The following is a 109729-nucleotide window of genomic DNA, read 5'->3' as shown; positions in this document are numbered from 1 at the left end:
GCCGATCTTCTTCTTCAGGCCGCCCCAGGGCGCCATATTGGGCCCCGCGTTGCTCATCAGCATCATGACGCAACCCTGCTCCGCGCCGATGCGCGTGTAGTACATGCAGGTGCCGAAGTGATTCGAATTGCGGATGGATACGACGCCCACGCCATGCTTGCGCGCACGTCCCACCGCCTCGTCCACCGCGCGGCGCGCCACGACCTGGCCCACGCCATCGCCGCCGTCCATGACGGCGACCGCGCCGGCATCCACCGCGATATGCGTTTGCGTCACGGCCTTCATCGCGCCGGATCGCAGTCGCGCGTAGTACCAGCCCAGGCGCAACATGCCGTGCGATTGGTGGCCCCACAGGTCGGCCTGCACCAGGGTATCGGCCGCGAGCATGGCATCGTCGGCCGGCACGCCCGCGCTTTCATAGACGGCGGCGGCCAGTTCGCGCATGCGCGCGGGATCCACGCGCTTGCCGCCCTCTTGGGCAGCTACAGAGTTTTCCATGATGATTCCTGTGAATGTCGATGTCGTTCGCCCGCGGGCGTCCTTATGCGGCGTGCGAATACATGGGCTGCCCAGGTGTTTCCATGCGGGCGACCAGGACGCTGCCGCTTTCCGACTCGGTGATGTACAAGTCGCGGTTGTCCTTGCCACCGAAGGCGATATTGGTCGTCATATGCCCCATGCACGAGTCGATGCGCAGCAACGGCTCGCCGCGCGGCGAAAACTTCCATACCGCGCCCATGCCCGCATGCGCGACGTACAGATTGCCCGCCTGGTCCACCGCCATGCCATCCGGTCCGCTGCCGCCGGACATCTGTACGAACAGCCCCACGCGCGTCAACGACCGGTCCGGCAGCACCATGGCCCGCCAGACACAGTTGCCGCGCGTTGCCGCCACGTAAAGCATGGTCTCCGACGGATTCATCACGATGCCGTTGGGACTGGGCACGTTGTCCAGCAGGCATTCGAGGTAGCCGTCCGCGCCCTGCCGGTACACGCGTCCGGACGGGTCCTGCAGCCCGGTCTGGCCCTGGTCGGTGAAGTAAAGATCGCCATGGGCGGAGAAGAACAGGTCGTTGGGGCCCTTGAAGCCTTCGGTGCGGGCCCTGCGGATATACGGCGCGACGGTGCCCGCGTCCGGATCCAGCAGCAGAATCCCGTTCTTGTGGTCGGCGACGAAGATGCGCCCGTCGCGATGGATCTTCAAGCCGTTGGGTTCGCCGTCGTACTCGATCAGCTGCGCGACCTCGCCCGACGGCGACACGCGGAAGATCAGGCCGAAGGCGATGTCGACCAGGTACAGATTGCCGTTCCTGTCGAAGGACGGTCCCTCGATATAGCTGTCCGTGGTCCGCGTGCCCTTGCCGGCACGCAGGCGTTCCTCCGACAGTTGGCCGGCCTTGCGGTATCGGTCCGGGATGCGGGTGAACACGTCCGTCTTCACGGCGGGCGGCGCGGCGTACATGGCGGTCTCCTTCGGTATCGGCGCTTGGCGAACGCTACAGCGGCAGTTCCAGGTCCAGCAGCGGCGCGTGCTGCTGGGCGCCGTAGACGTCGGTATCGCCGATGGCGCCCGACACGACGCGCCGCGGCAGGGTTGCCTTGAAAGCGAGCGCGGGCGGATATTCCGTGAACAGCACGTCGTCCGGCGATACGCCATACAGCGAGGCGATGCGCTCGCGCGTGATGACGCCGGTGCGGCGCACTTTCTCGAAGGTCTCCTCGCTGTCGAACATGATGTCCAGGGTCAATTCGAACGGGCCGGCATTCTTGCTCTTGCAGGCCTTGGCGATGTCTTTCAGTTTGATCATTGCGGAATCCTTGCTCATGGACCGTGGCGCCGAAAGCCCTGCGGGAAGCTTCGCCGGCATGCGGCACCGGGGCGATGACGGCCCTAGACCGTCTCGTACTCGACGGGGAACATCCCCAGCGGGTCGTCGGTGCGAATGACGTGCTGCATGGTGAACTCGTACACCGCGCCGCGCTCGATATCCGATGGCGAAAAGGGGAACGCCATGTTGCCTTCGCGGCACAGCCGGCCGGGGAAATCGCTGTGCAACAAGGTCACGCGGGTCAGCGCCAGCGCGGCATTGGCGATCTCCTGCGTTTCGCCCACCGCTTCGGCCAGGATGCCGATCTCGTGGCTGCGCATGCCGCGCAACGGCTCCCACTCGCCCATCACGCCATCCTTGCCGTACAGCCGGATCACGATGCGGTAGCGGTCGCGGGGGATGCCCAGCGCCGCGATCTTGGTGTGCGACGCTTCGGTCACGGCCGCGATAAAGCTGTCCAGCTGGCCGATCAGCCCGGGATCGCGCGTGCCGGCAAAGGCGATGGCGCTGTAGCCCGAACGCGCCGCGGCTTCCAGCTTGATGGTGTAAGGCTGCGCCCTCCACTGCATGCCCGATATGCGCACCCGGCGGTCGGATACGGCCTGCATCGCGCACGCGCTGGTATCCAGTACGCCGCCCGGTTCATGGCGCACGATGGGACTGGCGCTTTCATGCAAGGCCTGCACGGACACCGACAAAGGCGTGCAGCGCAGCTCGGGGTTGGCGGGCTCCACTTCCACATAGTCCTGGCCCACCGTGGCGACCAGGCAATCATGCTTCTTGGGCAGGGCGGCATTGCAAGCGCATTCCAGCAGCTTGCCCGCGTACCATGCCGGAGCCGGCGGGATCCCATGGTGGGTGGCCAGCGCGACCCATGGCGCGGGATCGGTCCCGCGGCCGGCCAGGATGACCTGGGCGCCGGCGCGCAGCGCCGCCAGGTGCGGTTCGGGCCCCATCATGCCGACGATGCGCTCCGCGCGGTCCACGGTGTCCTCGGACAAGGGCGCGGCCTTGCCCAGCGGGTGCACGCGGCCGGCACGGATACCGGCCTTCAGGCTTTCCTTGTCCTGCTCGGCATGGATCAGCGCCATCCTGAAATGCATGCCCTCTTCCCGCGCGATCTCGCGTACGAGCGCCGCGCAGGCCTGCAGGTGCGGCTCGCCGCCGGCGCCGCCGGAGGTGCCTATCATCATCGGGATGTCCAGCGCCATGGCCCCGCGCAACAGCAAGCGCATGTCGCGCTTCATCTGCAGCGCGGAATTCAGCGTCTTGCCGGAACCCAGGTAATGCGGGCCGGGATCCGAACTGCCGCCATCGACGCCGATCATGTGCGGCCGCGCCTCCAGGGCCTTGGCCAGCGACGCTTCCGGAAATCCATATCCCAGGATTCCACTGGCGGAAACCATCCGTACTTCTTTCGTCATGTGCCTGTCTCCTCGCGCCATCGGGCACTCACCGTCCTGCTGGGCCGCCCCCGGCGTTTTATGGAATGATGTCGATTCGTCGCGGTGGCAGACCGGCACTTTCGTCCCTGCGGCACCTGGCGGCAAGCGCTCTTTCAAGAGGGGGGGCATGCCGGTTCGGCACGACGCGATCTTCGCGCGGATAACAAGAGGAGACACCATGGACCCACACGGCACATCGCCAGGCGGGGGGACGCTGGATCCCCTGATGCGCAGGCTGGACCTGACTTCGCTGCGGCTGTTCGTCGACGCCTGCGAGGCGCGCAGCATCGCGGCGGCAGCCGCGCGCGCCTGCATCGTGCCTTCGGCCGTCAGCCGCAGGATTTCGGACCTGGAAAAAACCGTGGGCGTCCCGCTGCTCTACCGTTCGCCGCGCGGCATTACGCCGACCGCGGCGGGAGAAACCGTGCTGCGCCACGCGGCGGCGGCGCTCGCGGAACTGCAACACATGGGCACGGCGCTGGGCCGTTTCGCCTCGGGACTGCAAGGCACCGTGCGCGTCGTCGCCAATATCTCGTCGATCGATCAATACCTGCCCGAGGACATCGCGGCCTTTTCGCAAACGTATCCGGACGTCGACATCGAACTGGAAGAAAAGCGCGGCGGCGAAATCCTGAAATGCGTGGAGGACGGCACCGCGGACCTGGGCATCGGCAACGACTGGTACCTGGGCGAAGCCGCGGCGGTCAGCCGCCCGTATCGAGAGGACAGCCTGGTTGCCATCTTCCCGCGCGCGCATCCCATGGCGCGCCTGCGCACGCTAAGTTTCGCCGACGTCCTGGACGAGCCCCTGATCGGGCTGCACGCGGAAAGCGCCTACAACGCCAAACTGGCGCAACAGGCCGCGCTGATCGGCAGGGACATTCGCATGAAGATACGCGTCAATAGCTTCGACGCCTTGTGCCGCATGGTGCACGCCGGATTGGGGATTTCCTTCGTGCTGAAACAGCTGGCCGATATGTACCAGGACATCCTGAATATCGTCGCGGTGCCCCTGTCGGACGCATGGGCCAATAAGCGCATCCTGATTGCCTATCGATCCGAACACACCCTATCGGCGTCCGCGCGCACGCTGCTGGAATTCCTCACGCGGCAATTCCTGACGCGCCAGGCCGAAACCCATGCGGGATCGCCGTCCGAAGCACGGGAACCGGCGAATACCGCGCCCCGCGTCCCGCGGGGTTGCTGAAAGCCGTAGACGCCAGCCCTACTCCTGGATGGAGGAGGACGTTCTCTTTCCCTGCTCGGCTTCCAGCGCATTGATGCGGGCTTCCAACGCGCTTACCTGGGCGGCCAGCTGGTCGGCCCGGGCCACGGTGCGGGCGAGCAGCTCCGCCTGCACATCGAATTCTTCACGGGTCACCAGGTCCAGCCGCGAAAATCCCTGGGCCATCATGGCGCGCACATTGCGTTCCAGGTCGGCCGCGGGACTGCGGGCGATCAGGTCCGAAATGTTTTTCTGCAGGTCTTCCATCCATTGCGTGGCGTTCATGGCTTCCTCACACCGAATCCGTCGATAGCCGTCAGTGTAGAGCGTCGGGCGCCGGGGCGCGAATGCCAGGCGGAAGCGGATACCGCCGGGAACCCATATGGGCAACCGGTCGCAGAGTGTTACCTGTGTGAGCAATGCCCCCGGCGACGCCGCCTTCGAGCGGCCGTACCGCAGCAATTTGCTACATAACTCGCCCACAGCGAGGCGACGCGGCACTTCCGCGCACCCCAAAATGCACCAATATCGGGCACGCCTCCATACGGTGCGCACCAATCAGGTGCTTGCAGACAGGATGCGCGTGCGCCCCGTCGGCAAAACACCGTCCTCCCGGGCATAAAAAAGTGGCACCGATTTTGCTTTACACGCAGGGCCAACGTGCAACCAAGAGAGGAACCAGCCATGAAACTCATCATCGCCATCATCAAGCCCTTCAAGCTCGACGAGGTGCGTGTGGCTTTGTCCGGAATCGGTGTCCAGGGACTGACGGTAACGGAAGTCAAGGGCTTCGGCCGGCAGAAAGGCCACACCGAACTCTATCGCGGCGCTGAATATGCCGTGGACTTCCTGCCCAAGCTGCGCGTCGAAGCCGCCGTGCCGGACAGCCTGGTCGAACAAGCCATCGAAACCATCGAACAGGCCGCGCGTACCGGGAAAATCGGCGACGGCAAGATCTTTGTCGCCGCGCTCGAACAGGTTATTCGCATCCGTACGGGCGAAGCCGGCGAAGCAGCACTGTAAACACCAATAAGGACGCTACTGGAGCCATAACAAATGGATAAAGCAGATATCTCGTGGATGCTGGTCTCGACACTGCTGGTGTTGATGATGGCAGTGCCCGGCCTCGCCCTGTTCTACGGCGGACTGGTACGCAGCAAGAATGTATTGTCGGTCCTGATGCAGGTGATGGGGACTTTCGTCGTTGGCCTGGTGTTGTGGTTCGTCTACGGCTATTCGCTTGCCTTCACTGAGGGTAACGCCTTCTTTGGTGGCTTCTCCCGCGTCTTTTTCTCGGGCATGTTCTCCCCCGCCGACGGCAAGTACGCCATGACGGGATCGCTGACCGAACTCCTGTTCGCGTCCTTCCAGGCGACGTTCGCCGGCATTACCTGCGCCCTGATCGTCGGTAGCTTCGCCGAACGCGCGCGCTTTTCCGCGGTGCTGCTGTTCACCGTGATCTGGTTTACCTTCGCCTACGTGCCGATCGCGCACATGGTGTGGTTCGCTTCGCCCACCGTGCCCGGCCTGATGAACGCCAAGGGCGCCCTGGACTTCGCGGGCGGCACCGTGGTGCACATCAACGCCGGTATCGCCGGCCTGGTTGGCGCCTATGTCATCGGCAAGCGCGTGGGCTACGGTCGCGAGTCCATGCAGCCGCACAACCTTCCCATGGTGATGATCGGCGCTTCGCTGCTGTGGACCGGCTGGTTCGGCTTCAATGCGGGTTCCGCGCTGATGTCCAATGAGCAGGCCACGCTGGCCTTCTTCAACACGATGATCGCCACCGCCGCCGCCGTGCTGGCATGGCTGTTCACGGAATGGGCGCTGAAGGGCAAGCCTTCCATGCTGGGTGCGGCCTCCGGCGCCGTCGCCGGCCTGGTGGCGATTACGCCGGCCGCGGGACTGGTCGGCATGGTCGGTGCCTTCATCATCGGCATCGCGGGCGGCATCATCTGCGTGTGGGGCGTCAACGGCCTCAAGCGCCTGCTCAAGGCCGACGATGCGCTGGACGTGTTCGGCGTGCACGGCGTGGGCGGTATCACCGGCGCGCTGCTGACTGGCGTGTTCAATGCCCAGGTGCTGGGCGGCCCCGGCCTGAAGACGGCCGGCGAGATCGGTGGCCAGCTGTGGGTGCAGTTCGAAGGCGTCGTGCTGACGCTGGTGTGGTCCGGCGTCGTCGCCTGGATCGCCTATAAGATCGCCGACATGGTGTGCGGCCTGCGCGTGCCGGAAGACGTCGAACGCGAGGGTCTGGACACGACCTGCCACGGCGAATCCGCTTATCACAGCTAAACGCATGAATCGCCTCGTATAAGGCAATCCCGAAGTGGAAAGGGCGCTCCCGACGGAGCGCCCTTTTCTTTTGGCCGGCGCCGCGCCGGAGAAGCTCGTTCAGGTCTGTTCGAGAAAAGTGCGCAAACGGGGCGGGATCGCCCCCGATCTGCGTATGCGTTCATGCGGCGTTTCTGCCGGTGGATATGACGACGGCCGATCTGACTTCAAAGCGAACCCAGTTGCGTTGCATCGAGCGTGGTTTTACATTGCAACTACGGCACGAGGGACGCCAACGGGTGCCCGTGCATACTCGATCGGAAAGGAAAGACGGATGGTCAAGCGAACCAGCCACGGGGATGCGCTTTGCGGTGTCGCGCGACCATTGGACGCGATCGGCGATTGGTGGTCTTTGCTGATCGTCCGTGACGCGTTCGATGGTTTGCGCCGTTTCGGCGAATTCCAACGAAGCCTGGGACTGGCGAAAAACATCCTGTCGGTCCGGCTGCGCAATCTCGTGGAACACGGCATCATGGAGACACGCCCCGCCGCCGACGGCAGCGCATACCAGGACTACGTACTCACGGAAAAAGGACGCGGCCTGTTCACGCTGCTGGTCGCCCTGCGTCAATGGGGCGATGCGTATTTCTTCGAACCGGACGAGGCGCGCGTCGTTCTCGTCGACAAAGAGACGGGTAGCCCGGTCCAGGCGCTGGAGCTCCGCTCGCAGGATGGCCGGGTATTGACGCCGGAAGACACGATGGTTATCCATCCGCCGCCGAAAGCGTCGCGCCGGCAACCCCCGAGCGGACGAAAGCGCGCGGCAAAAACGACCGGCAAAAGCTGACGGAACAGGCGACTCGCCGCGCGGCTCGCGCCGCCCGCGGCGAGGCCCCGGGATTCCATCGAGCGATTCCCGGGCCTCGGCTTTACTCTTCCCGCCCCGTCTCGGCGCCGTCGAGCTGGTGATACTCCAGCCAGATTCCGTTCAGGATGCCGAAACACACCGCCAGGCCCAGCCCCAGCACCCACGCGAAATACCACATGCCTCGCTCCCTGTTTCAGTAAAGGTCCGGATCGGTGGACAGCGCCTTGATCGTGGACCGTCCCCACATCACCTTGAACGCCCATGCCGTATACAGCAGCACGATGGGCAGGAATACCACCGTCACGACCAGCATGATGAACAGCGTCATATGGCTGGAGGACGCGTTCCATACCGTCAGGCTGGATCGCGGGTCCACGCTACTGGGCAGGATGAACGGGAACATGGACAGGCCCACGGTGGCGATGATGCCCACCGCCGACAGCGACGAACCGGCGAAGGCAGCCCATTCCCGGCCGCTCCTGATGCCGATCAGCGCCAGCAGCGCGCCGGCGAAGCCCAGGATGGGCGCCACGAGCATCCACGGATAGACACGGAAGTTGTCCAGCCAGGCGCCCGGAGCGGCAACCGCGCCGGCACGCAGCGGATTGGAGGGTCCCGCCGGATTGGCGAGCCCTTCCAGGCGATAGCCCAGGCCGCCATGCGCGGCGAAGACGTACCCCGCGGCGAAGAGAAGGATCGCCAGCAGCGCCGCGAACGAACCGATGCGGCGCGCCCTGTCGCGGACCGCGCCATACTCGACCTTCATCGTCAGCCAGGCGGCGCCATGGGTGATAAGCATCGCCACGGACAGCAGGCCGCAGAGCAGCGAAAACGGCGTGAACAGGCCCAGGAAGGCGCCCTCGTACGTGGCGCGCAGGTCCGCGTCCAGGCGGAACGGCACACCCAGCAGCACGTTGCCCACGGCAACGCCGAAGACCAGCGCCGGAACCAGGCCTCCCACGAACAGCGCCCAGTCCCAGCCGCTGCGCCAGGCGGGGGCCGTCCGCTTGGAACGGTACTTGAATCCGACCGGCCGCAGGATCAACGCCGCCAGCACCAGGAACATGGCCAGGTAGAAACCGGAAAAGCTGACGGCGTAGACGAAAGGCCAGGCCGCGAAAATCGCGCCGCCGCCCAGGATGAACCACACCTGGTTGCCTTCCCACGTGGGAGCGATGGCATTGATCGCCATGCGTCTCTCCCGGTCGTCGCGCGCGACGAAGGGCAGTAGCGCCGCGACACCCAGATCGTATCCGTCGGTCAGCGCGAAACCTATCAGCAGCACACCCATCAGCGCCCACCAAATGACGCGCAGGGTCGGGTAATCGAGGGGAATTTCCATATCCGTTTCCTTATTCCGCGGCCGCCAGGCCACCGGTCGCGTCCGGCGCCCGAGGCGTCGGCTCGTAATGGCCATAGGGACCGCGCTTGACGGTGCGCACGATCAGGCCGACCTCGACGACGGCCAGCGCGCCGTACAACAGCGTGAAGCCGACGATCGTGGTCCACAATTGGGCAACGGTCAGGCTGGAGACGCCCAGGAAGGTCGGCAGCACGCCATCCACCGCCCAGGGTTGGCGGCCCAGTTCAGCCAGGACCCAGCCCGCTTCGGCCGCGATCCAGGGCAAGGGCATGATCAGTATGGCGGTGCGCAACAGCCAGCGCGCATCGAAACGCCTGCGCGCCGCCATGATGCAGGCCGCGCCGAATACCGCGATCTGCAGGAAACCGATCAGGGCCATGATGCGGAAGACCCAGAACATGACCGGCACATTGGGCACGGTGTCCCACGAGGCCTTCTCGATGGTGGCGGCGTCGGCCTTGCGCGGGTCGTCGACGTAGCGTTTGAGCAGCAGGCCGTAGCCCAGATCGTGCCGGTGCCGTTCGAACTGCGCGCGCGCGGCGGTGTCGCCGGGATCCCGCTTCAGGCGCTCCAGGGCATCGTAGGCCTGCACGCCGCTTTCGATACGCGACTGCGAGACGGCGACCAGCTCGAATATGCCGGCCACGGGCCGGTCGATGGAACGCGTGGCGATCAATCCCAGCACGTAGGGGATCTGCACCTCCGCGTAGGTCTTGCGATCCGCCAGGCTGGGGATACCGAAGGCAGTGAAGGCCGCGGGTGCCGGCTCGGTTTCCCACATGGCTTCCAGCGCGGCCAGCTTCATTTTCTGGTTGTCGGTCAGCGCATAGCCGCTTTCGTCGCCCAGCACCACTACCGAGAGCGCGGAGGCGAGCCCGAAGGAAGCCGCCACGGCGAAGGAGCGCTGCGCGACGCCCCGCCATTTTCCGCGCAGCAGCATCCATGCGGATATGCCCAGCACGAACACCGATGCGGTGGCGTAGCCGGCGCTGACGGTATGGACGAACTTGGCCTGGGCAACCGGATTGAACAGCACTTCGCGGAAGCTGCTGACCTCCATGCGCATGGTGTCCGGATTGAAGATGGCGCCCACCGGATTCTGCATCCAGCCATTGGCGATGAGGATCCACAATGCCGACAGATTGGAGCCCAGGGCCACCATGAAAGTCACGAACAGATGGCCGCGCTTGCTCAGGCGTTCCCAGCCGAAGAACATCAGGCCGACGAAGGTGGCCTCCAGGAAGAAGGCCATCAATCCCTCGATGGCCAACGGCGCCCCGAAGATATCGCCCACGTAATGCGAGTAATAGGACCAGTTGGTGCCGAACTCGAATTCCATGGTCAGGCCGGTCGCCACCCCCAGGACGAAATTGATGCCGAAGATGGTGGCCCAGAAGCGGGTGACCGTCCGCCAGATGGGCTTGTCGGTCATCACATAGATGCTCTCCATGATGACCAGAATGAAGGACAGGCCCAGCGTCAGCGGGACGAAAAGGAAGTGGTACATCGCCGTCAGGGCGAATTGCAGGCGGGACAGTTCGACTACGTCCATGGGATCGGCCTTGAATACGTAACGGCGACATCGTAGGGCCGGCTTTCGGCCCGCCCCATGACTTAGCTCAAACGAGACGCGAAAAAACGCGGGCACACTGCTAGCGCCCCCTCCCCGAGTGCACATCGATGTCCGCTGAATCCCGCCATGCCGGTCCGCCGGCGCCCGCCGCCCGTGCCGCCACCGCCGCCAGCCTGCGCGCGCTCGCGCGCGGCGATGTCCGCGCCAGCCGCCGCGTGGCCCTGCTCACGGCCCTGTACACGGGCTGCGTGGCGGCATGGGCGCTGGCATTGACCGAAGTCCTCGTCCAGGCGGCGTCGGCCGGCGCGCTGCTGGGCCTGGCGGCGGCCACCTGCGGACGGATATGGCTATCGCGGGCAATCGCCCGCGCCGCGGCATGGCAGGCATTCCACATCAAATCGCGGCTGCGCCGCCAGACCGCCACCGCGGCGCTGGCCGACGCACTGCCCGGTACCGCCACCGGCGTGGCCATGTCCGCCGTCGTCGACGAGATCGAAGCGCTGGACGGCTACTTCAGCCGCTACCGCCCCGCGGAACTGGAGGCGCGCGTCGGCCCGTTGCTGATCGCCGTCGCGGTGGCGCCGGCCAGTCCGGTGGCCGCCGCCATCCTGCTGGCGACGCTGGTCCCGTTCGCGGCCGTCATGGCGCTGGCGGGCGGCGCCGCCAGCATGGAGGCGACGCGGCAATTCGAGGCCCTGGCGCGCCTGTCCGGCCACTTTGTCGATCGCGTGCGCGCCCTCCCCGTTATCCTCGCTTTCCAGGCCGAGGCAGCGGAAGCCGCGCGCGTCGGCATCGCCGCGCGGGATGTCAGCCGCCGCACCTTGAACGTGCTGCGCATCGCGTTCATTTCGTCAGCCGCACTGGAGTTCTTCTCCGCGATTTCCGTTGCTCTGGTAGCCGTGTATTGCGGCTTCTCGCTGTTGGGCCTGTTGCCCTTCAAACCGCTGGAAGCGCTGGATTTTCCCGCGGCGTTCTATGCGCTGGCGCTGGCGCCGGAGTTCTATGCGCCGCTGCGGCGGCTGGCGGCCGCCTATCACGAGAAACAGCTCGGCGAGGCCGCCGCCAACCGGTTGCAGCCGCTATGGCAAGCGTTGTCCGCGCCCCTGGCCGCGGAGCCGCCAGGCGATGCCGATGCAAGGCTTCGATCGCAGCCGGCCGACCTGGCCGCGCCGTCCGTGCATTACCGTGCCGCCATCGTCGCCGCCGGCGACCTCGACATCGGCCCGGTGGACCTGGACGCGCCGGCCGGCGCGCTTACCGTCATCCAGGGGCCGACCGGGACCGGCAAGACCACCTTGCTTGCCGCCCTGATGGGACGCGCTCCCCTCAAATCCGGCAACATCGCCATCGGCGACGGGCATGGCGCGATCCAGGCAACCGGCCTGGAAGGCATTTCCTGGGCGGGCCAGGCGCCCGTTTTCCTGCCGGGCACCATACTGGAAAACCTGATGGCCGCCGCCCCCGGCATAACGCGCGAAGCCGCGCTCGCCATGGCGATGCGCGTCGGCCTCGGGCCGGCGCTGCGGCGACGCTCGAACGGCGGCGACACCGTGCTGGACGAACGGGGATCGGGTCTGTCCGGCGGCGAGCGGCGCCGCCTGGCGCTGGCGCGCGCACTGCTGAAACCCGCGCCCCTGCTGCTGCTGGACGAACCCACCGCGGACCTGGACAGCGCCGCCGAAAAGGCGATGGTGCGGCTGATCGGCGAGACGGCCCGCGGCCGCACCGTGATCGCGGCAACCCATTCCGACGCGCTGGCGGCGGCGGCATCGCACACGGTGAGGCTGGCATGAACCTGTCCATGCGTTTCCTTGCCGGGATGCCGGCGCGCCGCGATGCCGTCGTGGAGGATCCGGCGCAACAGCGGCACGGTTCCCCGGTTGAACGTTTCCTGCGCATTCAGGCCAGCCGGCGGCGCGGCGAACTGGCGTTGGCGGCGGCCTGCGGGGCCATCGCGGCCAGCGGCGCCACGCTGCTGCTGGGCCTGTCGGGCTGGTTCCTCGCCGGGGCCGCGCTCGCCGGCAGCGCCGGACCGGCGGCCGTCCAGGCCTTCAACTACTTGCTACCCAGCGCCGGCATGCGCGGCCTGGCGATATTGAGGACCGCGGGCCGCTATGGCGAACGGCTGTTCGGACATCGCGCCGCCCTCGCCGCGCTCGCCGAACTGCGCCCCGCGCTGTTCGCGGGCATCGCGGCCGCGCCGCCACGGGACGCGCTCGCGCTATCCAGCGGAGAAGCCTCGGCCCGCCTGGTGCAGGACGTCGATGCCATCGAAGCCGCCTTCGTACGGCGGCCGGCACCTTGGGTGGCGGCTACCGCCATGGGCACGGCGATGGCCGTCCTGGCGCTGGCCTCTCCCTGGGCCCCCGCGATATTCGCGATCGGCATGGCATCCCAACTCGTCATCGGACGCCGCCTGGCGCGGCGCGGGTGCGACGCGGCTGGGCGCGATGCGCTGCGCGCCTCGGGCGCGTTGAAGCAGGTCGTCGGGGCATACCTGCCAGCCACGGCGGAGCTGCGTTGCTTCGGGCTGGTGCCGCGCGCGGTGGACGCCATCATGGCGCGCGACGCCGAGCTCGGCGCGGCCGTCCTGCGCCGTCATCAGGCGGAAGCCGATATGGCGGCCCTGCAGGCAGGCATCACCGCCGCCACGGTGCTCGCCGTCGCCGCGGTGGCCGCTGCCGCGACATTGCCCTCGATGGCGCTGGCCGTACTGGCGTCGCTGGCCGCGATGGAAGGCGTCGCCCCCATGCTGCGGGCCGCGCAGCAGCAAGGCGCGCTGCAAGAAGCCACCGCGCGCCTGGACGCCGCGATGGGCCACGCCCCGTCCGGCCCGCGATCCGGGGCAGCCGTCACGACGCGGGCACCCGGCGACACGGCCGCACCGCCAGCACGGAACGCAGGCGTCATGGCATGTGGCGAAAGCCCCGCACTGGAAATCGACGGCAGGCACTTCCGACCAGGCGACCGCGTCGGCATCGTCGGTCCATCGGGCTGCGGCAAGACCGCCATGCTGGAGAGCCTGTTGGGTTTGCGTGTTGCCGACGCGGGAAAATTCCGCGTCGGCGGACGGGCCGTGGAGGGCGGCGCCATGGGCTGGGCTCGACCCTGCTTCGCCTACGCGCCACAGGAAGCCCGGATCCTTACCGGCACGATCGCGGACAATCTGCGGCTGGCCGCGCCGCTCGCGGACGACCGTCTCCTCTGGCGCGCGCTGGCGGACGCGCAGCTGGACGCGCGCGTGCGCGCCATGCCGGACGGACTGCTTACCTGGGTCGGCGACGGCGGCGTCGCGCTGTCCGGAGGCGAATGCCGGCGCCTCTCGCTGGCGCGCGCGCTGCTGCGGCCAGCGCCGTGGCTGCTGCTGGACGAACCGACCGAAGGACTGGACGCGCCCACCGAGCGCGCCTTGATCGACGCGCTGGAACAAAGGCTGCGGGATACCGGCCAGGGCCTGTTGCTGGTCAGCCACCGGCCCGCTCCGCTGCGCCTGTGCCGCGCGCGGATCGCACTGCATTGATTTTGTTTTTTGATAGTCCGTAAACGCTCGCGTCGCGGACGCGCGGTACAGTTTGACATCAGCCCTGCCTCGATGCCGACCCATGCCCGCCGCCAAGACTATCGCCCGGTTCCTCCAAGGCCAGCATGCGTTCACCGCCCTGCGAACCCTGCTTGGTGTCGTCCTGCCCGCCGGCTATGCGCTGGCGCTGTTCGACAACATGGACCTGGCGATCGGATTGGCACTGGGTGCCTTCTGCACTTCCCTGGTCGACATCCCGGAACCCCTATCCAGCAAGCCCTGGCGGATGTTGGCCGCCACGCTCGTGCTGGTGCTGGCGGGGGCCGCGATCTCGGTGACGATCGATTTCCCGCTGGCGGCGTGGCTGACGCTGCTGGCTATCGCGTTCTGCGCCGGCCTGGGCGCGGCCTACGGGGTGCCCGGCACGCTGATGGGACTCTGCGCGCTGCTGGGCGCGGACCTCATGATGGCGCAGCACGACGCGAACGGCGCGCTATGGCCTTTCCTGGCCTGGATGGGATATGGCGGCCTGTGGTACACGGCCTTCAGCACGGCCGCATGCGTCCTCCTGCCCCGGCAGATCGCGCGGCGGGCAGTTGGGGAATCGCTGATGGCGGCCGCCGCGCACCTGCGCCGGCGCGCCGATTGTTTCGTGCCTGGCATTCCCCTGGATCAATGCTATCGTCGCCTTGCCGACGCGCAATCGGCGGCGATCGACGCGCAGAAAGTCGCGCGCGATGTCGTGCTGGGCAGCCTGGCCGTCCGGCGCGGCCGCGACGCACGCCAGGTCCACCTGTTCAACATGCTGACCGGCGCCATCGACATCCACGACATATCGCTGGCCTTGCACGGCGACTTCGCGGCGTTGCGCAGCGGCGGCATGGACAACCGCGCCGCACGCCAGCTCCATGACGTCATCATCGAAATGGCCCAATGGATCGAGGATCTGGTTCCCCGCTACGTGACCGGCAGGACGGTCGGGCGCCCCTTCACCGCGAACCTCGACGGTCGCGGGATCGATACCGATTCGGCCCGGGCATTCAAGGCGCGCCTGGCGTTGCTGGTGCAGACCTTGACCCGCCTTGCCGGCGAGGCCGATGCCTCCGCGCACGCCGGCAAGGCGGACGGTCCGGCAACGACAGGATCTTCCTGGGACGCCGACATCGACCTTTCCGTACGCACCTGGCAGGATGCCCGGAAAACTCCCTCTCCTTGGCAAGTCCTGCGCGAATCGCCCGCCGCCGTGCGCTACGCGGCGCGCCTGGCCGCCGCCATCGCCGTCGGAACGCTGGTTGCCAAATGGATAGGCGGCCACGGCACGTGGGTCATCCTGACCATCATGATCGTGATGAGCCCCACATTCGGCGCCAACCAGCAGCGCAGCCGGCAGCGCGTCGCCGGCACGCTGCTGGGATGCCTGGCGACGGCCGTCCTGCTGTGGTGTGGCGTGCAGGCACCCTGGATGCTCGCGACATTGATCATCGCCTGCTACGGCGTCTGTTTCGCCCTGGCGCGGCCCACAACCTATGTCACCAGTGTTTTCTTCGGCACGATCGCGCTGCTGATGCTGTATCACCTGCTGGTGCCGGGCTGGTCGATGATCGAACAGCGCGGCGTGGACACCTTGATCGGCGGCGCGATCGGCGCCCTGGCCGCGTTCGTGTTTCCCGCTTGGGAACGCCAGGGGCTGGCCGGCAAGCTGGCCGCCGCGCGGCGGGACTGCCGCCGCTACGCCGTTGTGGTATTCGCCGACGACTTCGATATGTCGCGCTATCGCGTTGCCCGCCGCGCCGCCCTGGAATCCGTCCGCGCGCTGACGGCGGCGCATCAGCGCATGGAGCAGGAGCCGCCGGCGAAGCAGCTGTTTACCGCGGAAATCGCCATGTGGCTGACCGCCTGCAACCTGATGATCGCCGCCCTGGCGGCGCTGGGCCAATGGCGTCGGGCCAACCGCGGCGCGCCCTTGCCGGCAACCTACCGGCACGGCGCCGAACTGGTCGATCGCGCGCTGGACGGCGCTCTGTTCACCAACCCCGCCGGCGACGATGGCGCGCTTGCGCGGCTTCCAGGTGACGCACGCGAAGCGCCCTCGTTGCCGGCCTTGCCGCCGTTGATCAGCGCCGCACGGTCCATGCAGCGCGCCAACACGCGCCTGGCGGCCGCCCTGCCTCCGCCAGGCCCCAGGCCATCCCGCGCCTAGAGGACATCAAGTTCATGCCGCGTCGACGGCCCGCAGCACCTTGCCGAAGAATGCATCCGCGTGCGCGGAATCCAGCCAGCGCACCACCACCACCATGCGGCGCTCCGGCTCCACCCAGGTAAAGGAGCTGCCCGCGCCCACCCCGAAGAAGCTCGACGCGGGCACGCTGGGGAAGACCTTCCGTTCGTGGTTCAACCAGATCAGGAAACCGTAGTACGGTGCGATGGCGCATGGCGTGCGCATGGCCCGTATCCATTCCGCCGACAATACCTGCCTGCCATTGGCCCTGCCCTCGTCCAGCAACAGGCGGCCGATCAATGCCTGATCCACGCTGCTGATCGACATGCCCCCGCCCCAATGCGAACCGCCCGGGACCGATTGCATGCGCTGGCCGTCGATCTCGACCCAGGCATTGTCATAGCCCACCCATTGCCAGTCTTCGCTGGCACCGATCGGGCGCGTAATGGCTTCCCGGAAGATGTCCGGCAATGGCCGGCGAAACAGATGCAGCAGCGCGAACGACAGCTGGTTGATGCGCACGTCGTTGTATTCCCAGTACGTCCCGGGCTTGCGCAACGGCCGCGCGTCGCCTTTCTTGCCGTCCGGGGGATCGCCGAACGTCACCGCCCGATAGCGATCCACCTGATCCGGCACGCCGAATCGCTCGCCCTCCCATTCGCTGGTCTGCTGCAGAAGCTGCCGCCAGGTGATGGCGGCATTCTGCCCTTCGTCGAAACCGATGCCCGGCACGCGCGCGCGCACGGGCTCGTCCACGTCGGGCAGCAATCCCCTGTCGTGCGCCACGCCGGCCAGCAAAGCCAGGTACATCTTGGCGACGCTGAAGGTCAGGTCCGCCCGCCGCGGCTCGCCCCAGGACGCCAGCGTCCTGCCGTCGACGACCACCGTGCCCGATACGGGGCCCCGGTCATGCACCGGCCCGAGCAGGCGGTTCCACGGCGGCGGATCGTTCTGATGAACCCCCCACACGCCGTCGACCGTGCGGTCCCATGCGGATTCGTGTTCGTCGGCAAACTGTATGGCTTCCTGCATGAGCGCGTTGTTCATAAAAATATCCGCGGAGCAATGATCGAAAGGCGCGGCGCATGGACCGCGTTCAGGGAAAACATGGATGGGGCTGGCGTACGCTCTGTTATACAAAGACAGCCGGCACGCCGATGCCCATGAATCCGCGGCACATGCCGTTGCCGCGGCCGCACCACTCTATCCCATAGTCCTGACATGGTGCTTTAGGGCATTCCCCCATGCCCGCGGCCGCCCGCAAGGCGAGCGGGCGTGGGACACGCAGCAAGGAAATCGATACGCGCAGCATCGCGGCATCTCGCCGCAACCGTTCGTGGTCCAGATAGGAGCCAAAATGCCCGTTCGTCGCGCTGTTCCTGTTGTCCCGCCTTCCACATCTTCCATCGCGCCGCTGCGCCGGTCCATCGCGGCGATCGCCGCCGCCCTCGCCCTGAGTGCCGCGTCCGCCGCCTGGGCGGGGAAGCAGGACGATACGCTGCGCATGGCTTACGACCAGGCCCCCGAAAGCGTCGACCCGTATTTCAATAATGTCCGCATCGGCGTCATCATCGCCGCGAACGTGTGGGACACCCTGCTCTACCGCGATCCCCTCACCAACGAATACAAGGGCCAACTGGCCGAAAGCTGGAAGCAGGTCGACGACAAGACGCTGGAGTTCAAGCTGCGCAAAGACGTCACGTTCCATAACGGCGAACATTTCGACGCCGATTCGGTCGTCTATACCCTGAACTTCGTGGCAGACCCCAAGAACAAAGCCACGACGCAGCAGAACGTGCAATGGATAGACCACGTCGAAAAAATCGACCAGTACACCGTACGCATCCACACCAAGGAACCTTTCCCGGCCGCCAAGGAATACCTGTCCACCACCGTGGCCATCCATCCCGCCAAGTACTACAAGGAGGTCGGGCCCGCCGGCATGAATGCCAAGCCGGTGGGCTCGGGCCCCTACAAGGTCGTCGACTACCAGCCGGGCAAATCCATCACGCTGGCGCGCAACGCCGATTACTTCAAGGATTCGCCCAAGCCACAGCCCAAAATCGGCAAGATCGTGATCCGCTTCATTCCGGATCGCCAGACGCAGATGGCGGAAGTCCTTTCCGGCCAGGAAGACTTCATCATGAGCGTGCCCAAGGACCAGGCCGAGCAGATCGCCGGCATGCCCAATCTGCAAGTCGTCAGCGGCAACACGATGCGCATCGTGTTCATGCAGATGAACACCTTGCCCAATACGCCCGCCCCGCAACTGAAGGACGAGCGCGTGCGCAAGGCGATCGCCCACGCCATCGATCGCGAGTCCATCATCAAGAATATCGTCGGCGGCGACGCGAAGATCCTCAACACCATTTGCACGCCCTCGCAGGTCGGCTGCACGGATAAGGGGGCGCCCGTCTACAACTACGACCCGGCCCAGGCGAAGAAGCTGCTGGCCGAGGCGGGCTATCCCAATGGCTTCGACATCGACATCGTGGCCTATCGCGAGCGCAACCAGACCGAGGCCATCATCAATTACCTGCGCGCGGTGGGAATTCGCGCCAAGCTCAATTTCCTGCAGTACGCCGCGATGCGGGACATGATCCGCGCCGGCAAGGCCTCGCTGACGCACCAGACCTGGGGATCGAACCTGGTGAATGACGTATCGGCCTCGACGCCGGTGTACTTCGCTTTCGGATCGGACGACATCAACCGCGATCCGCAGGTCAAGGCGCTGCTGGACGAAGGCGACCGCACCATCGACACGACCCGGCGCGACGACGCCTACCGCAAGGCACTGGACCTGATCGCGCAGCATGCCTATGCCGTACCGCTGTGGTCGCTGCCCGTCTATTACGTCGCCAGCCAGGAGGTGAACTTCAAGCCCTATCCGGACGAGCTGGTCCGCTTCTGGGAGATGAGCTGGAAGTAGCGCCGCGACAGGCGTGCCGACGCGGCCCGGGACGATCCGGGCCGCCCGCGATCCGCACGATGGGGAAACGATATGCTTGGCTTCACGATCCGTCGGCTGGGACTGGCCATACTGGTGGCACTGACCGTTTCCATCCTGGCTTTCCTGCTGCTGCACCTGTCCGGCGATCCCGCCGTTGCGCTGGCCGGCGAAGGCGCGCGGCAGGCCGATATCGACATGATCCGCAAGGCCTACGGCCTGGACCGCCCCCTCGCCGTGCAATACCTGAGCTGGCTGTGGGATATCCTGCGCGGCCATTTCGGCACCTCGGTGTATTTCAAGACCGACGCGGGTCCGCTCATCCTGTCCAAGCTCAAGACCACTCTGCTGCTGGGCCTGTACTCGCTGGGCGTGGCACTGCTGATTTCCGTGCCCTTCGGCGTACTGGCGGCCCTGTACAAGCACAGCATCATCGATCGGATCTGCCTGGCGCTGGCGGTGCTGGGCCAGGCACTGCCGAACTTCTTCTTCGCGCTGCTGCTGATCATGCTCTTCTCGCTGACCCTGCGCGTGCTGCCGGTATCGGGCAGCGGTACCTGGAAGCACTTCATCATGCCTTCCATCGCCCTGGGCTATTACGTGGCGCCAGCCTTCATGCGCCTGATCCGCGCCGGCATGATCGAAGTCCTGGACGCGGATTACATCCGTACGGCACGCGCCAAGGGCCTGCCGGCCGGCAAGGTTATTTTCAAGCACGCACTGCGCAATGCCATTGTTCCGGTCGTCGCGCTGGCCGCCGTGCAGCTCGGCTACCTGCTGGGCGGCTCGGTCGTGATCGAAACCATCTTCGCGCTCGATGGCCTGGGCTACCTGGCCTACCAGAGCATCACGTTCAAGGACTTTCCCGTCATGCAGCTGATCGTGCTGCTGTTGTCCGTCATCTACGTCCTGCTGACGCTGGCCGCCGACGTGGCCAACGCCTGGCTCGACCCGCGCATCCGGGTGTCGTAACCATGGCAACGCCCACGCTTCCCATCGCGGCACAAGTGCCGCCCACCCTGGTCGATGCCGCCGGCGCCGCGCCAGGCCGGCGACCGCGCCGCAACGCCGCCCTGCTGATCGGCGGCGGTATCCTGCTGGCCATCGTGCTGATCGCGCTGCTGGCGCCCTGGCTCGCGCCGCACGACCCTTACGCCCAAAACCTGACCGCGCGCAACATACCGCCGGTCTGGTATGCCAAGGGCTCATGGACGCACCCCTTCGGCACCGACCCGCTGGGGCGAGACTATCTGTCGCGCCTGTTCTACGGCGCTCGCATTTCGCTGTTGATCGGCGTCTGCGTGGCGGGCATCTCCGGCATCATCGGCACCGCCATCGGCATGGCGGCCGGCTATTTCGGCGGCAAGGTCGACATGGCGGTTTCCTTCCTGGTCTCGACCCGCCTGGCCATGCCCGTCATCCTGGTGGCGCTGGCCACGGTGGCCATCCTGGGCGGATCGCTGTGGGTGATCATCCTGGTGCTGGGCCTGTTGAAATGGGATCGCTATGCCGTCGTGATGCGCAGCGCCACCCAGCAGGTCCGTGCGCTGGAATACGTCGCGGCGGCCCAGGCGGCCGGGGCGTCGACCTGGCGCATCGTGCGCGGCGAAGTCCTGCCCAATGTCGTCCCCCACCTGATCGTCATCGCCACCCTGGAAGCGGCCAGCGCCATCCTGCTGGAAGCCGCGCTCTCTTTCCTGGGACTGGGCGTCCAGCCGCCGACGCCGTCGTGGGGCCTGATGATTTCGGAAGCCAAGGCCTATATGTTCTTTTCGTTCTGGCTGATTGCCATCCCGGGCAGCGCGCTGGCCCTGCTGATCTTCGCGATCAACCTGGCCGGCGATGGCCTGCACCAGTTGCTGACGCCAGGCGACCGGAGCTGACATGGCCGCCCATCCCGATATCGTGCTGGACGTGCAGGGACTGCATGTGGATATCGACACCGCGCGCGGCCCGCTGCACGCGGTGCGCGACGTCTCGTTCCAGGTCGCCCGCGGCGAGACCCTGTGCCTGGTCGGCGAATCCGGCTGCGGTAAATCCATGACCTCGCTGGCCATCATGGGCCTGCTGCCCAAGGCGGCACGCCGGCGGGCGCGGCGCCTCGCCGTGCTGGGCCAGGACATCGCGGCCATGCCTGCCCGCCAACTGAACACCTTGCGCGGCAACAAAATGGCCATGGTCTTCCAGGAGCCCATGACCGCGCTCAACCCCGCCTACACCATCGGCGACCAGTTGACAGAGCACTACATTTTCCACCGTCATGCCGGTGCCTCGCAGGCGCGCGACCGCGCCGTCGAGCTTCTGGAAAAGGTCGGCATCGCCGCGGCCGGCGAACGCCTCGGCCAGTATCCGCACCAGCTTTCCGGCGGGCTGCGCCAGCGCGTGATGATCGCCATGGCCTTGATGTGCGGGCCGGAACTGCTGATCGCCGACGAACCCAGTACCGCCCTGGATGTCACTATCCAGGCGCAGATCCTGCGATTGCTGGCCGACCTGCAGGCCGAACTGGGCATCGCCATGGTGCTGATCACGCACGACCTTGGCGTGGTCGCCCGCATCGCGCGCAAGGTCGCCGTCATGTATGCCGGCCACATCGTGGAAGAAGGCCCGGTGCGGGCGATCTTCGCGCAGCCCAGCCATCCCTACACCCAGGGCCTGCTCGCCTGCATTCCGGTACCCGGCCGCACGCCGCCAGGCGAACCGCTGGGAACGATACCGGGCGTCGTGCCGGCCCTGACAGGCAACCTGCACGGCTGCGCCTTCCGGGACCGCTGCCCTTATGCCGCGCCAGCCTGCGCCCACCACGTGCCGATCCACAACATCGACCAGCACGCCTGGCGCTGCATCCGCCACGCCGAAAACGCCCTCGTAACCCCATGACGCCACTCATCCAGGCCCAAGGCCTTACCCGCAGCTTCTCCGTCCGCGCCGGCATGTTCAAGCCCAGGCGCACCTTGCACGCGGTCAACGGCATCGACCTGTCCGTGGCCCGCGGTGGCGTCCTGGGTATCGTCGGCGAATCCGGATGCGGCAAGTCGACGCTGGCGCGCATGCTGCTCGGGTTGACGCCGCCCAGCAGCGGCGCCATCACGCTGGACGACGAAGATATCCGCGACATTCCCAGGCGGCGCCTGGCGCGGCGTATCCAGCCCGTGTTCCAGGATCCCTATTCGTCGCTCAACCCGCGCCGCACCATCGCCTCCATCGTCTCGCTGCCCCTGGAGGTGCATGGCGTGGACAATCCGCGGCAGCGCAAGGCGATCGATATGCTGGAGCGCGTCGGCCTGCCCGCCCGCTTCGCCAACAACACCCCTGGGCAACTGTCCGGCGGACAACGCCAGCGTGTCGCGATCGCGCGCGCGCTCGTGATGCGGCCGGAAGTCGTGATTTGCGACGAACCCACGTCGGCCCTCGACGTCTCCGTGCAGGCGCAGATCATGAACCTGCTCATGGACCTGCGCCGGGAATTCGACCTGACCTATATCTTCATCAGCCACAACCTGGCCGTGGTCGAGCATATCGCCACCGACGTTGCCGTGATGTACCTGGGAAGAATCGTCGAATCCGGCCCCTCGGCACGGATCTTCCGGGAGCCCCGCCACCCGTATACGCAGGCGCTGCTGGCCTCCGTCCTGACGCCGGAACCCGGCCTGGGCATCCCCGACACCGGCCTGGGCCTATCGTTTCCGGATCCGGTCAACCCGCCCCCGGGCTGCCCTTTCCATCCCCGTTGCGGACACGCCATGCCCGTCTGCGCGCAGGAAAGACCACCCTTGTTGCAGCATGGGCCGGCCCTTGTCGCCTGCCATCTGTATCCGCCGGCCGCGCCGGCGCGCGCTCAGGGCTGACTAAGGGTTTCGAGATCAGGGCTGAGGCTGATTGAGGGTTTCGAGATCCACCGGCAACGCGCGGTTCAGCACCGCGGCGACTTTCACGCGCAGCGCGTTCGAGTGCGCACGGCGGACTTCCCGCTTGACGTCCAGCAGCTGCTGGGAATGCATGGAGAACTCCGTCAAGCCCAGGCCGAGCAACAGCCTTGTCAGGTTGGCATCGCCCGCCATTTCGCCGCAGACGGCAACCGGCTTGCCGGCACGCTCGCCGGCGTTGATCGTATGCGCAACCAGCCGCAGCACGGCCGGATGCAGCGGGTCGTACAAGGATGCGACCTGCCCGTCGCCACGATCGATGGCCAGGGTGTATTGGATCAGGTCGTTCGTGCCGATGGACAGGAAGTCCAGGGCCTGGGCGAAGGGCTCGATGGCGATGGCGATCGCCGGCACCTCTACCATCGCGCCCAATTCGATATGGGACGCGTAGGGCTGGCCGCGGGCATCGAGCTCGCGCCGCGCCGCGTCCAGGGCCAGGCGGGTGGCCTCGACCTCGTGCATGTGCGCGATCATGGGAATGAGAACACGCACCGGCCCATGCGCGGAAGCCCGCAGGATGGCGCGCAACTGCGTGCTGAACATCTCGGGATGCGCCAGGCAATAGCGGATTGCGCGCAGGCCCAACGCCGGGTTGGTGGCGACCGTGGCTTCGTCGTCCAGGGTCTTGTCGGCCCCGATATCGAGCGTGCGTATCGTGACAGGCCGCCCGGCCATGACCCTCACCACGTAGGAATACGCCTCGTACTGCTCTTCTTCGCTGGGAAGGCCCGGGCGCCCCATGAACAGGAACTCGCTGCGAAACAGGCCGATGCCTTCGGCCCCCGCCGCCAGCGCCGCGGGCGCCTCGTCGGGCAGTTCGATATTGGCATGCAGGACGATGCCTATACCGTCCAGTGTGATGGCGGGCTCGTCGCGCAGCAGCGCCAGTTCCGCCCGTTCGCCGGCGTAGACGCGCTGCCGCTCGCGATATTCGTCCAGTATGGCCGGCGAAGGATTGACGATTACCGCGCCCGTCGCGCCGTCGACCACCAGCATGTCGCCATCGCGTACCAGTTCGCGAACGTTGCCCAGCGCCACGACGGCGGGCACGCCCATGCTGCGCGCCACGATAGCCGTGTGCGAGGTGGCACCGCCCAGGTCCGTGACGAAGGCCAGGAAACGGCCGCCGCGCAAGCGCAGCATATCGGCCGGCGAAATATCGTGCGCGACCACGACCAGCGGGTCGTCGCCGTCCAGCTCGTCGGGATCGCGGATGCCGGACGTGCCGGCCAGTACGTGCAGCGCCCGCTCGATGACCTGGCGGACGTCCGCGCCGCGTTCGCGCAGGTACTCGTCCTCCATGGCATCGAACTGCTCGCCCAACAACTGGCCTTGCATGGTCAGCGCCCATTCGGCGTTGTAGTGGCGCTCACGGATCAGCGCCAAGGCCTGCTCGGCCAACAGCGGATCGGCCAGCAGCAGCCGATGCACGTTGAGCATGGCCCCGAGCTCGCGCGGCGCGTCGTCCGGCAGCGTATCCGCCATCTGCTGCAGATCCGCCTGCGCCGCCGTCAGCGCCGCCGTCAGGCGTTCGCATTCCGCCTGCACATCTTCCGGCGCAATGCGATAGTGGGCCACTTCCAGGGCCGCCGCGCCCATGACCACCGCGCGGCCGATCGCGTAGCCGCGAGCCACACCCTGGCCGTACAGGCAGATAACGGTATTGGACTGGCCGGTATCGCCCCCATGCCTCGCGGCAGCCCGCCGGACCCGCGTCCGCGCGGGTTCGGGCAAGCTTTGCACGAGGATCGAGTTATTCGTGCTCACCGAATTTGCTGTCGAACAAGGATTCGATTTCCTTCAGCGCATGGTCTGCATCGGGACCCGACGCATCCAGCTTCACGGTCACACCCAGGCCCGCGGCCAGCATCATGACGCCCATGATGCTCTTCGCGTTCACGCGCTGAGCGCCTCGGGAAATATAGATATCGCTATTGAACTTGCTTGCCAGCTGGGTAAGCTTGGCCGCAGCGCGCGCATGCAGGCCGAGTTTATTGCTGATCGTGATTTCGGAAATAGGCATAGGGAAGTCGGGCGCGGAACCGCTGGCGATGGGCTGAAGATACCAGGTGACATGATAGGATAATTTTCCCCTCAGTCTACACGCAAGACTCCCTGTACTCCGCCTGCCAAGGCCTTTTCGCGGGTTTCGCTCAGCGGCAGGGTGCGATAGGTCAAGGCCCGCAGCAACATGGGGGTATTCAGCCCGGCCAGCACGGCGCACTGGACTCCTTGCGCCTGCGCCTCGATGACGGCCTGCTTGGCGATATTCGCCGGCGTCGCGCCGACCAGATCGGTCAGAACCAGAACCCCGTTGCCATCCTGGCCCAGACGCAGGATATCGGCCACCACGCCGGGGATCTTGGCTTCGGGCATATCGTCGGCCTGGATATCGTGGACAGCCACTTCCTTGACCTTGCCCATTACGTGGCTGGCACAATCCATCATCGCCGAACCGAGCGGCGTATGGACGACGATGACGATGCCGGTCATGGCGTTCGCGCTTACGCGGCGACGGCGCGTTCTAGCGCATCGACGAACATGCCCGGCACGTCGAAGCCGGTCTGCTCGGTGATTTCGACGAAACAGGTCGGGCTGGTGACATTGATTTCCGTCACGTAGTCGCCGATCACGTCCAATCCCACCAGCAACAGGCCGCGCGCGGCCAGATGAGGGCCGACCGCGTCCGCCAGTTGGCGATCGCGCTCGGACAGCGGTTGCGCCACCCCGCGGCCGCCAGCGGCCAGGTTGCCCCGCGTCTCGCCGGCCAGCGGGATGCGCGCGAGCGCATAAGGTACCGCCTCTCCGCCTATCAAAAGGATGCGCTTGTCGCCCTTGACGATGTCCGGGATATAACGCTGCGCCATGATCGTCCGCGTCCCGTCATCCGTCAGGGTTTCCAGGATCGCGTTCAGGTTGGGCTCTTCCTGGCGCAAGCGGAAAATGCCCGTGCCCCCCATGCCGTCCAGCGGCTTGACGATGACATCGCCATGCCGCGCATGAAAAACCTTGATGCGCCCCATGTCGCGCGTCACGAGCGTGGGCGCGGTGAATTCCGTGAACTCGGTGATCGCCAGCTTTTCCGGATGGTTGCGGATGGCGCCACCCTGGTTGAACACCTTGGCACCCTGCGTCTGCGCGTACTCCAGCATATGGGTCGCGTAGACGTATTCCATATCGAACGGCGGGTCCTTGCGCATCAGCACCGCGCCGAATGCCGAAAGCGGCTGTTCGACGGCCGCGCCGGCTTCACGCCACCAATCGTGTTTGTGCAGGTCGGCTTCGGCCACCAGCGAGATCGGCGTGGATCTGACCATCACCTGGCCCGCTTCGATGTACAGATCGCCTTGCAGTGCCACGCTGAGCGTATGGCCCCGAGCCGTCAGGGCCCGCATCATGGCAACGGAACTATCCTTGTACGCCTTCAGCAGCGGCAAGGGATCGATAATGAAGAGGACATGCATCGCGACACCCGGAACGTGCGCCGCCCTCCGTCAGGAGGGCGGCGAATTGACGACGGACTGGCTGGCCTTCAGGCGCCCGCCGCTTCCTTACCCTGCGTCGCTTTCTTGCGCGGCGCCAACACCATTATCATCTGGCGGCCTTCGAGTTTGGGCATGGATTCGACCATGGCCAATTCCGTCAGGTCGTCGCGCACTCGTTCAAGCACCCGCATACCCAGTTCCTGGTGCGCCATTTCGCGGCCACGGAAACGCAGCGTCACTTTGGCCTTGTCCCCTTCTTCGAGGAAGCGCCGCAGATTGCGCAGCTTGACCTGGTAGTCGCCTTCGTCGGTCGCCGGGCGGAATTTCACTTCCTTGACCTGGATGACCTTCTGCTTGGCACGCGCCTCCGCCTGGCGCTTCTGTTCCTGGTACTTGAACTTGCCGTAATCCATCAGGCGGCAGACCGGCGGCTCGGCATTGGGCGCGATTTCCACCAGATCGACGTCGGCTTGTTCGGCGAGACGGAATGCGTCGGGCGTTTTGACGATACCGAGCTGTTCTCCGTCCAGACCTATCAGACGCACCTCGGGAACACGAATTTCACCGTTGATGCGGTTGGCTTTTTCAGTGGCGATGTTGACGACTCCTAAAACGTTTACGAAACCTGCTCGGGGCGTCCGATATCGCGGCGTTGCGTGACTTCGTCCGTCAGGCGGGCGACAAAGTCGTCCAATCCGAGTGTACCCAGGTCCAGGCCCCCGCGCGCGCGGACGGCCACCGACCCGGCTTCCCGTTCTTTGTCACCCACGACAAGGATATACGGGACCTTTTGCAGGCTGTGCTCTCTAATTTTATAAGTGATTTTTTCCCCACGCAAATCGGATACGACTCTAAAGCCTTGTTTTTTCAGGGTTTGCGTGATTTGCGCCGCATAGTCCGCGGATGGCTCGGAAATACAGCACACCACGGCCTGCACGGGCGCCAGCCAGGCCGGCATCGCGCCCGCATGATTTTCGATCAGCATACCGATGAAACGCTCGAGCGAACCCAGGATCGCGCGGTGCAGCATGACCGGCGGGCGGCGCTGGTCATCCGCGTCGACGTATTCGGCTCCCAGTCGCACAGGCATGGAGAAATCCACCTGCAGCGTACCGCATTGCCAATGGCGGCCGATCGCGTCCTTCAGCGTGTACTCGATTTTGGGGCCATAGAAGGCACCCTCGCCCGGCGAGATCTCGAACTCGCAGCCGGTGCGCCTCAGGCTGTCCATCAAGGCCTGCTCAGCCGCATCCCAGGTCGCGTCGTCGCCAATGCGCTTTTCCGGACGGGTGGCAACCTTGTACAGCACGTGCTCGAAGCCGAAATCGCGATAGACCTTCTGCAGCAGGGCCGTGAAAGCCGCGCATTCGTCCTGCATCTGGTCTTCGGTGCAGAAGATGTGCCCGTCGTCCTGCGTAAAGCCGCGCACCCGCATCATGCCGTGCAGCGAACCCGACGGCTCGTTCCGATGGCACTGGCCGAATTCACCATAGCGCAGGGGCAGGTCGCGGTAGGAATGCAGCCCGGCATTGAAAATCTGCACGTGGCCGGGGCAATTCATCGGTTTCAAGCCATAGACACGGTTTTCGGACTCTGTCGTGAACATGTTTTCACGATAGTTGTCCCAGTGCCCGGTTTTCTTCCATAGGGAAAGATCGAGGATCTGCGGGGCCTTGACCTCGTCGTAGCCGTTGTCCCGATAGACCGCGCGCATGTACTGCTCTACCTGCTGCCACAGTTGCCAGCCCTTGGGATGCCAGAAGATCAGTCCCGGCGCCTCGTCCTGGAAATGGAACAGGTCGAGCTCGCGGCCCAGCTTGCGGTGGTCGCGCTTTTCCGCTTCCTCCAGCATGTGGAGATAGGCGTCCTGCTCTTCCTTGGTGGCCCAGGCCGTTCCGTAGATGCGCTGCAGCATCTCGTTCTTGCTGTCGCCGCGCCAGTAGGCGCCCGCCACCTTCATCAGCTTGAAGACTTTCAGCTTGCCCGTCGAGGGCACGTGCGGCCCGCGGCACAGGTCGATGAAATCGCCCTCGCGGTACAGGCTGATGGTCTCGTTGGACGGAATGGAGGCAATGATTTCGGCCTTGTACTTTTCGCCGATGCTATTGAAGAATGCGACGGCGTCGTCGCGCTTCCACTCCTCGCGCGTGACCGGCTCATCCTTTTTGGCCAGCTCGGCCATTTTCTTCTCGATGGCTTCGAGATCTTCGGGCGTAAACGGACGCTTGTACGAAAAGTCGTAATAGAAGCCGTTATCGATGACCGGGCCTATCGTGACCTGGGCGTCCGGAAAAAGGCTTTTGACGGCATAAGCCAGCAAGTGCGCCGTGGAATGCCGGATCAGGTCCAGGCCTTCGGCATCCTTGGCCGTGACGATCCCCAGGCGCGCATCGCGATCGATGCGAAAACTCGTGTCGACCAGGCGGGCGGGTTCGCCATCGACCGCCACCTTCCCGCCCAGGGCCGCGCGCGCCAGTCCGGCACCGATGGACTGGGCGACTTCCGCGACCGTGACAGGGCCCGGGAATTCGCGTCGGGAACCGTCGGGCAAGGTGATTTGTACCATCTGAGTTTTCCTGAAAGTAAAAAACGCGGCTTGCGGCCGCGTTTTTGGTGATTGTGCTTGCTGTTGCGATCCCGCCTGACGGGCGAAACACGAAACGGCGTTCAACGCGGTAACGGGCGATGACTCCAGGTCGCGGTTCGCGTCGGCGTTCGTGCTGCCGGGACGGGGTATTGCGCGTGCATGGCTATCCGGTTCGATACGTGGCGGGGCGATAAACCATGGCAACTTCGCATGGTATCCGGCATGTGGGCGGCAAAACATGTTCCGCCGAGACTATCCCGCCGTGGAATTTTCCGATTGTATCACTCTTCGGGATCAAAACCCCGTTACGCGTTACGGAGAGCGCACCTATACCGGCCATGAAAACGTCTGTATCCCCAATCCTCAGGCCGGTCTTATTTTCGTCCAAGGAATGGCTGATATGGGAATGCCCTCCATAAACTGCGTAACGACCCGCCGCCAGTGTCCCGCTTTTATCCACTGGCAAGCCGCCGCGCCGCGCCCGCGGCCGGCGCGCGCCCTGCAAGCAAGGAAATGCATGCCGCTCGCTCCCAGCCTTCCATCCCCACCTCCCGCCGCCTCGCAAATGCTGATATCCGGCGAACCCTCCGTGCGGCGATACCTGCTTACCTCCCGTCCGCGCCATCGGATCCGCGTATCCGTGCTGGACGACCATCCCGTCATTGCGCTGGGCATGGCTTCGTTCCTCCAGCACCAGGCCGATTTCGAGGTCGTCCATACCGAGACCTCCGCCGTAAGGTTTCTCGAAAGCCTCAAGAAAGTGCCCTGCGACGTCGTCATCGTCGATTTCTACCTACCCCGCCAGCCGTGGGAGGGCATTCATTTCATCAAGCGCATCCGGCGCCTGCATCCGGAACTGATCATCATCACGTTTTCCGCGGGCAAGATCATGGATACCGAATACGCGGCGTTCAAGGCCGGCGCCAACGGCTACGTACCGAAGGGCGAACGCCTGCCCTTCCTCGCGGACATGATCCGGCTGGCCGTCAACACGCCGCGGGCGTTCTACTCCTGCAGCGACGGCCACGTCCGCGACTGTCGTCCGAAGCGGCCGGAAGAACGGCTCACCAATGCGGAACTGGAAATCCTGCGCAATATCGCGCTGGGGCTCTCGGTCACGCAGATCGCGGCCAAGCTTCTGCGCAGCAAAAAGACCATCAGCACCCATAAGCGCCGGGCAATGAAAAAACTGGAGCTGGCCGACGATCTCGCGCTGGCGCTATACCTGAAAGAAAAATTCGAACAGTCGATCGGCGACTGAATCTTCCATGATGAACTTTCGCCAGTGATGCCGGATAGAAGCATCCCGATACTCCTGGCTGTGCTTGCCGTCCTGCTGACTCTCTTTTCCATAGGGATTTTGCTATGGAGTCAGCGGCGCATGCGCATCGTGCGGCATACCGCGGAAAAAGCCCGCGCCGAAGCCATTCTCGCCCGAGAACGCGCCGAAGCGGCGGACTCCGCCAAATCGGCCTTCCTGGCCACGGTCAGCCACGAGATCAGGACACCGATGAACGGCGTCATCGGTGTCCTGGATATTCTCCAGGATACGCAACTAAGCGCGGAGCAACAGCGCTATCTGGGTACCGCCATGCAGTCGGCGCGCCTGCTCCTGCGCGTCATCAACGACATTCTGGATTACGCCAAGATCGAATCGGGAGCCTTGCCACTTTGCAACGCTCCCTACGATTTCTACCGCGCCATGGAAAACATGGCCGAACTCTATCTGCCTCTGGCGCGCCGCAAGGGGCTGACCCTGACGGTAGCTGTCATGCCGCACTTCGACAGGCGGCTGTTCGGCGACGAAATCCGCATCAGCCAGGTTGTCGCAAACCTTCTCAGCAACGCCATTGCATTCACGGACCGCGGGGCCGTCACGCTATCGGCGCGGCGCCGGCTCGCCCGCAGCGGCGATGAAATCGAGATCATGGTTTGCGATACCGGCGCGGGCATGTCGGAAGAGTACCAGCGCCGGCTGTTCTCGCCCTTCCACCAGGAAGACACCTCCACGACAAGACGCCACGGCGGCACGGGACTGGGCTTGTCGATCGTCAAGCATCTGGTGGAACGCATGGGCGGCCTGATCGCCATACGCAGCCAACGCGGGGTAGGCACGTCCGCCTGCGTGCGCATACCCGCCCACTGGGACGCCCATGCCTTCACCTGGCCTTGCTACCCGGAACGCACAGCCAGCCTGCATATCGCCAATGCAGAGATGCTGCCCATGCTGCGCGCGTGGTGCCGCAAATCGCGCATCCGCACCCTGGCGCCCGACTCGCCCGCCGATATACGCATCCTGACCGACGGCGGCGACGGTTTCTGGGTAGCCACCGCCACGACGCGCTGCGGTCCCATGCATTCGGTTTATCCCTTCCTGCGCACCCTGGAAACGCTGTGGACACCGGTCCGCGATATCGCGCCGATCGATGGCAGCGTGGCCTTCCCACTCGATTCGCCCGCGATCAAGCCACCGCTGCCGTGCCGCGAGCCTTACGATGAAACGCGGCTGCCGGACGTTACGGCCGACGTACTGCTGGTTGAAGACAACGAAATCAATCGCGACATCACCCTCCGGCAGCTCGCCTTGCTGGGAATACATGCCAATTCGGCCGACGACGGCGAAGCCGGCCTTGCGGCGTGGCTGGCCAGGCGTCCAAAAGCCATGCTGGTGGATTGCCATATGCCCAGGCTGGATGGGTACGAACTGGCAAGACGCGTCCGCACGCATGAAATGATCCATGGCTGGCCACGCACGATCCTGATCGGATTCAGCGCCAACGCCACGCAATCGGACGCTCGCTCCTGCCTGGCCGCCGGCATGGACGACTACGTACCTAAACCCACCACGCGCGCCAAACTGCAGGACGCCCTGCGCCGCACGGGCTATCTGCCCGCCGTCGACACCACGCCACCGGACGAATAAGCACCCATGCCGCTGCAGCTTGACCTTCATACCTTGACAGAGCTCTACCCCTCTCCCGGAGAGCGCCGCCAATTTCTTCAGCGCGCGCTGGAGATTCTGCGAGAAGACCGCGCGGCGCTGCAATATGCTCTCGCCGGCCACGCTTGCGAACGAGCCGCCGAACTCGCTCATCGCCTCCAGGGGTCGGTGGCATTCCTGACCGGGGAGCCTGAACAGGCCGCTGCGATCCTGCGCCCCCTGGAACGCGCCATCAAGCAAGGATTGCCGCCGGATTCGCGCGATATCGAACTCGCCGCTCTCGATCATTTGACGACGCTCGAGTCCGCCATGGACCGCGCCACTCACCCGGATTAAGCGCCGCCGTCCCGTTCACCGCGGGCTACAAGCCCGCCAGTAGAGAGATCGCCGGAACGGGCGGCGAAAACAGGCCGCCTTGCGCCAGGGTGACGCCTTTCGCGCGCAGATACGCGGCCTGGGTTTCGGTTTCGATGCCTTCCCCGATCAGGGCCACGCCCAATCGGCCGCCCAGGGAGATGATCAGCTCCAGCACGGGCGCATTGACGGCATCGGTGTCGATCACCGACACGAAGCCCTTTGCGATCTTCAGATAATCGACCGTGATCTTCTCCAGACAAGCCAGCGAGCTGTGACCGGTACCGAAATCATCGATGGCAAACGCGACGCCGATGGCCCGCAAGGCGCGCATATTGCCCAACACCGCCGCCGTATCGGGAAAGCCCTTGCGCTCCGTCAGTTCGAATATCAGCCGGGGGCTGGCCACTTTGAAACCGTGCAGGAAACGCTCGACATCGCCCACGAGTTCGCGCCGGCAAAGATGTTCTGCATTAAGGTTGATGTTCAGGCAAAAGCCGGCCGGCAACGCCGCTGTCCCCAGGTCGCGCTGTATCAGGCAAAGCAGGTGGCGTGTCAGCCGCATGGCCAATGCGCTTTCGCCGACCAAAGGGTAGAACAATTCGGGTTGTACGGTCCCGTAGACGGGATGACGCCATCGGAGCAAGGCTTCGGCACCCACGCAGGCGCCAGTGGCCAGATCCACGATAGGTTGGTACAGCACGCAGAATTCACTGCGCCGCATGCCACGCCGAATCTCGGTTGCCATGGCGATGCGCCGCGTATTCAGGCGGTGCGCCAGATAGGCCAACAACGCGGACGCGATGGCCAGGAAGGGAACGTACTGCAGCCACAAGGCATGGTGATACGCAATGAGCCGGGCGCCGCTCAGCGTCGCTCTAGCCTCGATGGGATAGAGCGCGGATCGCCTGGTCACCGTGATGCCACCATCGTTCTGCTGGACCAAGGCCCCCCAGTCGTGTATCCCCGAGGCGTTCAGCGCATAGCCGGTACCTATACGCAGCTGGACGGCGTAATGCCCTTCCTGGTCGACGGCGGCAATCAGGTCATGCAGGTATTGACCGTCCACGCTGGCCAGCACGCCCCGTCCGTCGTCGATGCCCAGAAAAATGAATAAGGCCGCCCGGTTCGGGACCAGGGGCGTTCCTGGTACGGTGGAGATCGTCACGCCTGCCGGTAGCCTGGTCATGCCAGGTACGACTTGAGCAAGCGGCCTGTCCAGCGCGCCGCTGACCGATGAACAATAAAGCGTGTTCCGGTCTATGACCGCCAGGGTGCGGAAGTACGGGCGCAGCGAGCCTGCTTCCCGCAAGGTATCGAAGATGTCCTTGCAAGACTTGCCCGCCAGCGGGTCGATCTCGGAGGCAACATCGATGGCATGCGCGACGATATTTTCAGACTGGGAGATAACCAGGTTTTCGACAATGCGCAGCTGGTCCTGGGCACGCCGTTGGGCCTGATGGTGGATCACCGGTATCGCCAACAGGAACGGCAGCGCGACAGCCAGCAGCAGGTACACCATATGCCCCAGGGTAAAGCGCGCGCGCTGCGCCGAACGATGCACGGATAAGCCTCTCACTTCCGGACAGTGAAAAACGCCCGCGATATCGACCGCCGGAGCGGTTTATCGCGGGACGTAGACTTGGGATTCTGAACAGGGGGCCGCGCGTGCCGAAGGGTGGCTAACTAAAAAGCGGACCTATTCGCTATCCGGAAATGAGTGGCTGGCGTTCAGCAATTCCCTTTCTTCGCCTGCCCGGGCGGACAGAAACCACCGCCCCCGCCTCCACCGCCATGCGGATCGACGACCACGGCCCCGCTTGGGGTGTAGACGGCACAGGCGCTAAGCGTGGTGGCGACAAACAGCAAACCGATAAGCAGTTTCATGAAGATTGCGCTTTAGGGTTGAGAAGGACGCAGAGTTTAGGGTCGCGTTCCCACGTCAGCTGTTTTGGTTCGTAACGGCGGCATGCACCTTTTTTCGGCTTCACCAGTTGGGTGCCGGGCGGCCGGCACCCGGCGCGGTGCTATCTTGGTTAACCCAGTCCTGGATGTCCCTGACGAACCACGGGAGATTCAGTTTCTCGCCCTCGCCCGACTGGATCGTCAGCGGGGGCGCCCCGGGGACACTTTCCGCCTGGGGACTCGCCGGAGCCGGCACGCCCGAGTCCTGCGTGCCATAGCGCCTGGACGGCACATCGGCGCAGGAGGCTGTCGACACGCAAAACGCGGAGAGAAAAACCAGCGACAAGACAGATCGAAGGTGCTTCATGGTGGGACTTCCATATTGATAGGGGTTGCATACCGAGCGGGCCGGCGGTCTAGGCGAAGAGCATCAGACAGAACCAGCCAAGCCGCTTTTCAAACTCGCGCCAAACAGGCTTTCCTGACGGATTGTAGGCGTCACATCGGCATAGGCCAGCGGCACCGGCGACACCTGGGAGGATGGGCTTAACGGCTATGCCGGCAGAGTGAGAAACAGCCGGTGCGGGAACGCTGCCACGTCTCCAGAAAGAGGGGTAAACTTTTCACCTATATGTGACAAAACAAGTCTGAAGTTTCTAATTGAATCTACCTGCATACAAAGTGGGGCAAAAATGAAGAGGCCCCGATGAGGAGCGCAAGGATGAAGGTTCCAAGGTTTTGGGTGGCGTTATCGCTCGCGGTGTTCGCACAGGGTGCATTCGCGTCGGGGGGATATGGATCATTCGGCGGACGGACATACCCTCCGTCGGTTTATTCGACGCCAAGATCGTCCATGCCCAGCTATGGGAGCGGGTCGAACCCCTACTCGACCGGAGTCCAGGGATACAGCCGCAACAATGGCACGTACGTGGCGCCGCATCAGCGTTCCATGCCAGACAATTCGCTGAACAACAACTGGTCCACCAAGGGCAACACCAATCCCTATACGGGGACTCCCGGCACCAAGCGCGGAAACCCGTTCGGTTGGTAACCAAAGGGCCGGCGCCTTATCCGTGAGGTCCAAGTCGGCCAGCACAGAACCTTCAAACAACCTTAAACCGGATTAGCAAGGAGGGGAGCAATCGTGGACGCGAAGGAAGGAATACGGCGGATCGTTAAGACCCTGTCCGCAGTCGCATGGGTTTGCTTGGCGCTGGGGATTTTGAGCGGACTTGCGAGTCGCAGCGATGGCTGGCCCGTTTTCTTTTTCGGCGCCATCGCGTTTATGGTTCTTCAGGGGATAGCCTGGATAACAGCCGGCTTCGCCAGCAATAACGGCGAACGCGATGGTCTGATCCGGCCGCGTGATCTGATGTTCTGGCGCAGGACGGGACCCGCATCCGGAGCCAACACAGGCCCGATTGGCGTCGGTGGATGGTTGTACTTTCCGATTTTTGCGTTGTTTGTAGGACCGTTCATCTCCATGGGAGAACTTATGAGCGGCTTTGCGCAGACCGAAGCGCAGTATCCGGCGATACGTGGGATCAGCGCTTGGTCCAACTACAAGATGACATGTTGGGCGATAGTCATCGCATCCGCGTTCATCGGCATCCGCGCGGGCCGTTTACTTTGGGTCAAACACAGGCCCGAATCGGTCCATGCCGCCATCATTGCGTTTTGGGTCCTCGGTCCCATCGGGATCGCAGCCATCATCGTCGCCCAGTTGATCTTTCTCAAAGTGACCTTGTTCCAGATCTTCGATGCACGGACACTCGGCTCCACGGTCGGCGCCTCTCTCGGAAGTCTGTTCTGGGTCGCCTACTTGAAATGGTCAAGGCGCGTCCGGAACACGTACTTTCATCAGTTATATTCCGCGCCTTCGCCGGCACCGGTAGAACGCGAGGAACCGACCCTATAGCACTGCCGTAGCCGCCCATATCCAGCCCAGTGGCTTGGGCGATTTGGACGCAAAAAAACCCGCGAGTTCAAGGCTTACGCGGGTTTTCTGGGAGTGCTTTCCAAGCAGCGCTTGGCGCTGCTTGGTGTATTCGGTGGTAGGCGGTATTGGAATCGAACCAACGACCTCTACGATGTCAACGTAGCGCTCTAACCAGCTGAGCTAACCGCCTGCAAAGAAAAAAATTATATAGGGAATTTATAAGGTGAGTCAAATCGCGAAGAAGGCGCAGCATGCGATCGGAGTCCGATGGGAAAGCGCCATCGCGGGTCATGGTCGTGCCGCCAATTCTTCATACGACACCATCACGTGTTCCCGGTACGCCGGCCGCTCGTTCAGTCCATCGTAGTAGCGACGCAGGGCAGGCCGATCGGACCGGGAAATGTCCACGCTGAAGTAGCGATACAGGATATGGCCCAGTTGGATGTCGGCCGGCGTGAAGGCATCGCCCGCCAGGAAGGGATGCGAGGCCAGGCGCTGTTCGGCGATATCGAGCTTGCAGCCCAGCACATCCAAAGCCTGTGCAAGCAGGGCCGGATTCCGGTCTTGCGGCGCGGTGCGTACGACATGCCAGAACACTGGGCCCGTGAAGTTGAGCGCGATATTCAGTTTGGCCCATTCCGCCCATTTGTCGACGTTCGTACGGGTAATCAGATCGCGCGGCCAGAAGCTGTCCGCGCCATACCGTGTCGCCAGGTAGCGGAGGATCGCGCCGGTCTCCCAAATCGGGTCGCCATCGCCGTCCCGCAACACCGGTACGGTGCCGTTGGGATTCATTTGCAGAAAGGCCGGCGTATCGTTGCCGCCATAGCGATGGCCAACGTCATGACGGCGATAGGGCAACCCCAGCTCACCGATACACCACATCAGCGCCTGGACGTTGGACGATGTCCGGCGGCCCCAGACAGTCAGCATGGACGTTAGCCTCCGATAGTCAACACGACGGGCCCTCTCCGTGGATCGGGCAATCCGGATTCCCCTCGCCGGTGCGACGCCGTAGCCTATGTGCCGGTCGGCGTCATCGTAGTCGAACTTCTCGGCCCATGCGCCGGCCGCTGTTGTCGCAGCCAGACCTCGTAGAGCCTATGCGCCCGTCGGTGTCGTGACGGGAGACATCCGGACACCCGCGGCATCGTCCAGGTCTTTGGCGACTTCGGCGTCGGCACGCTGCACCGCCTGCAGGAAGGCGCGAATACGCGCGGCGGATTTGATGCCGGGCGCATCCTCGACGCCGCTACTGACGTCCACGGCGTAAGGACGTAGCGCCGCGACGGCGGGCTGGACATTATCGGGTGACAGGCCACCGGACAGGATCAGCGGCGCACCTTGGCTATCGGCCCGCACGTCTTGCAGCAAGGCGTGCTCGAAGGACAGGCCGCTGCCGCCGTAGCCGGCGGAATAGCTGTCGAACAGCCATCCCGCGGCGCCACGATAGGCTGCACAGGTCCGCGCCAGCTGCCCCGCCGTGTCGGCGCCGGGCCCGCCTACGCGAAAGGCCTTCATATAGCGGCGACCATAACGCTGGCAGGCATCCGGGGTTTCATCGCCATGAAACTGGAGCAGGTCGGGGCCGACGACCTCGATCACTTGTTTTACCGCGTCGTCGTCCGCGTTGACGAAAAGCGCGACCACGTCGACAAACGCCGGCACTGCGCGCCGCAGCCGCGCCGCGAGCTCCAGGGAGACGTAGCGCTTGCTCTTGGGATAAAAAATCAGGCCGACCGCATCGGCACCCGCCTCTACGGCGGCGGCGATGTCTTCAGGGCGGGTCATGCCGCAGATTTTGACGCGTGTACGCATGATGCAAATGGAAATGGCGCGGGTTGACTGCGCGTGGCAAGCAGACAGTTTAGCGCCTTGAGCCGCCAAGTTGCATCGCCACTGAGTCGAATCGCCGAGCTGCATCGAGACTGCGTTGCATGCCCACCGAACCGCATTGCCGCCAAGGTCGCGCTCAGGCGAACGGTGCAAGCAGATGTCTTCGCCCGTCCAGGTCGTCCAGGCCGAATTCGGGCGCGTAGTCGATGGCGGACAAGTAAAGGCCGTCCGGCATGAAGGTCGGGGCCCCTTGCGTGCGGTCGCGCGCCGCCAACAGGTCGCTCATCCATGATGCCGGCCGCCTGCCCTGCCCGACCTGCAGCAGCGCGCCCATGATGTTGCGTACCATGTGGTGCAGGAAAGCGTTGGCACGCAAGGTGAACACCAGGAAGCGTCCCTGCGCCGCGATATCGAGCTGCTGCAGTGTGCGTACCGGATGCCGTGCCTGGCATTGGGAAGAGCGGAAACTGCTGAAGTCGTGCTCGCCGACGAGCGCGGCGGCGGCGGCGCGCATGGCGTCCAGGTCCAACGGCTGGAAGCACCAGCCCGCGCGGCCCGCCCATAGCGCGGAGCGGACGCGATCGTTCCACAACAGATAGGTATAGGTGCGGGCGGCCGCCGAAAAGCGCGCGTGGAAGGTATCGGGCACAGGCTGTGCCCAGCGCACGGCGATACTGGGCGGCAATAGCGCGTTCAGGCCCCGCACCCAGGACTCGGCACGGCGCTGGACATCGCTGTCCAGATGGATGACCTGCATGGCGGCGTGCACGCCGGTGTCGGTGCGGCCCGCGCAAACGGTGCCGACCGGCGTGGCAAGAAATTGCCGCAGGGCGGATTCCAGGGTGTCCTGTACGGTCTGGCGATGCGGCTGTGTCTGCCAGCCCTGCCAGACCGATCCATCGTATGCCAGGCCCAGGGCCAGACGGGGCATCGTTCAGGTCCGCACAGGGCCAGGCCGGGGCCGATCGCCTTCGGCATGCGGCTCGTCCAGGTCCAGATTGATGCCGTCCAGACGCCGGTCGATGGCGTCTGGGTCGATCTCCGACATATAAAGTTCGTCGTCGAGGTCGTCCTGGTCCTCATCCCGCCGCACGGCCGCGCGGCGCAGCAGCCAGGCAATGACGAATGCGATGACGGCGAGCACGGCCGTCAGGATAATCAGCAGATTATCCGACAGCCAGGAAGGCAGGCCGGAGCCTGTATCCTGCATCTTGCCGTTGGCGCCCGCTTCGTCCACCGGGGCCTTGCCGGCGGCGGACGTGATGGCGGAACCGCCTGCTGCGGCGGCATCCGATTGACCTCGACCGGTTGCGCCGGAAGGCGACGCCGCGCTGCCGCCGCCCGCCGGGGAAATGCCGGTACCGCCTGCGCCGTTGCCGCCCGTCTGGGCGGAAGCTCCGCCCGCGGCGGACGCGGACGAGCCGGGCGTTCCACTGGTACCCGTCGTCCCGCCCAGCGTAGATGCGTCGCCAGCGATACCAGACTTCGTCGACGCGCTGCCGGACGCACCGCCGCCGGGTTGGGCTGCACCTGCGGCCGATGCCGCGCCACCGGTCTGGGCCGCATTGCCAGCCTGGGCGGCATCGCCCGACTGAGCCGCGCCACCTGCCTGAGCTGCACCACCCGCTTGAGCTGCGCCACCTGCTTGAGCTGCGCCACCCGCTTGAGCTGCGCCACCCGCTTGAGCTGCGCCACCCGCTTGAGCTGCGCCACCCGCTTGAGCTGCGCCACCCGCTTGAGCTGCGCCACCCGCTTGAGCTGCGCCACCTGCCTGAGTCGCGCCACCTGCCTGAGTCGCGCCACCCGCTTGAGTCGCGCTGCCTGCCTGGCCTGCGCCACCCGGCTGCGTCGCGGCGCCGCCGGAGCGTTCAGCACCGGCTGCTTGCTGGGCTGCTCCCGATCGGGTCGCGGCGCGTCCATCATTCCCGGTGCCGGGGGACGCCGTACCCGCCGCGCCACCCAGGCCGGGCAACGCCAATCCGCCACCCTGGTTGCCGGCGCCGGCCGAGGCACCGGCGCCCTGCGCGGAGCCGCCCTTGCCCTGTTCGGCTGTGCGGGCGGTCAGCGCATCGTTCAGGTCCTTGACGTTGCGTTCCAATTGATCGACCCGCTGCTGGGCGTCCTCGGTGGCCTTGGCCATCGAGGTCTGGGCATCGGCTTGCGCCTGTGCCTGGGCCTCTGGTCCGCCCTGACCCGTTCCGCTGGACAGGCGCAGCCGGTCCAGCGGCGGGGTTTCGGGCGTGACGGTCGACTGCGGGCCGCTGACCTGGCCCGAGGTCGTGGACCCACCCGATGCCGGAGCGCCCCGTGCCGCCGCGCCGGCCAGGCTGGCGCGATAGCGGGCGTAGGCCTCTTGCTGCTGGAGGAAGATACGACGCGCCTCGGCGGGATCGATGGCGCGCACCGTCGCGGCGTCGGGCACGACCAGCGTCGCGCCCGCCTTCACGAGGTTCATATTGTTCTGGATGAAGGCGTTCGGATTGGCGCGCCACAGCGCGACCAGCATCTGGTAGAGCGTCGCGTTGGCCACGGCATTGCTTTGCGCGATGCCGTACAGCGTGTCGCCCGGCCGCACCTTCACCGCGCCGGTGCCCCGCGCGGCCCGCGGGCTACTGCCGACCTGCGCCTGCGACACCAAACCAGGGAAGCCACCGGCGCTCTGCATCACGCTGACCTGGACCAGTCGCTGGCCTTCGCTCGTAGTCAGATTCAGCAGCAGATCCACCACCGGACTCTTGGCGGCTTCGGGCGAGGAAATGCGCACGAACCTGCGTGCCGGCGTACTGCCGCCTTCCAGGCGCAGGGTAATGCTGGATAAGGGTACGGGAGGCGTCACGCCTGCGGCCTGCCAGGCCGCAGGATCCGCCAGCGACACCATCAGCGTTCGCTGTTCGTCCGGGGTGAGTTCAGCGATGCCGACCAGGACCTGCAAGGGCGCATCCGCCGCCGAAACGATACGGCTGTGCGCGAGCTGAAGCGCATAGGCGGGGGCGCTGACCGCGCCCCCCAACGTGAGTGCGACCGCAAGGCGCGTTGCGTATCGGCTCGAAATGGACGAAGGGCGCAGCGAGCGTAGCGTCATAAGCCTGTTTTCCGCAAAAGCGGGCAGTGCCGCGATTAAAAGTGTAACTTACCTACGGGTTTCCCGAAACGACAAGGGCACCGTGGGTGCCCTTGATGGCCGCACGCCGCCGGCGGCGCGGCGGCTCGCGCGGTCAGGCCTCGGCAAGAGCGATGCGCAACATGCGGCGCAGCGGTTCCGCGGCACCCCAAAGCAGTTGGTCACCGACGGTGAAGGCGCCCAGGTACTCGGACCCCATGGAAAGCTTGCGCAAGCGTCCCACCGGAATATCCAGGGTCCCCGTGACGGCGACCGGCGTCAGGGCCTCGACGGTGGCTTCCTTGGTATTCGGCACGACCTTGGCCCATTGGGTCCCGCTGGCGATGATGTCGTTGATTTCATCCAGGGGCACGTCGCGCTTGAGCTTGATCGTCAGGGCCTGGCTGTGGCAGCGCATCGCGCCGATGCGCACGCACAGTCCGTCCACCGGCGTGGCGGGCGTACCGAAGCCTTCGCCGCGACCGAGGATCTTGTTGGTTTCCGCCTCGCCTTTCCATTCCTCGCGGGAAACGCCATTGCCCAGGTCCTTGTCGATCCAGGGAATGAGGTTGCCCGCCAGCGGCACGCCGAAATGCTCGCGTGGCAGGCTCGCGTCCTTTTGCTTGCCCAGCACGCCGCGATCGATGTCCAGGATGGCCGAGGCAGGATCGTCCAGCAAGGACTTGACCGACTGATTCAAAACCCCGAACTGCGTCAGCAGTTCGCGCATGTGCTGCGCGCCGCCGCCGGACGCCGCCTGGTACGTCATGGACGTCATCCACTCGACCAGATCGTTATTGAACAATCCGGCCAGGCCCATGAGCATGCAGCTGACCGTGCAATTGCCGCCGATGTAGTTGCGCACGCCGCGCTTGAGCGCCGCATCGATGACCGGACGGTTGACCGGATCCAGCACGATGATGGCATCGTCTGCCATGCGCAGGGTGCTGGCCGCGTCGATCCACAGGCCGGTCCAGCCCGCGCCGCGCAGTTTCGGGTAGACGGCGCTGGTGTAGTCGCCGCCTTGGGCCGTCACGATAATGGGCAGTTTTTTCAGCGCATCGATATCGTAGGCATCCTGCAGGGCACCCGCGCCTTCGGCCCATTTGGGAGCCGCCGCGCCGGCGTTGCTAGTCGAGAAGAAGACCGGCTCGAACAGCGCGAAATCGTTTTCTTCGCGCATGCGTTGCATCAGTACCGATCCGACCATGCCACGCCAACCGACGAGGCCCACTGCATTGCTCATTTCGTACGCTCTTGATGTCAGGAATAAACAGAGAAAAAGGAGAAAGCAGCCAAAAGCGTCCGAAAATGCACTTTTGGCTGGACAAAAACGACAATTTATCAGAAAGCACGCCCTCGCCTCCCTTTTGGGGGGAGGACGAGGGCGTCCCCGATACGGAATGACGGCTATTTACGACGCCAGCGCCTTCAACACCGCATCGCCCATTTCGGCCGTTCCGACCTTGGTCGTGCCGGCTTCGTGGATGTCGGCGGTGCGCAGGCCCTGCGCCAGCACCGCGCGCACGGCGGTTTCGATGCGATCGGCCTGCGCCGGCAGATCCAGCGAATAGCGCAACATCATCGCCGCGGACAGGATGGTCGCCAGGGGATTGGCGATGCCCTTGCCGGCAATGTCCGGCGCCGAACCGTGGCTGGGTTCGTACAGGCCCTGGCCGCTGGCGTTCAGCGACGCCGATGGCAACATGCCGATCGACCCGGTCAGCATGGCAGCCTCGTCGGACAGGATGTCGCCGAACAGATTCCCGGTGACGATGACATCGAAATCGCGGGGTGCCCGCACCAATTGCATGGCGGCGTTGTCGACGTACATATGGGACAGCGCGACGTCGGGATACTCGCGCGCCACCTCCGTGACGATCTCGCGCCAGAATTGCGAGGTCTCCAGCACGTTGGCTTTATCCACGCTGCACAGCTTGCGATTGCGCTTGCGCGCGGCCTCGAAGCCGATGCGCGCGATGCGGCGGACTTCCGGCTCGCTGTAGCGCATGGTGTCGTAGCCTTCGCGTTCGCCGGCGAAATTGCCGTCCGGCGCGCTGCGCACGCCGCGCGGGCTGCCGAAATAGATATCGCCCGTCAGCTCGCGCACGATCAGGATATCCAGGCCGGACACAACCTCGGGCTTCAGCGAGGACGCGTTGGCCAGTTCGGGATACAGAATGGCCGGTCGCAGGTTGGCGAACAGGGCGAGCGACTTGCGCAGGCCCAGGATGGCCTGTTCGGGCCGGAATTCGCGCGGCAAGCTGTCGTACTTCCAGTCGCCGACGGCACCGAAGAGGACGGCGCGCGCCGACTGCGCCAGCTGCAACGTGGCGGGTGGCAGCGGGTGTTCGAACTTATCGAAGGCGGCGCCGCCGACGGCCGCTTGTTCCACGGCCAGATCCAGTTTGAGCGCGCCCAGGACGCGCAATGCCTGCTCGACGATTTCAGGGCCGATGCCATCGCCGGGAAGGACCGCAATTTTGTGTGTCATCAATGCATCCAAAAAAATTCGATACGGCTCGCCGGCCTTACACCAACGTCCGGGCTTGCAGCCAGGGATGGCGGGCGAGGCGCTCGGCCTCGAACGCGCGGATCTTGTCGGACTGCCGCAAGGTCAGCGCAATGTCGTCGTAGCCATTGACCAGGCAATACTTGCGGAACTGTTCGATCTCGAAGGGAATGCCGCGGCCTTCCGGCGTCAGCACGACCTGCTGTTCCAGGTCGATCCGCAGCTTGTAGCCGGGAAACGCCCTGACTTCATCGAACAGGCGCGCGACGTCCAGTTCCGACAGGACGATCGGCAGCAAGCCGTTCTTGAAGCTGTTGTTGAAGAAAATGTCGGCGTACGAGGGCGCGATGATGGCGCGAAAGCCATACTGCTGCAGGGCCCACGGCGCGTGTTCGCGGCTGGAGCCACAGCCGAAATTCTTGCGTCCCAACAGGATCGAGGCGCCCTGGTAGCGCGGCTGGTTCAGTACGAAATCCGGATTCAGCGGGCGCTTGCTGTTGTCCATCCCGGGTTCGCCGTGATCCAGGTAGCGGACCTCGTCGAACAGATTGGGGCCGAAGCCCGATCGCTTGATGGACTTCAGGAATTGCTTGGGGATGATCAGGTCGGTGTCGACGTTTTCGCGGTCGAGCGGGGCCACCAGGCCCTCATGGTGCGTGAATGCTTGCATGATCTTTAGCGGAAATTCCTGACGTCAACGAAATGGCCGGCGATCGCCGCCGCGGCCGCCATGGCGGGGCTGACCAAATGCGTGCGGCCACCCTGCCCCTGCCTGCCTTCGAAATTGCGGTTGGAGGTGGACGCGCAACGCTCGCCGGGCTCCAGCCGGTCGGCATTCATCGCCAGACACATCGAACAGCCTGGCTCGCGCCACTCGAACCCCGCTTCGCGGAAGATTTTGTCCAGTCCCTCGCGCTCGGCCTGCTGCTTGACCAGGCCGGAGCCCGGCACCACCATCGCCTGCTTGACGTTGGAAGCCACGCGCTTGCCGCGCGCAACCGCCGCGGCCGCGCGCAGATCCTCGATGCGCGAATTCGTGCACGAGCCGATGAAGACGCGGTCGACGCGGATATCGGTGATCGGCGTGTTGGGCTTCAGCCCCATGTAGTCCAGGGCACGCTCCATGCCGCTGCGGCGCACGTCGTCTTTCTCACGGTCCGGATCCGGCACGCGGCTATCGACGGACAACACCATTTCAGGCGACGTGCCCCAGGTCACCTGGGGCTTGATCTGCCGCGCGTCGATTTCGACCACACGGTCGAACTTCGCGCCCGGATCGGAATGCAGGGTGCGCCAGTACTGCACGGCCTGGTCCCACAGCGGACCGACCGGCGCGAAAGGACGCCCGCGGAAGTATTCGATGGTCTTGTCGTCGACCGCGACCATGCCCGATCGCGCGCCGGCCTCGATGGCCATATTGCACACCGTCATGCGCCCTTCGACCGACAGCGAGCGCATCGTCGAACCGCCGAACTCGATGGCATGGCCGGTACCGCCGGCCGTACCGATGACCCCGATGATATGCAGGACCAGATCCTTGGCGGTACAGCCGAACGGCAGGTCGCCTTCCACCTTGATCAGCATGCTCTTGCTTTTCTTCATCAGCAGCGTCTGCGTGGCCAGTACGTGCTCCACTTCGGACGTGCCGATGCCGAAAGCCAGCGCGCCCACGGCGCCGTGGGTGCTGGTGTGCGAGTCGCCGCAGACGACCGTCATGCCCGGCAGCGTCGCGCCCTGCTCGGGTCCGATGACGTGAACGATGCCCTGGCGCAGATCGTTCATCTTGAATTCGATAACGCCGTACTTGGCGCAGTTATCGTCCAGCGTATCGACCTGCAGGCGCGAGACGGGGTCGCTGATGCCCTGGGCACGGTTGATGGTCGGCACGTTATGGTCGGCCACGGCCAGGTTGGCATCGAGGCGCCACGGCTTGCGGTCCGCGAGCGTCAGGCCTTCGAAGGCCTGGGGGCTCGTGACTTCGTGCAGCAGGTGCCGGTCGATATAGAGCAAACAGGTGCCGTCGGATTCCTGGTGGACGACGTGCGCGTCCCACAGTTTGTCGTAAAGGGTTTGGGCCATGAAAACTCACCTAACAGGGAAACAGCCAGACAGCGCCTGATGCAACGTCCGACCGGAATCCGGATTATGCGCGCCGGCCCAAGCTAGTACAACGGGAGCATTTATACTAGTACATTCAGTACCACGCTGCGTACCACGCCGGTCCCGCCCGGGGTTATTTTCCGGACTTGGCCTGCTGGTACAGGGGCATGACCTGCTGCGCGGCCGCCTGCAGATCGGCGATGCGGGATTCGGCGGACGGGTGGGTGGAAAGGATTTCCGGCTGTTCCTTGCCCTGCGACGCCTGGGCCATCTTGCGCCACAGCGAGACCGCGGCCGCAGGGTCGTAACCCGCCCGCGCCGCCAGCTCCACGCCCATGCGGTCGGCTTCCGCCTCGTGGGTACGGCTGTTGGGCAAGGTGAACATGACGTCGGACAGCTTGCCGCCCAAGTCCGAAACGGCCGTGGAACCCGTCACCACCGAAAGCACGGACAAACCTACGCTGGTGGCCATTTGCTGGGAAACCCGTTCGCGCGCATGCTCGCGCAGCGCATGGGAAATCTCGTGGCCCATGACCGCCGCCAGTTCATCGTCGGTCGGCTGTATCTGGACAAGCAGGCCGGTATAGACCGCTATCTTGCCTCCCGGCATGCACCACGCGTTGATCTCCTGGGTGGAAAGCACGTGGACTTCCCACGCCCAAGACGTGGCATCGGGCCGGAACACCCCCACCTGCGCGATCAGGCGCTGGGCGATCGCGCGAACCCGGGCAACCTGGCGCGGATCGACGTCCAGCAGGTTCTTTGCCTTGGCCTGGGTAAGGATCGTGGCGTATTGCTGGTCGGCTTCCTGCTGCAGATCCTGCGACGAGACCAGGCTGGACATATATTGCGTGCGCTCGACGCCAACCGCGCCGCCCTGCGTGGTGTGCACGCTGGCACAGCCGGCCAATACGGACACGGCGAGCACGCCGGCGCTCAGCACGAAGGCCAGCCCCCGACGCCCATGATTTTTGTGAAGAATCATGTCTGGTCTCCTCGAATACCGATGTCGCGGCTCCGGCCGCCGGGTGTGGGTCAGCCGCACTGCCCCCGGTGCCGCAAGGCATGGTCCATCAAAACCAAGGCCAGCAGCGCCTCGGCGATGGGCGTGGCGCGGATGCCGACGCAGGGGTCGTGCCGCCCCAAGGTCTGGACGGTCGTGGCCTTTCCGGCACGGTCCACGGACCGGCGTTCGACGCGAATACTGGAGGTCGGTTTGATCGCCAGCGACACCGTGATGTCCTGTCCGGTGGAGATGCCGCCCAACACGCCACCGGCGTGATTGCTGAGAAAACCTTCCGGGACGATCTCGTCGCCATGCTCCGAGCCGCGCTGCGTCACACTCTCGAAGCCGGCGCCGATGGAGACGCCTTTTACGGCGTTCAGCCCCATCATGGCGTGGGCGATATCGGCGTCGAGGCGGTCGTACAGCGGCTCCCCCCAACCAGCCGGGGCGTTCTCGGCCACGACCTCAATGCGCGCCCCCACCGAGTCGCCGTCGCGGCGCAACTCGTCCATGAAGGCTTCCAGTTGCGGGACGATGCCGGCGTTGGGTGCATAAAAGGGATTCTCGGGCACCGCGTCCCAGCTTTCGAAGGGAATCGGAATCGGACCCAGCTGGCTCATGTAACCGCGGATGCGCACGCCGTGGGTGGTGGCCAGCCATTTCTTCGCCACCGCGCCGGCGGCTACGGTGGGCGCCGTCAGCCGCGCGGACGAACGGCCGCCGCCGCGCGGATCGCGCACGCCGTATTTGCGGAAGTAGGTATAGTCCGCATGCCCAGGCCGGAACGTATCGACCAGGTTCGCGTAGTCCTTGCTGCGTGCATCGGTGTTGCGTATCAGCAGCCCGATGGGCGTGCCCGTCGTCGCCCCTTCGAAAACGCCCGAGAGGATTTCCACCTGGTCCGCTTCCTGGCGCTGGGTAACGTGGCGGGAAGTGCCCGGGCGCCGGCGATCCAGTTCGGCCTGGATATCCTCCGGCGCGAGCGGCATTCCGGGCGGGCAACCGTCGATCACGCAGCCGACCGCCGGACCGTGCGATTCCCCGAAATTGGTGACAGTGAAAAGTTTGCCTAAAGTATTGCCGGACATAGTCTTCTGGTGGAACGCGGGTGGGCTGAAAGCGGAAAGGCCGGATGTGATTATGACACCCCCGCAATCTGTGCCGGTATCGGAACACTGAAGCGGTTAAAGAGCGATAGAACTTGCACACAACGAGACGTACAGCAACAAATCACCGATGTTCCGCAACGCAACGCGATTCTTCGTTGTTGATGCATCAGGGCCCCGCATCCAAAATGTTAACCCGCTGAAAATCTCGGATGCTTTTTGTATCAGGCGGCTTACCTTGCGCCCTCTAACGTCCCGCATCCATGTCTTTTCGCACGCGTAGCTCCCATAACCGGACAGCTCCATAAGCCGGTGCCGAGTCGTTTCGTTACGCTGCGCTCACCATCCAGGCAGGAGAGAGACCGCATGTACGATCGTTTGCCCGCGCAGCCAGATAGAACATCGCGCACAGCCCTGACCGCAGGCTTGTACCGGCGGGTACGTCGAGCGGAGCCGCGGCCCGTATTGGGCTGAACGTCCCGCCTTGTCCAGCGCGAACATGACGCCTCCCCAAGCCGCGACCGCCAAAGAGTCCGACCTCCCGCAGGACGAGACCTGGCACGCCGTCCCGCCGTCCCCCCGGCGGCGCGGGCTGGCGGTTGCCCTGATCGCGCTGCTGGTTGCGATGGCCCTGCTGGCCTTGGTGACCGGCGCGACGCTGTTCGCGCAGTCGCGAGCGGTGTCCCAGCCGGCGGGGGCCGATATCGGACTGTACAGCTACCGGTTGGTTTCACAAATGAACCGCCTCATCGCCGACGCACAGAATACCGTGCGTGGCGGCGACTCCCGCGCCTTCGTCCAGAACCTGCAGGCATTGTCCACCTTCGTCGATCCCGGCACGGCGGAAAGCGCGCCGGGGGTTGCCCTGGTCCGCTCGCTGCCGGCGGCCCGGGTCGACGTACAGATGCTGGACGACCGCTTGAGGACCTGGCGCGAGGCCGCGGAAACGGGCAATGCCGCACGCATACAGGCGGCGGCGCGGGACCTGGCCGATCACGCCGAAGAAGCCCGCCAACTGGCGGACCGCCTGGGCGGCGCCGTGCACCAGGCGCAACGCGGCGATACCAGCCAGCACAATACGGCCGTCGCGGACGGTTTCAGGCGACTGCAGTGGGCCTTCGTCGGCCTGCTGGCCTGCAGCGGGATCCTGGCGATATGGCTGCTCGTATTGAATCGCCATGCGCGCCACTTCAACCAGCGCATGGCGCAGGCCAATGCCCGCCTGGAGTCGGCCGTCGCCCATCGCACGCGCCAGCTGGTCTGGCTGGCGAATACAGACCCATTGACCGGGTTGAAGAACCGCCGCGCCTTCATGGAGACCGCGGAGGCGCAGATATTGCAATGCCGGCGCTACCCCCACCCGCTGGCGGCCTTGCTGATCGATATCGATCACTTCAAATCGATCAACGACCGCTACGGCCATCACGTCGGGGATCAGGCGATCCGCCGCGTGACGGACACCATCACCAATACCCTGCGCGACAGCGACATCATCGGCCGCTTCGGCGGTGAGGAATTCGCCGTCCTGATGCCCCACACCGACCTGCCGGCCGCGCTGGTGGCGGCGGAACGGCTGCGCCAGGCCGTGGCGGGCATGAAGATAGGCCTGCTGGAAGGTGGCCCGCTCAGCATGACGATCTCGCTGGGCCTGGCGATGCACGAACCCGGGGTATCGCTGGATACGCTGCTGATGCGCGCCGACATGGCGCTGTACCGGGCAAAGAGCGGCAGCCGCAACCGCGTCGAAATCTACGGCCGCGAACGCGAAGAAATCGCCCAATAAGGGCGCCGTCGGGACGGCCGACCCCCTTTCTTGCGCACAGAATGCATCGGTCCGCCGCACCGCGGCGGACGTGCGCGCCAGCAAGTCGCCAAAACGCCATACACTATGCGCGCCTATTCCGGGCACGCGGTACGGTGGCCGGTCCAGGCCTGCCCCTCGAACGATGGAACAAGCAGCCGCCCCGCCTATGTCCCTATTGCGCCAATTGCTCGCCAGCGTCGCCGTGGTCACGGTTCTGCTCCTGGTCGGGTCGCAGATGTTGAACATCCAGACGGCCCGTCGCTACCTTGGCGAAGAGCTGCGGGCCCGTGAAGAAACCGCGGCGGCCACGCTGGCCATGGCCTATGCGCGCGATCCTGCCCCTGACCAGGCCGCCTGGCGCGCGCTGGCAGCGGATGTTTTCTCCAGCGGCGGCTACCGGCGGATCGACGTACAGGGCGGGCTGGATATCAGCTATCGCAAGCAAGGCGGGAACGCGGCGGCGCCCGACTGGTTCGTTTCGCTTTTCGCCCCGCCATCTCACGTGGCGACACGGACATTCCAGGGCGCCCATGGCGTGCAAGGCACCGTCACGGTCGTCGCCGACGATAGCGCGGCCCTGCACGCGCTGTGGCGGCATTCCCTCGACCTGGCCGTGCTGGTGCTCTGCGTGGGACTGGGCTGGCTGCTTTATATCGGCGGGCTCGTACGGTGGTTGCGGAAACGGCTGCTGCAGGGCATCAGCGCCCAGGTGCGCGCGCTGGCGGACGGCAATACGGAACCGCCTGCCGCGCTGCCGGCATGGCGCGAAGTCGCGGACGTCGCCGATGCCCTGGCCGAAGCGCGCGAACGGCTACGCATGACCGCCGAAGAGGCCAACGCCCGCATCGAGTCCCTGCAGCTGGAGCTGAACCTGGACGCGGTCACGCGGCTGCCCAACCGCAAGTACTTTTTCAACGAGCTGCGACGCGCGTTGAACAGCGGAGCACCGCAATCGCAAGGGGAATCCGGCCATGTCCTGATGTTCCGCCAGCGCGATCTGGCCGCCATCAACCGCCATATGCCGCGCGACTTCACGGACCAATGGCTGCGTTCCGTCGCCTTGCGGCTGGACCAGAAGCTGGGGCGCCGCCATATTCCGCCGTTCCTGCTGGCGCGGCTGAACGGCTCGGACTTCGCCCTGCTGCTGCATGGCGTACCGGCGGCGCAGGCCGAGGTCCTGGCCGAACAGCTACGGCAGGAACTGCGCGCCCTCCGTGTTTCCCTGGGCGAGAACCAATGGTGCCGGTGGGCGCTGGCGGTAGCGCCCTATTCGCGCGGCAACCATGCCAGCGAACTGCTGGCCCTGGTCGATCATGCGCTGATGCGGGCGGAAAGCGCCGACACCGACGTCCCTGTACGCGCCGAAGCGCCTGGCGCATCGGAAGCGGCCGGCGAGCTGCAATGGCGCGACACGCTGGTCATGGCGCTGGAACAGCATCGCTTTTCGCTGGCCACCCGCGCGTTGCAGGGCCCGGACGGCGAAACGCTGCGTGCGGAAGCCACACTGATGCTGCACGATACCGACGCGCAAACGCCCACGCCGGCGCATGTTTTCATGCCGGCCGCGATTCGCCTGGGCATGTCGTCAGAGTGCGACATCCAGGCGGTCCGGCTTGCCCTGGACTGGCTGGTCTCGCATAGTGGCACGCTGGCCATCACCGTAGCCTTGCCCTCGCTCGGACAATCGAACTTTCTGTGCCGCCTGGGACAAATGCTGCGCGACCGGCCCGCGCAGGCCGCCCGCCTGGTGTTCGAAATCGAAGCCCGCGGCCTGGTGGAGAACTTCGTCAACGTGCGGGGCCTGTGCGAGGTGGCGTGCGACGCCGGTGCGCGAGTCGGCGTGCGCCAACTGGCCGATGACTTCGGCGCCATGACCCGCCTGCACGAGCTGCCCATCGCATATGTCAAACTGGGAGAGGCCTTCGTCGATGCCCTGGCGCGCAGCCCTGGCAGTCAGCACCTGGCGGCTTCCGTGCGCGAAACCGCCCAGGGACTGGGCGTCGAAGTCTATGCGGACGGCCCCACCGATGCGCAGACCGCGGCGTTTCTGGAGCGCGTCGGCATCGCGGCAGTGGGCTATTCCGACGAAGCGCTGGTCGCCTGAGCCCGCAACGCCCGATCGTCGACTGTGGCGGTATCGCACCTTCGCGGTGCGGATATCGCCCCTTTACGGCGCGCTTCAATGGGCATGCCGCTATACTTCCGCGCAACGTATCGCCGGGGCACCCTCACGTTCCCACGCCACGCCATGCGCGCGGCGCATCGGCTCAACTGCTGTCTGAATGAATCCCGATCTCTGGTATCCGATCGCCACTGGCGCGCTATTGAACTCCTACAAGGCCAGCCTGGCCGGCCTGGGCGCTGCCGTCCTTGTCGTTATCGTGCTTGCCGCGGCGTGGCGGCGGACCGGCTTCCCCATCCTTGCGGCGCTATTGCTGCTGTTGTCGCAGGGGGCCCGGCCCATGCTGCTGTCGGGTGGGCTCGCGCCCTGGGTACCGAGCAACGCGCAGGCCGGCGTATCGGCAGCGTGCCTGGGATTGGGCGCCAGCGCGGTGCTCTGGATGGCCGCAAGCGCCCTGCGCCGGCGCCGCGCGGCGATTTGGGCAGGAATCTTTCGCCTGATGGCATGGGTCGCCGCCATCGTATCCTGCGGTATCGCTGCGGCGGGCAACACACTGGCGTCGCGTGCCGGCCTGGATGCGGCCAGCCTGCCGCCGGCACTGGCCGCCCTCGCCGTCCTGTCCGGCGCCATCGCTTTCATGGTCCTGCTGGTACTGGCCGCCACGCCGGGCCGGCGCCTATCCCTGGGAAATACCGGGCCGGCGCAGGCGAATCGTGCCGCCGCTCGCGGCCAGGCCGGGGCCACGCCCGCCGCGCTGGCTTCCGGCCAACGGGAAATCGAGGCCCGTCTGTCCATGCTGAACGAGGTGCTGGAACGGCAGCGCCAGATGAACGCGCTGCTTTCTCATGAAATGCGTTCGCCGGTGGCGACCATCAGCGCGGCGGTTCAATCACTCGAAATGGTGCTGGAAGGCAGCGGGGAAGAAATCGACAGCCGTCTGCAGCGCATTGGCCGGGCGGTGGGAAAGATCAGCGAGCTGATGGACCAGTTGCTCGTCCAGGAGAGCGCCTACGACGAAGCCGTGGCCCCCCGCCACGAAGTGGTGGACCTGGCCCGCCTGGCCGCCGATGTCGTGGCATCGATCCAAACCGACGTGGCGCACCGGCTGCAGCTGGAAGCGCCGACGCCGGCACCGGCCTGGTGCGACGGCCCCCTTACCGGGGTGGTACTGCGCAATCTGATCCATAACGCCGTCAAGTACTCGCCGGCGGACCAACCGATCAGGATCCAGGTGGGGACATTGACGGCGCCTGGGGAAAGGACGGCATGGATCACGGTCGCCGACCGTGGACCCGGTATCGAAAAGGAAGACCAGGCGCGGATTTTCGACCCGCATTTCCGCCGCGCCGCGCACCGCGAAACCAAGGGACTGGGCCTGGGACTTTTCCTGGTCCGCAAAATCTGCGAACGCCAGGGTGGCACGCTGACGGTCGATAGCGAACCCGGGAACGGCGCGCGTTTCACCATCGCGCTGCCGGTCAGCAAAGTACGCTAGGCCGCGAACACGTAGCCCTGGCCGCGTACCGACAGCACGGGCAGTTTCATGCCGCTGGACTGAGCCTTTGCACGCAGCCGGCTGACCAGCACGTCGATGCGCCGGAGTTCGAACTCACTCGGATTGGCCGGGCTGAACAGCTCCGAGAGCGCCTGGCGGCTGACCACATTGCCGCTCGCGTCGATCAAGGCGTTCAGGAAGACGCGTTCCTGCGCGCTCAGGTGCAGGCTGCCGCCGTCGGGGGAAACCAGAATCCAGCCGCCGTCCTGCAAGCTCCAGTTCTGGGCGCCGCGGTCGGCCACCGCCTGGGGAGCGGGACTGCGCGACAACCGCATCCGGCGCGCAAGGCTGCGGATGACCGAACTCAATTCGAGCAGGTCGACCGGCTTGGTGATGTAGATGTCGGCACCGCCTTCCAGGCCGCGCACGCGGTCTTCCAGCGCCCCCCGTCCGGTCAGCATGACAATGCCCACGGCATGCAAAGCGCGCAGTCGCGTCGCTACCGAGAAGCCGTCCTCCGCCCCTTGCACGTTGGCGTCCAGGATAACCACGTCGCAGGGCTGGCTTTCCATATGACGATAGAATTCCGGAGCGCTGGCGCACGCGAAGTTGACCCGGAAGCCGTAGCCGCCCAGGCCCAGCTTGAGCTCTTCTCGAAAGTCCGCATCATCTTCTAACAGACCGATACATAACACGCCGTCTGCTGCTTGCGTTTGCACGATATATCCCCGGAAATCGGCCCTGGACCCTCAAGCCCAGTGGGCCTGACCGCTGCGTAAGGAATGACATTGGTTCGCAGCGGCGCAATTCTAGCATTGGTAACAATGCGAAAGCGGCGCCAAAATACGGTAAATATGAGGGTTCCTCTCCCATATTTGCCATACTTTCCCACCGGGGGAGAATGCACCAAATTTCCACACATTGCAACAATCGATACATTGCTCTTGCCAAGCGGACCAGATTCGGCAATTTTCCGTCGCGCCAATGCCGCGTTTCAGGATGAGCAACTGACTTCCAGATCGCTGGCCCAGTCCGGCGGCAGGCCGGCGTAGCGGGCAAATTCCGGCTGTTCGGTATAAGGATCCCGCAGTACGCGCAGCAGCTCCTCGATGATGCTGGCATCGCCCTGGGCCGCCGCGCGTATCGCGAGTTCCGCGAGATGATTGCGCAGGACATATAGCGGATTGACCCGGTCCATCGCGTCCGCGCGCGATCCGGCATCGCGCGGCTCGGCTTCATGGCGCTGCTGAAGGCGGCCCAGCCACTCCCGGGCAGCCTCCCTGTCGATGAACAGGTCTAGAAAAGGCTGGAAGTCACCTCGCACGGCGCCGGACAGGCGGCGGAAGGCCAAGGTGAAATCCGCGCGCTGCTCGTGCATGAGCTTGAGCAGGTCATCGAGCAGGCCTTCGTCGTCCGGGCGCCAGGCCTCCAGGCCGAGTTTGGCCGCCATGCGATCATGAAACGCCTGGGTAAAAGCGCCTTCATATCGGTCCAGGACGGCCTTCACGACATCCGCGTCCTGGATCACACTGTTCAGGCTACCGGCCAGGCGATAAAGGTTCCACAGGGCGACCGAAGGCTGCCGGTTCCAGGCATAGCGCCCTTCGGTATCCGAATGGTTGCATACATGGTCCAGGCGAAAACCGTCCATAAACCCGTAGGGACCGTAGTCCAGGGTCAGGCCCAATATGGACATATTGTCCGTGTTCATGACGCCGTGGCAGAAGCCCACGGATTGCCAGTCGGCCATCAGCCTGGCCGTGCGCCCGACGACCGCGTCCAGCAGACGCACCAGGGGCGCCTGCGGGCCCTCTTCCGCGCCCGGCACAGGGTGCCGGCATTCCGGATAGAAGCGATCGATGACGTAGTCCGCCAGCGTTTGCACCATCGCCGGTTCGCGGCGCGCGGCCCAATGCTCGAAGGACCCGAAACGCACGAAACTGGGCGACATGCGAGTCACGATCGCCGCGGTTTCCACGGTTTCGCGCATGACTCGATCGTCGGACACGATGAGGGCCAGCGCGCGCGTCGTCGGAATGCGCAGGCCGTTCATGGCCTCGCTGGCGAGATATTCGCGGACGGACGAACGCAGCACCGCGCGCCCGTCGCCCATTCGGGAATACGGGGTCATCCCGGCGCCTTTCAACTGCAACTCCCAATTACCGCCGGGGCCTTCGACCTCGCCCAGCAGATGCGCGCGGCCATCGCCCAGCTGGCCCGCCCAAATACCGAACTGGTGCCCGCTATAGACCGCCGCCAGCGTATCGCCGCCGGGTAATGGCGCCCGGCCGGAGAATACGTCCAGGAACGCCTCTGTGCGCAGGACTTCAGGGGCAAGGCCGATCAGCCCGGCAGCCTGCTCGTTGGCATGCAGCAGGCGCGGCGCGTTCAAGCCCTGTGGCGCCAGGCGCGTATAGAAGGCCGGGGGCAACGCGGCGAAGGAATTGCTGATCGGCAATTCGGCCAAGGAGGCGGCGCGTGGCGCGCGCGGGGAAGCTCCGGAGACAGCTGACATGATTCCTACCGTAATGGGTGTTCAGGTTGCGGACGACCGGCGGCGGCGAGCGGCTTGTTTGGCGGGCCGCACATAAAGAATCGCGCAGGCGAAAAACGTCAGGGCCAACGCAAGTTCCACGCCGGCCAGCATCGCCGAAAGCGGAAGGGTATCCGACAGCGCCCGCACCGCCCCTTCCATGACATACAGCAGGATCAGCATGGAGGCCCACTGGTAGGTATATAGATTCCCGCGCAATATGCCTCTGAGCGGAAACGCCAGCGGCAATGCCTTCAGGAAGAGCCAGGAGCCCCCTGGCCGCACCGGCGCCAGCACGGTTTCCCACAATACGCACAGCAGCGTCAGGCACAGCAGCGTCGCGACGCAAGTCAGGCGAAGGTTACGGTTGAGTTCAATATCCATACTGCTATTATCGCCGCATGAAACCGCCCGTCGATACGGCCGCCGCGGACTCGGCGCCCGAATCCCAGAACCACCGCGCCTCATGGGCAAGCCGGGTGGTGAAGGTCTTGCGCTTTGCCTCGCAACGCGCGGGTGAGGAGCAGCTGCTGCAGGTGGCCTCCAGCCTGACGTTTACCACCGTGCTGGCAATCGTTCCCATGCTGGCCGTGGTGCTTTCGCTGTTCACGGCCTTTCCGGTGTTCCAGGAATTCCGCATCGCGCTGGAGGACTTCCTCACGCACAGCCTGATGCCGCCGGCGGTGTCGGACAACATCATGAATTACCTGAACCAGTTCGCGCGCCAGGCCAGCCGCCTGACGGCGATAGGCGGCGGCCTGCTGCTGGTGACGTCGATCCTGCTGATCATGACGATCGACAAGACCTTCAACGACATTTGGCACGTTACGCGGCAACGGCCGCTGTCGCAGCGGGCGCTGATGTACTGGGCGGTCCTGACACTGGGGCCGGTCGTCGCCGGCGCCAGCCTATGGGGCACGTCCTTCCTGGCGCGGGAATCCCTGGGGCTGGTGCGCGAAGTCCCCGACATCATCGGCCTGGCGGTGTCCTTCCTGCCCCTTTTGCTGACCGGCCTGGGCTTCGCGGCACTGTTCATCGTGGTGCCGAACCGCCATGTCTTCTGGATGGACGCGCTGGCCGGCGGCTTCGGCACCGCCATCGTGCTGGAGCTGATGAAGGCGGCGTTCGCCTATTACCTGACGCGATTCCCGACCTATACCGTCATTTACGGCACCTTCGCCACGTTGCCGATCTTCCTGCTATGGATCTATCTATCCTGGCTGGCCGTCCTGTTCGGCGCTACCGTCGCGGCCAGCCTGCCCATGATCCGGGTCGGCCGCTGGGACATCAACCGCGAAACCGGGGCCGCCTTCGTGGACGCCGTGGAGGTACTGCGCTGCCTGTACCGCAATATGGGCAGCAATCCGCCCGGCCGCAGCGCCAGCCACCTTGCTGTCGACCTGCATCTTCATCACGACGAACTGAATGCGGTGCTCGAAGCCCTGTCCGACCTGGGCATGGTGGTGCGTACCCAGGAACAGCGCTGGATCCTTGCCTGCGATCCCCGCCGCGCGGCGCTGCCCCCTCTTTTCGACCGTTTCCTCCTGGATCGGAACCAGCGGCGATTGCGGGAAGCGCCTGAAATCCTGCGGGTCGCCCGTGCCATTCTCACCACCGAAGTCGCGCCAACGCTGGAAGATCTCATGCAGGAAGCGCAAAATACCGGCAATGGCTCGGCTGACATCCTGAAGATCGAAGCCGTCAAAAAATAAGACTGGGCGTGCGCCCATGGAGGATCATCATGTTGAAGGTCAGCGAAATTCTTCGGGTCAAGGGCGACACGCTCTATACGGCCACGCCGGACACCCCCGTCATCAAGGCGGTGGAAACCATGGGCATACAGGACATCGGCTCACTCGTCATCATGGAATCGAGCATGTTGGTCGGCATGCTGACGTTCCGTGAAATCATCCAGCACCTGAGCCGCAACAATGGCACGCTGGGCAACACAACGATCCGCGCCATCATGGACGACGCGCCGGTCAGCGTGACGCCCAATACCAGCGCGGAAGAAGTGCAGCGCCTGATGCTGGAAAAGCATGCGCGCTATATCCCGGTGATGGACGGCAAAGTGCTGATGGGCGTGATCTCGTTCTACGATATGGCGCAGGCCATTGTGAACGCCCAGCGTTTTGAAAACAACATGTTGAAGGCGTACATCCGCGACTGGCCGATGGACGAGGAAGGCGCCTCCTCCAAGGAAATGTAAGTACAGGCGGGGGCGCGGGGACACCCCTGGCCCCGGTCGATACGGGCCAGGTGCCCTGCAGGCGCCTGCCACTGTCTGTATCGAGCTGTGAAACGGATGGCGGAATTTTCCGGCGCCTTTCAACGCCTTCCCGCCCTTTGCCGCGCCTTCCGGCGCCAACAGGGCCTAGTCCAGCTCCACGGCTTCAGCGTGTCGAGCGGCAGGATGGTGCACGCTGCGCCACGCTTCGTAGATCAGCCCTGGGTCGTCGGACTTCAAGGCCGCCGCATCCGATAGCATGCGGCGCCACCGGCGGGCGCCTGCCTGCCCGTTGACCAGGCCAAGCAAGGGGCGCACGATGACTCGCAGCGGCACGCCGCGGGCGACCGCCCGGGTGGCATAGTCCATCATTGCATCGACCACCTGCGCATCGCCCGGCAGGCGCGTGGAGGGCCAGAAGCGCAGCGACAGTTCAGAAAGAACCCGCGGCGTGTGCCAGGCCGCGCGTCCCAGCATCACGCCGTCGAATTGCCGCGCGGCCTGCTCGGCGGCTCCGGCATCGCCCAGTCCGCCATTCAGCACCACCACGCAATCGGGAAAGTCACGTTTCAGCATGGCGGCCGCGTCATAGCGCAAAGGCGGGATTTCGCGATTGTCCTTCGGTGACAGGCCCTTCAATACGGCATTGCGCGCGTGCACGATGAAGACACGGCAGCCGGCGTCATAAAGCTTGCCCACGAAATCGCGAACGAATGCATATGACTCGTCGTAGTCCAGCCCCAGCCGATGCTTGACCGTGACCGGGACGTCGACCGCATCCCGCATTGCCTTGACGCAATCGGCCACGAGGTCCGGCTCGGCCATCAGGCATGCCCCGAACGCGCCACGCTGCACCCGTTCGGAAGGACAGCCGCAGTTCAGGTTGATTTCATCGTAGCCCCAACGCTCGCCCAGGCGGGCCGCTTGCGCCAGCGCATCCGGCTCGCTTCCGCCCAGTTGCAGGGCCACGGGGTGCTCCACCGTATCGAAATCCAGATGGCGCGCAACGTCGCCGTGCAGCAATGCCCCCGTGGTGATCATCTCGGTGTACAGCCGTGCGTGCGGCGCCAGCAGCCGATGGAAGAAACGGCAATGGCGATCGGTAACATCGATCATGGGCGCGACGCACAGGCGCCAATCGGAGGGAAGCACGGCCAGGGAACCAAGTGGAGGAATAGCGGCCATTTTAGCCGCTCTGCCGGGCAGAGGCCCGGGGTAGTCTAAAATTGCGCCGCCGCCCGGCGCGGACGCCCGATGCCCGACAACCTTTGCCGTATCCACATGGCCGTATTCACAACCGTCACCGACGACGATGCCCGCACCCTGCTGACGCAGTTCGACCTGGGTGAACTCGTATCCCTCCAGGGCATCACGGCCGGCATCGAAAACACGAATTATTTCCTGACCACCACGGCCGGCGAGTATGTGTTGACGGTATTCGAAGTGCTGACGCGGGAACAGTTGCCGTTCTATATCGAGCTGATGCACCAGTTGGCCGAACGCGGCGTGCCCGTACCCCAGCCGCAGACGCGTCGCGACGGCGCCCGCATCGTGGACATGCATGGCAAGCCCTGCGCCATCGTCACGCGACTGCCCGGCGGCTACGAACCGGCACCGGGTCCCCTGCACTGCGCGCTGACGGGCCGCACGCTGGCGCGCGCCCACATCGCCGCGCGCGACCTGCCGCTGCGCCAGCCCAACCTGCGCGGCCTGCCCTGGTGGCGCGAAACCGCGCCCAAGGTACGTCCCTTTCTCGACGCCGCGCAGCAGGACCTGCTGCAGAAAACCCTGGACGAGCAGATCGCGGCGGCGGCCAACCCGGCGTGGCAGGCATTGCCCAGCGGGCCGGCGCATTGCGATCTGTTCCGGGACAACGTGCTGTTCGCCGGTACCTTCGAAAGCCCCCTCATGGGAGGGTTCATCGACTTCTATTTTGCGGGCTGCGACACCTGGCTTTTCGACGTTGCGGTCAGCATCAACGACTGGTGCATCGTGCGCGAAACCGGCCAGATTGTCCCGGAACTGGCCCAAAGCTGGTTACAGGCCTATGCCGCGGAACGTCCCTTCACCGACGAGGAAAGGCAGGCATGGCCAGCCATGCTGCGGGCCGCCGCCTTGCGCTTTTGGCTGTCCCGCCTGTATGACTTTTACCTGCCCAGGCCTGCCCAGACATTGAAGCCGCACGATCCGCGGCATTTCGAGCGAGTGTTGCTCTCGCGCCACCGCGATGCGCCGCCGACCTTGCCCTGAAGCGACCTGGCTCCATAATTCAACATGATCCCCCCTCTGGCAGCATAGCGAACTGACATGCAAGCAGCATCCTTACCTGCAACGGCCGGCTGGCAATGGGCGCGAGACGGGTTCCGGCTGTTCATGCGTCAACCGCTGGCGCTATTCACCTGGTCCCTCGTCATCAGCCTGTTGCTGCTGTTCGCGATGTTCACGGTACCCATCGGGCCGCTCTTCTACACCACGCTGATGCCCTGCATCACCCTGATGACGCTGTCGGCCTGCAAGCACATCGAAGCCGACCGCACCATGCTGCCATCCATGTGGCTCAAGCCGCTGCAGAAGCCTGGGGTGCTCAAGAAGCTGCTTATCCTGGGCGGCCTGTACGCGGGCCTTTGCATGGTGGCCGGACTGATCGCCTTCGTGCCGTTTTCCAGCGAACTGGTGGAAGGCATACGGGCCGCGTCCGTCACGAACGATTACGTCCCCTTCTTCGAGACCCTGCACACCGCCCTGCTACTGTTCGGTGCGCTCTATGTCATCATCGGCGCCCTGTTCTGGCATGCCCCTGTGCTGGTTGCCTGGCACAACATCAAGCTGCCACAGGCCCTGTTTTTTTCCGGTATCGCCTGCTGGCGCAACAAGTGGGCGTTCCTGGTCTATGGCCTGACGTGGGCGGCGGTCTTCCTGGGCATCGATTTCTGCGCCAGCATGCTGGTCTCGCTGGATGTTTCCCAGACGCTGGTCAATACGGTGCAGGTGCCCGTGAACATTGCCGCGTTCGGCATTCTGTACAGCAGTTTCTACCCGGCCTATACCTCCGTTTTCGAAATCAACAACGCCAGCTTCCAGCTCGACGACGGACACGGCACGCAGGCATAGGGCCACCCGCCAGGGGCGCAGCCCGCGGACGACGGAGACCGCGCGTCCACCGGCGTCCAGGAACACGATGTCCAGCGGATAGCGCATCCCGAACGTATGCACTGCGCGGCAGGGTGCCAGCCACAGGGCAAGCCCTGGCCGCGGCCTGCGCCGGCACAGCAGGCCGCGCAGGCGGCCACGCCAGCCACCTGCCCGCAGCACACGCACCTTGGCTCGCCCTCGCATCACTGCAGCACCTGCCAGAACTGGACCGCGATGGGAAAGGCCAGCACGATGAAGGTGCAGGGAAAGATGCAGCAGATCAGCGGGAATAGCATCTTGACCGGCGCCTGCATGGCAAGCTTCTCGGCGTGATTGAATCGCTCCGCCCGGCGCCGGTCTGACTGGGCGCGCAGGATGGGCCCCAGGCTCATTCCAGACGCGTCGGCCTGGGCCAACGCCGCCGTCATGGACCGCGCGCCGGCCAGATCCACGCGGTCCGCCCAGGCTTTCAGCGCCTGTATGCGTGGCAAGCCCGACCGCATATCGCCCAGGGCCCGCAGAAGCTCATCGCGCAGCGGTCCGGCAGGGCCTTGTTCGGCGGCCTGGCACAGGGCCCCCTGCAGGTTCAATCCCGACTCGACGCACAGCGTGGTCATGTCAAGCAGGAACGGTAACTCGCGCGCCATCCGGGCGCGGCGATGACGGATCTCGGCCTGCAGCCACAGGCGCGGCACCAGGCGGCCCGCCATGGCGCCCAAGGCACACGCCGCTAAAACCGCGCCGCCGGCCGGCCGCTCCGCCAGCCCCAGGAAGAGCGCCATGGCGCTGGTCGCGCCCACGACGGCGCAGGCCCACTGGGCCGCGACGATGTGTCCGGCCGTCAACGGCGCCGCCAGGCCCGCGCGCAGCACGCAGGCATCCAGGCGCGCGCGCAGGCGCCAGGTCAGCATGGACGCTGCCAGGGGCGCCATGAGATCGAGGTACGGCCACGCAATGCGCCAGGCGGCCGGCAGTCGGCCCGCGACAGGATGCTCGCGTCCCACTGGCCGGATCAACGGCCGTAACGTGGCCAGTGCTCCGACGACGAACAACGCCGCCATCAGGATAGCCAGGATTTGCATACTTCTCCCCCGCCGGGCCACCGAGGCCGTGCGTGACACCGTGCGTCAAATATCGATGTTGACGATGCGCCGTATCCATACGACACCCGCCGCTTCCAGGATCGCGATGATCCCCAACGCCCCCCACCCTGCCTGGGTGTGCCATAACGCCGACATCGAAGCGGGATCCAGCCAGGTCAGCACGACGGCGAGAATAGGCGTCAATGCACCGACGATCCAGGCCTGCAGCCGGCCCTGGGCGGTCAGGGTACGAATGCGCCCCTGCAGTTGCAGCCGGGCCGATACCACACCCGCGATCCGTTCCAGCGCCTCCGCCAGATTGCCGCCGGTATGCGCGGCGATACGCAGGGCGGCCACGACCAGGGTTGCGGCTTCGGTGGGCATGCGCTTGTGCAGGTTCAACAGCGCTTGATCGAACGAGACGCCCAGGCGCTGCTCTCGCAGGATCAGCCCGAACTCCTGCGACAGCGGTGGCTCGCAGTGGTCGACCAGCTGGCGCAGGGCGCTCGCCAGGCCCGCCCCCGCGCGCAGGCTTGAACCGAGTGCCAGCAGCATGTCCGGCAGTTGGGCGTCGAAGCGCCGCTGGCGCCGGCGCCTGAGCAATGCGATAACGGTGTACGGCATCCTGATGGGCAGCAGGCCCGCCAGCATCGCTACCGCGCCGCTGCCGCTTGCGGCGTAGGCCGCCAGTGCGACGGCGGAACAAAACGCCAGGTTCGCCGCCCACAACTGGCCGGGATCGACAAACAGGAAGACCTCTTCCAGCCTCGCGCCTGCCTCGTCGGTGTACACCCTTCGATAGCGGGACCAGGCACCGACAAACCAGCCATAGGCCGCCCAACATGCAAGCATGACGCAACAGGTGGCGGCCAGCGCCGCCAGCCATATCATTCCCGCCACCCCGGGAATGCGCCGTCGCGCCTGGCCCCGGCATAAGGAGCGGCGGTTGCCGCCGGCGCACGTGTCGTGAACAGCAGGGGATCGAGCGGCCGGCCGGCCTCGCGCCACGCGTCGGCGAAGCTGGGCATCGTGCCGCAACCGGAGAAACCGCCACGCATCGGGTCGCCACCGTGCACGAAGAGCGGCTGAGTCTGGATACGGCCGCCTTCCATGCCGGTGACCTCCACAATGGCTGTAATCAGCCTTTTCCCATCGTGCATCCGGGCCTGCTGCACGATCAGATGAATGCTGGACGCGATATGTTCCCGCACGGCTGCCAAGGGCAGTTCCATGCCCGCCATCAGGATCATCGTCTCCAGGCGGCTCAGCGCATCGCGGGGACTGTTCGCGTGCAATGTCGTCAACGAGCCTTCGTGCCCTGTGTTCATGGCGGCCAGCATATCGAACGCCTCCGCCCCCCGGCATTCGCCCACCACGATGCGATCGGGGCGCATGCGCAGCGCGTTGCGTACGAGATCGCGGATGGCGACGTGGCCGCGTCCTTCGATATTGGCGGGACGCGCCTCCAGGGCGACCACGTGCGCATGTCGCAGGCGCAGCTCCGCCGCATCCTCGATGGTGATAATGCGTTCACCCTGCGGAATGGCATTGGACAGGATATTCAGCAATGTCGTTTTGCCCGACCCCGTACCCCCCGAGACGACGATGTTGACTCGTTCGCGGACGCATCGGTCGAGGAATTCCGCCATGGAGGCATCCAAAGCCCCGCGCGATACGAGATCGCACATTGCCAGCGCGTGCTTTGGAAACTTGCGGATCGTCAGGCTCGCCCCCTTCAGGGCCACAGGGGCGACCACCGCGTTCACGCGAGACCCATCGGCCAGCCGGGCATCCACCATGGGCGAGCTTTCGTCGATACGGCGTCCCACGGGCGCAACGATACGCTCGAGCACACGCAACACCGCCTGTTCGCTGCTGAACGCAGCCGCGTGACGGGACAGCTTGCCTTCGCGCTCTACATAGATTTCGTCGTGGCGATTCACCATGATTTCAGTGATGCCGGGATCCTCCAGCAACGGCGACAGTGGCCCCAAGCCCAGCGCTTCGTCCAGCACATCATTCATCAGGGCATCGCGATCGATGCCATCGGGGATCTCGGTATCCGCGCGGACGATGGCGAGCAGGCGATCGGCCGCCTCGCTGCGCAATAGGCTATCGCTCATTTTCGCCACATCGCGGCGCCTTAGATCGAGCGCGTCCAGCAAAGCCGATTGCAGTCGCTGGCGATGCGGCAGCAAGTCGACCGCCACCCGCATCCCGGCGTCGACGTAAAAGTCTGACGCGTGGGCCGCATCCCGCAGCGCCGGTTCCGCCATCCTTACCGACGACATCGCCGCACCCGCAAACGGCACGCGGGGCGTGCCCGGCAAGGACGGCTCGGAAGGCGCGGCCAGTGCGAGGGACTGTCGCGCGACAGGCATGCGCGCCATGGCCAGAAAAGGTTCGCGCCGCACTTTCATCAGGCAAGGGCCGACAAGGACCTCGTCGTTCGATGTCAGCGGCCCGTACCGCGCGATCCGCTTGCCGTTGACCAGCGTGCCGGACAAGGTGCCTGCATCCTCGATCATCACGTCCTGCCCGGACAGGACCAGCCGGGCATGTTCCCTCCCCACCCGCCAGTGCCGCACACGAATCCCGCAATGCGGCCCGCGCCCCAGAATGACGGGAGGTTCGACGCGGACGATACGATGCGCACCATCCTCGAATTGCAGTTCTATCTCCAGCACGGTTCAATCCTTGAAGTCGTATTGATTGGTCCCGCCACCCGGCGACGCCGGCGCCCATTGCGAGCCCGCCCCACGATAGGGATCCCAGGCGCCATCGATGGGGGCGGCAGGGGCGGCCGGCTCGGACATCAGCATCCTGGGCGGATCGGGAAAGGCCTCGTGCAGTTGCCCCTGCGCGCGCAAGGTGGTGGACCGCATGGCTGCATGGTCTTCCGAAACCACGACCGGCGTCACGAATATGGCCAGTTCGGTTTCCTTGTAATGTTCCCGCCGGGCACCGAACAATGCGCCGAGCAGCGGGATATCCCGCAGGCCGGGCAGGCCATTGGCTTCCACATTGCGCTCCCGCGAAAGAAATCCGCCGATCACCAAGGTGCGGCCGGACCGCACGTTGAACTCCGTCGAAGCGCGGCGGGTCTTGAGCGCCGGACCGCCGTTGGCCGTCACCGACGCATCGACCGCGCTGGCCTCCACCTCGATGCGCGAGCGCACGGTACCGCTGGAGGCGATCGTCGGGGTAATCCGCAAAGACACGCCATAGGGCTTGAACAGCGTGGAGGCATTGCCGTCCTTGTCCACCGTGGCATATGGCACTTCGCCACCCGCGAGGAATTCCGCGGTCGATCCGCTGCGGGCCAGCAACTGCGGCTGCGCGAGGACGACGGCCTCGCCGCTCTGTGCGAGCAGGTTCAAGCGCGACGACAGCAACATGTTCATGCCGGCATAACCGACACCCGGCGCCGCGCGCAGCGCCGTGGAAACCGGCGATTCGCCGGGCCGTTCGGCAAGCCGTCCGGATGCCGCGGCATCGAGCGCCCATCCCGCCGTCAGGCCACCCTGCGTCGCGCCATCCCAGCGCACACCCAGTTCGGTCAGGCGCGAACGTGGCAACTCCACCACCTTGACATCGAGCAGGACCATGCGGTCCCACCCCACCTTTCCGGTGAAGTCGAGCACCTGAGGATAGCGCTGCGCCAAGGCGGCGATGCGTGCATGATCGGCGTCCGACAAATCGTTGCCCTCGATGACGATCTGATCGCCGACCGCTTCGCCGCGTGCGCCCGGAATCCGCGCCAGCAAGGCATCGACCTCGGCGCGCATGCTGCGCGATCGCGCGGGTGCGACGCGCACGGTATAGGCCGTGCGTTTTTTGCGCGCCCATACGTGAAGGGACGTCTCTCCTTCGGCGCGCGCGAATACGATGACTTCCGCGGCATCCGCGGGGACAGCCTGCAGGACTTCTCCGTGGCCGACCGCAACGCGGCTGACGCCGGGATGCGTCAGCACGCGTGTCTCGCCGACCTGCATCTCCAGTATCGTGGCGCCGCCGGCGGATGCCGAAGCCAGCCACAATCCCATCGCGCAGATCACGGCCATAGCCAGCGGCCAAATCCGCCGCTTGCGCATCGGCCGCATCACGGACGCACCCGCGCGCGGCGATCGGGCTTGGCCGCCGCGTCCGGCCTGGATCGGCCCGCGCTGACCGTTTCGCCGGGTACTGCGGCGTCGAACAGGCCCGAATCCGTGGAGATCCCGTCGCCGTCCTCTTGCGCACCGCTACCGTGAGGATAGGGCCGGTCGCCGTACAGCACGGGCACGGCGCGCGGGCGCGCATCGGCGTCACCGTCGATACCCAGCAGCGCGGCAAGATCCCCACGGGCTGCCGTGGCATTAATGTCGGCGTCGCGATGATGGCGCAGGATCGCGGTGATGCGCCCCGCCTGCCTTGCCGCGACGAGCTTCACGGCATCCTCCGGGCCGGCGTCCAGGGTGATGGTCGAAAACGCCTTGGCGGTGTCCTCGGCGTCATCCTCGCCACCTGTGGCCAGGACCAGTACACCCTGGAGCAAGGGAGCCGTTATCTGGCGACGCCCGTGATCGAAAGAGACGTAAAGGTCCAGCAAGTCCCCCGCTTGCAACATCCCGGAAAGGGAGTTGATATCGTCCACCGGGATCGTGATGGCCCGGCGCCCCGTCGGCACGCGCGACGACAAGGGGGCGGCTTTCATGGGTGCGAGGTGCGAACGAAGGATGGGATCGCCCCGACGCAGGGGGTGTGCCAGCACACTGTAGGTATGCGCGGCGAAGTCTTCCGGCGCCAGGGCATCGCTGGAGGCCCATTCGGACGGGATATCCCGGATGGCCACGTAGGCTTCCTCCAGCCGCGTACCGGCCGCCAGGTCATACGCGGCAACCAGGCGTGGAACGGTAACGACACGCGCCTCGGCTTCGATTTGCGCGATGCGACCTTGTATGTGTTGCCGCGCGGCCCATGCCGCCAGCACGCCGGCCGCCACCGTCACAGCCGCCATCACCCAGCGTTGCGGGATTCGCTTGAACATGTCCGCTATCCCCCGATACGAACGACGGCCGTGATGCCGCTGCCCTGGTCCAGCGGGACGATGACCGTGGACAGCGTGATGCGGCCTCGCGACCAGGAATACGCCTCCTGGGGCGCCTCGGCGGAGGTCGGCCGCGCAGCCCGGCCGCCCGCGTCCGCGCCGCCAGCGCGCCACCCGCCGGCGGCCAGCGCGTCGAAGAGTTTCTGACGCAGCGGCGCGGGAGCCAGGCCATGCGTCCATACCTGTTCGATGACCGACGCGCCCTCATCCCGGGAGCGGAATTCGAAATGCAATTGCCCTCCCGGTACCGGCCATCCGAAGCCCGCCACCGCCAAATCGGGGCTGCTGGCGATCCCGGCATCCGGACCTGCATCCACCGGCAGCACCGAGATAGAGCCTTGCGTCCTCCCACCCCCGGCATCGCTCAGGCGAGCCGCCCAATGCATCCCTTCGGCGGCGCCTGCCACCACGACCGCGCCGGGAGCGACCCAGATATCCCGCAGCGCCGGCTGTCGTGCTGTCAGCCACAGTGCAATATCGCGGAGCGACCCGGGGGCGTCCAACAGCCAGACGAACACAGGCAGGCCTTGGATGCGCATGCCGTCGCCCAGCGGCACATAGCTGCCGCCCGGAGGCAAAGGCGGCGGCGCCACGATTGCCGTGGCGGGCAGCGCTCGGGCCGCCGCACGAGGGATGTGCCATGCGGCTGTCGCAAGACCCGCAACCGCCAGGCACAGGAACACGCGAGCTCGTATCATGGCAACCACCCGGCCGTCTTCGCGGCGCGATCGAGCCTATCGGCAGGCACGAGATCCGACCACGGCATCAGCCAATCCAGATCGGGCGTGGGACGGCCCCAGGCACGATCGATACGCTGCAGGGCCGATTTCGCCCGCCGTGCCGGCGCGTGGCTGACGCGCACGGCGTCCCGCCACGCCGTGCGCGACGATGCAATACGTTCCTGCACATGCGGATCGTCGGTCGCATGCCCGGCATCCGCCAGGATGGCCGCGTGGCGGCGCAAGACCCTTCCATCGCCGTGCTGGCGATGCGGGTAGACGCGCACCGCCGCGTCGGCGCGCACCATGCCACGGTCTTCCACATCCAGCTCTTTGCGCAAGGCGGCCACGCGGGCGCCGCCCGGACCGGGAAAGTCCGCCGCATGCGCGGCGCGCGCGACATGCGTGCGCACAGGCCCGGCGTTCGCCGAAGCCCCCTGACGCGTGTCGGACGGGCCCCGGCCGCCGTCATCGCGGCGATCGCCCACTGCATAGCGAAATGCCTGGACACGCGCGGCATGGGCTGCCTCCATGCCATGCCACTGAAGACGCCCCACGCTTATGATGGCGGTACCCAGCAAGCCCAAAAGTGCCAGTCCAGCGAGAGACTCCACCACTGCCTGCCCCTGCTGTGCCTTACTCGACATGGCGCACCTTTGCGCCGGACCGGTGGCCTGCCTTCGTCGCCGAGGGCTCGCCCGGGTATGGGTATGCAGCCGCGCGTTCCGGCAGCCCGGCCAGCCTTGCCTGCCAATAAGGCCGGAACAAGGTGGCGAGTTCCGCCGCGCCATCGCCGCGGGCCGTGGGCCGAGCGAAATAGGTTTCGGCGGCGCTCGTCACCGTCATATCGTCGTCCTCGGCGAGGCCCGCATACGAGAAGCGGCCTCTGGGAGCCGCGAGCATGCCACGCGCATCGCCGGCCGCGAGCAAGGGTGCGGGCTGTCGCAGTGTCAGCGAAAACCGCGCGGCGCGCCCGGCACGCCGCGCGGGCACCTCGGCGTAGAACGGCAAACCGGCGCCGTGCCAACGCGCACGATCGCGCAGGGAGTAGGCGTAGGCCAGCGGATTCGATACGCCGTTGACGATGTCCCAGGACGTATGCTGATGCACCCATCGCCAGAAATCCTGCCGCGAGAAATCATCCGGCGCATCGACACCGGGGCGTTCCCCCGCCGACGTACCGGATCTTCGTACATCGGCCTTGCCCCAACCCATTGCGTACTCACGGTAGTAGTATTTTTATTGTCTCGGGCGATCCCCGACGATTCCATACGTCAAGGCAAGTTCCTGTTATAAAAGCGTTTTTGTACTTTCCGATTCCGGGTCGTCTCGCTCAATCCCGTGCAGATTTGTACCCTGACTTGTACCCTGAACCGCCGATCCCGCCTATAACAGCCCATGCCCGCCAACCTTCTGACCGACCGTAAAGTCGCCACCGCGAAACCCAGGGAGAAGGAATACCTCCTGTCCGATGGCGAGGGCCTCGCCCTGCGCATTCGCCCGGACGGCAGCCGCCTCTGGCTGTACCGCTACACATCGCCGGCGGGCAAGCCGGCAAAGAAGTCGCTGGGCCCCTACCCTTCGGTCGGCTTGGCCGACGCCCGCAAGGAAGCCGCGCGCCTTCGTGAGAGGCGGGCCAAGGGGATAGACCCGAACTCAACGCCCGAAGACCGCCCGGCCACCCTTCGGGAATTGTTCAAGGTGTGGGTCCGTGACTCCCTCAAGAGCCGGCGAAACCAGCGCGGGATCTACGCGGCGACCAGGCGCATGGAGGCCAACATCCTGGCCCATGCCGAAAACGATCGGATCGACACGATGACCAAGGCGCGCGCCATGGGCCTGCTCGATAAGCTGGTGTCTAAGGGGCGCCGCCCGCAGGCCAACTGCGTGCTGATCGATCTGAAGCAAATGTTCGACTTTGCCGTGGCGCGGGACTGGCTGGACGCCAATCCGGTGTCAGCCATCAAGAAGACCGACGTCGGCGGGAAGGATGTGGTGCGCGATCGCGTATTGCGCGCCAAGGAAATCGTGCTGCTCCGCGACAAGCTGGCGCAGCCCCTGCTGATGACCCTCCAGGCCGAGGCTGGCATCTGGATCGCCCTGTCGACGCTGACGCGGGCCGGAGAGGTAACCTCCGTCGAAGACACGGACATCGACTGGGAGGCGCGCGAATGGCATCTTCCCGCGGCGAAGAACAAGAGCAAGCGGGATCACCTCATCCATCTGTCGGACTTCGCCTTTTACTGGCTGCAGTTGCTGCGCCAGCAGGCGCGGCCGGGCCGGTATCTCATGCCCGGGAAGATGGGCAAAGGCCACCTGAAGTACAACACCATCGCCCACCAGCTCAACATGCGCCAGGAAAGCCAGTCCAACATCCAGGGAAAGACGGTGCGAGGCACCCTGCTGCTACCCGGCGGCCGGTGGACCGTACACGACCTGCGCCGGACCGGCGCAACCATGATGGGCGAGATGGGCATTGCCGAGAACGTGGTGGAGAAGTGCCTAAATCACGCGGAATCGTCCAAGCTGGTCAAGGTCTACCAGCGCCAGCAGCTGCTGGAGCAGCGCCGCGAGGCGTTCGACATGCTGGGCGCCAAACTGACGGAGCTGCTGGGGGATCCTCAGGATTGGGGGCCGGGCAAGCTACGCCCGGACAATGTTGTCGAATTGCGACGGACAGCATAAATCCCACGGGCGGATATACTGGATAAACCACTGTATAAGCCGCCCATGTCCCAGTCCCACCTTCAACACTCCACCGGAAAGCCAGGCGGCTGCTGGACCTGTACCCACTGGAAAGGCGAAACGTCCGGCGACCCGCGCGCGCTGGTATGCCGCAGCAAATGGGGGCCCCGCGTGACGGGCAACCCAGACACGGGGTGCTGTGATTGGGAGAGGGAGCCAGGCGCTGATGACGTGGTGCCGGCGCCGTGTAGCCACGCGCCGGACTGACCTATTTCCAATGCGACCACCCGAACAGCCGCACGCCCCAGTAGAACAGCGGGATGCGCCAGCGTGCGACGTAGGAGGCGCGTAGGGCCTCACGCAGAACCATGTCCGCCATGCGACGGCTGACGGGCTTCTTGGAATACAGAAAATCGTGCACCGTGGCCGCCGAGTCCCCGTGGCCGCCCAGCAGGGCGAAGGCCAGCGGCAGCAAGCGCGGCACGGAGGCGAAGTCGGTAGCGAAACCGGCCGGCACAGTGATTGTCCGGCCGGCCACATCGGACCGGTAGACCAGCGGTTCATTCAGGATCCATTTCCCGACATCCCGCTGGTCTTCCCTCCGGACCGACAATTGGCTCAGGAAGGCGCTCATTGCGCCGCAGGCGCGACGCTGGCCGTCGGCTGGGGTGCGAGCTGCACCACGGCCGTCAGCGCGATCTGGGCCAGCGCCAGGGCCGTTACCGCCTGCGCTTTCTTGTCGGCGGGCAGCGTGGTCGCGTTCACGTCCGCGATCAGCGCCGGCAGGCCGGTCTGCACCAGCGTTGCGAGGCTGGCCGTGTCGATGGTGGCATTGCCCGCGCAGACCTGGGCGATGACAGGCGCCGCCGCGGCGATCTTGGCCTGCACATCCGGCGACAGGCTGGAGCCCAGGGCCTGCACGTTGGCCACGGCGACCTGTACCACCGGGCACGCGGCCGCGATCTTGCCTTGCAGGCTGGACGCCTGCTGCGTGCTCGCGCAGCCGACCAATGCAAAAGCGGCCACGAGGGCCGCTGCGATCATGCTTTTCATGGGGATTTCCTATTTCAGGAGAGAGGAAGCGGCCTGGGCCGCAGCTTTGGAGACGGCGCCAGCGACATTGCTGGCCGCCTGGGACGAGATTTGCTGCCCGCTGGATGCGTCGATACCCTGCTCGACCAGCTCGACGCTGTAGGAGCCGTCAGCGGCCTTGGTGGCCCTGACGTGGACGGCCTGGACGTTCTTGCCGGATACGACCGTGGCGCGGCAGCACACCCAGGCCTGCTGGACCGTGTCGAAATACGGCTCGACGGTGTATCGGGCGATGCCGGCGTCCGTCAGGCTGGCGCAGCCGGCCAAGGTGGCCAGCGCCAGCGCGCAGAGGATGCGGATCATTGCAGGGCCGCCGGGGGCGCCAGGGCGGTACCGGCAGACGCGGCTTGCGCGGTCGGCGCGAGGGGGGACCCGGGCAGGCCAGCGGGCGCGGACGCCTGCGGCACGGAAGGCTGGGCCTGCGCAGCCGCGCCGACAGCCGCCGCATGTCCCGCCAGCCCACTGACCCAGCCCACCACCGCGGTAACCAGCCCGGACAGCATCACCAGCAGCGGATTGACGTCGGTCTTGCCCTGGATCACCAGGACGGAATACACGCCAACGATGGCCAGGACGAACAGCGCAGCCAGCGCGCACGCGATCAACTTCTCTTTCACGGTCATGGAATGCTCCATAGAAAAAGCCGCCCGAAGGCGGCAAGGGAAAATTGCAGGCGGTGCAGGTCAGGCGGCATCCAGCGCGGCCAGGCCTCGGCCCTGGATGATGGAAATAATCTTGGCCGAGTACGTCGGATCGGTGGCGTAGCCGGCCCGGGCGATCGCGCTGGCGAAGCGCGGGCCGTCCTGGAACTCGAATGCCGGCTGGTATCGGGGGTTCTGCATCAGGAAGGCCGCATGGTCGTCCAGGCATTCCAGCCAGCCCGGATAGCGGCGCCAGCGCGCGACCTCCGTTACCCAGCGGCCTCCGATGAACTCCTGTGTGGGAAGCTCGAGCACATCGCCATGCCACGACGCATCGGCCTTCACCCCGAACAGGTTGAAGGCCTCGCGCGCCAATCGCGACTTACCCCAGCCCGACTCCAGCGCGGCCTGGGCCACGATAAAGCTGGCCGGGATCTTGGTCTTGGCCGCCGATGCTTGCGCCGCCGGGCCAATCGCGGCAATGAATTCTTGCGGGGTCATTTCGTACCTTTCCACGCCGAATAGGCGGTTATCACTGCAGTGGCCAGGCCAATGATGTAAGCCAGAGGCTTCGCCAGCCGCCCAAGTCCCTGGAGGACTTTGAAGCCGCCTTCCAAGGCCGCGAACATTTCCACGATGCCGCGCGTGTCTGCGGAGATTTGCTTGATTGCTTCGGTGTTCTCGCGCGTGCCCGCCGCGGTGCTGGCGATGTCGTCCTTCATCGACACGACCTGCGCGTGCAGCGATTTGATGAAGGCTTCGGACAGGTATTCGTCTGCCAAGGCTGGCTCCAAGTTATGGGCGTAAAAAAACCCGCTGGGCGGGTGAAATTCAAAAATCGGCCAGAAATAGGCTCTGTGTTAAAAATCTCACTAGGCAACAGGCCTAGACAATTCGAATAGCCCTACCATCCAGAGCGAAGAACCATGCAATTTACGAATCCAGTCAAGGATCAAATCCGTCCCTGGTATATGGACGAAACGCGCACCACGGAGAAGCTGAAAACGATCGACGTGGACATCCGGAAATATGTCGCGCAGGTCGTTGAAGATGGATACACCGTCATTCCTAAGTCCATTTCCAAAGAGATGTGCGAAGAGACGATCGACGCATTCCGGCGCTGGGAAGCCGCCAATCCTGATGTGTTCTCGCCGCACGTCGATGCCGATGGTCACTATCCTCGAATTGGAAATCTCCACTCTGCCATTCCAGAGTTATTCCACCTTTTTTCGAAGAACCCGCTTACCTATCGCGTACAGGAAGCACTATTTGGAGCGCGCCCTTCTCTGTACACGTCGTTGTTCTACGAGCGCGGCTCCGCGCAGGACATACACCGCGATACGCCTGTTTTTTCAACGAAGCCTGAACATTTCTATCTGGGCGTGTGGGTGGCGCTCGAAGATTCGGACGAAGGCAATGGTGCGCTCAATGTATGCCCGGGCGGACACCAGCTTCCGGAGCTAGACCGCGAGGGCATCGCAATTAAGCGATTTGGCAGTCTGGATGCGATCCCCCCGACTTCAAACGCGATATGGGTCGATTACCAGAACGCCGTTAAGGCACAATGTGCCGCTGCAGGGATCAAGCCGAAAGCCGTCTATGTGAATGCTGGCGATACCATTATCTGGCATCCTCAATTGCCCCATGGTGGGGGCCCCATCGCTGACCTGACACGAACCAGATTCAGCCTGGTGATGCATACGAAACCTGTTGGAGTTCCGGTATATCACCAGGACAAATTCTTCAATCCTACGGCGGAAGCGCTCATGGACTCCCAGTGGTGGTATGAAGAAATCGACGGACACGTTCGCGTCATACAACCCAAATTCAGCTTTGATCACAAGGACTACTTCGAAGCGGCATCGCTCAAGCAGCCAGCGCCGATAACGATGAAGCCATCGAAGCCTGTGCGGGCAGGCTTCCTCCATCGATTACTGGGTAGATAGATCTGCGGGCGGCGAATATTCATCGCCGCCCATCCACTTCCATCCAGGGGCAACAGGAGAATCGTCCGGAAGTAGGTTCGCGACCATTCCTGCTGGCGGCTGCCACTGCGTGGTATCGCCATCCCAAATCGTGACATTTTCCACTTCGTTGGTCGCCGTATTAACGATCGCGTATCGGTGAACTTCGCTCATTATGCAAACTCCAGAATAACGACGACGCCTTGTCGTCCAACAAAGCCGGCCGAAGCCGCGATAGAAGCCGAACCAGATGCTCCGCCACCGCCGTTGCCGTACAAAAATGCGGCAGGCGTCGCACCATAGGTCTGAGTCCCAAAAGGAGTGCTGCCGCCGATACCTCCAATCTGCCCGCCCACGCCACCAGAGGGCCCTGCAGAACTCACGACCAGGCCATAGCCTCCGGTCATGCCCGCTTGATTGACGATGCGCGTTCCGCCGGCAAGTGCGCCGAGCGTTCCGCCGCCGTTCGCTTGCTGTTGGATATTGATATATGGCGGGGCTCCCGCGCCGCCTGGCTGCCCACCTGCACCGCCCTGGATCGTCACCGACGCACCAAAGGAAGTTTGGCCGCCATCGCCCCCTTTGACGAAACCGGCTGCGCCAGCTGCACCACCAGCGCCGATAGTTATGGTTTGTGTTGCGGCCGGCCCGATCCATTCGCTATAAGACCCAGCGTTACCGCCGCATGCCGCAGCCGCTGCGCTTGCGCCAGTAGCCTGCACACCTCCGCCCGCGCCCCCGCCGCCGCACATCTTTACCCAGACCGTTTTCGCAGTAACGCCGTTGTACGTCCCTGGCGTGTAAGTTCCGTTGGCGGTGAATATTTGGACGCCAAGGAGCCGTCCGGACAGCGGATTGATCCAGTTGGCGCCGCTGGCATCAGGATCGTTCGTGTTGTTGTCCGCAGTGGACATCCAGAATCCGTTCGCTGCTGCATTGAGCAGAACGGAACCCTTCGGATATCCGCCGATCGAGGATGCGAAGGTTGAGTCGTAGCCGTAAGAGCCGCCTGCATTCGCCCACCGGGATACCGCCGAAATCAGAAACAGGATGCCGTTGAAGTCGGCGCCCGCCGGCGGGATGCCGCCCGCGACAATGGGCGTCATCGTGGCCGGTGGAAAACCAGTTTCCAACGACGCAAGACCCGGCGTGGGCGACGCACTCGTGGGAATACTGTTCTTGGTGCCGCTGTTCGAAAACGGCACTGGGATGAGGGACGGTGTATCGCTAGTTTGCATCTATGACCCCGGTGAAAAATGTTCCTTGATTGAAAGGCGTCACGCCCGCGCCGATCTCCGCGAAGCCAAAGACCTCATCGATGGGGATCTGCGCGATTCCAACGCCTACGGCAGCGGGCTGTGGTATCGCGTTGGATTGCGTGAGAATGGCGAGCTCAAACGGCTGTAGGGGGAACTCGAACGTGAACCGCATCTGCATGTCGCCCAGATCGTTCACGTAGCAACGGCCGCGGCCCTGGAAAAGGTTTTGGAGCAGTTGGTTTAGGCTGGGCGCTGTACAGTCCGAGATATTGGCCAGGGCCTTCACCAGGATCAGCGTGCGATAGGCTTCATCGGTCAGCGTGAACGTCTCGGTATCCTGCGTGCCGGTCCAGAACGGCGCCTGCCCGAACGGCTGCGGGCCAGTGTCGGCCGTCGGCGGCGTGAAGGCCTCGTCGAAGCCCAGATACGTCGTGGAACCGGGAATCGTCAGTTCGCGCCCGACGTTGACGATTCGCCCCCAGATATCCAGCCCAAAGCCCTGCGCGGTCATCACGTTCCAGACATAGTCGTAGAACGTATCCAGGTCCGTGTCCGGATTGATGTAGGTGTCTACATTCCGACAAAGCTGAACGATGGTTGGCGAATTTGCATATTGACTTATGAGGGTGTCTTCAACGATCCCCACGCTCGGCCTCCATCATTTCCATGAACGACAGAAAGTCTCGGTCGCTCTTTCTTCTATTACAGGTAGGGCAAAGAAGTTGGACGTTTTCATCGCAGTGACGGCCGCCTTTCGAGAGCGGATGAATATGGTCTAGATGAAAGCCCAATATCGACAAGATGCCACCGCACGCAACACACAGCCCATTCTGACGCTCATACAGACGACGCACGCATCCATTCGAAAGACGGCCCCCTCCCGCGCGCTTGGCGGCTTTGTATAGCCGCCCGTACTCCAAATATTTTTCAGGGTTACGTCGCCGATAGGCGTAAACCGCAGCCTTGACCACGTCCTGATTGCTAAGGTAGTAAGCGCGTTTCGAAGCGCGTGCGCGCTCAGGATTTTCCGTGCGCCATTTCGCTGCACGCTCTCTTTCGCGATCACGGTTGCGCGCCGCATACTCCAATTGCTTTATGCGATGCTTTTCTTTCGCTTCGGGGCGCCCCTGGCACCGCTTAACTGCCGCCCGATGCTTCTCTAGATTGGCTTCCCGCCAGCGCGCTGAAGCGGCGCGCGCAGCTGCCCTCCGCTCCTCTTCAGAGTGGTACTTGATCGGTGTGCCCATGGCTACACCAGCGTCACCGTGATGTCGTCGGCATCAATCGTCGGGCGCTTGTCGATCGGTACCGTGAAACTGGGCAGCGTCGGCGTCGCGTCGCCCAGCAGCAGGGAGATGATCGACACGCTGGGGCCCAGGTTCACCACAGGCGCGTAATACCGGCTCGCGAAGATCGTCGAGCCGATCCGCGCGCGCACCCCGCCGTCAACCCCATTGAACGCGTCGATGATGGCCTGTTTGGTCAGCGCAACGATGTTCGACGGCAGCGACGGATTGTTGGCGATCTGGACCGCGAACAGGATCGGCAGCGCCTCGGCCGTTTCCCAGGACACCACATAGGATGGAAACGGATATTCGTACCCGGTCGTGTCCTGCACGGTGAACGACGTGTTTCCGTTGTAATTGGCGCCCAGGGACTTCTTGCGCCAAATGGCATGAGCGATGTCCGCCGCCGCGCCCCCAACCACAGACACCCAGATGGAATGAGGCGCAAGCGTCACGTCGCCAATGTCCAGCGGCGCCGCGGTGACGTTCTCCGTCGCGTAGGCATCGATCACACCGGCGACGTTCAGCACGTTGGCGAAGATGGACTGAAGCGAGTTCACCGCGTTCAGCGCGACGGACTGCTTGCGCCGGTCCTCGAACTCGGCACGGCTTTCCACGTCGCTGCCTGGCGTGCCATCGTCTGCGTTCAGGATCGAATCCCAGCCCGGAATGGACTGGTAGATCCGGTTCAGCTGGCCGGCCGGGCACGGCGTCGGGCCGTTTACCGAGCAGGCAAAGGTCAGGTCGATGGATCCACTGGACGGGATCGCTCCGGCCTGCGTGCAGAGATAGATGTTGTTGGCCGTGTCGCGCGCCTGCGCCCCCACCGGAATGATCGTGCCTTCCAGGCCCGTGCAGGTGGCCACAACCGCCGTCGGCGTGCCGGGCTTGCGCTCCAGAAAATAGATGTACCCGATTGCGTCCTGCATGCGACCTTCAGCAAACGCCGGGTTCACCTGGCTGACGATGCTCGCGATCTCGTTGTTCTTCTGCCCAATGACCGCGGTAGTCGTGCTGGCGATCTGCCCCTGGGGCGTCTCCAGCGAGGGATTCAGGCCGCCGCCGAAGGCTGCATCCTGGTCAGCCTGCACGCCGGCCAAGACGGCCGATTCTTCAGGCAATACGAGGCCTTCCGGCGTCCACTGGATCGCCGGTACTTGGCTTGTCGCCATGGATTACCTCAGAAGGTGATGTTGTGCTCTTGCCCGTTCTGGTCGATGACCAGGACCTGGCCCGAAATGACGCGACCCTCAAAGGCCGTGATAACGCAACGCGCCTGGACAACCTGCGGTACCGTCAGCGCTGCCGCCTCGATGCGCGCGCGGACCAGCGCCAGCGGCGGGAACTGCCCCAGAATCTGCTGGAAGTACGGGATTCCTTTGGTGGTGTCGTAGTAGCACTCACCCAGGAACAGTTTGACCGCGCTGGCCACATCCTGGGCGATCGCATAGGGATTGGACGCCATGGCCCAGTTGCCGGCGGCATCGAGAACACAATCCCATGCCGTGCGATCCAACAGAAGGGTGTTCAATTCGGTGCTCCCGTATTGCCGCCGCCGGTTTGCACGCCACCGTGGGTATGGGTGTGCAGACTTGTCCCGTTCGCGGTGACATCCGTTTCAACGTTCAGCGGGCCGTGCATGCTCGCATTGCCGCCCTGTGGACCTTCGCCTTGCGTCAGCTCCCCGTCGAGTTCGATGAGCGGCGCGGAATTCGTGATGGTCGTCCCAGCGGTCAAGCCTATAGCCTCCGTCGCCTGCAGAACGATGTTCGGCGCGGCAAGGCGGATCGACGTGGGCGACACGATCTCGATGCCATCCGGGCTGAACCGCACGTACTGCGTCGGAGTGCCGTTCAGCAGACCGCCGAAATACAACCCGTCAGCCATATCGAAGGACCGATTCGAGCCAGGCGTGGCCTGGGCTTTCGTCGCCTTCACGGACGAGATATCCCGGCTGGCAAATGCGGCCATGCCGATATCGCCCACCTTCGGATCGAGAATCGCCGCGTCCGTCCCCCCCTGCAGTCGGAAATACGGCAAGTGATGCAGGACACCGTGCGGCGTGGCATTGCCAACGCCGTCCACCTGGTCCACCAGCGGCTGCACATCGACGAAGCCGACCGGCTCAAGGCCACCGGCATTCGTCACGCCAACCACCTCTACCAGGTCGATGGTGCGCAACTCCTTCAGCAGCACCGTGCGAATCAGGAACAGCAGCGCGCCATACTGCCCCACGCCGTCGCCTGGCTGGGCCAGGCCCGCGTACCCCATTTCAGTTGCCATCGATCGGCCTATAGCATTGAACCTGCGTGAACCATTGCCCACCCTCCAGCATTTCGGCTTCGAGCATGTGGGCCACTGAGTAGATGTTCCAGACGCCGGCCGCGACCGGCAATGAACTTCGGACGTCCACCCGGCCGCCAAGCGCCAGCGCGGGGTTGTAGAGCGTCGTGAAGATGATCCCGCCACTGGAGAACGCCGGATAGCCAACAAGGCCTGTCTCTGGAGAGATGAGCACCGGGTCGCCGGCACGGCTCCCATTCGCCGGCCATATCGCAAGCACGCCGCGATCGATCGTATACAGGATGTTCGCGGCGCGCGCGCAGGCCTTCAGCTGATCCAGCGCCGTGCCCGAGAAGTACGGATTCGACAACTGGACGTTGACGCCATTGTTCTCGAAGCTGTAGCCCATCTGCGCACAGAGCTGCGACACGATTGTGGCGACGTCCGCCGCTCCCTGGTAACTCGACGCGGAGACCGGTTTGACAGCATTGATGCCGCCAGCCATACCGATAACGTTGAAAACCGGCATCGGCGCCTGATTGAAGTCGCCGTAGGCCGTCATGATCTCGCCGCGGTACGCCGTGCTCAGCGCGCTCTCTTCGTCCCCAACCTGAACCAGGATGGAGTTCTTTTTTTTCTGCGGCATGATGGGGCCGATGGTCGTCAACCGATTCATCATTTCCAGCGCCATGCCCCATACGCGAAGCTGAAGCTGCCCCTGCGCATCACCGTTGTACGCGACGATGGCGGCGGAGGTTCGAAGGCCCGTCAATGTCACATCGGGCCCCTTCTGCTCTCCGAACTGCCCCTCGCCCAGGCTGATCGTGATGTCGATTCGGCGCTTGACGAAGCTCATAGATCCGTGGATTCGAGGTAGAGCAGTTGGAACCGGGTGCCGAGCCCCTCATAGGACGGGTCGGACGTGCTCAGCGTATCGGCGACGGCCAGGTCACCGATGAAGCCCTGATACGTCGTGCGCACGAGCCGCACGCGGTCCAGACACAGCGCAGCGGTGATGATGGGCGCGTTGTTGACGTACAGGTCCAGGAACAGGCCTGTCGACTTCTGGTAGACATTGATCTGGCAGTTCTGGCCGCCCAGCACGACGCTCAGCGCCTGCGATGGCACGGCCTGCAGGGGGATGATCATCATTGGATAGCCTCTAGCGGCGTAGCCTGCAGCGGCCCACTGTCAGGCACCGGAATCGCCTGCACCTGGCCATCATTCACCGGATTTGCGCCGCTGGGCGCCTGCACCTGGGAGAACTGCGCGACAGCCGATTGCCGGATCTCCTGAAAGGCCATTTCCACCACCAGGAGCGTCGTGCCTTGCCGCTCCGTCCGGCTGTAGTTGTAGCCCACCATGTTGACGCTGCCGTAGGAGATTTCCGGCGTCACCACCGCGTACAGATCGGTCGATTGCACCAGAGCGCCCACTGTCCCCAGGAACGTCTGGCGTGCAGCCACATCCGCGCTGATGGCCATGCGAAGTACGGCATCGAATGGCGTCTGGACCTTGTTGTAGGACGAGAACGAGCCGGCCTCCAATGGCGCGTTGGCTACGCGCGCGTCGTTCCGGAATCGAATCCCGAGGAATGAATCCGGAAACAACACTTTATCCCCGTCCTGGGTAAATACGCCCCAGGGCGGCGTGCCGAAGATCAAATCGGCCAGACCGCCCAGCGCGATGTTGGCCAACTGCGGCAGCGTCGGGATTGTCAGGTCGCGGAATACTGCCGGCACGCCCGGTACCTGCGGCACGTCGGGAAAGGGAATCAGCGGCATTATCGAAGTCCGGTATTGGCCTGGGTCGCCAGCGTCAAGTTTCCAGCGCCCTGGACCAGATCCCTCATGATCCCGTGGCCATCGGTCGCGGGCGTATGGATGGTGATAGGGCCGTTGAAGTTCGTTTCCGTGGTAGTCGTGCTCGTCGACGTATTGCCTGCCGCGACGGTCGGTGCGGCTTGGGCCGCGTTCACCACCGCCGCGGTGGAATCCGTTGGCAAACCACGCCGCACCCTCTCCAGGTAGGCGATCGTCTCCGGGGTGGAGGGAGTGCCGCCCACCTGGACCGCGCGCGCCTGCGCGACGCCACCGTTGTACTCGGTGATTGCCGCGTCGACGTTCCCGTTGTAGCGCTTGAGCAGATCCTTGAAGTACCGACCGGCGGCGTCGATGGACGCATACGGATCCTTTGGATCGCCCTTTCCATATTGCTTCCAGGTGTCCGGCATGAACTGCATGACGCCCATGGCACCCTTCGGCGACACCTGATCGGGATTGCTGCGCTCGCCGCGGTTCTTGATGCTGTTCAGCAGGCCGGCGGGCAGTCCTTCGCGCTTCTCGACCTGGGTGGCGTAGTCGTTCAACCGCGGATCGTCGTACTTGATGCCTCCCGTCACGGCATCCTTCAAGGCATCATGCGCGGCGTCCATGTACGCCTTCACCGGGTCCTTCGAGGCGTTGGCCTGGTCCCTCACCTGCTGGGGGAACGCCTTCGTCACAAACTTCCCGACCGCACCCAGGAGTTCGGTCATCCCGTCGACGAATGCCTTGATGGCGGCGTTCAGCTGGTCCTTATGATCGACGATCCAATTGCCCAGTTCGATGATCTTGTCGACGATCAGATCGATCGACGGCATCGCGGCATTTAGGACGTTGACGCCGACCGCGGAGAAACGGTTCATCGCGGAGTCGTACTTGCGGCGCAGCGCTTCGGCGCCGGCGGACTGTGCCGCCAGTTCGTTGGCCAGGGGCGCCTGTTCCGCGCGGCGCTGCGCGATGCCTTGCGGTCCGAGTCGGTACAGGTTGAACTGCGCCTGATCCAGGCCCAAGCCTTGCGCGACCACCGCCGCGCGTTGCCGGTCCGTCTTGTAGATGTCAGCGACGATCTTCGCCCGCGCCATCAAGTACGAGTTGCCGTCCTTCAGGTCCTGCGTGGTGCCGCCCATCCGGAAGAAGAACTGCATCCCCGAATCTGCACCGAAGCCCGCCTTGAAGTTTGCGACCGCATCGGCCGATTCCTTCAGCTGCGCGGTCATTCCCTCCATCGTTCCGCCGGCATTCTTGGCGGCAAGCTGCCAGGTCGCGAGGTCCTGGGCGCTCATGCTCAGGTTCTCGGAGACGCGGTTCAGCGCGGCTTCTTGGGTGATCGTCTGGCCGACGAAGTTCTTGATGCCCAGCCCGGCCGTGAAGACGCCCAGGAGCGCCAGCGCTTCATTGCGTACCTTGGAAATGGCCATGCCGACACGCTTGGCGTATTCCGTCCGCGCCGCCATCTCCTGCTTGGCGATCTCCTCGCGCTGCTTCGCCGCGGCGCGCTCGTCCTCGGTCATCTCGGACGTGATCCGCCCGGCCTCTTCCTTGGACTTCCGGAAATCGGAGACGAACTTCTTGCTGCCCTGGGTGTACTTCGAAGGATCCAGCCCCAGCGTCACGACCAGCGCGTCGATTACGGTCGGCATTCTATTTCCTTGGCTCGCTCAATATCGCGGTGTTGTAGGCATCCACGGCGATGATTTCCAGCAGGTTGTACAGGTCTTCCGCGCCGTACACCGATTGCAGCTCGTGTAGGGTCGCCAGCCCTCGCGACACGACAATTCCAACGGACCGGGGCAGGTTGGCGTACTGGATCAGGCGCCGGTTTGCGTGGCCGCGCCCTGGACCGAAGTCGATTGCGCGGCGGCCGTAAAAAAATCCATGTGTAGTGCCAGGATGCGCTTGCGCAGAAAGAGGCGCGTCGCCACCTCTTCGATATCGTCTTCGATGAGCGGCCGAACAACGCCTGGACTGGGCTGAACCTGGATGCATTTCAGCATCGAATCGAAGAGCGGTTTCGCGGCTTCGAACGGCAGCTTTTTGAGCGCGTCGATGCCCATCGCCGCAAGGCCAGACAATCCAGCTTGGGCGATGTTCTCGGGCACTTCAACGCCAGCGTTCATGAGCGCGAACAGCGCGCGCATGGCCCATTCTTCGCCTTCGGTGGCCGGCAGTTCGGTCAGGACGAAGACCTTTCCCTTGTCCCGGCCCGCGAAGGAGATGGTGACGGATTCGATTTTTCGTGCCATATCAGATCGGGGAAGGAGTGCAGGATTCGAAGGTGATGGTGTACGTCTGCGGCTCCAGGATTTTCCGGTTCGGCGGCATGGGCGTGAAGTTGGTCAGGAAGCCCTTGGTCAGGGCGTACTTGCTGCCGACGCTGGGAATCGAAACCGTGGCGTCGCTCGTGAAAACCTCGCGCGCGACGTTCTGCGCCGCTCCCCAGGCCTCGAAGATGGCGATCGAGGGGGAGTCCGCCTGCAGCGTGATCTGCAATACCGTCGGGTAAGGCGTATAGCCGCCCGACAGCTTGCCGTCCACGCCCATCCGGGTTTCGACCGGCGTGACGGCGTCGGCCGTGAAAGCATCATCCGTCGCGAAGCCCTGGATCTGCTGCGCGACGGGAAATACACCGCCTACGGCCAACATCAAGACCGAGTTGGCGCTGGTGAGAGTCGACATTGCGTGTTCCCCTTACTGGATCAGGATGGAGGCCAGGGTGCTCTTCTGGACGGCCTGCCCGTCCATGTACCAGAGCGTCTGCGGAGGCGATTGGCGCGCCTGTCGGACCTGCGGCGCCGCGTCCTGGATCTGCAGATACCATCCGCGCGTCTGCAGCGTGCTGGCAATCTCCACGCCCGCCGCGTTGTTCACTTCCGCCGCCTGGAGCGCGGACAGCGTCACGCCGGCCCGGATCGCGCCGAAGTTCAGCGCCGCGTTGATCGGGTCCATCTTCGCCTGCTCCAGCAGGGTGTAGCCCGCCGTGTTGTACGGGATGGAGTTGACCTGCGTCAGGAGCGTCATATCGGCCTGTTGCAGCGCGTTGTTCAGCCAGATCTCGTTCACGTAGGAATCGATCCACTGGAAGTCGCCGCTGATCTGCCCAGGATAGAAGAACCGGAACTGGTCGTTCGCCGTGGCGTAATCCCCGTAGAAGTTGTAGCCGTTGGCGATCAGCGTATTGGCGATCGTGGCGTCCGTCACGGTCGCGCTCAGGCCGGACTGGCCCTTGAACGCGAACGTGATGCGGCCATTCGTGCGCGTGAAGTCGATCGACGCGGTGGTGCCCAGCACGAAGACTGCATCGTCCAGGCTCTGGTAGATGCAGACCGTGCCGGAGTACTCGGCCGCCTTGACCTGCACGCCCCAGGCGGTGGTCGATCCCTGAACAATCGCCTGCTCGTCCGTATCCCAGCCGACGTAGACATACCGGTTGTTCTGGGCATTCGTCCATGCGGAGAACGCCAGTTTCCCGTCCGTATCGGGCTCGAACATCGTCGTGAAGGCCGCCCAGTTCTGGGTGACCGCCACGATTTGCCCCATGACATTCGCAGGAACGCCCGCAACGGCCCCTTGCGACAAGACCGCGCCGGTTGCCGAGGTCAGCTTCAGGCCGGCGGATAGCGTTCCGCTGGCATAGCCGATCGTCGATTCCTCGCCTGTCGTCCCCGAGGTGAACACGAAGGCGGACAGGATGCTGTCGTAGGTGACAGCCGGCCCGCCGGTGAAGGCGGCGGCGATGATCGTGGCGGCATTCGAAAAGCTGGTCGCGGACGACAGGCTGATGCTGCTGGACGTGACCGGCGTGCCGTCGACCGTGATGGTCAGCACGCCGGACAGGGCCTTGAGCTGGTCCAGCGTCATTCCCGCCAGCGAGCCGCTGCGCAGATACGCGGCGACGTCGGCCGCCGGATACTGGGCAAACAGCAGCGAGCCCGGCTTCTTCGTGGAATTGTCGAAGCCCAGGAAGTAGATGCTGGCCGCAGCAGCCTCGGGCGAAGTGGGCCCGAAGAAATCGGCGACATCGGCCGCGGTCGCAAAGCTCATGACCTGGCCGATCGGCACGCTGCCGTTGTTCGTCAGGATCAGGCCGTTCAGATCAAGCGCAGAGCCTCCGGCGCTGATCACGCCAGGATTTACCTGGACGATTTCACTTGCAGGGATCGACATTGCTTAAGCTCCGGCTGGAAAAGTCGCGTCGACGTTGATAAGGCCGATCTCCAGCTGATCCGCAAACTCCTGCGTGACCGTGATGATCGGGTTGTACTGAAGCACCGCTTGCAATCCCCAGCGTTCCAGATACTGGTTTTCGCCGGTGATGAGCGGTAGCTGTTGTGGATCGGTGGCGTACAGCGGCTGGATATCCAGGCCGGTTGCTCTGAAGAAATCGCAGGCGTAGATCGTGCGGAGCGCCGTGGAAATCGCCGCGGCGTTGTCGTTCGCGCCCGCGCCGTAGCAATCGATCTGCGCGGCCCACTGCTTGGACTGCCTGAAGTTCGAGGTGTGGACGTTGCCCTGGTCGGTGTAGGTCTGGACGACAGTGGCGAGCTGCACCGATGTGCCCGGAGTCATGTACACCGCATCGCCGGTCGGCATCGGCACCCGGTTCACCTGGCCCTTGACAACGATGTTCCCGACGATGGAGGTCAGGAAATCCCCCAGTGCCTTGAACAGGTTGTTCTCGGTGATCGAAATGGTAGGCATCAGGGATCCATCTGCAGCGTGGCGGCCACTTTGGACCAGCCTGGCCAGGTCTCCAGCACCGTCACGGTGAGCCAGGTCTGGCTGTCAAAAATGATCAGGTCCCCGCCTTTCTGGCTCGGCCGATTCACGCCCTGGGTGTCGCCGTACAGGTAGATCGCCCGTACGACCCCCTGGAGATTCAGCCCCTGCAGCTGGGCGAGGTCCTTCCCGGTAAGGGCCTGCACCTGGATCTGGGCGCCCTCGACGACGTTGTAGGACGGCACCTGCTCATACGTGTCGGGGTCTTTCACGAAGCCCGTGCTGTACTTCACCGTGGCGCTGATCATCGGGTTCACCGCGGCGATGACCGGGGCGACAATTCGGTGTAGGTTCACGTGTCCACCTCGTAATCGACGCTCTGGATCATGTGGCCCGTGTCGATCAAGGGCTTGTCGAAGCCCTTGGCCGCCACCGTGGAGGGCGCCAGCGGCGGGGATGTGAGCTGCTGGATAGACCCCTGCAGTTGGCCCTTGATCCCTTCGCCCATCTGGCCCAGGGTCTGGTCGATGTCGTAGTCCGTGGACACGGCGATCTTGCCCAGCGCGGCGCCCCACTTCCCGGACTTGTCCGCGATCATGCTGCGGAAGAACGGGCGCGCAGGCAGGTTGTGACCAGGATCGCCGAACTCCTGGATGGCGGCGACGTACGGAACGGGTGTGCCGTCCGGATACGTCGCGCCTTCCAGAAAGCCCACGCGAAGCGTGCCCCCCTCGCCTACCTTCTTCGCGATCTCGGCCAGCTTCGCTTCCAGGGCCGCGCCGCCGGACAGTCCTATGGTCGCCATGGAATCGTCACCGAAACAGGAACTCCACAAGGGCCCGGCACATAGCGCCCCACACGCAGCCACGCGGTCGCCTCCCAGAACATCGCGCCATACTGCGTCTGGATATACCAGGCCTGCGAGCCGGGCTGGACCGGGTAGTCCGTGCCGACATTGACGCTGCCCTCTGCCGCGCTGTTGATGCGCCCCACCAGCGGAGAAGGGGGCTGCCCGTTCTCGCCGTATTGCATGGCGGCGATATGGGCCGTCAGGAGGTTCAGCAGCAGCGCGCGCCGCACTACATCTGCGACCTGGCTGCGCGGCGTGTTGTTCAGGTACAGCGTCGCCGTATTGAACGCGTTATCCAACTGCGGATCCGACAGTGTGGCGAATGTCGGATAGACCTCCTTGAACGCCGCCGGGTCGAAGATCACCACGCCGCTGGCCATGGCTTACTCCGCCGGCTTGGGCATGCCCTCGTAGTTCTCGGGCTTGAGCTTGGTGCCGGGCTTCTCCGGATCCAGACCTTCCAGGCCGCTCTTGACGTCCTGCTTTTCCTTGGACTCCGCCGCGGCGCCCGATTCCTTGGCATGCGCGAAGATCAGGCCGCGCTTGAGCGCAGGGAAGTCCTTATACGTGGTGGCCCAGGTCGACCAGAAGCCATCGTCGACCTGCGTCAGGCCGAAGCCGGCCACCGCATCGCGATCACGGGAGCCTTTGAGGACCACTTTCTTTCCGCCCAGATCCAGGACCAGGCCATTGGGCAGCTTGCATGCGACAGTGATGTTCGCCATTTCTTCCTCGGAAATGAAAAAGGCCGCCCGAAGGCGGCCTATTGCCGGTTGCAGCAGTCTGGGATCAGACGCCGATCATGGAGGCGATGCCCATCGGCATCCGGATCACGGCGCCCCAGGTGCCTTGCGACTTCTTCTGCACCCAGGCCGACGGCTGCTGGATGATCGGATGCGCCCGCATCTTCTCCGTGAACGCGCAGTACCCGGTGCGCTGGCCTTCGATCGAGTCGGCGATCAGCTGTACCAGCTCGCCCGCGTCCGTGCTGTACTCGACAGCCGTTTCGAAACGGATGTTCGGGTAGTTCTTCTTCAGCAGGTCGTAGACGTTGACGTTGTACTGATTCGTCTTCGTCAGGTAGACCGAGGATTCCGGAGACATGGCCAGGACCATGGCCTGCTGGGCGTCGATGATGCCGCCCGTCTGGGACTGCAGCTGCTTGAAGATCTTGACGATGTCGTCATAGATCGCGTTCGCGTCCTTGGTCGACCACAGCGTGCCGCTACCGGTGCCCGTCGCATTCGGCGTCAAGGGCGCCGACAGGCTCGGATCGTTCAGCAGGCCGTAGTTCCGCAGATTGGCCACACCGAAGAAGTAGCTCTGGTTCTGGAACTTGTTCAGCACCAGAGCGCTGGCCACATTCAGCTCCGCGGACCAGCCGATCTTCGCCAGGCCCGCCATTTCCAGCTCACGTTCACCCCATTGGGTCATGGTCTGGTAGTGGTAGGACTCGCGCTGCGGGAAGTTGGTATTCGCGCCGGCGACGCCGTTGTTGCTGTAGTCGCCGTACGAGCTCACTTCGCCGGTCGATTCCACCACCGGGAACGTGGCGGTCAGCGTGACCCAGTCGCCTTTCTTGGCCTCGCCCAGGATCTGGGCGGCCTTCATCGGCGTGGTCAGCACCCGGGTCAGTTCCGGGTCGACGTAGTTGGTCAGGAAACTCGGTACAGCCGAGTTGGGAGTCGTGACCAGGGGGCCTGCGGCATCCATGGCCATCTGGAAGTTGTTGCGGAAATCTTTCGGCAAATAGTCCATCGCGCCGGGGAAGAAGATTCCGAACACCTGTTCCAGGCGTTGAAAGTCTGCGTGTCGTTGCATGATTTCCTTACCCCAGGTTCGTGGAGGTGATCTTGACCAGCTGACCCGAGTCGGCATCGCTGGCGATGAACCAGGACGTCTCGATGCTGTTGGTCGTGGTCATGGATTCGCTGGAGACGGTCTGCGACGCGCTCACCGTGTAGGTGCCCGTGCCGCCGGTGCCGGTGCCTAGCGCAGTGATGATGGTGCCGGCCGTGACGCCCGCGCCCGCCACCGGCTGGCCCACGCGCAGGGTGCCGGATGCGACCGCCGAAACCGTCATCGTGGTCCCGGCAATCGCCGCGGTGAAATGAGCGCCGTCGTCGATGACGTCGCCCGGGTTTCCGCCCTTCACCGACCCGTCCGATACGGAGACGAAGACCTTCTGGCCCTTGTTGACGTCGTTGCCGACCGTCGCCCAGAAGTCGCCCAGGTTGTGCAGAGTGACCATCAGGCCTTCGGGGATCAGCATCGACGCTTCAGCCAGCCAGATCGTGATGACGCCTTGCTGCTCGCGATGGCAGAAGCCGGCGGGCTGCCCGATGCCGAAGTTGTTGACGACGCCGTCCACTTCCCATGCGAAACGGCCGACCGTCACGCCAGCGGCGCCGGCAACCAGCGCGCCCGGGCCCGCCAGGTACGTGGCGCGCGGGTTCGCGCTCGCGAAGTCACCGGCTACCGCGGGGTTCGGCTGTTGATAGACTTGAGTCTGAAATCCCATGATCAGAGCACCTGTACGTTGGCAGCGTGGGGGTAGGCGTCAGCGAAGCCTTTTTCGGCTTTCGCGTCCATCGCCACGCGCGGGGTTTTCTGGACAGCGGCGTGCTGCAGCTGCATCTTGACCAGCGAACGGTAGGCCGCGGGGGGAACGTCCTTCAGGTCCACGCCGGCGGCATCCAGGGCGAACTTGTAGACGTCCTCGGCGGAGTCCATCGCGACAACATCGCCGACCAGCGGCCGCACTTCCTGCTCGGCGATGCGCACGGCCTGCATGCGCTGGATCACCTTCTGCTCGGCTTCGGCGGTCGCCTTCTGGATGGCGGAGTCCATGGCGGGTTTCGATACCATTTCGGGGTCCTTGGGTTTGCCTTCGAATTCGGGCGGAGAGTCCGCGGCTCCTTCCGGCTCGCCCAGCGCCTTCATGACCTGGCCGGCCAGCTCGGGGCTGAGCTTCGCGGAGATGAGCTCGCGCAGCTTGCCCATCAGCTCGTCGTCGTTCGCCAGGTCGGGATCGGCCGGATCCGGGTCTGCCGGCATATCGTCGTCGCCGGCGATCGCCTCGCCTTCCTTGAAGGTGTCGATCACCTCGGCCAGGTCGGCCAGGTCGGCGTCCTGCGCCAGCTTACCCTTGAATCGGGTTTCGACGGCGCGCAGCAAACGCGCCTTCTCGCTGGTGACGTTCTTGGCGGTCAGACCCTTGACCAAGGGCCCGAGATCGCCGATCGCGGCATCCTGGGCCAGCTTCGGGCGCAGATACGCCTTCAGCGCCCCGGCGACGGCGATCGCGGTTTTGCTGTACTTCATGTTCGGATTCTCCGATAGGTTAGAGTCGCCTACAACCACGTCCGGGCCTGCCCGGCCCACTTCGACAAGCGCGACGTGGTTGCCGCGGATGTCTCGCATAACCCCGTCGTATGCGATGCCTTCATACGTCCCAGGCGTCATGTCGGCACGGTAGCCGTAGGCGCTCGAAAGCTCCTTCTGCTCGTCCGACTCGATGCCCGCGATCGCTACGGCGTCCCATACGACGAGGGAATTCTTCAGGTACGGCGCCTGGAATACGGCGTCCGTGCCGGTGCAGCCCACGACCCGCTCCTTGCGGGGCTGGTTCGCGTCCACCGGGATATGGATATGCAGCAGCTGGATCCCGTTGAAGGTCGGTGCCGCCTTGGCCAGCTCGTCCGGATCACGCAGCAGGAAATAGATGCGGTCCGGGTCCAGGTTCAGCTCGTCCCAGTCGGGAATCTCGCTTCCCCGGTACGGGTTGACCGTGGCCTTGCTGATGTTCGACACCTCGACGTACATGCGGCCGTAGGCATCCACGCTACGCACGGAGGCCCGGTCCATCGCCAGGAGGTCGCTGTATTTACTCATCGTCGACCTCAATCTGCCGTAAGCAGCAATAGAAGCACCTCGGCGCTACGAGCCATGTAAGCCTCGGCCATAGCAACACCATGCTCGTCGCCGCCAAACGCTTCGGGATTCGCTTGGATATCGCTTTGGAATTGGGTCACGGCTACGCGCACGACTGCGGATTGCGCAGGCGTGAGCTTCTGGCCGTTGATTTCAATGGACGGCTCTTGCATCGCTGTTTCATTCATCGTCGAATCCCGGTATCACGCTCTGCGCCACACATCGGCAGTTCGGCAGCTCGCCGGGCCGGATGTACTCGCCATCGATGTACATGCCCTTGTCCACGTCGTAGGTCTTTCCGCTGGCCGCCACATGCGACGGGCGCGGGTGCTTGCCGCCGGCGGAGTGCAGCCAGCGCGCGGTCTTGATGCCGAGGCCCTGCTGGCGCACGCGGGTGATCGTCGCGGTGGCCTTGTCGTTCTGGTCCCGGGCGATGAACGCCGCGCGGCGCTTGGTGATCTGGTACCGCGCCTCCAGGTCCTTGGACAGTTCGTCCAGCTTGCGGCCCTGCTGCACCGACCGCATGACCAAGCCTTCGACCTCCTGCAGGTGCTCGGCGGCGATGGACTTGATCAGCCCGACGTTCTCTCCGACGGTGGCCTGGAAGACGTCATTGGCCGCGCGCGTCATCTGGAATTCGACGCTGAATCCCTTCTGCCGTAGGCTGTCGCGCAGCGAGATATCCGCCGCTGACATGGACTGCTCGGCGAAGCGTTGCGCCACCGGCTGGGAGGCCTCGTTGAAGCGGCGCTGCCACATCCGGGCCAAGCGCCCCATCGTCTTGCGCAGGGTCGCGGCCGGGCTTTCGTCCTGGGCTATCTCTGGCTGATTCTGCCGATAGGCCGCCTGCACCCAGAACACCAGCGAGCGCTGCATCTCGTCGACCAGCTTCTGGAGCCGGCGCCGGTAGGCGGCCTGCACGCCAGCATTCGGATGCACCGCGCGCAGCGGTATGGGCTTACCGGTTGGGGATACCAGGTCCGCCATTCGGGGCTCCGTTCAGGTCGTCGTCTTCGTCTTCCTCGAAGTCATCGTCGTCCTCGGGGTCGACCTCCAGCGAGTGATAGCCATTCTCCGGGTCGGCAGCCAGGCGCTCGCGCGCTTCCTGCGGCGTGATGACACCGGCGCCGATCAGGGAGGCATCCGTTTCCGCGTCGCTCTTGCGCACCCCGGCCTTCTCGGTTTCGGACGGCTGCCACAGCGGCACGAAGGAGAACGTGATTTCCGGGTCGATCTCGCCGAGTTCGGACAGCTGGATCACCTCCAGGCAGGCCTGCAGGTTGTCGCGGAACAGCGCTTCCTGCATGGCCAGGATCTCGTCGTAGAAGACGCGGATCTCGCCATCGCTGGAGGCGTTCAGGCCGCTGGGCGTGATACCCAGCAGCTTCACCAGCGGGATGCTGGATACCGCGGCCATCTGCTCCTGGGACTGCGCCTGAAGTTTGTCCAGGCCAGCCAGAGGCACGTTCTGGAACTCGAACTCCTCGCTTTCCTTGTCGATCGCCCAAGCGCCGCGGTTGCTGCGCGTCCGGTTGAACAGGTCCAGACGCGTGAACACGCTGTCGCCCGGATCGCCGCTCAGCAGCGATCCCATGTTCGTCTTCAATACGCCGACCGAGAACCCGCTGATCAGATCCGCCACGCTCTGGCGCGTGCGCAGCCAGTTGTCCACGTAGGCGATGGCCAGTTGCGTCATGGACAGGCCGCCGAAGTTGTATGACGGCTTGAGGATATCCGGCACCTCGCGCGACACGAAGTTCAGCAACCGCGAGGCGTGGTATTCCTTGCCCAGCACGAACCAGGACGTCGGCTTGTAGAAGTCGGGCCGCGTCGGGTCGTCGCTGCTGTACAGGTAGGGCGTCGTCCACACGGGCTCGATGACCTTGAACCCGATCAGGCTCCCCGTGGTGATCTTGGCCTTGGCGCGGATCAGCGGCGTCTTCAGTTCGTCCGGGAGTGCCTTGGCAGGCTGCCCGGACGGCGTCTTCACGTCGATGTAGATCTGGGACCGGCCGAATAGGCCATCCTGCAACGCAGCTTCGCGGAACTTCCGGCGCAGGCCGTACCGGCGCATGGCCTTCTCGATCTTCTGGATCTTGTCGGTCTTGTCGTCGTCGCCCGTGCTTTCCAGCTTGATCCACTTCCGCGTCATCTCCTTGGCGATGACATCGGACATCTTCCGGTACTCGGGGCGCTGGGAGAGCTCAGCCAGGTACGGGTAGCCGATGAAACCCATGCCCGCCCATGCCGGGTTGACATAGGCGAATACGGGAGCCAGGGCGCTGTCCATGGCCAGGACTTCGTCCTCCAGCGCCGGCGGAACCACCCCAGGGATCAGGTCTGGCCGGCCAAAGCTACCCCGACCCAGTGCTTTCTCCAGCGGCTGGTGCGCGGCATGCGCCAGCGCCATGGGCGAGATCTTCATCCCCGGCTCTTTGCGCGGCGCGGGCGCAACTGTGGCGCCGGGCTCGGGTTGCCGCCGGCGTATCCAGTTGAACAACTTCATGCGCGTTTCAGTGCCTCGGGATTGATCTGCATTGGCCGCTTGACGATCAGCTCGGCGAACGCCCGGGAAAGGCCGTCCACCTGGTCGTCGTGCTTGCCGTTCGGGAATGACCGCAATTCGTCTATCAACGCCTTGTTCCAGTCGCCACGCAGCATCAGCACATTGCCGACGTTGACCTGGGCGGCGAAGGGCTCGGCGCGCACAATCTTGTCGCCGCTTTCGGGGGAACTGACCATCCGGTAGCCGGGCATTCCGCGCGTCAGGTACAGCACCTGGGTCTTGCCGGCCTGGCCCGGGTCCTGCGGGATGCTGATGCGCACCTGGTGGCCGTCCAGCGCCGCGGTGTTCTCCAGCGCCTTGTCGCGCCGGTCCGGCCCCCATTGACCGCGCACCATGTCACCGATGATGAACTGGCCGGTTGGCAGCCTTCCCAACTTCGGACCGGCGGTGAAGTCGCCGTCGCCCTCGGTGCTGGCGAAGTCCCAGCCGCGTACCCAGTCGATGCGACCGGCGGGCAGCGCGTCGACGACCTGGATCTGGTCGGGCTTGAACAGGTCGCCGTCCAGCGGCGTCGGCAGCTGCTGATACAGCGCTGACCACGTGCGCGGGTTGCCTTCGAATTGCGCCCAGTGCTGCCTGTCGAACCACTCCGGCCAAAGGTATTCGCCCCGCGCGCGGCCCAGCGGATCGTTGTCGACCTCGCACCGGGCCTGCAGGCACAGGACTTCCCACTCATTGCCATCGCGGCAGAGGATGCGACCGCTTTCGCCCTTCCAGTCTTCCGGAAGTATCCGGCCGGCCAGGTCGTCCTCATGCCAGCGCGTCTGGATGATGACGATCCAGCCGCCCGGGATCAGGCGCGTTTTCAGGTCGTCCTCGTAGGCGTCCCACGTTTTATTGCGGATCGTCTCCGAGTTCGCCTGTTCGCGGCCCTTGATCGGGTCGTCGACGATGATGCCGTGCGCGCGGTTGCCGGTGATCCCCGAGAGGATGCCGCAGGCCATGTACTGGCTGCCGTTGCTCAGGCCGAACTCCTGGGCGGCGTTCGAATCCGACACCAGGCCAGCACCGAAGATGTTCCGGTACCGGGCCTGCTTGATGATCGCCCGGGTGCGTCGGCCCATCTTGCGGGCCAGGTCATCGCCGTAGCTGGCCAGGATCACCTGGCGGCTCGGGGCGGCGCCCAGATAGCGGGAAGGGAACACGACCGACGCGTACGTCGATTTGGCGGAGCCCGGCGGCATGAAGATCATCATGCGGCCGTGGCGGCGCGCCGCGGTCTCTTCCAGCTTGGCCAGCACCAGCCGATGGTGCGCCGCCATCCTGGTTTCGACCGGTTGGAACAGCTCAGCGTCCGGATCATCCTCAGACAGCGGCTTGCCAGGGATCTCGATCGCCCCGGCGTATGTCAGGACATCAGTTCTCGCCCTGCGGCGGATCAGCAGCTCCCTCGCCGCTTCCTCCCGCGATGGCAAGTAGTTCTTCGTCTGTGAGGTCATCGGCCCTGCGCGGCTTCGTGTTCAGGTTGATTTCCTGCGGGACCGGCTGGATGCCGTACGCCTCGCGTTCCAGGGCGATCAAAACCTTCAGGGTGTCGGCCAGCTTTTTCAGGCCGTCGATGCGCGACGCCATGGAGATCGCGCGCTGATAGACAGCTTCGCGCTTGCCCTGGGCTCCCTCTTCATCGCTGCGCAGGAACTCGGCCAGGTCTCGGAATAGTTCCGGGTTTCCGGTTTCCGCCTCCAACTCGGTCAGCATGGCCTCAGTGGCCTCGCGCATCCGGCGGATGGTCGACTTGTGCCGGAGCTTCACTTCGGCCAGCGCCTGGGCGCCGATGGCGATCTCTTCCTTGACGCGGTGCGCACTGGACTCGCTGCGTACCGCCGACTGCGTACTTAGCCTGCGAACTTCCTCCCTGCGTACCAGCTCTTCGGCCTTGGCTTGCACCCTGGCATTCAGGTCACGGGGCCACTCGTCGCGCTTGGCGCGCTTGCGGATCGCCGCCTCGGTGATGCCGTGCATCTTGGCGATTTCGCGCAGGGAGGCAATGCCGGTCCGGTACTGAGCCTCGATCCGCTCCCAGTCGGGCGGCTGCTTCTGGGTGTCGGTCATGGTGTTGCTCTGAAAAATGGCCTGCCGATGCGAATGGCACGCCGGGCCACGGCGGTAGCGCGGTCGGCGTCTGGCTCCAGGCCGGTCAGTGCTGCGGTCAGGATGACGCCGGAGGCGTACCAGCGCCACCACCACGCCATGCGGAACGTGACCTCGCAGGTGTTGGCGGCCATGGCTATTTCCTGAGCAGCAGCGATTCCAGGTAGGCGATCTTGCCCTGGTCGGCCTGCCACTGGTTGGCAGCAGCCTTCAGCAACGCCGCGAGATCGTCGGGAGGAATGCTTGCGCCTTCGGCGATTCTTTCGCCTGTGGTCTGCAAGACGCAGGGCGACGGCACGAAGACGACTTTGAGCATAGTGTTCTCGAAAGTTGTGGGGCCCGCCCCTGACAGCACGTGGCCGTGTTGGTCTGCCTTATGGGGCACTGCTACGGGCGGCGCCGGTCGTTGCCAGCGGTTCGGCGTCATCGCCGAGTGCAGCATTGGCCTCTGGCGCGCTGCTGGCTGGACGATTGCGGCGGCTGCTCCCACGGGTTGCCCGCCTCGATAGACCGCGCACCAGGAGGAGACGGCCCTTCGCGGCCCTGCACGAAGCAGGCAACCGGTGAAAGCAGAATTGCACGCCCCTGCCTCAACGAAGGAAAGACAGGGGCGCGCGACTGGAGTTGTTACGGACACCCCCAGCTTGTCCGGGCGGCGGCTTGCGCCGGCCTGCCATGCCCAACTGCATCCGCTCGATGCTCTGGATGCCCCGCGCCGGTGGCTTGGGGCGTTGTCTATTTCGTGCTGCGTGGGTAGAGCGTCAGGGCTTGATCATGGACGACCAAAGCCCGCGTCTTCGCCGCAAGCGATCGGCTCTTCAGCCGAAGTTTTTGTTCAGCCGTGTGCGCGAAAGGCTGCGCCATCGCATCGCCTATATCGGCGATAACCAACTGTTGCATGGCAAACTTCCCCTGACTGCGCTCTAAGGCGCGCCGCAGGCCTTCGTCCAATTCATCGACCTTCATTTTCAGCCTCATGAAAAAAGCCCCGGAATCTGTTCGATTTCCAGGGCTCTCTTTCTTCCAGGCGAGCGGAGGGAGCCGCTCAGGCTCCCATCTACTCGGCCACGCATGGCGTGTCGGCTGTCAAGTTGTGAAGGGGATTCTGGGCCCTATTTCGTCTGGCTGCAAGACGCTCCAGAATTGTTGCGAGAAAGCCGCATGCTCGCCCCATCTCCGCGTCGAAGTCAGCAAAGCGGATCGCGGCGGCGCGGCATACCCGGTGCGGGTGCAGGCGGTAGGTGTAGTAGCCGGCCAGCATCATCTTTGCCTTCATGGGCATCAGCTCGTTGCGCCAGGCCTGTTCAATCTCCGCGGCGTCGGCGGTCTGGGCACGTGTGGGCGGTTCGCTGTGGTGCTCCGGTTTGTATTTGCCGGCCATGACCGCCAACTGGTGGCAGATCTTCGCCGTAGGGCTGGTGCCAGGCGTGATCTTGTCGCGCATGACCCAACCCCAGTTCTCCAGCCGTTCATGCAGTTCCGGGCCGATCTTCGTCCGGAAATCCATCTCGCGCGCCATATCTTCCCCCGCAAAAAGACGCTCAATCCTTGCCAGCGCGGCTTCCTTGGATGGCCGCCGCGCTTGCATTTCCTGCTTTCGTTCCAGGACCTTCGCGGGATCTCCCCTTTCCCAGCGTTCGGCCCAGCTCACAGCACACCGCCTTCCCGTACCCGGCTACCCATGTTCATCAGGCGTGGCTGGGCGGCGGCAGCGCGCTGGGCGAGATGCAGCATGCCGGCGGGCAGCCTTAAGGCGTCTGGCTTCGAGGGTGTCCGCGGCGGCGTCGCGACCTGCGGCTGGGCGGTTTTCGTGGACTGCCCCAGCAGATCCGCCTTCCACAGTTCGAAGGCTGCCTGCGGAGTGCCGGCCAGACGGGACTGGCCGCCACCGGAACACAGCCATGATCCGCTGACGGTCTGCCGCACCGACCATTGAATGCAGGACAGCCCCGGGTGTTTCAGCCGGCCGCCCAGGCCATTTCGGACCAGGATCTGGGATATGCGCCCTTTGCTGATATGCATGTCCTCGGCTATCGAGGCGGCAGATTCGCCGGCCAGAGTGCGCGCGATAACCTGCGCGTCGCGCGACGGCATGGGTTTGTTGGTCATAGCAGCTCCTTCTGCGCCTTCGGCGCGCGCTTGGTCTTAGGCTTCGGGCGCTTGGGCGTCGGCTTCCAGGTGCCTGCCTCTTTGGCCATGGCCCAATGCAGTATGGCCAGGGCGTCCGCCTCGTTGTCGTCCTCGACGCGGAAGCCGCGGGCCTTGGCCTGCATGACCATTTCCGGTTTCTTGGCCTGGTGGTCTCCGGTCCAAGTCTTTTTCACGGTGGCCACGTGGACGGGATGGATCTCCAGTCGGTGGCTGTCCGCGACCATCTCCATGACGGCCTTGAATCCGCCGTAAACGTCGCCAGCGGACACGCTGGAGCGTCCCTGGGCCTGGATCACGATTTCGTACGCCAGGGCATTGATGTTGTGGGCGACGATGGTCTCAGCCAACCAGGAGCGGAACCGCTGCCAGCGCTGACCCGGCGACCAGCTGGCGCGCGGGCTGAACGTCTCCACGCCGTGCAGGATTTTCCCGTCGCGCCGGCGCACAGCCCAGCCGGTGTGATTTGCCAGGTCCAGGGCCAGGATGGACGTGTTAATTTTTTCGTCCTGGATTGTGGGCGGCAGGTTGATCGGGTTCATGGGATCAGCGGCGCACCGCGCGCACTTTCCGCAGGCGCTGCCGAACACGAACGCTCCCTTGCACAGAGGGGGATCGATAAGACGGTGCAGCGTGCCGGCCAGCGGGTCGAACGGATCCGCGTCCTGCGCGGTGTACAGGGTTTGGGTCATTTGGCGAACTCCGGGAAGTGGGAGGCGACGGCTTCCATAATCGGATCCGCCGTCTGGGATCTCTGCTCCGCGACATAGGCGGCATAGGTCTCGTGGTCCCAATCCTCGTAGCCAGCAGGCAGGTCCCAATCGCGCATGCATTGCCAGCCCGGAATGCGGTAAACCAGCCACCCGTCGCGCGCCAGTTCGGCGTCGCGTATCCCATCCCGCCGGGCGTCGTGATAAGCGGCGCCGTCGCATTCGATCGCCACGCGCTTGACCGGATTGCCGAAGTCCACGAAGAACCGGCCCACGGGCAACTGCGGCCACATAGGCAGTCCGCGGCGGCGGATGTTCTCCCAGACGGCCAGCTCTATCGGCGTCAGGATGGATGCCCAATCGCCAACGATGTATGGATCGAACTCCATCCAGCTGGCCATGCCTGCGTCGACCCGGCGCTGAAACTGACCGTATGCGCGCCGAATGAGGCCGAGTCGTCGGCGCCAGTTCTGGGTGGCCTGTACCTGGTCGACGGGGTAATCCATCAACTCCACCAACCGCTGGGCCCAGCGGGGCAAATCGTCGCCAACGCGTATGGGGTTCATGCTGCGTATTCCTTCTCTTCGTCGGTGTCGATCCAGCTGGTGCCGAGCGTGGCGCTGGGGACGCCCATGTTTTTCTGCGGTGCGCGGCATTCACGACCTAAGACCTGGAGCATGTGATTCCCCAGGGCGTATGCCGTCCGATGCGCTTTGCCGTCTGCCCCCGTCAACAGTTCCGCGCGGCCCATGGCCTTGATGCGGGATTCCGCCTTGTCGGAGACCGCGTTTCCCTTTGCCCGGTTAACCAGCCAGAGCGCCGCCTTGAAAAGGTCGCGCCGGTTATGAATCCTTGCGGTGATGTCGTCCCACTCTGCCCGCGGTGCGCCGAAGTGCAGCCGGCAATGCCAGTCCTTCGGGCCCTGCGTGCTGGAACTCATCGTGCCCGGTAGGCAGCAGCCGTTGGCAGCGCACATGCCGTACGTGCCAGGCACGTCGGTTTCGCCGCTGACCGCGGCGCTGGCTTCGGCGTAAGCGTTCTTCATTCCTGCCGCTCCTGGTAGGTACGCACCTTCTCGGCGGAATCGGCTTTCAGCCGCTCAAGGCGAACCCGCTCGACTTCGGCGGCGCGGCGCTGCTTTTCGGACGGGCTGACGGCGGCGGACAGCATGTTGCGGATCTTGGCAATGGCGGTACGCGCAGCTTCTCCAGCCTCGCCTTCCTCAACGGTGGCCGGCGGCGGCAGCAGCGCGGCAACGTGCGGCGCGGGAAGCAGCCCAGTGTCGGCGGCCTTGACCAGGACAGCCTCGCGCTGCGCCATGTCCCAGCCCAGGGAGGCCTGCCACCGCGGCGCGATGCCGCGCTGGCGCGCTTGGTTCACCAGCCGGTCATAGGCCTGCCGGAACGCCATGCGCGCGCCGATTTCGTCGCCCAGGTCAAGCACGGGCCGGCAGGCAGCGAAGGCCTGCGCGGTTTCGGCGGTCCAGACCACGGTCGCCGCTTCGTCGCGCGCGGTCAGTGCCACAGCCCATGCTTCATCCGCACCGGGCCGGCTGTCACCGGCACCCTGCCCCAGCAGCGCCAGGATCTGCGCCGGCGTGGGCGGGAACTTCGGCTCCGTTGCCACGTACTGCGTGAAGGCAGCGCTGACGGCCTGGAACTCGTAGGGCTCCAGCATGCGCAGCCACAGCATCTGTGTCGTGGGCTGCGGCGCCACGCGGTTGTAGGCATCGAACACGCCGGCCAGCAGGTCGGCAAACTCCGGGAGGTCCTGGGCGCGCATCAGATGGGCTCCATGTCGATGGTGCGGCTATCGGCGCCACCCTGGCCTGCCAGGCGCAGGAACTCCTCGCGGCGGCGCTGGCTTTCGTTCGCCGCCGGCGCGGCTCGTTGCCCAAAGGGCTGTTTCGGCGCGAACAGGCCCTGCCAGCTCTTGCCGATGCTGTGCTTGATGATCTCGACCGGGTCGTGCCCCTGCCGGCGGTAGGCCGCCAAATCCTCGAGCTGCTGGCGGGCCGCTTCTTCGGTGATCGGCTTTTTCAGCTGGATGCGGTGTCGGACCCAACGCTCCCAGATTTCAGTCGGCAACCAGTCCGGCAGATCGACTGTCGTCGCATCGAACGCTGGAGCCTTTGGTTTGCGCGCGCGATTACTGATGGTTCCTGACGGTTCTTCTGATGGTTCTATGACGGTTATATGCGGGTGCAACGGGTTGCACCCTTTTGTGCTGTCGTTTGCACCCTTTATGTCGTGGATTGCACCCTTTAAGTCGTCAATTGCACCCTTTTTACTTTCCGTAAACGGTGCATTTCCTGCACCCTTTGTGCTGTCGTTTGCACCCTTTTGGAGGGGTGCAATTTCTGCACCCTTTATCCAATCGGGGTTGATGCGGTACTCGCGCCGCTGGCTGCGGCCACCGTTTCCAGCGTTGACTAGGATCAGCCAGCCCGTCTGTTCCATGCGGCGCAGCTGGTATTGCACTGTGCGTTCGGACTGCCGCGTCTTTGCTGCCAGCATGGAAATGGAGGGGTATATCGACGTTCCGTCATCGTCCGCGTGGTCCGCGATTGCCAGGGCCAGCAGCATCTCGCCGCCTCCCTCTGGATAGCGATCGAAGACGGCCGTCATGAGGCGAATGCTCATGCAGCCTCCAGGCGAGATACGCCGGCCGCGCGCAGAGCCCCTTCGGGCACCTTGCAGCCGCGGTCCAGCAGGATGTGAATGCACTCGCGCAGCAGGTCTTCCTGCGCGCCGTATTGGATTTCGAACCGGGCCTTCCAGGGATGCACCGCGATGCGGCCAGGCGCGCCGGTGCCGTCAATGTGATTGCCGGCGGACAGCGGCAGCACCAGCCAGTGCGCGTCCGGCTTCGTGCGGCCGTCAATGTGGTGGATGCTGCAATGGTGATCGGTGATGCCGTCCTTGCGGCTGGCGATGCAGCCGACCTCGCTCACCAGCATGTCCCAGAAGCGCCGCTGCTCGGCGGTAGGATTGCGGCCCTTCATGCCCCGAACTCCTGCAGGATGCCTTCCACCGCCGCCGCGGCCGCCTCATCGTCGACGGCAGGCCACAGAAACCTGGTCGCGCGGCGCGAGCGCAGGAAGGCCAGCACCTTGATGTGGTGCTCGTAGAATTCGGCGTCGTCCAGCGAGTCATAGGCGACCGATTTCGGCAGCGCCACGGGCTTTCCATCCGGGCCAGGTACCAGCTGACAATGCCCTGCCCCGACCTCAATCCATTTGCGCAGGTCTTCCGGGTCGGTGAACTGTTCCTGGTTATCGAAGACCACGCCCAGCATCGCGAAATGCAGGCGATGGAACTTGCCGCTGCGCGGGAAGCGGTGCTCGAACGTGATGGTCGCGCCGAAGGGCAGGTTCTCCAGCTTGCGTTTGAACCGTTGGAACGCGCGGCGGTCAGCCTCGGTCAGGCCGGCCAGCTTGCCGGTTTCGTCCTTGCGCAGCGCGATCCTGGTCATCAGCTTTTGCGCTTCCAGGTTTCCTGGCGCGCCTGCAGATACTTGAAGGCCAGGCTCTCGATAGCCTGCTGCTCGCGCTGATCCACCACCACGGAGTCGCTCGGCGCAAGCTGGATATCGATGGCGGCGAGAAGATGGCACACCCGCTCGACGTCCTCCTTCATGCGACTGACCGTGCTGGGAGATGTGCCCATGAATTCGGCTGCACGGTCCTGCGTGACGTCTGCAAGACGCTGCAAGATCTCGCTGTACAGGCGTGCACCGATCTTGCGGGTGCTTTCCTGCTCATCCGTTGATACTGGCTGCATGCTCATAAGTCACACGTCCAACGGTCCAATGGGAATGCGCTCTTCGCGCGGGTCGGGGTCATGCATTTGCGGGTTCCTTCGCGGCCAGCTCGGGCCAGATGCGCTCGAAGTCTTCGGGTCGAAGATCGCGGCGCGACACCTTGCCGTCGGTCGCCAGCTCGATCGCCGCGCAATGCTCAATCGGCACAGGCCGGCGCCCCGTCCGCCACTGGTAGACAAGAGCCGGGCTGACGCCCACAGCATGCGCAAGCGCGGATGCACCAATGGCGCCGTCCCCGCTGGATAGGTAGTCGGACAGGTTCATGGCGACAACTATAGCGATGCTATAGCTAAAAAGCAAGCCTTGCTATAGCCACAAATTTGTAGCATTGCTATATGGAAATCTGGACTATGGAACAGGAAGCTGCTGCCCTGCGCGCGCGCTTTGCCGGCGTGAACCGCGCCGCGTTCGCGCGTGAGCACGCCATCAAAGGTGGTCAGGCGCTGATCTACCAGCACATCAACGCCGTACGCCCGATCAGTCTGGAAGCGGCCAAGGCCTATGCCAAAGGTTTCGGTGTGGGGCTGGAGGACATCAGCCCGCGCCTTGCTCTGGAAGTGCGCAGCGCAGCGCCGTACGCCACCGGCGGAAGCACGATGCGTGTCGCAGAGCCTGCGGCGGCCTATGGCAGACCTCGGCAGGATTGGCCGTTTTCGGTGCCGCGTGAGGATTTTGAAAAACTACGACCGGCCGACAAGGCGGCGTTAGATAAAACCCTAAGTGGCTTCGTTGCAGGGACCCTCGCCTCCTACAGTTCCAATGAAAAGAACCGTGATTCTGCTGTAAATCATGGCAATGAAAAGAAGCATGAAAGCGATAACATGGCCGCTCTCCGCGATGAACTAGATGCGCTGGAACAAGTCGCCGAAGGGAGTGAAAGTCATGGTCGCCCCAGAAAGTCCAATAGCCGACGTGGTGGACATCGATAAGGCAAGACGCGCACGGGCGATGGCCCGCAAGGTAGCGAAACCTATTAGGCAGCGCGCGGCGACGATTCGGATAAATCTCACGCCGGCCGGCCGCTTGGCATACCACCAATCCCACAACACGAAACAGGACGCCTATACCCTGATGTTGGGCTGTTGCATAATGCTCGGCAGAATGTTCCGCGAGCTTGGCGACACATGGGGAAGATAGAGTGGTCAGCGACATCGTGCACCGCAAACGAGCGCCCGCTTTTTTCTTTGCCGTCTCAATCGGACTTATGGCAAGCACGGTTTCCGCTGAGCCAGCTACGCCGTACGTCGAGGCGAATCTAGCCGTCGGTCAATGCCGAATCCTCGTTGCAACGATAACCACCGTCCCAGTATGGCGTGATAACGGCGTACCCGTTCAACGAGCGAAGCAAAACGTGCTCGGTGCGCTCGAGCCATTTGGCCCGGATAGCTCCACATTCGAAAAGTGGGGAGCTGCCGTCGCCGCCATCTACAGGTCCGAAGCATCGTCAGAAAACGTCCGGGCGTCCTACTCGAAGTTCTGCTCTCAGTACGATCGACTGAACATTCCGGTCCCGCAACCTCGGTAGAAAGCTACCGCTCCGCTCAGCCGCCTACAGGCGGCTTTTTCATGCCTGTTACAAAAAAACTAGAGCATTGCTATTGCATCTAGTGATGTAGCGTTGCTATAGTTTCTCCAACGCGTCACCCGACGCGAAGGAGAACAGGATGCTCAGCACCCACCGTCTGATCCAACTGCACAACCTGGCCGACGATCTTTCGTCCCGCGCCCAGGTCTGCCTGCGCGGCGCGGTCAACCTGGATCGCATCGGCAACGCGCGCGGCGCTCAGTATCAGCACGCCAAGAGCGTTCGTTATCAGCGTATCGCTGACGCGGCTTCGCGCCGCCTGGGGACAGCATGAACGTCCCGCATCCGCCAGTCACGATCTCCGAGAAGGCTTCGGCCGTCGTTCAGTGGAACAACCTCGCCGATGAAGCTGAGCGCGGCGCCACTCTGGGCCTGATTCATCCGAACACCGCCGAAGTACAAGCCCGCGTCTACCGCGCCACGGCCCGGGCGATCCAGCACGAGATCGACACCGGTATCGCCGTGTGCTCGTGCTGCTTCAAGCCGTTCGGCCAGGGCAGCAGTGTCCTGATTCGCAACTGATCGCCATGTCCCCCGCCCTCCGCACCAACCTCCGTTACTGGTCGATCCCGCTGGCCGTGCTGTTCATCGTCGGCCTGTGCTTGATCGGCTGGTAGCGGAAAGGAGAATTCCCATGCCCAAGCAACTTGACCAGGAGCGCGAAGCCTTCGCCGCCTGGGCTGAAAGCGTCCGTGAGAAGTACCCGAACATCACGGTCGACGGCTACAACCTGGCCCGCGACGCGTGGCTGGAGATCAACCGGCGCAACCGGGAGGCGGCGGCGCGCGCCAGCGGCTTTGCGCGCCAGGCGGCCGAGCGCACGGGCGAAGAGTTGATCGAGGAGCACACGCATGCAATTTGATCGCGCCCACCACATCGACTGCCGCGCCATCGTGTCCGACAACACCGCCCCGCGCATCCGCGAAGCCCTGATCGGCCAGCTGATCAACGAGCTGCAGGAAGCCGTTAAACGCGGCTGGTACGTCAGCGGCCACAGCACCGGGCCCGAGCTCGCCTGCGAGGCGATCGACATCTTCGCCCTGGGCGTTCCGGTCCTGACCGCGATGAAGGCTGATGCCTGGAAGGCTGTCGCCGCAGGCGGCAACGTGGGCGACAAGTTCGCGCTCTACGTCATGTCCGCGACCATCCACGCCGCCGAACAGCTGGTTGACCTGCAGCTGCGTGGCCACGACATCAAGATCGGGGCGCGGAAATGACCATCACCCACATTCTGATCGGCGCCGTCGCCCTTTTCGTCCTGGCCATGGCCGGCGACGAAGGCGCGCGGCTGCACCGTGAGCGTGACGACTGGAGGGCTACGCGCCATGGCTAAGCTGCGTAACTACAGCTATGCAGAGGCGTCGAGCGTTCAGGTCGGCTTGATGCGATGCAGTGTCTGCAACGGAAAGATCAGGCGGGGGCAGTTCCGCTATTACGCGACCCCGGACGCGTATGTCTCCCAGCACCGCAGCTGCTGCGCGGACGATCCCAAATGGAAAAAGTTGGACGAGCAAGCCGCAGCTTGGCGCGCCCGCCAAGTAGCGCTGCTCGCCGATGCCCAGGCGTTCAGGGCGAAGTGGCAGATCTCTGATCTGGACGAGCTGATCGACGGACTGGCCGCCACCACCAAGGCCACCGGAGCCGCGTCATGACCCCCGAATCCGCGATCAAACTCGTCCAGAGCTATTCCGCCCTGACGCGGGCCATCAAGGCGTGCAAGAAGGAAATCGGGAGGCATCTGGACCTGTGCGCAGGCCTCAAAGGCTTTCGGCACGAAGAGGAGCCGGTATCGCCCGGCAGTTCGTTCACGGTCCCGACGGAGCGTGCCGAGGCCGATCAGGACACGCACCTGAAGGGCTGGTACACCGCCGAGCCCGGCGACTACGAGTACAGCGGCATGCAGTACCTGAAGATCGGACAGGACGAAGCTGAGGAATGCCCCCACTGCTACGCCGCGCACCAGGTGATTCAGCGCCGCAAAACTCTGCGTCGGCAATTGGCTGGTATCAAAGCCGCGATGACGAAAGGCGGTGCCGCATGACCGTCCACCACATCCCCTTGGAGCTGAACAGCGACTTCTATGGCCTGAATCTGGCGGCCGTACTGGAGCTGGAGACGGACGAACAGCCCGTTAGCCGCGCCCCGGACACGGCCTACGAGCCCGTCGTGGTGTGGCACCGGCTGGTGGTCAACGGTACGCCCGTGTCGCTGCCGCTGGCGCCCGAGAAGGCCGCCGCGGTCCTGCGCGAATACCTGGACACCTTCAACGAGGTTCCGGCATGACCCGCCTCCGCACCTTCCTCCGCATCCACGGCGAGGCGCTGTTCTTCGGTGCTGTGTTCGCCCTGGGCCTGTGCATCGCCACCGGCGTCATCGGCCCGACCCTGGACGCCCGCGCCGAGATTCACGCATCCCGATAACCTTCCCACCCCGAAGAAGAGAGAACCATGTCCGAAACCCAGGCCCAGGTCGAAATCCTGGACAAGCCCGCTCCGCTCACCGCGTTTGATCCCATCGAAGCCGGCCTGACCGCGCTGCGCGATGAAGCCGCCAAGACTGTTTTCGACGTCACCACTACCGCTGGCGACAAGGCGGCGCGCGAGTTCCGCAAGCGCTGCGTCACCACCCGCACGGCGGCCAGCGAGGCGTATGAATCCTGGAACAAACCGATCCTGGCCATGCAGGCCGCGGCGCGCGAAAAACGCGACTACATCCTGACGGAAGTGAAGGCTATCGAAGGCCCGATCGACGAGCAGATCAAGGCCGAGGAAAAGCGCCGCGACGAAATCAAGGCTGCGAAGGAAGCCGCCGAGCTGGCACGCCAGCAGGCGATCCAGGCCCGCATCAACACCCTGGGCCAGTTCGCAGCCAAGGCGGTCGGAAAGTCCTCCACGGACATCCTGGCGCTGCGCGACGAGCTCGCCGACATGCCGATTACCACCGAGCTGTTCGAGCACCGCACCGGCGAGGCGACCGTCCTGCACGCGCAGACCTCCGCCACTCTGGAGGATCTGTACAACGCCGCGCTGGCGCAGGAGCAAGAGCAGGCCCGCCTGGCAGCCGAGCGTGCCCGGCTGGAGCAGGAGCGCAAGGAACAGGAAGCTCTGGCCAAGGCCGCCCGCGAGGCGGAAGAGGCGCGGATGGCTGCTGAGCGCGCCAAACTGGCCGAGGAGCAGGCCGCCCTCAAGGCCGCCACGGAGGCCGAGGCAGCCCGCCAGGAAGCCGCCCGCGCGGAACAGCGCAGGCAGGAAGAAGCCGCCGCGGCCGCCGCGCGCCAGCGCGAAGAGGAAGCCGCCGCCGCGCTGCGCGCCCAGCAGGAGAAGCTGGACCGGGAGCGCCGCGAGTTCGAAGAGCAGCAGGCTGCGGCGCGCCGCGCGGAGGAAGAGGCCCGAGCCAAGGCCGCACGTGAAGCCGAAGAGAAGCGCGTAGCTGCGCAAGAAGCCGAGGCCCGCGCCCAGCGCGAGAAGGAAGAGGCCGAGCGCCTGGAACGTGAGCGGGCCGAACAAGAACGTCTGGCCGAGGCCGCCCGCCGCGAACAGGAACAGTTCGTCCAGAACGGACCCGGCGACGTAGAAATCGTCCAGACCCTCGCTGACCACTACGACGTCAACGTCGGCGACGTCATGGGCTGGATGAAGAAGTTCGACTACACGGCGACCGACGAAGCCCTGGCTGCCGCCAACGGTTCCCACTGACCGACCACATAGCGCCGCACCGAGTCTGCGGCCAGGAGATACGCATGCCCAACGAAGTGACCACCCAGCAGTCCAACGAGCCCGTCCAGTTCAACGTCGCGCAGACGTTCGATCTTTCGCCGCGCTCCCTTGATGAAGCGCTGCGCTTGGCCGATTACCTCGCGTCCTCAGATATGGTCCCAAAAGACTACAAGGACAAGCCGGGGAATTGCCTCGTCGCTATGCAGTGGGGAATGGAGGTCGGCCTCAAGCCCTTGCAGGCGATCCAAAACATCGCGGTAATCAACGGACGCCCGAACCTCTGGGGCGACGCCATGCTCGCTCTGGTGCGCTCGTCCCCGCTCTGCGAATACGTCACCGAGTCCGAGGAAAACGGAATCGCCATCTGTCGCGCGAAGCGCCGGGGCGAGCCAGAAACGGTGCGCACGTTTTCGGATGAAGACGCCAAGACCGCTGGCTTAAAGGGCAAACAAGGGCCATGGCAGACCGCGCCGAAGCGCATGAAGCAGCTACGCGCCCGTGCCTTCGCTCTGCGCGACGCCTTTACCGACGTGCTGAAAGGCATGAGCATGGCCGAAGAAACCATGGATCACGTACCCATTGAGCGCGATATCACCCCGCCGCGCACCGCCGCTGAGTTCGCCCAGCAGGCCAAGCCCCAGCCGGCAGTCGCGGTGGACCGCGATGCCATCGTCAAGGAAATGGAAGACGCCGCCCGCGGCAAGGGCACGCCCGAACAGCGCGTAGCGACGTTGAATGCGATCTGGCAGCGCATCGGCAAGGATGGGCGTGCGGCAGCCGGCCGTGACACTTATGCCCGCCTGTTCGATATCGCCAACGCTGTCGATACGGAAACGAATACCTCCCCGGAGCCGCAAGGCGAGGCCGGTAACCCGGCGCAGGACGCGGCGACGGCCGGCCCTGCCTCCCAGGTGGAAGGCGACGACAACCCGTTCGAAGGGGCCGAATGATGGAGCCCATCATCGAGCAGCGCAGCGCTGAATGGCGGCAACAGCGCGCGGGCAAGATCACCGCCAGCAACTTTGCCGCAGCGCTGGCCATGACGCCCGGCGAAGGCGTTTACAAGTCCGGGCCGAAGCGTGGCCAGCCGAAGATTGCCAGGCCGACAGCCGAGCGCACCCACCTCATGTATGAGCTGGCGTTCGAACGCTTGGCCGGCATCCCGCGGCACGAAGTCGGCGGCCGGTCACTGTCCTGGGGGCGGGACTTGGAAGATCCGGCCAAGGAAGCCTATGAGATCGATACGGGCAACATCGTGGTGGCATCCGGATTCGTGCTGCATCCCGTCCACCAGTGCATCGGCGCCAGTCCTGATGGCCTGGTCAGCACCGACGGCGGCATCGAAATGAAGTGTCCGCACGACGAAGCGGTCCATATCCAGACCTGGCTGGAAGGCATGCCCGAGGACCACATCCCCCAGGTCCAGGGAAACATGCTGGTCACCGGTCGCGCCTGGTGGGATTTCATTTCCTACGACCCGCGCCAGGGCGAGAAGTGGCGCCTGTACGTTCAGCGCATCCCCCGCGACGACGCCTACATCAACACCAAGCTGCTGCCCGGCCTCCTGCAGTTCGAGGCAGAGCTGCAGGCGATGGTTGAAACCCTGCGGCGGAAGGCCGCATAGGAGGCGCCATGTACGAATTCTGGCTCGTCTGGAACCCCCACGGTAATAACCCGAAGTGCCGCCATGACATGGCCGAGACTGCTGCCGCAGAAGCAGAGCGGCTTGCAAGGGAACACCCCGGCCAGCGCTTCTACATCGTGCATGCAGTCGAGTACCGCGAGGTGGATGTGCTGCGCAAGGTCGTACTGGAGAAAAACCCCAATATCCCACCGTTCTAACCCTTTCACGGCGCGCCGGACTCCCCTCCCCCAACACGTGCACGCCGGCGCGGCTTTTTATTCCCCAAGGAGCCATAGAGCATGCAACTGGAACAGAAGACCGTCACGCTCGCCCACCTGAATGTGCGCCCGGAGAAGCACGGCGACGAAAACGTGGGCGGCGCGGATCTGAAGATCACCTTCACCGACAGCAACGAACTGCTGTCCGAATTCCACCCGACGCTGCGCGCGCTTCTGTACAAGGCCGAAGAGGCGCAAGGCACGCTGCCCGGTCAGGAACCAGCATTCACTGCGCGCCGCTTCGGCGACCTGATCGGTAGCCTGCGTTTGAAGCACGAACTCAAGGGCGCCGACGTTGTGATCGGGTTCGGCATCGGCGAGTCGGATATCGAGATGGAAACCGTCGACGTCGACCACTACACCGTCGAGGTCATGGAAGGCGGCAGCGTTGCGTA

126 protein-coding genes, 1 tRNA gene and 1 pseudogene (2 of these 128 only partly in view) are annotated in these 109729 nt (G+C 64.7%); 39 read left to right on the top strand and 89 right to left on the bottom strand.

What is annotated here, in order from left to right:
- The 4 genes from CAL28_RS11110 to CAL28_RS11095 form a co-directional block, all read right to left on the bottom strand.
- Positions 1-498, bottom strand: partial view of an Ldh family oxidoreductase gene (locus CAL28_RS11110; protein ID WP_094841439.1) — the 5' end (the start) only. It extends 573 nt beyond the left edge of the window; 498 of the gene's 1071 nt are visible here — the first part of the coding sequence; the start codon lies at positions 496-498; the stop codon falls past the left edge of the window.
- A 43-nt stretch (positions 499-541) separates the two neighbouring features.
- Positions 542-1462 (bottom strand): SMP-30/gluconolactonase/LRE family protein, encoded by a 921-nt coding sequence (locus CAL28_RS11105; protein WP_094841438.1) that lies wholly within the window; start codon positions 1460-1462, stop codon positions 542-544.
- Between the two features lie 34 nt (positions 1463-1496).
- On the bottom strand, positions 1497-1808 hold the full coding sequence (locus CAL28_RS11100; protein ID WP_094841437.1) for a DUF4387 domain-containing protein: 312 nt from the start codon (positions 1806-1808) through the stop codon (positions 1497-1499).
- 83 nt (positions 1809-1891) lie between these two features.
- Positions 1892-3253 carry an acyclic terpene utilization AtuA family protein gene (locus CAL28_RS11095; protein ID WP_254926090.1) on the bottom strand — a complete coding sequence of 454 codons (1362 nt, stop codon included), beginning with the start codon at positions 3251-3253 and terminating at the stop codon, positions 1892-1894.
- A gap of 199 nt (positions 3254-3452) precedes the next feature.
- Here CAL28_RS11095 and CAL28_RS29485 point away from each other — a divergent pair, with 199 nt between their 5' ends.
- Positions 3453-4481 carry a LysR substrate-binding domain-containing protein gene (locus tag CAL28_RS29485; protein ID WP_176463963.1) on the top strand — a complete coding sequence of 343 codons (1029 nt, stop codon included), beginning with the start codon at positions 3453-3455 and terminating at the stop codon, positions 4479-4481.
- Positions 4482-4499: 18 nt separating this feature from the next.
- On the opposite strand, the gene CAL28_RS11080 is transcribed toward CAL28_RS29485, so the two are convergent.
- On the bottom strand, positions 4500-4784 hold the full coding sequence (locus CAL28_RS11080; RefSeq protein ID WP_094841436.1) for an accessory factor UbiK family protein: 285 nt from the start codon (positions 4782-4784) through the stop codon (positions 4500-4502).
- A gap of 399 nt (positions 4785-5183) precedes the next feature.
- Between CAL28_RS11080 and CAL28_RS11075 the strand changes: the two genes are divergently transcribed.
- The 3 genes from CAL28_RS11075 to CAL28_RS11065 all read left to right on the top strand — a co-directional run bounded on the left by CAL28_RS11075 (position 5184) and on the right by CAL28_RS11065 (position 7620).
- Complete coding sequence (locus CAL28_RS11075) at positions 5184-5522, top strand: P-II family nitrogen regulator (RefSeq protein ID WP_094841435.1); 339 nt, start codon at positions 5184-5186, stop codon at positions 5520-5522.
- 33 nt (positions 5523-5555) lie between these two features.
- The gene (amt, locus tag CAL28_RS11070; protein ID WP_094841434.1) at positions 5556-6794 is read left to right on the top strand and encodes an ammonium transporter; all 1239 of its coding nucleotides are present in this window, start codon (positions 5556-5558) and stop codon (positions 6792-6794) included.
- Between the two features lie 313 nt (positions 6795-7107).
- Entirely contained in the window at positions 7108-7620 is a 513-nt protein-coding gene (locus CAL28_RS11065) for a winged helix-turn-helix transcriptional regulator (RefSeq protein WP_094841433.1), read from the top strand.
- Between the two features lie 82 nt (positions 7621-7702).
- On the opposite strand, the gene cydX is transcribed toward CAL28_RS11065, so the two are convergent.
- Genes cydX through CAL28_RS11050 form a run of 3 tightly spaced genes read right to left on the bottom strand, consistent with a single transcriptional unit; the run spans position 7703 to position 10556 of the window.
- Positions 7703-7819, bottom strand: a complete 117-nt coding sequence (gene cydX, locus CAL28_RS11060; RefSeq protein WP_094841432.1) for a cytochrome bd-I oxidase subunit CydX — start codon at positions 7817-7819, stop codon at positions 7703-7705.
- Positions 7820-7834: 15 nt separating this feature from the next.
- On the bottom strand, positions 7835-8983 hold the full coding sequence (gene cydB, locus CAL28_RS11055; protein WP_094841431.1) for a cytochrome d ubiquinol oxidase subunit II: 1149 nt from the start codon (positions 8981-8983) through the stop codon (positions 7835-7837).
- Positions 8984-8993: 10 nt separating this feature from the next.
- On the bottom strand, positions 8994-10556 hold the full coding sequence (locus CAL28_RS11050; RefSeq protein ID WP_094841430.1) for a cytochrome ubiquinol oxidase subunit I: 1563 nt from the start codon (positions 10554-10556) through the stop codon (positions 8994-8996).
- 128 nt (positions 10557-10684) lie between these two features.
- On the opposite strand from CAL28_RS11050, the gene CAL28_RS11045 reads away from it, so the two are divergent.
- From CAL28_RS11045 to CAL28_RS11035, 3 genes are all read left to right on the top strand, one after another.
- A complete protein-coding gene (locus tag CAL28_RS11045) occupies positions 10685-12370 on the top strand; it encodes an ATP-binding cassette domain-containing protein (protein ID WP_094841429.1) in 1686 nt (561 codons plus the stop codon).
- Positions 12367-14097 (top strand): ATP-binding cassette domain-containing protein, encoded by a 1731-nt coding sequence (locus CAL28_RS11040; protein WP_094841428.1) that lies wholly within the window; start codon positions 12367-12369, stop codon positions 14095-14097. The genes CAL28_RS11045 and CAL28_RS11040 overlap by 4 nt, the downstream gene beginning before the upstream one ends.
- 82 nt (positions 14098-14179) lie before the next feature.
- The gene (locus tag CAL28_RS11035) at positions 14180-16297 is read left to right on the top strand and encodes an FUSC family protein (protein WP_094841427.1); all 2118 of its coding nucleotides are present in this window, start codon (positions 14180-14182) and stop codon (positions 16295-16297) included.
- 12 nt (positions 16298-16309) lie between these two features.
- Here CAL28_RS11035 and CAL28_RS11030 read toward each other — a convergent pair whose 3' ends face one another.
- Positions 16310-17362, bottom strand: coding sequence for a serine hydrolase domain-containing protein (locus tag CAL28_RS11030; RefSeq protein WP_094841426.1), 1053 nt, complete (start codon positions 17360-17362; stop codon positions 16310-16312).
- Positions 17363-17672: 310 nt separating this feature from the next.
- Between CAL28_RS11030 and CAL28_RS11025 the strand changes: the two genes are divergently transcribed.
- The 5 genes from CAL28_RS11025 (at position 17673) to CAL28_RS11005 (ending at position 23110) form a co-directional block, all read left to right on the top strand.
- The gene (locus CAL28_RS11025; protein ID WP_094841425.1) at positions 17673-19244 is read left to right on the top strand and encodes an ABC transporter substrate-binding protein; all 1572 of its coding nucleotides are present in this window, start codon (positions 17673-17675) and stop codon (positions 19242-19244) included.
- 72 nt (positions 19245-19316) lie between these two features.
- The gene (locus CAL28_RS11020) at positions 19317-20234 is read left to right on the top strand and encodes an ABC transporter permease (protein ID WP_094841424.1); all 918 of its coding nucleotides are present in this window, start codon (positions 19317-19319) and stop codon (positions 20232-20234) included.
- Between the two features lie 2 nt (positions 20235-20236).
- The gene (locus tag CAL28_RS11015; protein WP_094841423.1) at positions 20237-21145 is read left to right on the top strand and encodes an ABC transporter permease; all 909 of its coding nucleotides are present in this window, start codon (positions 20237-20239) and stop codon (positions 21143-21145) included.
- A gap of 1 nt (position 21146) precedes the next feature.
- A complete protein-coding gene (locus tag CAL28_RS11010; protein WP_094841422.1) occupies positions 21147-22142 on the top strand; it encodes an ABC transporter ATP-binding protein in 996 nt (331 codons plus the stop codon).
- On the top strand, positions 22139-23110 hold the full coding sequence (locus CAL28_RS11005; RefSeq protein WP_094841421.1) for an ABC transporter ATP-binding protein: 972 nt from the start codon (positions 22139-22141) through the stop codon (positions 23108-23110). The genes CAL28_RS11010 and CAL28_RS11005 overlap by 4 nt, the downstream gene beginning before the upstream one ends.
- 15 nt (positions 23111-23125) lie before the next feature.
- Here the strand turns inward: CAL28_RS11005 and ptsP are convergent, their stop codons facing one another.
- From ptsP to thrS, 6 genes are all read right to left on the bottom strand, one after another.
- Complete coding sequence (gene ptsP / locus CAL28_RS11000; protein ID WP_254926274.1) at positions 23126-24838, bottom strand: phosphoenolpyruvate--protein phosphotransferase; 1713 nt, start codon at positions 24836-24838, stop codon at positions 23126-23128.
- Positions 24839-24941: 103 nt separating this feature from the next.
- Positions 24942-25211 carry an HPr family phosphocarrier protein gene (locus CAL28_RS10995; protein WP_094841420.1) on the bottom strand — a complete coding sequence of 90 codons (270 nt, stop codon included), beginning with the start codon at positions 25209-25211 and terminating at the stop codon, positions 24942-24944.
- Between the two features lie 71 nt (positions 25212-25282).
- A complete protein-coding gene (locus tag CAL28_RS10990; protein ID WP_094841419.1) occupies positions 25283-25681 on the bottom strand; it encodes a PTS sugar transporter subunit IIA in 399 nt (132 codons plus the stop codon).
- A gap of 11 nt (positions 25682-25692) precedes the next feature.
- Positions 25693-26652 carry a glutathione synthase gene (gene gshB, locus CAL28_RS10985; RefSeq protein ID WP_094841418.1) on the bottom strand — a complete coding sequence of 320 codons (960 nt, stop codon included), beginning with the start codon at positions 26650-26652 and terminating at the stop codon, positions 25693-25695.
- A 68-nt stretch (positions 26653-26720) separates the two neighbouring features.
- Positions 26721-27269, bottom strand: coding sequence for a translation initiation factor IF-3 (infC, locus tag CAL28_RS10980; protein WP_094841417.1), 549 nt, complete (start codon positions 27267-27269; stop codon positions 26721-26723).
- Between the two features lie 20 nt (positions 27270-27289).
- Positions 27290-29239 (bottom strand): threonine--tRNA ligase, encoded by a 1950-nt coding sequence (thrS, locus tag CAL28_RS10975; RefSeq protein ID WP_094841416.1) that lies wholly within the window; start codon positions 29237-29239, stop codon positions 27290-27292.
- Between the two features lie 586 nt (positions 29240-29825).
- Between thrS and CAL28_RS10970 the strand changes: the two genes are divergently transcribed.
- From CAL28_RS10970 to CAL28_RS10960, 3 genes are all read left to right on the top strand, one after another.
- A complete protein-coding gene (locus CAL28_RS10970) occupies positions 29826-30521 on the top strand; it encodes a response regulator transcription factor (RefSeq protein WP_094841415.1) in 696 nt (231 codons plus the stop codon).
- A 120-nt stretch (positions 30522-30641) separates the two neighbouring features.
- Positions 30642-32183 (top strand): ATP-binding protein, encoded by a 1542-nt coding sequence (locus CAL28_RS10965; RefSeq protein WP_176463962.1) that lies wholly within the window; start codon positions 30642-30644, stop codon positions 32181-32183.
- Between the two features lie 6 nt (positions 32184-32189).
- Positions 32190-32537: a hypothetical protein gene (locus CAL28_RS10960; protein ID WP_094841413.1), complete on the top strand. Its 348-nt coding sequence runs from the start codon at positions 32190-32192 to the stop codon at positions 32535-32537.
- Between the two features lie 25 nt (positions 32538-32562).
- Here CAL28_RS10960 and CAL28_RS10955 read toward each other — a convergent pair whose 3' ends face one another.
- On the bottom strand, positions 32563-34119 hold the full coding sequence (locus CAL28_RS10955) for an EAL domain-containing protein (RefSeq protein ID WP_094841412.1): 1557 nt from the start codon (positions 34117-34119) through the stop codon (positions 32563-32565).
- 167 nt (positions 34120-34286) lie between these two features.
- Positions 34287-34442, bottom strand: coding sequence for a hypothetical protein (locus tag CAL28_RS29740; RefSeq protein WP_094841411.1), 156 nt, complete (start codon positions 34440-34442; stop codon positions 34287-34289).
- A gap of 1162 nt (positions 34443-35604) precedes the next feature.
- Here CAL28_RS29740 and CAL28_RS10935 point away from each other — a divergent pair.
- Entirely contained in the window at positions 35605-36378 is a 774-nt protein-coding gene (locus CAL28_RS10935; RefSeq protein WP_094841408.1) for a DUF2569 family protein, read from the top strand.
- A gap of 134 nt (positions 36379-36512) precedes the next feature.
- Here CAL28_RS10935 and CAL28_RS10930 read toward each other — a convergent pair.
- The 11 genes from CAL28_RS10930 to aroC form a co-directional block, all read right to left on the bottom strand.
- Positions 36513-36589, bottom strand: a tRNA-Val gene (locus CAL28_RS10930).
- Positions 36590-36687: 98 nt separating this feature from the next.
- On the bottom strand, positions 36688-37332 hold the full coding sequence (locus tag CAL28_RS10925; protein WP_094841407.1) for a glutathione S-transferase family protein: 645 nt from the start codon (positions 37330-37332) through the stop codon (positions 36688-36690).
- Between the two features lie 168 nt (positions 37333-37500).
- A complete protein-coding gene (locus CAL28_RS10920; protein WP_094841406.1) occupies positions 37501-38322 on the bottom strand; it encodes a phosphoribosylanthranilate isomerase in 822 nt (273 codons plus the stop codon).
- A gap of 49 nt (positions 38323-38371) precedes the next feature.
- The gene (gene truA / locus CAL28_RS10915) at positions 38372-39166 is read right to left on the bottom strand and encodes a tRNA pseudouridine(38-40) synthase TruA (RefSeq protein ID WP_094841405.1); all 795 of its coding nucleotides are present in this window, start codon (positions 39164-39166) and stop codon (positions 38372-38374) included.
- Positions 39167-39169: 3 nt separating this feature from the next.
- Entirely contained in the window at positions 39170-41317 is a 2148-nt protein-coding gene (locus CAL28_RS10910; protein WP_094841404.1) for a type IV pilus assembly protein FimV, read from the bottom strand.
- Positions 41318-41450: 133 nt separating this feature from the next.
- A complete protein-coding gene (asd, locus tag CAL28_RS10905) occupies positions 41451-42581 on the bottom strand; it encodes an aspartate-semialdehyde dehydrogenase (protein ID WP_094841403.1) in 1131 nt (376 codons plus the stop codon).
- Between the two features lie 168 nt (positions 42582-42749).
- On the bottom strand, positions 42750-43829 hold the full coding sequence (gene leuB, locus CAL28_RS10900; protein WP_094841402.1) for a 3-isopropylmalate dehydrogenase: 1080 nt from the start codon (positions 43827-43829) through the stop codon (positions 42750-42752).
- Between the two features lie 37 nt (positions 43830-43866).
- Entirely contained in the window at positions 43867-44517 is a 651-nt protein-coding gene (leuD, locus tag CAL28_RS10895) for a 3-isopropylmalate dehydratase small subunit (protein WP_094841401.1), read from the bottom strand.
- A gap of 5 nt (positions 44518-44522) precedes the next feature.
- Positions 44523-45926, bottom strand: coding sequence for a 3-isopropylmalate dehydratase large subunit (gene leuC, locus CAL28_RS10890; RefSeq protein WP_094841400.1), 1404 nt, complete (start codon positions 45924-45926; stop codon positions 44523-44525).
- A gap of 154 nt (positions 45927-46080) precedes the next feature.
- Positions 46081-46932 (bottom strand): M48 family metallopeptidase, encoded by an 852-nt coding sequence (locus CAL28_RS10885; RefSeq protein WP_094841399.1) that lies wholly within the window; start codon positions 46930-46932, stop codon positions 46081-46083.
- Between the two features lie 50 nt (positions 46933-46982).
- Positions 46983-48041 carry a chorismate synthase gene (gene aroC / locus CAL28_RS10880; RefSeq protein ID WP_094841398.1) on the bottom strand — a complete coding sequence of 353 codons (1059 nt, stop codon included), beginning with the start codon at positions 48039-48041 and terminating at the stop codon, positions 46983-46985.
- 517 nt (positions 48042-48558) lie between these two features.
- On the opposite strand from aroC, the gene CAL28_RS10875 reads away from it, so the two are divergent.
- From CAL28_RS10875 to CAL28_RS10865, 3 genes are all read left to right on the top strand, one after another.
- The gene (locus tag CAL28_RS10875; RefSeq protein ID WP_141218172.1) at positions 48559-49842 is read left to right on the top strand and encodes a GGDEF domain-containing protein; all 1284 of its coding nucleotides are present in this window, start codon (positions 48559-48561) and stop codon (positions 49840-49842) included.
- A gap of 187 nt (positions 49843-50029) precedes the next feature.
- On the top strand, positions 50030-51967 hold the full coding sequence (locus CAL28_RS10870) for a bifunctional diguanylate cyclase/phosphodiesterase (protein ID WP_176463961.1): 1938 nt from the start codon (positions 50030-50032) through the stop codon (positions 51965-51967).
- Between the two features lie 178 nt (positions 51968-52145).
- Positions 52146-53480, top strand: coding sequence for a sensor histidine kinase (locus tag CAL28_RS10865; protein ID WP_094841395.1), 1335 nt, complete (start codon positions 52146-52148; stop codon positions 53478-53480).
- Here CAL28_RS10865 and CAL28_RS10860 read toward each other — a convergent pair.
- The 3 genes from CAL28_RS10860 to CAL28_RS10850 all read right to left on the bottom strand — a co-directional run bounded on the left by CAL28_RS10860 (position 53477) and on the right by CAL28_RS10850 (position 56397).
- A complete protein-coding gene (locus CAL28_RS10860; protein WP_254926088.1) occupies positions 53477-54199 on the bottom strand; it encodes a response regulator transcription factor in 723 nt (240 codons plus the stop codon). The two genes, CAL28_RS10865 and CAL28_RS10860, sit on opposite strands and share 4 nt — an antisense overlap.
- A 275-nt stretch (positions 54200-54474) precedes the next feature.
- Complete coding sequence (locus CAL28_RS10855) at positions 54475-55995, bottom strand: protein adenylyltransferase SelO (protein WP_094841393.1); 1521 nt, start codon at positions 55993-55995, stop codon at positions 54475-54477.
- A gap of 21 nt (positions 55996-56016) precedes the next feature.
- Positions 56017-56397, bottom strand: a complete 381-nt coding sequence (locus CAL28_RS10850; protein ID WP_094841392.1) for a DUF2069 domain-containing protein — start codon at positions 56395-56397, stop codon at positions 56017-56019.
- Between the two features lie 17 nt (positions 56398-56414).
- Between CAL28_RS10850 and CAL28_RS10845 the strand changes: the two genes are divergently transcribed.
- Positions 56415-57725, top strand: coding sequence for a YihY family inner membrane protein (locus CAL28_RS10845; protein ID WP_094841391.1), 1311 nt, complete (start codon positions 56415-56417; stop codon positions 57723-57725).
- A 29-nt stretch (positions 57726-57754) separates the two neighbouring features.
- Entirely contained in the window at positions 57755-58222 is a 468-nt protein-coding gene (locus CAL28_RS10840; protein ID WP_094841390.1) for a CBS domain-containing protein, read from the top strand.
- Between the two features lie 165 nt (positions 58223-58387).
- Here the strand turns inward: CAL28_RS10840 and dusA are convergent, their stop codons facing one another.
- Positions 58388-59392: a tRNA dihydrouridine(20/20a) synthase DusA gene (gene dusA, locus CAL28_RS10835; RefSeq protein ID WP_094844552.1), complete on the bottom strand. Its 1005-nt coding sequence runs from the start codon at positions 59390-59392 to the stop codon at positions 58388-58390.
- Positions 59393-59521: 129 nt separating this feature from the next.
- Between dusA and CAL28_RS10830 the strand changes: the two genes are divergently transcribed.
- Both CAL28_RS10830 and CAL28_RS29990 read left to right on the top strand, forming a co-directional pair.
- On the top strand, positions 59522-60490 hold the full coding sequence (locus tag CAL28_RS10830; RefSeq protein ID WP_094844551.1) for a homoserine kinase: 969 nt from the start codon (positions 59522-59524) through the stop codon (positions 60488-60490).
- Between the two features lie 57 nt (positions 60491-60547).
- Positions 60548-61351 (top strand): BPSS1780 family membrane protein, encoded by an 804-nt coding sequence (locus CAL28_RS29990; RefSeq protein ID WP_254926087.1) that lies wholly within the window; start codon positions 60548-60550, stop codon positions 61349-61351.
- A 9-nt stretch (positions 61352-61360) separates the two neighbouring features.
- Here CAL28_RS29990 and CAL28_RS29985 read toward each other — a convergent pair.
- The 9 genes and pseudogenes from CAL28_RS29985 to CAL28_RS10790 all read right to left on the bottom strand — a co-directional run.
- A pseudogene (locus CAL28_RS29985) lies at positions 61361-61576 on the bottom strand (DUF192 domain-containing protein); the annotation flags it as partial.
- Complete coding sequence (locus CAL28_RS10820) at positions 61576-62454, bottom strand: type II secretion system F family protein (protein ID WP_094841389.1); 879 nt, start codon at positions 62452-62454, stop codon at positions 61576-61578. The pseudogene CAL28_RS29985 and the gene CAL28_RS10820, both read right to left, overlap by 1 nt.
- A gap of 45 nt (positions 62455-62499) precedes the next feature.
- Positions 62500-63345, bottom strand: coding sequence for a type II secretion system F family protein (locus tag CAL28_RS10815; RefSeq protein ID WP_094841388.1), 846 nt, complete (start codon positions 63343-63345; stop codon positions 62500-62502).
- Positions 63342-65141 (bottom strand): ATPase, T2SS/T4P/T4SS family, encoded by a 1800-nt coding sequence (locus CAL28_RS10810; protein WP_094841387.1) that lies wholly within the window; start codon positions 65139-65141, stop codon positions 63342-63344. The genes CAL28_RS10815 and CAL28_RS10810 overlap by 4 nt, the downstream gene beginning before the upstream one ends.
- 3 nt (positions 65142-65144) lie before the next feature.
- On the bottom strand, positions 65145-66518 hold the full coding sequence (locus CAL28_RS10805) for a type II and III secretion system protein family protein (protein WP_254926086.1): 1374 nt from the start codon (positions 66516-66518) through the stop codon (positions 65145-65147).
- A 38-nt stretch (positions 66519-66556) separates the two neighbouring features.
- Positions 66557-67483 carry a Flp pilus assembly protein CpaB gene (gene cpaB / locus CAL28_RS10800; RefSeq protein WP_176463959.1) on the bottom strand — a complete coding sequence of 309 codons (927 nt, stop codon included), beginning with the start codon at positions 67481-67483 and terminating at the stop codon, positions 66557-66559.
- A 5-nt stretch (positions 67484-67488) separates the two neighbouring features.
- Positions 67489-68241 (bottom strand): hypothetical protein, encoded by a 753-nt coding sequence (locus CAL28_RS29735; protein ID WP_176463958.1) that lies wholly within the window; start codon positions 68239-68241, stop codon positions 67489-67491.
- Positions 68238-68909, bottom strand: coding sequence for a hypothetical protein (locus CAL28_RS10795; RefSeq protein ID WP_141218171.1), 672 nt, complete (start codon positions 68907-68909; stop codon positions 68238-68240). The genes CAL28_RS29735 and CAL28_RS10795 overlap by 4 nt, the downstream gene beginning before the upstream one ends.
- Positions 68899-69372, bottom strand: coding sequence for a hypothetical protein (locus CAL28_RS10790; protein ID WP_141218170.1), 474 nt, complete (start codon positions 69370-69372; stop codon positions 68899-68901). The genes CAL28_RS10795 and CAL28_RS10790 overlap by 11 nt, the downstream gene beginning before the upstream one ends.
- Positions 69373-69660: 288 nt before the next feature.
- Here CAL28_RS10790 and CAL28_RS10785 point away from each other — a divergent pair, with 288 nt between their 5' ends.
- The gene (locus tag CAL28_RS10785) at positions 69661-70947 is read left to right on the top strand and encodes a tyrosine-type recombinase/integrase (RefSeq protein ID WP_094841383.1); all 1287 of its coding nucleotides are present in this window, start codon (positions 69661-69663) and stop codon (positions 70945-70947) included.
- Between the two features lie 268 nt (positions 70948-71215).
- Here the strand turns inward: CAL28_RS10785 and CAL28_RS10775 are convergent, their stop codons facing one another.
- The 6 genes from CAL28_RS10775 to CAL28_RS10750 are packed head-to-tail and all read right to left on the bottom strand — an operon-like array spanning position 71216 to position 73462.
- A complete protein-coding gene (locus CAL28_RS10775) occupies positions 71216-71581 on the bottom strand; it encodes a DUF1353 domain-containing protein (RefSeq protein WP_094841381.1) in 366 nt (121 codons plus the stop codon).
- On the bottom strand, positions 71578-72000 hold the full coding sequence (locus tag CAL28_RS10770) for a hypothetical protein (RefSeq protein WP_094841380.1): 423 nt from the start codon (positions 71998-72000) through the stop codon (positions 71578-71580). The genes CAL28_RS10775 and CAL28_RS10770 overlap by 4 nt, the downstream gene beginning before the upstream one ends.
- 9 nt (positions 72001-72009) lie before the next feature.
- Positions 72010-72342, bottom strand: coding sequence for a hypothetical protein (locus CAL28_RS10765; RefSeq protein ID WP_094841379.1), 333 nt, complete (start codon positions 72340-72342; stop codon positions 72010-72012).
- Positions 72339-72662 carry a hypothetical protein gene (locus CAL28_RS10760; RefSeq protein WP_094841378.1) on the bottom strand — a complete coding sequence of 108 codons (324 nt, stop codon included), beginning with the start codon at positions 72660-72662 and terminating at the stop codon, positions 72339-72341. Before CAL28_RS10760 ends, CAL28_RS10765 begins: the two co-directional genes overlap by 4 nt.
- Before the next feature lie 60 nt (positions 72663-72722).
- Positions 72723-73181: a glycoside hydrolase family 73 protein gene (locus tag CAL28_RS10755; protein ID WP_094841377.1), complete on the bottom strand. Its 459-nt coding sequence runs from the start codon at positions 73179-73181 to the stop codon at positions 72723-72725.
- Positions 73178-73462, bottom strand: a complete 285-nt coding sequence (locus CAL28_RS10750) for a hypothetical protein (RefSeq protein ID WP_094841376.1) — start codon at positions 73460-73462, stop codon at positions 73178-73180. The genes CAL28_RS10755 and CAL28_RS10750 overlap by 4 nt, the downstream gene beginning before the upstream one ends.
- Positions 73463-73606: 144 nt before the next feature.
- Here CAL28_RS10750 and CAL28_RS10745 point away from each other — a divergent pair, with 144 nt between their 5' ends.
- Positions 73607-74626 carry a phytanoyl-CoA dioxygenase family protein gene (locus tag CAL28_RS10745; protein ID WP_254926085.1) on the top strand — a complete coding sequence of 340 codons (1020 nt, stop codon included), beginning with the start codon at positions 73607-73609 and terminating at the stop codon, positions 74624-74626.
- Here the strand turns inward: CAL28_RS10745 and CAL28_RS29480 are convergent.
- The 42 genes from CAL28_RS29480 to CAL28_RS10550 all read right to left on the bottom strand — a co-directional run bounded on the left by CAL28_RS29480 (position 74612) and on the right by CAL28_RS10550 (position 102395).
- Positions 74612-74818, bottom strand: coding sequence for a hypothetical protein (locus tag CAL28_RS29480; protein WP_141218169.1), 207 nt, complete (start codon positions 74816-74818; stop codon positions 74612-74614). The genes CAL28_RS10745 and CAL28_RS29480 overlap by 15 nt on opposite strands.
- Entirely contained in the window at positions 74818-75882 is a 1065-nt protein-coding gene (locus CAL28_RS29475; protein ID WP_141218168.1) for a hypothetical protein, read from the bottom strand. Before CAL28_RS29475 ends, CAL28_RS29480 begins: the two co-directional genes overlap by 1 nt.
- Positions 75872-76549, bottom strand: coding sequence for a DUF2612 domain-containing protein (locus CAL28_RS10740; protein WP_094841374.1), 678 nt, complete (start codon positions 76547-76549; stop codon positions 75872-75874). Before CAL28_RS10740 ends, CAL28_RS29475 begins: the two co-directional genes overlap by 11 nt.
- Entirely contained in the window at positions 76536-77150 is a 615-nt protein-coding gene (locus tag CAL28_RS10735; RefSeq protein WP_094841373.1) for an HNH endonuclease, read from the bottom strand. The genes CAL28_RS10740 and CAL28_RS10735 overlap by 14 nt, the downstream gene beginning before the upstream one ends.
- 2 nt (positions 77151-77152) lie before the next feature.
- The gene (locus CAL28_RS10730) at positions 77153-78361 is read right to left on the bottom strand and encodes a baseplate J/gp47 family protein (RefSeq protein WP_094841372.1); all 1209 of its coding nucleotides are present in this window, start codon (positions 78359-78361) and stop codon (positions 77153-77155) included.
- A gap of 8 nt (positions 78362-78369) precedes the next feature.
- Positions 78370-78720, bottom strand: a complete 351-nt coding sequence (locus tag CAL28_RS10725) for a hypothetical protein (RefSeq protein WP_094841371.1) — start codon at positions 78718-78720, stop codon at positions 78370-78372.
- Entirely contained in the window at positions 78717-79460 is a 744-nt protein-coding gene (locus CAL28_RS10720) for a phage baseplate assembly protein (RefSeq protein ID WP_254926084.1), read from the bottom strand. Before CAL28_RS10720 ends, CAL28_RS10725 begins: the two co-directional genes overlap by 4 nt.
- 1 nt (position 79461) lies before the next feature.
- The gene (locus CAL28_RS10715; RefSeq protein WP_094841369.1) at positions 79462-80328 is read right to left on the bottom strand and encodes a baseplate hub protein; all 867 of its coding nucleotides are present in this window, start codon (positions 80326-80328) and stop codon (positions 79462-79464) included.
- Positions 80325-80624, bottom strand: a complete 300-nt coding sequence (locus CAL28_RS10710; protein WP_094841368.1) for a phage baseplate plug family protein — start codon at positions 80622-80624, stop codon at positions 80325-80327. The genes CAL28_RS10715 and CAL28_RS10710 overlap by 4 nt, the downstream gene beginning before the upstream one ends.
- A complete protein-coding gene (locus CAL28_RS10705; RefSeq protein WP_094841367.1) occupies positions 80621-81256 on the bottom strand; it encodes a hypothetical protein in 636 nt (211 codons plus the stop codon). Before CAL28_RS10705 ends, CAL28_RS10710 begins: the two co-directional genes overlap by 4 nt.
- Positions 81256-82935, bottom strand: coding sequence for a lytic transglycosylase domain-containing protein (locus CAL28_RS10700; RefSeq protein WP_254926083.1), 1680 nt, complete (start codon positions 82933-82935; stop codon positions 81256-81258). Before CAL28_RS10700 ends, CAL28_RS10705 begins: the two co-directional genes overlap by 1 nt.
- Before the next feature lies 1 nt (position 82936).
- Positions 82937-83065, bottom strand: coding sequence for a transcription elongation factor GreA (locus CAL28_RS10695; RefSeq protein WP_254926082.1), 129 nt, complete (start codon positions 83063-83065; stop codon positions 82937-82939).
- A gap of 38 nt (positions 83066-83103) precedes the next feature.
- Complete coding sequence (locus CAL28_RS10690; RefSeq protein ID WP_094841366.1) at positions 83104-83538, bottom strand: hypothetical protein; 435 nt, start codon at positions 83536-83538, stop codon at positions 83104-83106.
- A 1-nt stretch (position 83539) separates the two neighbouring features.
- A complete protein-coding gene (locus CAL28_RS10685; protein ID WP_094841365.1) occupies positions 83540-83971 on the bottom strand; it encodes a phage tail fiber protein in 432 nt (143 codons plus the stop codon).
- A 12-nt stretch (positions 83972-83983) separates the two neighbouring features.
- Positions 83984-85459, bottom strand: a complete 1476-nt coding sequence (locus tag CAL28_RS10680) for a DUF3383 domain-containing protein (RefSeq protein ID WP_094841364.1) — start codon at positions 85457-85459, stop codon at positions 83984-83986.
- Positions 85460-85462: 3 nt separating this feature from the next.
- Positions 85463-85993 carry a phage neck terminator protein gene (locus tag CAL28_RS10675; RefSeq protein WP_094841363.1) on the bottom strand — a complete coding sequence of 177 codons (531 nt, stop codon included), beginning with the start codon at positions 85991-85993 and terminating at the stop codon, positions 85463-85465.
- Positions 85993-86367, bottom strand: a complete 375-nt coding sequence (locus tag CAL28_RS10670; RefSeq protein WP_254926081.1) for a hypothetical protein — start codon at positions 86365-86367, stop codon at positions 85993-85995. The genes CAL28_RS10675 and CAL28_RS10670 overlap by 1 nt, the downstream gene beginning before the upstream one ends.
- A complete protein-coding gene (locus CAL28_RS10665; RefSeq protein WP_094841362.1) occupies positions 86364-86816 on the bottom strand; it encodes a hypothetical protein in 453 nt (150 codons plus the stop codon). Before CAL28_RS10665 ends, CAL28_RS10670 begins: the two co-directional genes overlap by 4 nt.
- The gene (locus tag CAL28_RS10660; protein ID WP_094841361.1) at positions 86804-87241 is read right to left on the bottom strand and encodes a DUF4054 domain-containing protein; all 438 of its coding nucleotides are present in this window, start codon (positions 87239-87241) and stop codon (positions 86804-86806) included. Before CAL28_RS10660 ends, CAL28_RS10665 begins: the two co-directional genes overlap by 13 nt.
- Positions 87242-87244: 3 nt before the next feature.
- Complete coding sequence (locus CAL28_RS10655) at positions 87245-87586, bottom strand: hypothetical protein (protein WP_094841360.1); 342 nt, start codon at positions 87584-87586, stop codon at positions 87245-87247.
- Between the two features lie 64 nt (positions 87587-87650).
- The gene (locus CAL28_RS10650) at positions 87651-88682 is read right to left on the bottom strand and encodes a major capsid family protein (protein ID WP_094841359.1); all 1032 of its coding nucleotides are present in this window, start codon (positions 88680-88682) and stop codon (positions 87651-87653) included.
- A 7-nt stretch (positions 88683-88689) separates the two neighbouring features.
- Positions 88690-89382 (bottom strand): structural cement protein Gp24, encoded by a 693-nt coding sequence (locus tag CAL28_RS10645; protein WP_217906561.1) that lies wholly within the window; start codon positions 89380-89382, stop codon positions 88690-88692.
- Between the two features lie 2 nt (positions 89383-89384).
- Positions 89385-90755 carry a DUF2213 domain-containing protein gene (locus tag CAL28_RS10640; protein WP_094841357.1) on the bottom strand — a complete coding sequence of 457 codons (1371 nt, stop codon included), beginning with the start codon at positions 90753-90755 and terminating at the stop codon, positions 89385-89387.
- Between the two features lie 8 nt (positions 90756-90763).
- Positions 90764-90982, bottom strand: coding sequence for a hypothetical protein (locus CAL28_RS10635; RefSeq protein ID WP_141218167.1), 219 nt, complete (start codon positions 90980-90982; stop codon positions 90764-90766).
- Entirely contained in the window at positions 90975-91781 is an 807-nt protein-coding gene (locus tag CAL28_RS10630; protein ID WP_217906560.1) for a phage head morphogenesis protein, read from the bottom strand. The genes CAL28_RS10635 and CAL28_RS10630 overlap by 8 nt, the downstream gene beginning before the upstream one ends.
- The gene (locus CAL28_RS10625) at positions 91753-93300 is read right to left on the bottom strand and encodes a DUF1073 domain-containing protein (protein ID WP_094841355.1); all 1548 of its coding nucleotides are present in this window, start codon (positions 93298-93300) and stop codon (positions 91753-91755) included. Before CAL28_RS10625 ends, CAL28_RS10630 begins: the two co-directional genes overlap by 29 nt.
- A complete protein-coding gene (gene terL / locus CAL28_RS10620; protein WP_176463957.1) occupies positions 93297-94622 on the bottom strand; it encodes a phage terminase large subunit in 1326 nt (441 codons plus the stop codon). Before terL ends, CAL28_RS10625 begins: the two co-directional genes overlap by 4 nt.
- A 94-nt stretch (positions 94623-94716) precedes the next feature.
- On the bottom strand, positions 94717-95412 hold the full coding sequence (locus tag CAL28_RS10615) for a hypothetical protein (protein ID WP_094841353.1): 696 nt from the start codon (positions 95410-95412) through the stop codon (positions 94717-94719).
- Positions 95409-95585, bottom strand: coding sequence for a hypothetical protein (locus tag CAL28_RS29730; RefSeq protein WP_176463956.1), 177 nt, complete (start codon positions 95583-95585; stop codon positions 95409-95411). Before CAL28_RS29730 ends, CAL28_RS10615 begins: the two co-directional genes overlap by 4 nt.
- 2 nt (positions 95586-95587) lie before the next feature.
- Positions 95588-95767, bottom strand: coding sequence for a hypothetical protein (locus CAL28_RS10610; RefSeq protein WP_094841352.1), 180 nt, complete (start codon positions 95765-95767; stop codon positions 95588-95590).
- Positions 95768-96186: 419 nt separating this feature from the next.
- A complete protein-coding gene (locus CAL28_RS10605; protein ID WP_141218166.1) occupies positions 96187-96417 on the bottom strand; it encodes a hypothetical protein in 231 nt (76 codons plus the stop codon).
- Positions 96418-96508: 91 nt separating this feature from the next.
- The gene (locus tag CAL28_RS10600; RefSeq protein WP_141218165.1) at positions 96509-97102 is read right to left on the bottom strand and encodes a hypothetical protein; all 594 of its coding nucleotides are present in this window, start codon (positions 97100-97102) and stop codon (positions 96509-96511) included.
- The gene (locus CAL28_RS10595; RefSeq protein WP_094841349.1) at positions 97099-97560 is read right to left on the bottom strand and encodes a hypothetical protein; all 462 of its coding nucleotides are present in this window, start codon (positions 97558-97560) and stop codon (positions 97099-97101) included. Before CAL28_RS10595 ends, CAL28_RS10600 begins: the two co-directional genes overlap by 4 nt.
- Entirely contained in the window at positions 97557-98291 is a 735-nt protein-coding gene (locus CAL28_RS10590) for a hypothetical protein (RefSeq protein WP_176463955.1), read from the bottom strand. Before CAL28_RS10590 ends, CAL28_RS10595 begins: the two co-directional genes overlap by 4 nt.
- Positions 98288-98875 (bottom strand): endonuclease domain-containing protein, encoded by a 588-nt coding sequence (locus CAL28_RS10585; RefSeq protein ID WP_176463954.1) that lies wholly within the window; start codon positions 98873-98875, stop codon positions 98288-98290. The genes CAL28_RS10590 and CAL28_RS10585 overlap by 4 nt, the downstream gene beginning before the upstream one ends.
- Positions 98872-99354, bottom strand: coding sequence for a hypothetical protein (locus CAL28_RS10580; RefSeq protein ID WP_094841347.1), 483 nt, complete (start codon positions 99352-99354; stop codon positions 98872-98874). The genes CAL28_RS10585 and CAL28_RS10580 overlap by 4 nt, the downstream gene beginning before the upstream one ends.
- Positions 99351-100091 (bottom strand): replicative helicase loader/inhibitor, encoded by a 741-nt coding sequence (locus CAL28_RS10575; protein WP_094841346.1) that lies wholly within the window; start codon positions 100089-100091, stop codon positions 99351-99353. The genes CAL28_RS10580 and CAL28_RS10575 overlap by 4 nt, the downstream gene beginning before the upstream one ends.
- On the bottom strand, positions 100091-100951 hold the full coding sequence (locus tag CAL28_RS10570) for a helix-turn-helix domain-containing protein (RefSeq protein ID WP_094841345.1): 861 nt from the start codon (positions 100949-100951) through the stop codon (positions 100091-100093). The genes CAL28_RS10575 and CAL28_RS10570 overlap by 1 nt, the downstream gene beginning before the upstream one ends.
- Positions 100948-101313: a Ref family recombination enhancement nuclease gene (locus tag CAL28_RS10565; RefSeq protein WP_094841344.1), complete on the bottom strand. Its 366-nt coding sequence runs from the start codon at positions 101311-101313 to the stop codon at positions 100948-100950. Before CAL28_RS10565 ends, CAL28_RS10570 begins: the two co-directional genes overlap by 4 nt.
- Complete coding sequence (locus CAL28_RS10560) at positions 101310-101783, bottom strand: hypothetical protein (protein ID WP_094841343.1); 474 nt, start codon at positions 101781-101783, stop codon at positions 101310-101312. The genes CAL28_RS10565 and CAL28_RS10560 overlap by 4 nt, the downstream gene beginning before the upstream one ends.
- Positions 101783-102097 (bottom strand): CII family transcriptional regulator, encoded by a 315-nt coding sequence (locus CAL28_RS10555; protein ID WP_094841342.1) that lies wholly within the window; start codon positions 102095-102097, stop codon positions 101783-101785. The genes CAL28_RS10560 and CAL28_RS10555 overlap by 1 nt, the downstream gene beginning before the upstream one ends.
- A gap of 52 nt (positions 102098-102149) precedes the next feature.
- Positions 102150-102395, bottom strand: a complete 246-nt coding sequence (locus CAL28_RS10550) for a transcriptional regulator (protein ID WP_094841341.1) — start codon at positions 102393-102395, stop codon at positions 102150-102152.
- A gap of 86 nt (positions 102396-102481) precedes the next feature.
- Between CAL28_RS10550 and CAL28_RS29725 the strand changes: the two genes are divergently transcribed.
- From CAL28_RS29725 to CAL28_RS10485, 14 genes are all read left to right on the top strand, one after another.
- Entirely contained in the window at positions 102482-103060 is a 579-nt protein-coding gene (locus CAL28_RS29725) for a hypothetical protein (RefSeq protein WP_176463953.1), read from the top strand.
- Between the two features lie 735 nt (positions 103061-103795).
- Entirely contained in the window at positions 103796-103990 is a 195-nt protein-coding gene (locus CAL28_RS10540; protein WP_094841340.1) for a hypothetical protein, read from the top strand.
- Positions 103987-104238 carry a hypothetical protein gene (locus tag CAL28_RS10535; protein ID WP_094841339.1) on the top strand — a complete coding sequence of 84 codons (252 nt, stop codon included), beginning with the start codon at positions 103987-103989 and terminating at the stop codon, positions 104236-104238. The genes CAL28_RS10540 and CAL28_RS10535 overlap by 4 nt, the downstream gene beginning before the upstream one ends.
- Positions 104239-104350: 112 nt before the next feature.
- Positions 104351-104578 carry a hypothetical protein gene (locus tag CAL28_RS10530; protein ID WP_094841338.1) on the top strand — a complete coding sequence of 76 codons (228 nt, stop codon included), beginning with the start codon at positions 104351-104353 and terminating at the stop codon, positions 104576-104578.
- Positions 104568-104933 carry a hypothetical protein gene (locus CAL28_RS10525; protein WP_094841337.1) on the top strand — a complete coding sequence of 122 codons (366 nt, stop codon included), beginning with the start codon at positions 104568-104570 and terminating at the stop codon, positions 104931-104933. The genes CAL28_RS10530 and CAL28_RS10525 overlap by 11 nt, the downstream gene beginning before the upstream one ends.
- Before the next feature lie 108 nt (positions 104934-105041).
- Positions 105042-105368 (top strand): hypothetical protein, encoded by a 327-nt coding sequence (locus CAL28_RS10520; RefSeq protein WP_094841336.1) that lies wholly within the window; start codon positions 105042-105044, stop codon positions 105366-105368.
- Complete coding sequence (locus tag CAL28_RS10515; protein ID WP_094841335.1) at positions 105365-105757, top strand: hypothetical protein; 393 nt, start codon at positions 105365-105367, stop codon at positions 105755-105757. Before CAL28_RS10520 ends, CAL28_RS10515 begins: the two co-directional genes overlap by 4 nt.
- Complete coding sequence (locus CAL28_RS10510) at positions 105754-105999, top strand: hypothetical protein (RefSeq protein WP_094841334.1); 246 nt, start codon at positions 105754-105756, stop codon at positions 105997-105999. The genes CAL28_RS10515 and CAL28_RS10510 overlap by 4 nt, the downstream gene beginning before the upstream one ends.
- A complete protein-coding gene (locus tag CAL28_RS29720; protein ID WP_176463952.1) occupies positions 105996-106136 on the top strand; it encodes a hypothetical protein in 141 nt (46 codons plus the stop codon). The genes CAL28_RS10510 and CAL28_RS29720 overlap by 4 nt, the downstream gene beginning before the upstream one ends.
- Positions 106137-106163: 27 nt before the next feature.
- The gene (locus tag CAL28_RS10505; protein ID WP_094841333.1) at positions 106164-107411 is read left to right on the top strand and encodes a hypothetical protein; all 1248 of its coding nucleotides are present in this window, start codon (positions 106164-106166) and stop codon (positions 107409-107411) included.
- 44 nt (positions 107412-107455) lie between these two features.
- A complete protein-coding gene (locus CAL28_RS10500) occupies positions 107456-108382 on the top strand; it encodes a hypothetical protein (protein WP_094841332.1) in 927 nt (308 codons plus the stop codon).
- Complete coding sequence (locus CAL28_RS10495; RefSeq protein WP_254926080.1) at positions 108379-109056, top strand: lambda exonuclease family protein; 678 nt, start codon at positions 108379-108381, stop codon at positions 109054-109056. Before CAL28_RS10500 ends, CAL28_RS10495 begins: the two co-directional genes overlap by 4 nt.
- 8 nt (positions 109057-109064) lie before the next feature.
- On the top strand, positions 109065-109274 hold the full coding sequence (locus tag CAL28_RS10490; protein WP_094841330.1) for a hypothetical protein: 210 nt from the start codon (positions 109065-109067) through the stop codon (positions 109272-109274).
- Between the two features lie 81 nt (positions 109275-109355).
- Positions 109356-109729 carry the 5' portion of a hypothetical protein gene (locus CAL28_RS10485; protein ID WP_094841329.1) on the top strand. It continues 124 nt past the right edge of the window, so the window shows 374 of its 498 coding nt (coding positions 1-374); its start codon is at positions 109356-109358; the stop codon falls past the right edge of the window.

The sequence above is a fragment of the Bordetella genomosp. 11 genome, from assembly GCF_002261215.1.
GTDB lineage: Bacteria > Pseudomonadota > Gammaproteobacteria > Burkholderiales > Burkholderiaceae_B > Bordetella_C.
This window is presented reverse-complemented; position numbering and strand designations above follow the sequence as displayed.

Coding starts and splice junctions, on each gene's coding strand:
- CAL28_RS11105 (WP_094841438.1), bottom strand. CDS start 1,462: ATGTACGCCGCGCCGCCCGCCGTGAAGACGGACGTGTTCACCCGCATC.
- CAL28_RS11100 (WP_094841437.1), bottom strand. CDS start 1,808: ATGATCAAACTGAAAGACATCGCCAAGGCCTGCAAGAGCAAGAATGCC.
- CAL28_RS11095 (WP_254926090.1), bottom strand. CDS start 3,253: ATGACGAAAGAAGTACGGATGGTTTCCGCCAGTGGAATCCTGGGATAT.
- CAL28_RS29485 (WP_176463963.1), top strand. CDS start 3,453: ATGGACCCACACGGCACATCGCCAGGCGGGGGGACGCTGGATCCCCTG.
- CAL28_RS11080 (WP_094841436.1), bottom strand. CDS start 4,784: ATGAACGCCACGCAATGGATGGAAGACCTGCAGAAAAACATTTCGGAC.
- CAL28_RS11075 (WP_094841435.1), top strand. CDS start 5,184: ATGAAACTCATCATCGCCATCATCAAGCCCTTCAAGCTCGACGAGGTG.
- amt (WP_094841434.1), top strand. CDS start 5,556: ATGGATAAAGCAGATATCTCGTGGATGCTGGTCTCGACACTGCTGGTG.
- CAL28_RS11065 (WP_094841433.1), top strand. CDS start 7,108: ATGGTCAAGCGAACCAGCCACGGGGATGCGCTTTGCGGTGTCGCGCGA.
- cydX (WP_094841432.1), bottom strand. CDS start 7,819: ATGTGGTATTTCGCGTGGGTGCTGGGGCTGGGCCTGGCGGTGTGTTTC.
- cydB (WP_094841431.1), bottom strand. CDS start 8,983: ATGGAAATTCCCCTCGATTACCCGACCCTGCGCGTCATTTGGTGGGCG.
- CAL28_RS11050 (WP_094841430.1), bottom strand. CDS start 10,556: ATGGACGTAGTCGAACTGTCCCGCCTGCAATTCGCCCTGACGGCGATG.
- CAL28_RS11045 (WP_094841429.1), top strand. CDS start 10,685: ATGTCCGCTGAATCCCGCCATGCCGGTCCGCCGGCGCCCGCCGCCCGT.
- CAL28_RS11040 (WP_094841428.1), top strand. CDS start 12,367: ATGAACCTGTCCATGCGTTTCCTTGCCGGGATGCCGGCGCGCCGCGAT.
- CAL28_RS11035 (WP_094841427.1), top strand. CDS start 14,180: ATGCCCGCCGCCAAGACTATCGCCCGGTTCCTCCAAGGCCAGCATGCG.
- CAL28_RS11030 (WP_094841426.1), bottom strand. CDS start 17,362: ATGAACAACGCGCTCATGCAGGAAGCCATACAGTTTGCCGACGAACAC.
- CAL28_RS11025 (WP_094841425.1), top strand. CDS start 17,673: ATGCCCGTTCGTCGCGCTGTTCCTGTTGTCCCGCCTTCCACATCTTCC.
- CAL28_RS11020 (WP_094841424.1), top strand. CDS start 19,317: ATGCTTGGCTTCACGATCCGTCGGCTGGGACTGGCCATACTGGTGGCA.
- CAL28_RS11015 (WP_094841423.1), top strand. CDS start 20,237: ATGGCAACGCCCACGCTTCCCATCGCGGCACAAGTGCCGCCCACCCTG.
- CAL28_RS11010 (WP_094841422.1), top strand. CDS start 21,147: ATGGCCGCCCATCCCGATATCGTGCTGGACGTGCAGGGACTGCATGTG.
- CAL28_RS11005 (WP_094841421.1), top strand. CDS start 22,139: ATGACGCCACTCATCCAGGCCCAAGGCCTTACCCGCAGCTTCTCCGTC.
- CAL28_RS10995 (WP_094841420.1), bottom strand. CDS start 25,211: ATGCCTATTTCCGAAATCACGATCAGCAATAAACTCGGCCTGCATGCG.
- CAL28_RS10990 (WP_094841419.1), bottom strand. CDS start 25,681: ATGACCGGCATCGTCATCGTCGTCCATACGCCGCTCGGTTCGGCGATG.
- gshB (WP_094841418.1), bottom strand. CDS start 26,652: ATGCATGTCCTCTTCATTATCGATCCCTTGCCGCTGCTGAAGGCGTAC.
- thrS (WP_094841416.1), bottom strand. CDS start 29,239: ATGGTACAAATCACCTTGCCCGACGGTTCCCGACGCGAATTCCCGGGC.
- CAL28_RS10970 (WP_094841415.1), top strand. CDS start 29,826: ATGCTGATATCCGGCGAACCCTCCGTGCGGCGATACCTGCTTACCTCC.
- CAL28_RS10965 (WP_176463962.1), top strand. CDS start 30,642: ATGCGCATCGTGCGGCATACCGCGGAAAAAGCCCGCGCCGAAGCCATT.
- CAL28_RS10960 (WP_094841413.1), top strand. CDS start 32,190: ATGCCGCTGCAGCTTGACCTTCATACCTTGACAGAGCTCTACCCCTCT.
- CAL28_RS29740 (WP_094841411.1), bottom strand. CDS start 34,442: ATGAAACTGCTTATCGGTTTGCTGTTTGTCGCCACCACGCTTAGCGCC.
- CAL28_RS10925 (WP_094841407.1), bottom strand. CDS start 37,332: ATGCTGACTGTCTGGGGCCGCCGGACATCGTCCAACGTCCAGGCGCTG.
- CAL28_RS10920 (WP_094841406.1), bottom strand. CDS start 38,322: ATGCAGCTCGGCGATTCGACTCAGTGGCGATGCAACTTGGCGGCTCAA.
- truA (WP_094841405.1), bottom strand. CDS start 39,166: ATGCCCCGTCTGGCCCTGGGCCTGGCATACGATGGATCGGTCTGGCAG.
- CAL28_RS10910 (WP_094841404.1), bottom strand. CDS start 41,317: ATGACGCTACGCTCGCTGCGCCCTTCGTCCATTTCGAGCCGATACGCA.
- asd (WP_094841403.1), bottom strand. CDS start 42,581: ATGAGCAATGCAGTGGGCCTCGTCGGTTGGCGTGGCATGGTCGGATCG.
- leuB (WP_094841402.1), bottom strand. CDS start 43,829: ATGACACACAAAATTGCGGTCCTTCCCGGCGATGGCATCGGCCCTGAA.
- leuD (WP_094841401.1), bottom strand. CDS start 44,517: ATGCAAGCATTCACGCACCATGAGGGCCTGGTGGCCCCGCTCGACCGC.
- leuC (WP_094841400.1), bottom strand. CDS start 45,926: ATGGCCCAAACCCTTTACGACAAACTGTGGGACGCGCACGTCGTCCAC.
- CAL28_RS10885 (WP_094841399.1), bottom strand. CDS start 46,932: ATGATTCTTCACAAAAATCATGGGCGTCGGGGGCTGGCCTTCGTGCTG.
- aroC (WP_094841398.1), bottom strand. CDS start 48,041: ATGTCCGGCAATACTTTAGGCAAACTTTTCACTGTCACCAATTTCGGG.
- CAL28_RS10875 (WP_141218172.1), top strand. CDS start 48,559: ATGACGCCTCCCCAAGCCGCGACCGCCAAAGAGTCCGACCTCCCGCAG.
- CAL28_RS10870 (WP_176463961.1), top strand. CDS start 50,030: ATGTCCCTATTGCGCCAATTGCTCGCCAGCGTCGCCGTGGTCACGGTT.
- CAL28_RS10865 (WP_094841395.1), top strand. CDS start 52,146: ATGAATCCCGATCTCTGGTATCCGATCGCCACTGGCGCGCTATTGAAC.
- CAL28_RS10855 (WP_094841393.1), bottom strand. CDS start 55,995: ATGTCAGCTGTCTCCGGAGCTTCCCCGCGCGCGCCACGCGCCGCCTCC.
- CAL28_RS10850 (WP_094841392.1), bottom strand. CDS start 56,397: ATGGATATTGAACTCAACCGTAACCTTCGCCTGACTTGCGTCGCGACG.
- CAL28_RS10845 (WP_094841391.1), top strand. CDS start 56,415: ATGAAACCGCCCGTCGATACGGCCGCCGCGGACTCGGCGCCCGAATCC.
- CAL28_RS10840 (WP_094841390.1), top strand. CDS start 57,755: ATGTTGAAGGTCAGCGAAATTCTTCGGGTCAAGGGCGACACGCTCTAT.
- CAL28_RS10830 (WP_094844551.1), top strand. CDS start 59,522: ATGGCCGTATTCACAACCGTCACCGACGACGATGCCCGCACCCTGCTG.
- CAL28_RS29990 (WP_254926087.1), top strand. CDS start 60,548: ATGCAAGCAGCATCCTTACCTGCAACGGCCGGCTGGCAATGGGCGCGA.
- CAL28_RS10820 (WP_094841389.1), bottom strand. CDS start 62,454: ATGCAAATCCTGGCTATCCTGATGGCGGCGTTGTTCGTCGTCGGAGCA.
- CAL28_RS10815 (WP_094841388.1), bottom strand. CDS start 63,345: ATGATATGGCTGGCGGCGCTGGCCGCCACCTGTTGCGTCATGCTTGCA.
- CAL28_RS10805 (WP_254926086.1), bottom strand. CDS start 66,518: ATGGCCGTGATCTGCGCGATGGGATTGTGGCTGGCTTCGGCATCCGCC.
- cpaB (WP_176463959.1), bottom strand. CDS start 67,483: ATGTTCAAGCGAATCCCGCAACGCTGGGTGATGGCGGCTGTGACGGTG.
- CAL28_RS29735 (WP_176463958.1), bottom strand. CDS start 68,241: ATGATACGAGCTCGCGTGTTCCTGTGCCTGGCGGTTGCGGGTCTTGCG.
- CAL28_RS10795 (WP_141218171.1), bottom strand. CDS start 68,909: ATGTCGAGTAAGGCACAGCAGGGGCAGGCAGTGGTGGAGTCTCTCGCT.
- CAL28_RS10785 (WP_094841383.1), top strand. CDS start 69,661: ATGCCCGCCAACCTTCTGACCGACCGTAAAGTCGCCACCGCGAAACCC.
- CAL28_RS10775 (WP_094841381.1), bottom strand. CDS start 71,581: ATGAGCGCCTTCCTGAGCCAATTGTCGGTCCGGAGGGAAGACCAGCGG.
- CAL28_RS10770 (WP_094841380.1), bottom strand. CDS start 72,000: ATGAAAAGCATGATCGCAGCGGCCCTCGTGGCCGCTTTTGCATTGGTC.
- CAL28_RS10765 (WP_094841379.1), bottom strand. CDS start 72,342: ATGATCCGCATCCTCTGCGCGCTGGCGCTGGCCACCTTGGCCGGCTGC.
- CAL28_RS10760 (WP_094841378.1), bottom strand. CDS start 72,662: ATGACCGTGAAAGAGAAGTTGATCGCGTGCGCGCTGGCTGCGCTGTTC.
- CAL28_RS10755 (WP_094841377.1), bottom strand. CDS start 73,181: ATGACCCCGCAAGAATTCATTGCCGCGATTGGCCCGGCGGCGCAAGCA.
- CAL28_RS10745 (WP_254926085.1), top strand. CDS start 73,607: ATGCAATTTACGAATCCAGTCAAGGATCAAATCCGTCCCTGGTATATG.
- CAL28_RS29480 (WP_141218169.1), bottom strand. CDS start 74,818: ATGAGCGAAGTTCACCGATACGCGATCGTTAATACGGCGACCAACGAA.
- CAL28_RS29475 (WP_141218168.1), bottom strand. CDS start 75,882: ATGCAAACTAGCGATACACCGTCCCTCATCCCAGTGCCGTTTTCGAAC.
- CAL28_RS10735 (WP_094841373.1), bottom strand. CDS start 77,150: ATGGGCACACCGATCAAGTACCACTCTGAAGAGGAGCGGAGGGCAGCT.
- CAL28_RS10730 (WP_094841372.1), bottom strand. CDS start 78,361: ATGGCGACAAGCCAAGTACCGGCGATCCAGTGGACGCCGGAAGGCCTC.
- CAL28_RS10720 (WP_254926084.1), bottom strand. CDS start 79,460: ATGGGGTACGCGGGCCTGGCCCAGCCAGGCGACGGCGTGGGGCAGTAT.
- CAL28_RS10715 (WP_094841369.1), bottom strand. CDS start 80,328: ATGAGCTTCGTCAAGCGCCGAATCGACATCACGATCAGCCTGGGCGAG.
- CAL28_RS10710 (WP_094841368.1), bottom strand. CDS start 80,624: ATGATGATCATCCCCCTGCAGGCCGTGCCATCGCAGGCGCTGAGCGTC.
- CAL28_RS10705 (WP_094841367.1), bottom strand. CDS start 81,256: ATGCCGCTGATTCCCTTTCCCGACGTGCCGCAGGTACCGGGCGTGCCG.
- CAL28_RS10700 (WP_254926083.1), bottom strand. CDS start 82,935: ATGCCGACCGTAATCGACGCGCTGGTCGTGACGCTGGGGCTGGATCCT.
- CAL28_RS10690 (WP_094841366.1), bottom strand. CDS start 83,538: ATGGCACGAAAAATCGAATCCGTCACCATCTCCTTCGCGGGCCGGGAC.
- CAL28_RS10685 (WP_094841365.1), bottom strand. CDS start 83,971: ATGTCGACTCTCACCAGCGCCAACTCGGTCTTGATGTTGGCCGTAGGC.
- CAL28_RS10680 (WP_094841364.1), bottom strand. CDS start 85,459: ATGTCGATCCCTGCAAGTGAAATCGTCCAGGTAAATCCTGGCGTGATC.
- CAL28_RS10675 (WP_094841363.1), bottom strand. CDS start 85,993: ATGCCTACCATTTCGATCACCGAGAACAACCTGTTCAAGGCACTGGGG.
- CAL28_RS10665 (WP_094841362.1), bottom strand. CDS start 86,816: ATGGCGACCATAGGACTGTCCGGCGGCGCGGCCCTGGAAGCGAAGCTG.
- CAL28_RS10660 (WP_094841361.1), bottom strand. CDS start 87,241: ATGGCCAGCGGCGTGGTGATCTTCGACCCGGCGGCGTTCAAGGAGGTC.
- CAL28_RS10655 (WP_094841360.1), bottom strand. CDS start 87,586: ATGGCGAACATCACTGTCGCATGCAAGCTGCCCAATGGCCTGGTCCTG.
- CAL28_RS10650 (WP_094841359.1), bottom strand. CDS start 88,682: ATGCAACGACACGCAGACTTTCAACGCCTGGAACAGGTGTTCGGAATC.
- CAL28_RS10645 (WP_217906561.1), bottom strand. CDS start 89,382: ATGGGATTTCAGACTCAAGTCTATCAACAGCCGAACCCCGCGGTAGCC.
- CAL28_RS10640 (WP_094841357.1), bottom strand. CDS start 90,755: ATGAGTAAATACAGCGACCTCCTGGCGATGGACCGGGCCTCCGTGCGT.
- CAL28_RS10635 (WP_141218167.1), bottom strand. CDS start 90,982: ATGAATGAAACAGCGATGCAAGAGCCGTCCATTGAAATCAACGGCCAG.
- CAL28_RS10630 (WP_217906560.1), bottom strand. CDS start 91,781: ATGGCGGACCTGGTATCCCCAACCGGTAAGCCCATACCGCTGCGCGCG.
- CAL28_RS10625 (WP_094841355.1), bottom strand. CDS start 93,300: ATGAAGTTGTTCAACTGGATACGCCGGCGGCAACCCGAGCCCGGCGCC.
- terL (WP_176463957.1), bottom strand. CDS start 94,622: ATGGCGGCGCACCATCGGCTGGTGCTGGCCAAGCTGGAAGAGACCGCG.
- CAL28_RS10615 (WP_094841353.1), bottom strand. CDS start 95,412: ATGACCGACACCCAGAAGCAGCCGCCCGACTGGGAGCGGATCGAGGCT.
- CAL28_RS29730 (WP_176463956.1), bottom strand. CDS start 95,585: ATGGCCGCCAACACCTGCGAGGTCACGTTCCGCATGGCGTGGTGGTGG.
- CAL28_RS10610 (WP_094841352.1), bottom strand. CDS start 95,767: ATGCTCAAAGTCGTCTTCGTGCCGTCGCCCTGCGTCTTGCAGACCACA.
- CAL28_RS10605 (WP_141218166.1), bottom strand. CDS start 96,417: ATGAAGGTCGATGAATTGGACGAAGGCCTGCGGCGCGCCTTAGAGCGC.
- CAL28_RS10595 (WP_094841349.1), bottom strand. CDS start 97,560: ATGACCAACAAACCCATGCCGTCGCGCGACGCGCAGGTTATCGCGCGC.
- CAL28_RS10590 (WP_176463955.1), bottom strand. CDS start 98,291: ATGACCCAAACCCTGTACACCGCGCAGGACGCGGATCCGTTCGACCCG.
- CAL28_RS10585 (WP_176463954.1), bottom strand. CDS start 98,875: ATGAACCCCATACGCGTTGGCGACGATTTGCCCCGCTGGGCCCAGCGG.
- CAL28_RS10580 (WP_094841347.1), bottom strand. CDS start 99,354: ATGAAGAACGCTTACGCCGAAGCCAGCGCCGCGGTCAGCGGCGAAACC.
- CAL28_RS10575 (WP_094841346.1), bottom strand. CDS start 100,091: ATGCGCGCCCAGGACCTCCCGGAGTTTGCCGACCTGCTGGCCGGCGTG.
- CAL28_RS10570 (WP_094841345.1), bottom strand. CDS start 100,951: ATGAGCATTCGCCTCATGACGGCCGTCTTCGATCGCTATCCAGAGGGA.
- CAL28_RS10565 (WP_094841344.1), bottom strand. CDS start 101,313: ATGAAGGGCCGCAATCCTACCGCCGAGCAGCGGCGCTTCTGGGACATG.
- CAL28_RS10560 (WP_094841343.1), bottom strand. CDS start 101,783: ATGACCAGGATCGCGCTGCGCAAGGACGAAACCGGCAAGCTGGCCGGC.
- CAL28_RS10555 (WP_094841342.1), bottom strand. CDS start 102,097: ATGAGCATGCAGCCAGTATCAACGGATGAGCAGGAAAGCACCCGCAAG.
- CAL28_RS10550 (WP_094841341.1), bottom strand. CDS start 102,395: ATGAACCTGTCCGACTACCTATCCAGCGGGGACGGCGCCATTGGTGCA.
- CAL28_RS29725 (WP_176463953.1), top strand. CDS start 102,482: ATGGAACAGGAAGCTGCTGCCCTGCGCGCGCGCTTTGCCGGCGTGAAC.
- CAL28_RS10540 (WP_094841340.1), top strand. CDS start 103,796: ATGCTCAGCACCCACCGTCTGATCCAACTGCACAACCTGGCCGACGAT.
- CAL28_RS10535 (WP_094841339.1), top strand. CDS start 103,987: ATGAACGTCCCGCATCCGCCAGTCACGATCTCCGAGAAGGCTTCGGCC.
- CAL28_RS10530 (WP_094841338.1), top strand. CDS start 104,351: ATGCCCAAGCAACTTGACCAGGAGCGCGAAGCCTTCGCCGCCTGGGCT.
- CAL28_RS10525 (WP_094841337.1), top strand. CDS start 104,568: ATGCAATTTGATCGCGCCCACCACATCGACTGCCGCGCCATCGTGTCC.
- CAL28_RS10520 (WP_094841336.1), top strand. CDS start 105,042: ATGGCTAAGCTGCGTAACTACAGCTATGCAGAGGCGTCGAGCGTTCAG.
- CAL28_RS10515 (WP_094841335.1), top strand. CDS start 105,365: ATGACCCCCGAATCCGCGATCAAACTCGTCCAGAGCTATTCCGCCCTG.
- CAL28_RS10510 (WP_094841334.1), top strand. CDS start 105,754: ATGACCGTCCACCACATCCCCTTGGAGCTGAACAGCGACTTCTATGGC.
- CAL28_RS29720 (WP_176463952.1), top strand. CDS start 105,996: ATGACCCGCCTCCGCACCTTCCTCCGCATCCACGGCGAGGCGCTGTTC.
- CAL28_RS10505 (WP_094841333.1), top strand. CDS start 106,164: ATGTCCGAAACCCAGGCCCAGGTCGAAATCCTGGACAAGCCCGCTCCG.
- CAL28_RS10500 (WP_094841332.1), top strand. CDS start 107,456: ATGCCCAACGAAGTGACCACCCAGCAGTCCAACGAGCCCGTCCAGTTC.
- CAL28_RS10495 (WP_254926080.1), top strand. CDS start 108,379: ATGATGGAGCCCATCATCGAGCAGCGCAGCGCTGAATGGCGGCAACAG.
- CAL28_RS10490 (WP_094841330.1), top strand. CDS start 109,065: ATGTACGAATTCTGGCTCGTCTGGAACCCCCACGGTAATAACCCGAAG.